General features: G+C 44.0%; 79 protein-coding genes and 2 pseudogenes. 32 read left to right on the forward strand and 49 right to left on the reverse strand.

Annotated features, from left to right (window positions below):
• Together IQO02_RS22070 and IQO02_RS06105 are read left to right on the forward strand one after the other, a co-directional pair.
• On the forward strand, nucleotides 1–530 hold a 530-nt coding region (locus IQO02_RS22070; RefSeq protein WP_228006012.1), incomplete at its 5' end, for a DUF3549 family protein.
• A gap of 84 nt (nucleotides 531–614) precedes the next feature.
• On the forward strand, nucleotides 615–923 hold the full coding sequence (locus IQO02_RS06105; protein ID WP_016786808.1) for a DUF3301 domain-containing protein: 309 nt from the start codon (nucleotides 615–617) through the stop codon (nucleotides 921–923).
• Here IQO02_RS06105 and IQO02_RS06110 read toward each other — a convergent pair.
• The gene (locus IQO02_RS06110) at nucleotides 889–1407 is read right to left on the reverse strand and encodes a GNAT family N-acetyltransferase (RefSeq protein WP_010436467.1); all 519 of its coding nucleotides are present in this window, start codon (nucleotides 1405–1407) and stop codon (nucleotides 889–891) included. The two genes, IQO02_RS06105 and IQO02_RS06110, sit on opposite strands and share 35 nt — an antisense overlap.
• Before the next feature lie 776 nt (nucleotides 1408–2183).
• Between IQO02_RS06110 and IQO02_RS06115 the strand changes: the two genes are divergently transcribed.
• The 3 genes from IQO02_RS06115 to IQO02_RS06125 all read left to right on the forward strand — a co-directional run bounded on the left by IQO02_RS06115 (nucleotide 2184) and on the right by IQO02_RS06125 (nucleotide 3843).
• The gene (locus IQO02_RS06115) at nucleotides 2184–2471 is read left to right on the forward strand and encodes a hypothetical protein (RefSeq protein WP_016790447.1); all 288 of its coding nucleotides are present in this window, start codon (nucleotides 2184–2186) and stop codon (nucleotides 2469–2471) included.
• A gap of 54 nt (nucleotides 2472–2525) precedes the next feature.
• Entirely contained in the window at nucleotides 2526–2969 is a 444-nt protein-coding gene (locus tag IQO02_RS06120) for a YaiI/YqxD family protein (RefSeq protein ID WP_010436462.1), read from the forward strand.
• 118 nt (nucleotides 2970–3087) lie between these two features.
• Nucleotides 3088–3843 (forward strand): MipA/OmpV family protein, encoded by a 756-nt coding sequence (locus IQO02_RS06125; protein WP_016794905.1) that lies wholly within the window; start codon nucleotides 3088–3090, stop codon nucleotides 3841–3843.
• A gap of 105 nt (nucleotides 3844–3948) precedes the next feature.
• On the opposite strand, the gene IQO02_RS06130 is transcribed toward IQO02_RS06125, so the two are convergent.
• The 3 genes from IQO02_RS06130 to IQO02_RS06140 all read right to left on the reverse strand — a co-directional run bounded on the left by IQO02_RS06130 (nucleotide 3949) and on the right by IQO02_RS06140 (nucleotide 6309).
• Nucleotides 3949–5535, reverse strand: coding sequence for an AbgT family transporter (locus IQO02_RS06130; RefSeq protein WP_010436458.1), 1587 nt, complete (start codon nucleotides 5533–5535; stop codon nucleotides 3949–3951).
• A gap of 388 nt (nucleotides 5536–5923) precedes the next feature.
• Nucleotides 5924–6049, reverse strand: coding sequence for a type B 50S ribosomal protein L36 (gene ykgO / locus IQO02_RS06135; RefSeq protein WP_010436457.1), 126 nt, complete (start codon nucleotides 6047–6049; stop codon nucleotides 5924–5926).
• On the reverse strand, nucleotides 6049–6309 hold the full coding sequence (locus IQO02_RS06140; protein WP_010436456.1) for a type B 50S ribosomal protein L31: 261 nt from the start codon (nucleotides 6307–6309) through the stop codon (nucleotides 6049–6051). Before IQO02_RS06140 ends, ykgO begins: the two co-directional genes overlap by 1 nt.
• A 123-nt stretch (nucleotides 6310–6432) precedes the next feature.
• Between IQO02_RS06140 and tsaA the strand changes: the two genes are divergently transcribed.
• The 6 genes from tsaA (at nucleotide 6433) to IQO02_RS06170 (ending at nucleotide 11004) form a co-directional block, all read left to right on the forward strand.
• On the forward strand, nucleotides 6433–7128 hold the full coding sequence (gene tsaA, locus IQO02_RS06145; RefSeq protein ID WP_016767588.1) for a tRNA (N6-threonylcarbamoyladenosine(37)-N6)-methyltransferase TrmO: 696 nt from the start codon (nucleotides 6433–6435) through the stop codon (nucleotides 7126–7128).
• Nucleotides 7129–7229: 101 nt separating this feature from the next.
• Nucleotides 7230–8948: a proline--tRNA ligase gene (locus IQO02_RS06150; RefSeq protein WP_016767589.1), complete on the forward strand. Its 1719-nt coding sequence runs from the start codon at nucleotides 7230–7232 to the stop codon at nucleotides 8946–8948.
• Nucleotides 8949–9133: 185 nt separating this feature from the next.
• A complete protein-coding gene (locus tag IQO02_RS06155; RefSeq protein ID WP_016799017.1) occupies nucleotides 9134–9829 on the forward strand; it encodes a tellurite resistance TerB family protein in 696 nt (231 codons plus the stop codon).
• 208 nt (nucleotides 9830–10037) lie between these two features.
• Entirely contained in the window at nucleotides 10038–10241 is a 204-nt protein-coding gene (locus tag IQO02_RS06160; RefSeq protein WP_016767591.1) for a YaeP family protein, read from the forward strand.
• Between the two features lies 1 nt (nucleotide 10242).
• Nucleotides 10243–10434 carry a DUF4250 domain-containing protein gene (locus IQO02_RS06165; protein WP_016767592.1) on the forward strand — a complete coding sequence of 64 codons (192 nt, stop codon included), beginning with the start codon at nucleotides 10243–10245 and terminating at the stop codon, nucleotides 10432–10434.
• Nucleotides 10435–10677: 243 nt separating this feature from the next.
• Nucleotides 10678–11004 carry a hypothetical protein gene (locus IQO02_RS06170; RefSeq protein ID WP_010436435.1) on the forward strand — a complete coding sequence of 109 codons (327 nt, stop codon included), beginning with the start codon at nucleotides 10678–10680 and terminating at the stop codon, nucleotides 11002–11004.
• A 505-nt stretch (nucleotides 11005–11509) separates the two neighbouring features.
• On the opposite strand, the gene glyA is transcribed toward IQO02_RS06170, so the two are convergent.
• Nucleotides 11510–12760 (reverse strand): serine hydroxymethyltransferase, encoded by a 1251-nt coding sequence (gene glyA, locus IQO02_RS06175; RefSeq protein WP_010436432.1) that lies wholly within the window; start codon nucleotides 12758–12760, stop codon nucleotides 11510–11512.
• A 347-nt stretch (nucleotides 12761–13107) separates the two neighbouring features.
• Between glyA and IQO02_RS06180 the strand changes: the two genes are divergently transcribed.
• On the forward strand, nucleotides 13108–13710 hold the full coding sequence (locus tag IQO02_RS06180; protein WP_010436430.1) for a YitT family protein: 603 nt from the start codon (nucleotides 13108–13110) through the stop codon (nucleotides 13708–13710).
• A 182-nt stretch (nucleotides 13711–13892) separates the two neighbouring features.
• On the opposite strand, the gene treC is transcribed toward IQO02_RS06180, so the two are convergent.
• The 5 genes from treC to gmhB form a co-directional block, all read right to left on the reverse strand.
• A complete protein-coding gene (gene treC, locus IQO02_RS06185; protein WP_102282765.1) occupies nucleotides 13893–15578 on the reverse strand; it encodes an alpha,alpha-phosphotrehalase in 1686 nt (561 codons plus the stop codon).
• A 141-nt stretch (nucleotides 15579–15719) separates the two neighbouring features.
• Nucleotides 15720–17144 carry a PTS trehalose transporter subunit IIBC gene (treB, locus tag IQO02_RS06190; RefSeq protein ID WP_032546093.1) on the reverse strand — a complete coding sequence of 475 codons (1425 nt, stop codon included), beginning with the start codon at nucleotides 17142–17144 and terminating at the stop codon, nucleotides 15720–15722.
• A gap of 203 nt (nucleotides 17145–17347) precedes the next feature.
• Nucleotides 17348–18292, reverse strand: a complete 945-nt coding sequence (gene treR, locus IQO02_RS06195; RefSeq protein WP_010436425.1) for a trehalose operon repressor TreR — start codon at nucleotides 18290–18292, stop codon at nucleotides 17348–17350.
• 91 nt (nucleotides 18293–18383) lie between these two features.
• Nucleotides 18384–18704 (reverse strand): MliC family protein, encoded by a 321-nt coding sequence (locus IQO02_RS06200; RefSeq protein ID WP_016784980.1) that lies wholly within the window; start codon nucleotides 18702–18704, stop codon nucleotides 18384–18386.
• Between the two features lie 80 nt (nucleotides 18705–18784).
• Nucleotides 18785–19336 (reverse strand): D-glycero-beta-D-manno-heptose 1,7-bisphosphate 7-phosphatase, encoded by a 552-nt coding sequence (gene gmhB, locus IQO02_RS06205; RefSeq protein ID WP_032544876.1) that lies wholly within the window; start codon nucleotides 19334–19336, stop codon nucleotides 18785–18787.
• A gap of 240 nt (nucleotides 19337–19576) precedes the next feature.
• Here gmhB and metN point away from each other — a divergent pair, with 240 nt between their 5' ends.
• The 3 genes from metN (at nucleotide 19577) to IQO02_RS06220 (ending at nucleotide 22160) form a co-directional block, all read left to right on the forward strand.
• Complete coding sequence (gene metN / locus IQO02_RS06210; protein ID WP_016787760.1) at nucleotides 19577–20611, forward strand: methionine ABC transporter ATP-binding protein MetN; 1035 nt, start codon at nucleotides 19577–19579, stop codon at nucleotides 20609–20611.
• Nucleotides 20601–21284: a methionine ABC transporter permease gene (locus IQO02_RS06215; RefSeq protein ID WP_004734372.1), complete on the forward strand. Its 684-nt coding sequence runs from the start codon at nucleotides 20601–20603 to the stop codon at nucleotides 21282–21284. Before metN ends, IQO02_RS06215 begins: the two co-directional genes overlap by 11 nt.
• A 66-nt stretch (nucleotides 21285–21350) precedes the next feature.
• Nucleotides 21351–22160 (forward strand): MetQ/NlpA family lipoprotein, encoded by an 810-nt coding sequence (locus IQO02_RS06220; RefSeq protein ID WP_016784976.1) that lies wholly within the window; start codon nucleotides 21351–21353, stop codon nucleotides 22158–22160.
• A 90-nt stretch (nucleotides 22161–22250) separates the two neighbouring features.
• Here IQO02_RS06220 and IQO02_RS06225 read toward each other — a convergent pair whose 3' ends face one another.
• From IQO02_RS06225 to syd, 3 genes are all read right to left on the reverse strand, one after another.
• Nucleotides 22251–23456 (reverse strand): carbohydrate porin, encoded by a 1206-nt coding sequence (locus IQO02_RS06225; protein WP_010436412.1) that lies wholly within the window; start codon nucleotides 23454–23456, stop codon nucleotides 22251–22253.
• 409 nt (nucleotides 23457–23865) lie between these two features.
• On the reverse strand, nucleotides 23866–24642 hold the full coding sequence (locus IQO02_RS06230) for a Zn-ribbon-containing protein (RefSeq protein ID WP_016799525.1): 777 nt from the start codon (nucleotides 24640–24642) through the stop codon (nucleotides 23866–23868).
• Between the two features lie 4 nt (nucleotides 24643–24646).
• The gene (gene syd, locus IQO02_RS06235) at nucleotides 24647–25192 is read right to left on the reverse strand and encodes a SecY-interacting protein (RefSeq protein WP_010436408.1); all 546 of its coding nucleotides are present in this window, start codon (nucleotides 25190–25192) and stop codon (nucleotides 24647–24649) included.
• Nucleotides 25193–25323: 131 nt separating this feature from the next.
• Between syd and queF the strand changes: the two genes are divergently transcribed.
• The 5 genes from queF (at nucleotide 25324) to xni (ending at nucleotide 32766) form a co-directional block, all read left to right on the forward strand.
• A complete protein-coding gene (gene queF, locus IQO02_RS06240) occupies nucleotides 25324–26169 on the forward strand; it encodes an NADPH-dependent 7-cyano-7-deazaguanine reductase QueF (protein WP_016767598.1) in 846 nt (281 codons plus the stop codon).
• A gap of 58 nt (nucleotides 26170–26227) precedes the next feature.
• A complete protein-coding gene (locus IQO02_RS06245) occupies nucleotides 26228–28486 on the forward strand; it encodes a tetratricopeptide repeat protein (RefSeq protein ID WP_016787763.1) in 2259 nt (752 codons plus the stop codon).
• A gap of 118 nt (nucleotides 28487–28604) precedes the next feature.
• Nucleotides 28605–30170, forward strand: coding sequence for a GGDEF domain-containing protein (locus tag IQO02_RS06250; protein WP_016767599.1), 1566 nt, complete (start codon nucleotides 28605–28607; stop codon nucleotides 30168–30170).
• A 312-nt stretch (nucleotides 30171–30482) separates the two neighbouring features.
• Complete coding sequence (gene ppnN, locus IQO02_RS06255; protein WP_010436397.1) at nucleotides 30483–31847, forward strand: nucleotide 5'-monophosphate nucleosidase PpnN; 1365 nt, start codon at nucleotides 30483–30485, stop codon at nucleotides 31845–31847.
• A gap of 145 nt (nucleotides 31848–31992) precedes the next feature.
• On the forward strand, nucleotides 31993–32766 hold the full coding sequence (xni, locus tag IQO02_RS06260) for a flap endonuclease Xni (protein WP_010436394.1): 774 nt from the start codon (nucleotides 31993–31995) through the stop codon (nucleotides 32764–32766).
• A gap of 81 nt (nucleotides 32767–32847) precedes the next feature.
• Here xni and rlmM read toward each other — a convergent pair whose 3' ends face one another.
• The 7 genes from rlmM to pomA form a co-directional block, all read right to left on the reverse strand.
• The gene (gene rlmM / locus IQO02_RS06265; protein ID WP_010436393.1) at nucleotides 32848–33939 is read right to left on the reverse strand and encodes a 23S rRNA (cytidine(2498)-2'-O)-methyltransferase RlmM; all 1092 of its coding nucleotides are present in this window, start codon (nucleotides 33937–33939) and stop codon (nucleotides 32848–32850) included.
• A complete protein-coding gene (locus IQO02_RS06270; protein ID WP_010436391.1) occupies nucleotides 33936–34334 on the reverse strand; it encodes a DUF423 domain-containing protein in 399 nt (132 codons plus the stop codon). The genes rlmM and IQO02_RS06270 overlap by 4 nt, the downstream gene beginning before the upstream one ends.
• Entirely contained in the window at nucleotides 34324–34947 is a 624-nt protein-coding gene (locus IQO02_RS06275) for an alpha/beta fold hydrolase (RefSeq protein ID WP_010436389.1), read from the reverse strand. The genes IQO02_RS06270 and IQO02_RS06275 overlap by 11 nt, the downstream gene beginning before the upstream one ends.
• A complete protein-coding gene (locus IQO02_RS06280; protein WP_010436387.1) occupies nucleotides 34940–35848 on the reverse strand; it encodes a transcriptional regulator GcvA in 909 nt (302 codons plus the stop codon). The genes IQO02_RS06275 and IQO02_RS06280 overlap by 8 nt, the downstream gene beginning before the upstream one ends.
• Before the next feature lie 661 nt (nucleotides 35849–36509).
• Complete coding sequence (gene thiI, locus IQO02_RS06285; RefSeq protein WP_016767601.1) at nucleotides 36510–37958, reverse strand: tRNA uracil 4-sulfurtransferase ThiI; 1449 nt, start codon at nucleotides 37956–37958, stop codon at nucleotides 36510–36512.
• A gap of 318 nt (nucleotides 37959–38276) precedes the next feature.
• Nucleotides 38277–39224, reverse strand: a complete 948-nt coding sequence (locus tag IQO02_RS06290) for a flagellar motor protein MotB (protein ID WP_016767602.1) — start codon at nucleotides 39222–39224, stop codon at nucleotides 38277–38279.
• A gap of 12 nt (nucleotides 39225–39236) precedes the next feature.
• Nucleotides 39237–40001 (reverse strand): flagellar motor protein PomA, encoded by a 765-nt coding sequence (gene pomA, locus IQO02_RS06295; RefSeq protein WP_004734406.1) that lies wholly within the window; start codon nucleotides 39999–40001, stop codon nucleotides 39237–39239.
• 298 nt (nucleotides 40002–40299) lie between these two features.
• Between pomA and xseB the strand changes: the two genes are divergently transcribed.
• Genes xseB through dxs form a run of 3 tightly spaced genes read left to right on the forward strand, consistent with a single transcriptional unit; the run spans nucleotide 40300 to nucleotide 43352 of the window.
• Nucleotides 40300–40542, forward strand: coding sequence for an exodeoxyribonuclease VII small subunit (xseB, locus tag IQO02_RS06300; protein ID WP_010436379.1), 243 nt, complete (start codon nucleotides 40300–40302; stop codon nucleotides 40540–40542).
• A gap of 20 nt (nucleotides 40543–40562) precedes the next feature.
• Entirely contained in the window at nucleotides 40563–41447 is an 885-nt protein-coding gene (gene ispA, locus IQO02_RS06305; RefSeq protein ID WP_010436376.1) for a (2E,6E)-farnesyl diphosphate synthase, read from the forward strand.
• 21 nt (nucleotides 41448–41468) lie between these two features.
• Nucleotides 41469–43352 (forward strand): 1-deoxy-D-xylulose-5-phosphate synthase, encoded by a 1884-nt coding sequence (dxs, locus tag IQO02_RS06310; protein WP_016767604.1) that lies wholly within the window; start codon nucleotides 41469–41471, stop codon nucleotides 43350–43352.
• Nucleotides 43353–43498: 146 nt separating this feature from the next.
• Here the strand turns inward: dxs and IQO02_RS06315 are convergent, their stop codons facing one another.
• The 15 genes from IQO02_RS06315 to IQO02_RS06385 all read right to left on the reverse strand — a co-directional run bounded on the left by IQO02_RS06315 (nucleotide 43499) and on the right by IQO02_RS06385 (nucleotide 56902).
• The gene (locus IQO02_RS06315) at nucleotides 43499–43858 is read right to left on the reverse strand and encodes a putative quinol monooxygenase (RefSeq protein ID WP_016767605.1); all 360 of its coding nucleotides are present in this window, start codon (nucleotides 43856–43858) and stop codon (nucleotides 43499–43501) included.
• A gap of 50 nt (nucleotides 43859–43908) precedes the next feature.
• A complete protein-coding gene (gene pgpA, locus IQO02_RS06320) occupies nucleotides 43909–44415 on the reverse strand; it encodes a phosphatidylglycerophosphatase A (protein WP_016789375.1) in 507 nt (168 codons plus the stop codon).
• Nucleotides 44415–45389: a thiamine-phosphate kinase gene (thiL, locus tag IQO02_RS06325; protein WP_010436366.1), complete on the reverse strand. Its 975-nt coding sequence runs from the start codon at nucleotides 45387–45389 to the stop codon at nucleotides 44415–44417. Before thiL ends, pgpA begins: the two co-directional genes overlap by 1 nt.
• Before the next feature lie 291 nt (nucleotides 45390–45680).
• Complete coding sequence (gene nusB / locus IQO02_RS06330; protein WP_004734399.1) at nucleotides 45681–46148, reverse strand: transcription antitermination factor NusB; 468 nt, start codon at nucleotides 46146–46148, stop codon at nucleotides 45681–45683.
• Complete coding sequence (ribE, locus tag IQO02_RS06335; protein WP_004734398.1) at nucleotides 46148–46618, reverse strand: 6,7-dimethyl-8-ribityllumazine synthase; 471 nt, start codon at nucleotides 46616–46618, stop codon at nucleotides 46148–46150. Before ribE ends, nusB begins: the two co-directional genes overlap by 1 nt.
• Before the next feature lie 294 nt (nucleotides 46619–46912).
• Entirely contained in the window at nucleotides 46913–48022 is a 1110-nt protein-coding gene (ribBA, locus tag IQO02_RS06340; RefSeq protein WP_193838515.1) for a bifunctional 3,4-dihydroxy-2-butanone-4-phosphate synthase/GTP cyclohydrolase II, read from the reverse strand.
• A gap of 108 nt (nucleotides 48023–48130) precedes the next feature.
• On the reverse strand, nucleotides 48131–48787 hold the full coding sequence (locus IQO02_RS06345) for a riboflavin synthase (protein ID WP_102282763.1): 657 nt from the start codon (nucleotides 48785–48787) through the stop codon (nucleotides 48131–48133).
• Between the two features lie 69 nt (nucleotides 48788–48856).
• Nucleotides 48857–49936 carry a bifunctional diaminohydroxyphosphoribosylaminopyrimidine deaminase/5-amino-6-(5-phosphoribosylamino)uracil reductase RibD gene (gene ribD, locus IQO02_RS06350; protein WP_016787767.1) on the reverse strand — a complete coding sequence of 360 codons (1080 nt, stop codon included), beginning with the start codon at nucleotides 49934–49936 and terminating at the stop codon, nucleotides 48857–48859.
• A gap of 40 nt (nucleotides 49937–49976) precedes the next feature.
• Nucleotides 49977–50426, reverse strand: a complete 450-nt coding sequence (gene nrdR, locus IQO02_RS06355) for a transcriptional regulator NrdR (RefSeq protein WP_004734394.1) — start codon at nucleotides 50424–50426, stop codon at nucleotides 49977–49979.
• Nucleotides 50427–50582: 156 nt separating this feature from the next.
• Nucleotides 50583–51833, reverse strand: coding sequence for a glutamate-5-semialdehyde dehydrogenase (locus IQO02_RS06360; RefSeq protein WP_016789374.1), 1251 nt, complete (start codon nucleotides 51831–51833; stop codon nucleotides 50583–50585).
• Between the two features lie 92 nt (nucleotides 51834–51925).
• Nucleotides 51926–53110: a glutamate 5-kinase gene (gene proB / locus IQO02_RS06365; protein WP_171343695.1), complete on the reverse strand. Its 1185-nt coding sequence runs from the start codon at nucleotides 53108–53110 to the stop codon at nucleotides 51926–51928.
• Between the two features lie 76 nt (nucleotides 53111–53186).
• Complete coding sequence (gene crl, locus IQO02_RS06370; RefSeq protein ID WP_010436351.1) at nucleotides 53187–53576, reverse strand: sigma factor-binding protein Crl; 390 nt, start codon at nucleotides 53574–53576, stop codon at nucleotides 53187–53189.
• A gap of 144 nt (nucleotides 53577–53720) precedes the next feature.
• The gene (gene frsA / locus IQO02_RS06375) at nucleotides 53721–54974 is read right to left on the reverse strand and encodes an esterase FrsA (protein WP_016790435.1); all 1254 of its coding nucleotides are present in this window, start codon (nucleotides 54972–54974) and stop codon (nucleotides 53721–53723) included.
• An 89-nt stretch (nucleotides 54975–55063) separates the two neighbouring features.
• Complete coding sequence (gene tet(34) / locus IQO02_RS06380; protein WP_010436346.1) at nucleotides 55064–55528, reverse strand: oxytetracycline resistance phosphoribosyltransferase domain-containing protein Tet(34); 465 nt, start codon at nucleotides 55526–55528, stop codon at nucleotides 55064–55066.
• An 84-nt stretch (nucleotides 55529–55612) separates the two neighbouring features.
• Nucleotides 55613–56902, reverse strand: coding sequence for an NCS2 family permease (locus IQO02_RS06385; RefSeq protein WP_010436344.1), 1290 nt, complete (start codon nucleotides 56900–56902; stop codon nucleotides 55613–55615).
• Between the two features lie 1077 nt (nucleotides 56903–57979).
• Between IQO02_RS06385 and IQO02_RS06390 the strand changes: the two genes are divergently transcribed.
• Nucleotides 57980–59452, forward strand: coding sequence for an aminoacyl-histidine dipeptidase (locus IQO02_RS06390; protein WP_010436343.1), 1473 nt, complete (start codon nucleotides 57980–57982; stop codon nucleotides 59450–59452).
• Between the two features lie 136 nt (nucleotides 59453–59588).
• Here the strand turns inward: IQO02_RS06390 and IQO02_RS06395 are convergent, their stop codons facing one another.
• Nucleotides 59589–60128, reverse strand: coding sequence for a DUF3332 domain-containing protein (locus IQO02_RS06395; protein ID WP_016790434.1), 540 nt, complete (start codon nucleotides 60126–60128; stop codon nucleotides 59589–59591).
• Nucleotides 60129–60398: 270 nt separating this feature from the next.
• Between IQO02_RS06395 and IQO02_RS06400 the strand changes: the two genes are divergently transcribed.
• Nucleotides 60399–61445: a succinylglutamate desuccinylase/aspartoacylase family protein gene (locus IQO02_RS06400; RefSeq protein WP_010436338.1), complete on the forward strand. Its 1047-nt coding sequence runs from the start codon at nucleotides 60399–60401 to the stop codon at nucleotides 61443–61445.
• Nucleotides 61446–61618: 173 nt separating this feature from the next.
• Here IQO02_RS06400 and IQO02_RS06405 read toward each other — a convergent pair whose 3' ends face one another.
• Nucleotides 61619–61933 carry a DUF3622 domain-containing protein gene (locus tag IQO02_RS06405; RefSeq protein ID WP_010436335.1) on the reverse strand — a complete coding sequence of 105 codons (315 nt, stop codon included), beginning with the start codon at nucleotides 61931–61933 and terminating at the stop codon, nucleotides 61619–61621.
• A 355-nt stretch (nucleotides 61934–62288) separates the two neighbouring features.
• Here IQO02_RS06405 and IQO02_RS06410 point away from each other — a divergent pair, with 355 nt between their 5' ends.
• On the forward strand, nucleotides 62289–63299 hold the full coding sequence (locus IQO02_RS06410) for an adenosine deaminase (protein WP_016799527.1): 1011 nt from the start codon (nucleotides 62289–62291) through the stop codon (nucleotides 63297–63299).
• Nucleotides 63300–63376: 77 nt separating this feature from the next.
• On the opposite strand, the gene IQO02_RS06415 is transcribed toward IQO02_RS06410, so the two are convergent.
• On the reverse strand, nucleotides 63377–64561 hold the full coding sequence (locus tag IQO02_RS06415; protein ID WP_016799528.1) for an NnrS family protein: 1185 nt from the start codon (nucleotides 64559–64561) through the stop codon (nucleotides 63377–63379).
• 305 nt (nucleotides 64562–64866) lie between these two features.
• Here IQO02_RS06415 and IQO02_RS06420 point away from each other — a divergent pair, with 305 nt between their 5' ends.
• Nucleotides 64867–65421 carry a gamma-glutamylcyclotransferase family protein gene (locus IQO02_RS06420; RefSeq protein WP_010436312.1) on the forward strand — a complete coding sequence of 185 codons (555 nt, stop codon included), beginning with the start codon at nucleotides 64867–64869 and terminating at the stop codon, nucleotides 65419–65421.
• A gap of 80 nt (nucleotides 65422–65501) precedes the next feature.
• On the opposite strand, the pseudogene IQO02_RS06425 reads toward IQO02_RS06420, so the two are convergent.
• Nucleotides 65502–65823, reverse strand: a pseudogene (locus IQO02_RS06425) (tRNA-binding protein).
• A gap of 198 nt (nucleotides 65824–66021) precedes the next feature.
• On the opposite strand from IQO02_RS06425, the gene IQO02_RS06430 reads away from it, so the two are divergent.
• Nucleotides 66022–67020 (forward strand): substrate-binding domain-containing protein, encoded by a 999-nt coding sequence (locus IQO02_RS06430; RefSeq protein WP_010436305.1) that lies wholly within the window; start codon nucleotides 66022–66024, stop codon nucleotides 67018–67020.
• A gap of 133 nt (nucleotides 67021–67153) precedes the next feature.
• Here the strand turns inward: IQO02_RS06430 and galM are convergent, their stop codons facing one another.
• The 4 genes from galM to galE form a co-directional block, all read right to left on the reverse strand.
• Nucleotides 67154–68233 carry a galactose-1-epimerase gene (gene galM / locus IQO02_RS06435; RefSeq protein ID WP_010436301.1) on the reverse strand — a complete coding sequence of 360 codons (1080 nt, stop codon included), beginning with the start codon at nucleotides 68231–68233 and terminating at the stop codon, nucleotides 67154–67156.
• Nucleotides 68234–68354: 121 nt separating this feature from the next.
• Entirely contained in the window at nucleotides 68355–69515 is a 1161-nt protein-coding gene (gene galK, locus IQO02_RS06440) for a galactokinase (protein ID WP_016799529.1), read from the reverse strand.
• A 189-nt stretch (nucleotides 69516–69704) separates the two neighbouring features.
• Nucleotides 69705–70760 (reverse strand): UDP-glucose--hexose-1-phosphate uridylyltransferase, encoded by a 1056-nt coding sequence (locus IQO02_RS06445; RefSeq protein WP_016787772.1) that lies wholly within the window; start codon nucleotides 70758–70760, stop codon nucleotides 69705–69707.
• A 248-nt stretch (nucleotides 70761–71008) separates the two neighbouring features.
• On the reverse strand, nucleotides 71009–72019 hold the full coding sequence (gene galE, locus IQO02_RS06450) for a UDP-glucose 4-epimerase GalE (protein WP_016787773.1): 1011 nt from the start codon (nucleotides 72017–72019) through the stop codon (nucleotides 71009–71011).
• Between the two features lie 393 nt (nucleotides 72020–72412).
• Between galE and ebgR the strand changes: the two genes are divergently transcribed.
• Nucleotides 72413–73396 carry a transcriptional regulator EbgR gene (gene ebgR, locus IQO02_RS06455; RefSeq protein WP_010436289.1) on the forward strand — a complete coding sequence of 328 codons (984 nt, stop codon included), beginning with the start codon at nucleotides 72413–72415 and terminating at the stop codon, nucleotides 73394–73396.
• A 414-nt stretch (nucleotides 73397–73810) separates the two neighbouring features.
• Nucleotides 73811–73966: pseudogene (locus IQO02_RS22435) on the forward strand (amino acid permease); the annotation flags it as partial.
• Nucleotides 73967–74091: 125 nt separating this feature from the next.
• Here IQO02_RS22435 and IQO02_RS06460 read toward each other — a convergent pair.
• The 4 genes from IQO02_RS06460 to IQO02_RS06475 form a co-directional block, all read right to left on the reverse strand.
• Nucleotides 74092–77208 carry a beta-galactosidase gene (locus IQO02_RS06460; protein WP_016799531.1) on the reverse strand — a complete coding sequence of 1039 codons (3117 nt, stop codon included), beginning with the start codon at nucleotides 77206–77208 and terminating at the stop codon, nucleotides 74092–74094.
• Nucleotides 77209–77379: 171 nt separating this feature from the next.
• A complete protein-coding gene (locus IQO02_RS06465; protein ID WP_016790426.1) occupies nucleotides 77380–78606 on the reverse strand; it encodes an ABC transporter substrate-binding protein in 1227 nt (408 codons plus the stop codon).
• Nucleotides 78607–78792: 186 nt separating this feature from the next.
• A complete protein-coding gene (locus IQO02_RS06470) occupies nucleotides 78793–79644 on the reverse strand; it encodes a carbohydrate ABC transporter permease (protein WP_010436280.1) in 852 nt (283 codons plus the stop codon).
• Nucleotides 79644–80564 carry a carbohydrate ABC transporter permease gene (locus IQO02_RS06475; protein ID WP_010436277.1) on the reverse strand — a complete coding sequence of 307 codons (921 nt, stop codon included), beginning with the start codon at nucleotides 80562–80564 and terminating at the stop codon, nucleotides 79644–79646. Before IQO02_RS06475 ends, IQO02_RS06470 begins: the two co-directional genes overlap by 1 nt.
• 296 nt (nucleotides 80565–80860) lie before the next feature.
• Between IQO02_RS06475 and IQO02_RS06480 the strand changes: the two genes are divergently transcribed.
• Together IQO02_RS06480 and IQO02_RS06485 are read left to right on the forward strand one after the other, a co-directional pair.
• Complete coding sequence (locus IQO02_RS06480) at nucleotides 80861–81943, forward strand: ABC transporter ATP-binding protein (protein WP_016799532.1); 1083 nt, start codon at nucleotides 80861–80863, stop codon at nucleotides 81941–81943.
• Between the two features lie 282 nt (nucleotides 81944–82225).
• Nucleotides 82226–83566 (forward strand): MATE family efflux transporter, encoded by a 1341-nt coding sequence (locus tag IQO02_RS06485; protein ID WP_016799533.1) that lies wholly within the window; start codon nucleotides 82226–82228, stop codon nucleotides 83564–83566.
• 97 nt (nucleotides 83567–83663) lie between these two features.
• On the opposite strand, the gene IQO02_RS06490 is transcribed toward IQO02_RS06485, so the two are convergent.
• Together IQO02_RS06490 and IQO02_RS22075 are read right to left on the reverse strand one after the other, a co-directional pair.
• A complete protein-coding gene (locus IQO02_RS06490) occupies nucleotides 83664–85358 on the reverse strand; it encodes a solute:sodium symporter family transporter (RefSeq protein WP_010436271.1) in 1695 nt (564 codons plus the stop codon).
• Nucleotides 85359–85458: 100 nt separating this feature from the next.
• On the reverse strand, nucleotides 85459–85966 hold a 508-nt coding region (locus IQO02_RS22075), incomplete at its 5' end, for an alpha-galactosidase (protein WP_228006015.1).

The following is an 85966-nucleotide window of genomic DNA, read 5'->3' on the forward strand; positions in this document are numbered from 1 at the left end:
ATATGTGTGCTCGCTTAGGCAGCCAGCAAAACGGTGTCACTATTCGTAAGGCTCTTCATAAACTGCCATCAGAGCCTCTTTATGCAACACTAGGAGCGCTTGAGCATACGCAAATCAATGACAAGCTAGCTCAACGCTTGCAAGAGATGGCAGAGAATGAAATCTCAAGTAAAGAACCGGATCTGTTTTTACTTTCAGCATTAGTTCGTGCCCTTTCAGGTGCAGAGCAAAATACAACGAATGCTGTGATTACCCAAGTTTTGGCTAGCCCACGTTTAAGTCATCAAGAAGTATTAATTGGTTTAGCTGGTCGAAGTTGGAGTGCCCTACAAGATCCAACTATTGCTGAGCAATTTTTGCTGCGTCTCGCACAAACAGGTAATCAAAACCTATTCAATCAGCTATTTGCAGATTTAGTGATGATTCCGACACTAAGAATGGTATTTTTACCATTGTTGAACTCGAATCCATCACCAGAGCTTGCTAATGCATTGGTTGAATTGCAACAAGCAACTAAAGCTCAACAGTAGACTAACTAAAGAGTAGATCTACTCAATAGCTCCTAACACTAAAGTCACAATTGGAAGAAAGAGATAAAAGGAAGTATGGATTAAATGATAGATAACTTATTGGCTATTTTGTTTCTGTGCTTCTTTTGCTTTCTGTTTTGGCAGCAACGCAGGCAATCTGAGTTAGCAAAAACAGCCATTGCGAGAAAGTGTAAAGAACTCGATTTGCAATTATTAAGTGTCGCCTTTAGTGGTCATAAACTGAAGATGCGCCATGAGCTCACCACCATTTGGCGCTGGCATACTGTGTACCATTTTGAGTTTTCGGCGTTAGGTGACGACCTGTACCAAGGAAAACTAACCATGGTAGGTTTCCGCTCTATGCGGTTTGAGCTACAGCCTCATAGAATGTAACGTCGCAATACGCGGTATAGCTATATTCATGATAAGGACCAAACATATCTTGTTTGGTCTCTTTGAATGCAAAGCCTAACTTTTCTAATAATTTAATGGATGGGTTATGACCAACATTTACAGTTGCAACCACATTCGTTAAGTGCTCTTCAAAACAAGCCAAACTAAAAAAGGGTTTTAGCGCTTCACTCGCCAGTCCTTGATGCCAGTACTCTTTGTCCAGAATAAAACCCAGTTCGTGTTTTCCATCCGCAGATGAAATAAACAAGTGCCCAAGGTATTCGCGAGTTTGATTGTGGATAATAGCCCGACAAAAGCCGACGTTATCGTTCAATATTTCTTGGAATAAGTGCTTCGCAGAAGCAATAGAGTGCGGCCCATTCATTTCAGCACGATTAATGGGGCAACAATTCAACTTAATAAAGTCATGTTCTAACTGCTCGGTATAAGGTACCAACAGCGTTCTTGAGGTTGCAATCGTCATAAAACACTCCTTGTGTTGACCATTAGCAGAAAAGCAGATGTGACGCTTTAAGATAAAACTATTAGATAAAAAGCGCTCAGATAACAAAGCACCGAAATAAATAAAGGCCCAGAAAAGAAAAGCCCCGACACCGAAGTGTCAGGGCTAGGGTCTTACTCGCAGCAGTCCGGCTACTAATTAATGCTCCATGCATCATCCATAATAGTGGCTGTAATCCTTCAGCTCTTTCCTTTACTTCGCCGTCCTAGCGGTGTCCAATCTTCCTGAAAGCTAACAATCCTAGTTAGCGCACATCACTTGTTCCGTGAGCGGTGTCCTTTACATCGTCCTGATGCTAATCCAACCCTTTATCCTAAAGGTGTCCATTGTCATTCCGTTGCAGCTAACTTCCTGTTAACTGTCTGTATCCCTACAATGTCCTTACGCTCCATGCTTGATCACTCAATCCTAAGTAACCAAATCTTCATCCTGAAGATAACCAAATCCTTGGTGCTTTCCTGTTCCGTGTCAGAATCCTTCCGACAAGGTTTAATTTACGCGATTTAAGATTTCGGACAATAGATTTTCATCACACTTTTAATCCAACCAAGTTGTTAATTAAATAAAACACTTAAAATTCAAAATCTTAATCATATGCATATCAATCTCTCTAGCGATATATTCGTGTTATCTCACAGCCTTTGTAAGAGATCTCTCACAAGCTATAGGCGCTTTTATGATTCGCTATCGCGCACTGGAGCGAGTAAAATGAAAAAATACTAAAAATGGAGGTCAACATGCTCACAAAAGATGTGTCTGAAGAGTTAAAATCGGTGCTTGAAGGACTGCAAGCCCAAGGGAAAGAGCCGACAGTTGCTTTAGTTAAAGCTCGTATGAGCACATCAGTTCCAATGCCCGCTTTGATCACGACGATCAAAAGCTGGAAAACGGCCAATCGCGTCCCTAAAGTGGAAGTCGCGACACAAGAAGTGCCAGCACTCGATCGTGTTAGCCAACTAGAAAAGCAAATTGTAGAACTTACCGCTCGCGTTGCCATGCTTGAAGCCAAGTTAACTGAGCAATAAGCTAACTGAGCAATAAGTTAACTGATAAATAAGCTAATAGAGAAATAGAACACTATGAAGATATGGGTTGATGCGGACGCTTGTCCTAAGGTTATCCGAGAAACAATCGTACGCGCAGCTGAGCGAACAGGTGTGGAATGTACCTTCGTGGCAAACCACTTGGTACCCGTTCCTAAACGCAACAACATTCACTCAATTCAAGTACCAAGCGGGTTTGATATTGCAGATGATGAAATCGTAAAACGCACTGCACCCGGTGATTTAGTGATTACCTCCGATATCCCTCTCGCCGATGAAGTGATCACCAAAGGTGCACTTGCTTTAAGTTCTCGCGGCGAGCTTTACACCAAAGAGACCATTAAAGCGCGTCTTAACATTCGTGACTTTATGGATACTATGCGTTCAAGTGGTATTCAAACTGGCGGACCAAGCACCCTTTCTCAAACCGACCGTCGTGAGTTCGCAAACCACCTCGATCGCCTATTAGCAAAACGCTAACCACAGCTTTCTAATGGCGGCAGCTTTAGAAGTCGCCTCTTACATCGCTGTAGCCCAGATGAAATTTTAATCGACATACTCCGTTCTTGATATTTATTACAATAACGGAGTATTGCTTATGATTCGTCGAATCGCCCTCTCGCTATCCATTGTTTTTGGCAGCACCCAACTTTCTTTTGCTGATGAAGACTTTGCCGATGAACACTTTGCTGATCAAGAGTACGGAATCATCGGAGGCAGCATCACCTATGGTGAAAGTGTTTTCTCGACTAAAAGTGCCCCTCAATTTGGCGCGACACCCAACCTATTCTATTCAGGTCCAAAAGGCTTTATCGATGGTAGCTTAGCCAATTGGCAACTGCTGCCTTACATAGGGCTATCTGGAAATTGGCGCTTTGCTGAAGTGTCAGACACTTTTGTGGACCTACCTAACGGCATTCAAGACAGAGATGGGAATGGAGAACTGGGGATAACCTTAGGAACAGTAGGCGCACGCCTCACCTACTTACACGATGTAACTTCAGAACATGATGGCTACGAAGTTCAGCTTCACTTAGGCAGAACGTTAGAAACCTGGACGCAGCCATTCACCATTACGCCCTACCTAGAAGTCGATTATCGAGACAAGAAACTGTCCAATCACCTGTATGGTATTTCTAACACCGAGTCATCAGCTTCGGGACTAAACCAATTTGATGCGGGCTCAACCTTTGTCTATCAAGCAGGGTTAATCGGGCTTTATGAGTTCACGCCAACTTGGATTGGTATCGCTCGAGCAGACCTAATTCATCATGACAGCGACAGCGCGTTGATACAACGAGACGTGGGCTGGTCATTCGAACTAGGCGTTACCTATCGGTTTGCGGGATTGTAAGTTTACTGACTCAAACAAAAAGAGCCTGCATTGATGCAGGCTCTTTGGTATCTCGTCTTTTATTCAGTTAATAAGCGAATTGAAATGTTCGCCTATCACTGTTCACTAAGGCGTGTAGTACGTTGCAGCGCCTGGACCTACTGGTAGACCGAATACGAATACCCATAGGTAGAACAAGATGCTCCAACCAAACATGAATACCATTGAGTAAGGCAACATTGTCGCGATCAGTGTACCGATACCTAGGTTCTTCATGTAGCGAGTTGCTACGGCAAGGATAAGACCGAAGTAGCTCATCATTGGTGTAATGATGTTGGTTGTTGAATCACCGATACGGTAAGCCGCTTGAATCGTTTCAGGTGCGTAGCCTACTAGCATTAGCATTGGAACGAAGATTGGCGCTGTTACTGCCCACTGTGCAGAAGCTGAACCGATCATCAGGTTAATGAAACCACACATTAGGATGAATGCGAAGAACAACATTGGACCCGTTAGGCCGATATCCTGAAGGAATGTTGCGCCGCCTACAGCAACCACTTGACCAAAGTTCGTCCACTTAAAGAAAGCAACAAACTGTGCAGCAAAGAATACAAGAACGATGTACATGCCCATTGAAGACATCGACGTTGCCATTGCATTAATCACATCACGGTCATTCTTCATTGAACCGGTAATTTTGCCGTAAACAAAACCAGGAATAGCAAAGAATACAAAGATAAACGCGACGATACTTTTCAGGAATGGAGAGCCTGAAATCGTGCCCGCCTCTGAACGTAGAACACCGTCAGCAGGAACAACAGTCCAAGCTAAAAGCGCACTCACGATTAATACAGCGACACCCGCCAATCTAAGGCCTTTCTTCTCAATAGCAGTAAGCTTACCCATTGAGTCATTTGAAAGATCTTCAGACGCGTCTTCGACATTGTATTTACCCAGTTTAGGTTCAACAATCTTCTCTGTTACCAATGCACCGGCAATCGAGATAAAGAAGGTCGAAATAAACATGAAGTACCAGTTTGATTCAGGGCCAACAGAGTAAGATGGATCAAGCATTTGTGCTGCTGTTTCTGTGATACCAGAAAGCAGTGGATCAACCGTACCGATAAGTAGATTTGCAGAATAACCACCAGATACACCAGCAAATGCTGCCGCTAGACCTGCTAATGGGTGACGACCCAATGAGTGGAAAAGCATTGCTGCAAGAGGGATAAGTACTACGTAACCCAGCTCTGAAGCCGTGTTAGAGATAATACCGGCAAATACCACGGTTACAGTAACCATGCGCTGAGATGCGCCCATTACCATGCCGCGCATTGCCGCAGATAATAGACCTGAGTGTTCAGCAATCGCAACACCTAGCATTGCAACAAGTACAGTACCAAGTGGCGCAAAGCCAACAAAGTTCGAAACTAGATTCGTTACGATGAGTTGTAAGCCTTCAGCATTAAGTAAGCTTACAACGTGGATCATACCATCAGCAGCACGACCACTAGCACCTTCAGGGCGAGGGTCCATGACAGACACTTCAAAGTAACCAGCAATACCTGAAGAAACTAGGATTGCGACACAGAAGATAGCAAAAAGAGTGATTGGGTGGGGTAAAAGGTTCCCCAAATATTCAACGCTGTCTAAAAAGCGTGTGAAAATAGGTTTTTTTGGTGCGTTGTTTTTTATTGAAGCAGATGAACTCATCTGTTCCCTCCTTGTGTAGTGATTCCTGTGCAATTGTGACAAAGATGTTCAAATTGCCAGCGAAGGGTACGCGACAAAAATATCAATTAGAAATTCAAAATGTTACAAAGTGTGTAACAAACGACGACTTTTAACTCTATTTGAACAATTAATTAGCAAATAAATCTATATTAAACACAAAAACTAGATTTATAATTTACAACAATGCATTCACTAGAAATATAACTCACAATATAACCCATTGATTCACTTGAAAATAAAATACATCGTACGTTAAATATACACTCGATATCCGGTTAAGTTCCTCTCGAAGGAAAAGAAAAACAGACAAATGAATGAAGTTTGACTTTTCCCTCGTTTTTACACACATGTCACATCATATTGACGGTTATTTTTGAACCGCTTTAAATCTTGGATTGGATTTACAGATCACATAGTGACGCCCTCTACGCTTAACTATCTGGCAATCAGGGTGACGGCTTTTCGCACTTTTAAGTGATTTAACAACTTTCATTATTTAGCTCCCTTACCTAATTGACCAAAGCGACGAGTAAAATTAGCAACACGTCCCTCTTTATGTAGCACTCTCTGTTTACCCGTATAGAAAGGATGTGATTTTGAGGACACTTCAATAGTGAAATAAGGGTAAGTATTACCATCTTCCCATTCGATAGTACGCTCTGTTTTCAAGGTGGAGCCAATCAAGAAGTACTCATCAACATTGGTGTCGTGGAACACCACTGTGCGGTAGCCCGGGTGGATATTCGGTTTCATTGTATTTCCCTAAATAATTAAATTGATACGTTATAACATAACAAATGATAATTATTATCAAAAGAAAAACAAGCGATTTTATGATATTTTCCCGCCATAGATCGTAATCAGAGACGTCCACTCATGTACTCCATTGAACCTATTGGCTTTATAGAGTCTCCCTATAAAGAGAAGTTCGCAGTGCCAAGGCAACCTAGATTGGTACCAACATCCACCTCAAGAGTCAGGCTGGTTGACGCAGCAAACTGTCTTGAGTCTGTTCGGGATATTGAGCAATTTAGCCATGTGTGGTTGTTGTTTCTGTTCGATAAGAACCTTGAAGCGGGCTGGAAACCAACTGTGAGGCCGCCTCGACTTGGCGGCAATGAACGTATCGGTGTTTTCGCATCACGTGCGACATTCAGACCGAATGGGATTGGTATGTCCGCGGTTGAGCTCAAAGGTGTCTATCAAGAAAAAGGACAAACTTGGTTGGACTTGGGCAGCGTCGATCTCGTTGACGGTACGCCTATCATCGACATCAAACCTTATATCTCCTACTCGGATTCAATTCCCGATGCACTAGGAGGGTTTGCCGCCGATGAACCTGAAGTGTTAGATGTGAACTTCTCTCAGCAAGCCCAAAGTAAGCTGTCTGGTCACCCGCAGGCACGCCATATCATTCAAGTGATCAAAGAAGTGCTTGGTCAAGATCCGCGACCTGCCTATAAAAAAGGCAAGCCAGACAGTAAGGAATATGCGGTAAATTTGTTCGATCTTAACGTGAAATTCGTTGTTGAGGCGCTTTTCATCAATGTAACTGACATTGAACGCTTTTGAGATCCCAAATAGGCTGATATTATATACGGCTATATCAGATTTGCTGTCGTCACTCACTGCAGCAAATTTTCTTTTATCAATGATGAAACGGATACCATAGAATGCGTACCAGTAACTACCTTCTTTCTACTCTGAAAGAGACTCCAAACGACGCAGAAGTTATCAGCCACCAGCTGATGCTACGTGCAGGTATGATCCGTAAGCTAGCTTCAGGTTTATATACTTGGCTACCTACTGGTCTACGTGTACTGCGTAAAGTCGAAAATATCGTTCGCCAAGAGATCGATAATGCAGGTGCCGTTGAAATCTTGATGCCCGTAGTTCAGCCGTTTGAGCTTTGGGAAGAGACTGGCCGTTCTGAAAAGATGGGTCCTGAGCTACTTCGTTTCACAGACCGTCACTCTCGTCCATTCGTTCTTAGCCCAACAGCTGAAGAAGTAGTGACAAGCCTAGTACGTAACGAGATCAGCTCTTACAAACAGCTTCCTCTAAACCTGTACCAAATCCAGACTAAATTCCGTGATGAACGCCGCCCTCGTTTTGGCGTAATGCGTGCACGTGAGTTCTCTATGATGGATGCATACAGCTTTGATATCGACAAAGAAGGCTTAGAAAAGTCTTACCAAGCGATGCACGATGCTTACTGTAAAGCATTCGACCGCATGGGCCTTGAATACCGCCCGGTATTAGCAGACTCTGGCGCAATCGGCGGCAGCGGCTCTCAAGAGTTCCACGTTCTTGCTGAAAGCGGCGAAGACCTAATCGCATTCTCTTCTGAATCTGATTACGCAGCGAACATCGAGAAAGCAGAAGCACTAGCTCCTACTGAAGAAGTTGCAGCGCCTACTCAAGAGATGGAATTGGTTGATACGCCAAACGCAAAAACAATCGCAGAACTTGTAGAGCAGCACGGTCTAGCAATCGAGAAGACAGTTAAGACTCTATTCGTTAAAGCATCTGATGAAGTAGAAGCAGATATTATTGCTCTAATCATCCGTGGTGACCACGAGCTTAACGAAGTGAAAGCAGAAAACCTTCCACAGGTTGCTTCTCCACTAGAGATGGCTTCTGAAGAAGAAATCCGCGCACTTGTTGGGGCTGGTCCTGGTTCACTTGGCCCTGTTGGCCTAGAGCTACCATTCATCGTTGACCGCTCTGTTGCCGTAATGAGCGACTTTGGCGCTGGCGCAAACGTAGACGGTAAGCACTACTTTGGTATCAACTGGGGTCGTGACGTAGAGCTTGCTCAAGTTGAAGACCTACGTAACGTTGTAGAAGGCGACCTAAGCCCATGTGGTCAAGGTACTATCCAACTTAAGCGCGGCATCGAGGTTGGTCATATCTTCCAACTAGGTAATACTTACTCTAAAGCAATGAACTGTAACGTGCTTGGTCCTGATGGTAAGAGCGTAATCCTAGAAATGGGTTGTTACGGTATCGGTGTTTCACGTGTTGTTGCATCTGCTATCGAGCAAAACCACGATAAATTCGGTATCACTTGGCCAGACGCACTAGCGCCGTTCCAAGTTGCTATCGTACCAATGAACATGCATAAATCTGAGCGCGTTAAAGAAGCAGCAGAAAAGCTATACGCTGAATTAACAGCTATGGGTATCGAAGTACTATTCGATGACCGTAAAGAGCGTCCTGGTGTTATGTTTAAAGATATCGAGCTAGTGGGTATTCCTCACACTATCGTTATCGGTGATCGCAGCATGGACGAAGGTAACTTCGAATACAAAAACCGTCGTACTGGTGATAAAGAAGCTATCGCTATGGACACGGTTATCGAGCACCTTAAGGCTCAACTAGCTAAGTAATCCGATTACTCACTAGATAAATATTGAAAGGCTGCTATTAGGTGGCCTTTTTTGTGCCTGTCGTTTCACTTCAAACTCCCTTCTATTGATCAATAGAGCAAATAACATAAGTTAATCACCAGTTCATCTTTAAGCCCGTATATTGGTTTTAACGACTCTTTAGTACATTTATATTGGAGGTATCGATGGATATCAAAAGCTTACTTAACCATGCACTTAAGTCAGATCTCGTAAAACAAGGTACTCAAAAGCTTTCCCAAGGATCTTCGAGTTTAAGTAGTCTTTCTAAAAGCTGTAATAGCAATGACAAGAGTATCAACAAAAACACACTTGGGGCTTTCGGGGCGGGCGCTGTTAGTGGTGGACTCTTAGGTGTGCTAATGGGTTCTAAGAAAACCAAGAAAATGGGCAAGAAAGCGACTGGGATTGGCGGCGCAGCAGCACTGGGCGCTTTGGCTTATAAAGTCTACAATGACTACCAATCCAAACAAGGTCAGACACCCAATGTCGAACAGGCTCAGTTTGATGAAAATGATGCAAATCACAGCGTGCTGATTCTAAGATCGATGATTGCTGCGTCCAAAGCCGATGGTCATATCGATGAAGAGGAGATGGCAAAGATCGAGCAAGCGGTCGAAAATATGGGCGCCGATTATCAACTGACTAAATTGGTGTCTGAAGAGCTGCACAAACCCCTCGATCCAAGTGAAATTGCTCAGCTCGCTATTTCACCTCAACAAGCGAGTGAGATCTACTTAGCCTCTTTGATTGTGGCTGATGAGCAGAACTTCATGGAGAAGTCTTACCTCAAAGAGCTAGCCAAGCAACTCAACCTGGCTGATGAAGTGATTTATCAGCTTGAACAACAAATCTCTGATTAAGCGGTAAATATCAGGCTAATCGATAAGTATCTGGTTAAACAACAAGCTAGCAAAGTGATATATTTAGCATCAACAAATGAGATATTGAGCAAGGACAAATGAGATATTGAGCAAGGACAAATTAACTCTGATCTTCATCAGTTCCACTTTGTTTTTGTCTACCTCTATGTGTATATTGAGATAAGTTATCATTTGGTTAGGTATAAAAATGAAAGTATACGATTGTTGTGATTTGGTGCGTGAACTGTATTCTCAAATTGGCAGTGGCGACCAAGGCTATATCCCTAAAGCGGTTACCTGCGCGGTAAAAACATTAAACGACCTTGCTGCGGATGAGTCTCTTCCTAAAGATGCTCGTGATCGTGCAGCATTTGCTGCGGCAAACCTGCTGATCTCAGATTTCGAGGACTAACATGAACCTCGCTAATTTTGCAAAGATGGATCCAGTGATGTTAATGAGCATCGTCAACATGAAGCTACGTGACGACTTCGGTGGTGATTTGGATCGAGTGGTTAACTTCTACGAAATCGATAAGGCAGCCTTGATCGCTAAACTTGCGTCTGCTGGTTTTGAGTATTTTCCAGAAGCAAAACAGTTTCGATAGTCATTTAAAACAAGCTTTATTTCGAAAGACCAACCTCTGTGTTGGTCTTTTTTGTTTGAGGTACGTAATAGACCAATATCAATACCAATACCAATAAACCTATTATAAATTATCTGTTTGCACCTATACTTTTATATCTTAGAGTCAGCCAACGCTCCTTGAATCAAAGTGTGTTGTTGTATAGGCTACCAAGAACAGCATATAAAAATCATCACTAAATTTGATGATATCGAAGGACTAACAATGAAAAGACTCGGACTATTAGCCGTTATTGCAGCCGCACTCACTGCCGGTTGCTCTTCAAACTCTCAACAAGACAACTTTCGTGAAGCGTCTTTTGAGCTGTGTAATACTGAAGTCGATATCTACTCTGTAAGCCATGATGAGAGAATTCGTATCGTCTGCTCAGATGGTTCTAAATTCGCTTTAAACAGCGAAGATACACTAGAAGTCATGCGTGATATCAACATCGACTACTGCGATGGCGAAGGCTTGGGTAAGTTTAATGAAAGCCGCAGCTACTACTCGTTTAGATGTAAATCAGGCACTTTACTGAGCATCAAAAAGTAAATCCGAGACCAACAAACAACAAACAACAAAGGGTTGATGTACGAACATCAGCCCTTTTTAGTACCTGCCATTGATTACCCAGATAACTAACCTTCAAATACAAAAAAGGCCCCACAAGGGACCTTTAATACCGTCAATCTATTTTCAAAGTAGTTGTTTGAAATTCTAGAAGAGCATGCGGAGCTTACGGATGTAAATGAGCATACTCGACAACGGCTTTATTACTTACGAATACAAAAAAGGCCCCTAACAAGGAGCCTCTAATATCAATATTTTTCAAAGTAGTTGTTTGAAATTCTAGGAGAGCACGCGGAGCTTACGGATGTAAGTGAGCATACTCGACAACGGCTTTATTACTTACGAATACAAAAAAGGCCCCTAACAAGGAGCCTCTAATATCAATATTTTTCAAAGTAGTTGTTTGAAATTCTAGGAGAGCACGCGGAGCTTACGGATGTAAGTGAGCATGCTCGACAACGAAGTTCAAATTACTACGAAGAAAAAATTAAGCGTAAACCGGTAGACGCTTACAGATCTCTAATACTTTCGCTTTAGTTGCTTCGATAACAGACTCATCGCCCATGTTATCAAGGATGTCACACATCCAGCCAGCAAGAGCTTTCGCGTCTGCTTCTGAGAAACCGCGACGAGTGATAGAAGGAGAACCGATACGGATACCAGACGTAACGAACGGGCTACGTGGATCGTTTGGTACTGAGTTCTTGTTAACTGTAATGTTAGCTGAACCTAGTGCTGCGTCTGCTTCTTTACCTGTGATGTCTTTGTCGATAAGGTCAACTAGGAACAGGTGGTTCTCTGTAGAACCTGAAACGATGTTGTAACCGCGTGCTAGGAATTCAGCAACCATTGCTTTTGCGTTAGCAACAACGCGAGCTTGGTATTCTTTGAACTCTGGCTCTAGTGCTTCTTTGAACGCTACTGCTTTACCAGCGATAACGTGCATTAAAGGACCACCTTGGCCGCCAGGGAATACTGCTGAGTTTAGCTTTTTGTAAAGATCTTCGCCTTCGTTAGAAAGGATAAGACCACCACGAGGACCAGCAAGCGTTTTGTGCGTTGTTGTTGTAACAACGTGAGCGTGTGGAACTGGGTTTGGATAAACACCGGCAGCGATTAGACCCGCAACGTGAGCCATATCTACGAAGAAGTAAGCACCTACTTTGTCAGCGATTTCACGCATGCGCGCCCAATCACAAACTTGAGAATAAGCTGAGAAACCACCGATGATCATCTTAGGTTTGTGCTCGATTGCGAGAGCTTCCATCTCTTCGTAATCGATTTGGCCAGCTTCATCAATACCGTAAGGGATGATGTTGTAAAGCTTACCAGAGAAGTTTACTGGAGAACCGTGCGTTAGGTGACCACCGTGCGCTAGGCTCATACCTAGAACGGTATCGCCAGCATTCAATAGCGCCATGTATACAGCGTTGTTAGCTTGAGAACCTGAGTGAGGTTGTACGTTCGCGTATTGAGCGCCAAAAAGTTCACATGCACGTTCGATTGCTAGAGTTTCAACTTTATCTACGAACTCACAACCGCCGTAGTAACGCTTACCAGGGTAGCCTTCAGCGTATTTGTTTGTAAGTTGAGAACCTTGAGCTTCCATTACACGTGGGCTTGTGTAGTTTTCTGAAGCGATAAGTTCGATGTGCTCTTCCTGACGAAGAGTTTCTTCTTGGATAGCTGCGAATAGGTCCGCATCGTAATCAGCAATGTTCATGTCACGCTTAAGCATCTGTATCTCCTGACTCAGATTGTACTGAAAGTTTCAAAAAAACCACACAACGACCGAAGGCAAACGTTTCCGTCACCGTTTTGATGTGACGCATTCTACATAATTTGATCTAGGTCATAAAGAGCTAATTGCAATTTTATCATGCAGTTTTTTCATAATCACAAATAAGATTCATCATGGTTATTAAGCTTATCCAACCAAAGATGACGCTTACTGTCAATTTTACGCTTTACACCCTGTAAAACGCAGATTACATAGGTTTACCTTAATTTTGCACCTCAAGCTACCGAAAGCTAAGGTTTTTATCTACTATGCACGCCTTTATTGGTTAGGTAATTATAAAAACGATGGAAAAACACTCACGTAAAGAAGATTGGGTAGCGATTCTTACTGGCACGTTTTTAGTGGCGTTAGGCGTATTCTTTTTACAATCAGCAAACCTGCTTACCGGTGGTACTACAGGCTTGGCTCTGCTTTTGAGTCAATTTACGCCGGTAACCTTTGGTATTTTGTACTTTATTGCTAATTGTCCATTCTACTTATTAGCATGGAAACGATTTGGCCGTCACTTTGCGATTAGCAGTGCCATCTCAGGCGCTTTAGTGTCTGTATTTGCCGATCATTTATATCTAGTGATTTCATTAGACGTACATAATGAAATTTACTGTGCCGTCGCTGGCGGCTTATTAATGGGCTTAGGCATGTTGATTTTGTTTCGTCATCGCTCAAGCTTGGGTGGCTTCAACGTATTATGTTTGTTCATCCAAGACCGCTACGGTATCTCAGTAGGCAAAACCCAAATGGCCATTGATGCCTGTATTCTGTTTGCATCCTTCCTCTTCGTATCGCCTTGGGTAATTGCAGTATCTGTATTAGGCACAGCGGTATTGAACATTGTATTAGCCATGAACCATAAGCCAACTCGCTACTCAGTGAACTACGCGTCTTAATTCTTATAACTTGCTCTACGTTGCTAATACCTGATGCTTTCGATTCTAAACTATTTAGGCAGAGACACTATAATCAATACATCACTAAAACAAAAAGGCTTTGGGGAGCACTCCAAAGCCTTTGTTGAAACCTAGATCTCTAGGGGAAACGGAGAATTAGGTTAATTGAAATCGTAACGAGACTAAGCTTCGATCAAGAGGATACGCGTCTCGTAAGGTCGCAGCACTTGATGATGAGACGCCGCTAAACTCTCGCTTACTTGATAATTAGACAACAAGCTTTCAGCCTTCAGCATCTCAAAACGTTCAGGTAAAACACATTCCGCCTCTTCACCATAGTAGTTATTAAGACAAACCAAAGTCTGACTATCGCTTTCACGTACATATGCAAAAATAGATGGATGCTCAGGCAATAAATCTTGATAGCTACCACCCGTAATCACTGGCACTTGTTTACGCAACTCAATCAAACTCTTGTAGAAGTAAAATACAGAGTCTTTATCTTCCAATGCTTGTTCGGCGTTGATCTCAATGTAGTTATTCGCAACATCAAGCCATGGCTGAGCTTGTGAAAATCCTGCGTAAGTTTTATCGTTCCATTGCATTGGCGTACGAGAGTTATCACGAGATTTCTGCGCTAAGATCGCCATCATATCTTCATGAGCCACACCATCACGATTAACCATGATATCGTACATATTAGTACTCTCGACATCACGATACTGGCTAATTTCAGTATAGCCAGGGTTGGTCATACCAATCTCTTCACCTTGATAGATATACGGTGTGCCTTGCATCATGTGGACTGACGCAGCAAGCATCTTGGCTGATTCAACTCGATATTGCTGGTCGTTACCCAAGCGGCTCACGACTCTTGGTTGATCGTGGTTACACCAGAATAGTGCGCCCCAACCTTTGCCGTTCAAACCGGTTTGCCAGTGATTGAAGATCGACTTGAGCTGTAAGAAATCAAACGGTGCATTAGTCCACTTCTCACCATTGGTGTAATCGACCTTAAGGTGGTGGAAGTTAAACACCATTGATAGCTCGCTTTTATCAACATTTGAATATTGCTGACAATGTTCCAACGTGGTTGAAGACATCTCGCCGACGGTCACGCTGCCGTATTTCTGGAATACCGCTTCGCTGATCTCTTTCAGGTATTCGTGCACACGTGGACCATCAGTGTAAAAACGACGACCATCACCGATATCATCGTTAGGGAAGTCTTGCTGTTTAGAAATCAGGTTGATCACATCCAAGCGGAAGCCATCAACGCCCTTCTCAGCCCAGAAGCTGATGACGTCTTTCACTTCTTCGCGTACAACCGGGTTCTCCCAGTTAAGGTCGGCCTGTTCTTTGGCGAATAAGTGTAGGAAGTATTGCCCTGTCGCCTCATCGAGTTCCCACGCATTACCACCGAACTTAGACTGCCAGTTAGTTGGTGCTTGGCCATCTACGGGATCTTTCCAGATATAGTAATCGCGATACGGGCTGTTTTTGTCACCCAATGCAGACTGAAACCATGCATGCTCTGTTGAAGTATGGTTGACCACAATATCCATCACGATACGGATGCCACGCTGGTGCGCTTCAGACAATAATAAGTCGAAGTCTTCCATGGTGCCGAATTGAGGGTTAATCGAGTAATAGTCTGAAATATCGTAACCATTGTCGATCATAGGTGATGCGTAAACTGGGGTTAACCAAATCGCATCGACACTCAAATGTTTAAGGTAATCCAGTTTCGAAATGATCCCTTTGATATCGCCAGTACCTTTACTGCCACTATCACAAAAGCTCTTTGGGTAGATTTGATAGATGGTTGCGGTTTTCCACCAACTTTCATCATGCTCAGTCATCGCCATCTCTAACACTCACTTACCAGAAAATATAAAATAAAAATCACCATGTGAATCATGGTTGAATAGCCGTTATAACTAAAAGAAAAAGCTATAACTAAGAGCAAAAGCGATGTCTCACTTTGGAGTCATCGCTTATTTAATGCATTACGCGTTGGCGGTTTCTAGCTCACCTTTCATCTGTGCTCGTTTATAGAAGAACAGTGTTAACGTAACGGGTAGTACAATCGCCACCAGCATCGCGACTAAGTAAATCGACCAATATTGAGGTTGAATCGATAGGATGCCCGGCAAGCCGCCGACACCGATACCATTCGCCATCACACCTGCGCTACCACAAATTGCGGCTGCAACAGCACTACCAATCATTGCGCTCAGCATTGGGAATTTGTATTTAAGGTTGATGCCGTACATTGCAGGCTCTGTCACACCTAAGTAGGCTGAGATTGCCGCAGGTACTGAAATGTCTCGCTCACCTTCACGCTTACTTAAGATAATGATGCCGACAACTGCTGAAGCTTGTGCGATATTTGATAGCGCAATCAAAGGCCAGATTGGCGTACCACCTAAGTCTTGCATCAGTTGTAGGTCAACGGCGTTGGTTGTGTGGTGAATACCCGTAATAACCAAAGGTGCGTAAAGGAAGCCAAATACCACAGAACCCAGAATCGCAAAATCACCCGTCATTGCCGCTTTAGCCGCGAATGCCACGCCATCGCCTAACATACGGCCAAATGGACCAATGAAAGCGTGTGCTAGAATTACAGACAAAATAATCGATACAAATGGCACCACAACTAGGTACAAGTAAGCAGGGACAATGCGCTTAAGATTGGTCTCAATGAACGCCAAAGCCGCACCCGCTAACATCGCAGGGATAACTTGAGCTTGATAGCCGACTTTCTCAATCACGAACAAGCCAAAGTCCCACACCTCAGGTACCGATTTACCTATCATGTAAGCGTTCATCAACTGTGGAGAAACCAAGGTCACACCGAGCGTGATACCCAGAATAGGCGTTCCGCCGAGTTTCTTAACTGTTGCCCAACACACGCCAACTGGTAAGAAGAAGAAAATAGCTTCACCGATCAGCCATAAGAATGAGTGAACGGTTGCCCAAAATTGGCTGATTTCAACCAAAGTTTTGCCGTCGAACATGCGAATGTCGCCAATCACATTACGGAAACCAAGAATCAAACCACCAGTAATGATGGCAGGCAGCAGTGGTACGAAAATTTCGGCTAAATGGGAGATACCACGCTCAAGGAAGTTCATATTTTGACGAGCAGCCAACTTCGCCTCATCTTTTGACGATGCATCTTTGCCCGTTTGCTCAATCAAAAGTGTGTACACCTCATCAACCTCGGTGCCAATCACGACTTGGAATTGACCGGCGTTAGTAAAGCAGCCTTTTACTAGCTTTAGTTTTTCTAGTTCCGCTTTGTTCGCTTGCTCTGTATCGTTCAATACAAAACGCAGTCGAGTCAGACAGTGACTGACACTCGCTATGTTTTCTTTACCACCGACTAACTCGATAAGACGCGCAACGTCTTGCTTCGCTATCTTACTCATACTACCCCACCCTGGTTTCATTCAATTACTCACCTAAACCATGCGGCTATAACCACTCAGATTTAGAGTTATGGGAACATTCCCAATCGTGATTATTATAATGCCCGCGCTAATTATAAATTAAAATGGGAACAGTCCCATAAATTGAAAGAGATCACACTCTAATTTTAAGCTAGCGGTTCTATTTCGCTTGATTGAGTGGATTATAGAATAGGAGATTGAGTGTGATGAGATATCTCTGCATTGCCTAAAAGCTGGGATATCAATAAATTAGCTGCCAACTTACCTGCTGATTGGTAACCAGGATCAATGCTAAATACTCGCGGGAATAAAAAAGAAAGAAGATCATTACCACCAACGCCAGTTACTATTACATCTTCACGTTGTAGCTCTTGCAGTCGTTTGATGACACCAAGGGCAAGAGTGTCACTGGCACACACAATCGCTTGAGTCGCAGGAGCGAGCACCTCATCCACCAACTGATAAGCACTTTCATGATGAAGTTGACCGGTACGATAGTTGGCAACTGAGCCTGTGTTTTCACACCACTCGAGATAAGCCTTAAGACGCAGTTCACCGGTTGATTTGTCGCTAGGATCAACACCAATGAAACCAACCTCTGAAATCCCTTGATCCACCAGATACGTTAGCGCACTCTTGATCACCTGTCGGTTATCATAGTTAATCGACGTCACATTCTCAGTATCCAAAGCAATCACCACCGCTTTGTTTCCCCAAGCTTCAATCGCAGGAATATCACAGTCAGTAAAACCAAACACGATAATACCATCTACATTGCGACGCTTGAGAACCTGAAGGTGTTCGTTAGCTTTATCTCTATCTAGCTGACTTTCCATGATCACGACATCGTAATCCGCTCGATACAATTCTGCCAACATGGTGCTAACTGCTTTGTTTTCAGAGGGAGAATCTAAACGAGAGATGATCACGCCGATGACTTTTTGACTGCCACCGCGCATGGATTGCGCAGACTTTGAAGGCGTGTACCCAGATTCTTGAATTACTCTTTCCACCCTTTCTCGGGTTTCAGGTTTCACTTTTGGATCATTGGTCAGAACACGAGATACGGTTGACTTACCAACACCTGACAGCTTAGCAATATCGAGAATAGTGAGTTTTTTGCTCATAAAAAGTCTAACGTTAAAGGAAAGAGAAGAAAAAGTGAGGGTAGGTTTCCTCACTTAACTGTTTGTAAAATATAGCAGTTCTTACTATGACTTACTTTTGGCAATTACGATAGACCACACGGCCTAGTTCTAGACGTGCGTCGTCACCTTTCGTGCGCAAAGTGATGCTGCTAATCATCTCAGAGGTGCCATCGTCTAGAATGTATTTTGTTCCTGAGCCTGCCGGTACTTGAGTCAATTGGTACTCGTTCTCAGGTAAACGCAGTACTGCTTTTTCATTACTAAGGTAAGCCACATCAAACGAGACGTCAGACTCACATTGATAAGTCACGAATTGATTATCAGGGGCTGCTGATTTAGAGCACCCGACCAATGCTACCGTACATAGAGATGCTACCAACATAGCTTTCATACTTCGTTCCTCATCTTTATATAGTCAATGACACTTAGTTTAGACTCAGGTTAGAAAAACCTTAGTGATAAATAGAACGTTTAACCTTTCAAGAAAGCGGGTACGTCTTTAATGCTATCAAGTACTACGCTGGCTAACGCTTCACCTTTTTCAGTGACTGGCTTACCGGTCCTTACCAACACTCTAGTGCCAACACCTGCCGCTTCTGCAGCCATCATATCTTCAGCTTTGTCGCCGATCATGACTGAGTTAGCCATATCAATCTTAAGAAAGTCACGAGCAGAAATGAACATACCTGGTTTTGGTTTACGGCACTCACAATCTTGCTTGTAGTCGCCTAAGCCTTGTTCAGCATGATGCGGGCAGTAATAGATGCCATCAAGCTCAACGCCGTTATCAACAAAGTTCCAATCCATCCACTGCGTTAAAGAAAGAAAACGGTCTTCGCTAAACATACCACGAGCAATGCCTGACTGGTTGGTCACTAGCACCAATAAATAGCCCATATCTTTAAACGCTTTCGCCGCTTCAAACACACCATCGATGTATTCAAAGTCATGCTCATCATGTACATAGCCATGATCAACGTTAATCACACCATCACGATCTAAAAAAACAGCAGGTTTAGACAAAATTTTGTTCTCTATCAACTCTCTATTAATCATTAATTATTACACGCTTTATTTGCTTCATCACTATCTATTTAGTTTTGCGTTCGTTAACGATTTGTTTCCAGCTTAGCCATACAATCGGCGTTTAGCCATCTAGACGTAAAAATATCTATTGACTTAGATCATAGAACACCATAGCATCGTCTGTAAATCGAGCGAGCTATCGACATATTATTCTGTTCTACCGGCACGGGTTTCTCTATGATTAAAGTGAATCAAGTCAATAAGGTTTTTTATCAAGGCACTAAAGAAATCAATGCCTTAATTGATATCAACCTCCATATTCCTCAAGGTCAAATCTTTGGAGTCATCGGCTCTTCAGGTGCAGGCAAAAGTACTCTTATCCGCTGTGTAAACATGTTGGAAGCCCCAACGTCGGGTGAAGTGATTGTTGACGGAATCGACCTGACAAAACTCAACAAATCAGAACTTAGCGTAGCACGTCGTAACATCGGCATGATATTCCAGCACTTCAACTTGCTGTCTTCTCGCACTGTATTTAACAATGTAGCACTGCCTTTAGAACTTGCAGGTAAAGATAAAGCAGCAATTGAAGCAAAAGTCAGTGAGCTACTTGAGTTGGTTGGTCTTGCTGATAAGCGCGATACCTACCCTGCAAACCTAAGTGGTGGTCAAAAGCAGCGTGTCGCGATTGCTCGCGCACTGGCATCTGACCCAAAAGTACTGCTTTGTGATGAGGCGACCAGTGCTTTGGATCCAGCCACGACTCAATCTATCCTTGAGCTACTGCGTGAAATCAACCGTAAATTAAGCATCACTATTTTACTGATTACTCACGAAATGGACGTGGTTAAAAGCATTTGTCACGAAGTCGCAATCATCGGCGGCGGCGAACTAGTAGAAAAAGGGACCGTAGGTGAAATATTTGCTCACCCTAAAACAGAGCTAGCACATCAGTTTATTCGCTCAACACTGGACCTGACGATTCCTGAAGATTACCAAGCGCGTTTACATGAAACTCGAGTAAACAGCAGTTACCCATTGGTACGTCTTGAGTTTACAGGAGCAACCGTTGATGCACCGTTAATGACGCAAATCGCTCGTAAATTCAATATCGATGTTAGCATCCTAAGCTCAGATCTTGATTACGCTGGCGGCGTAAAGTTCGGCATGATGGTAGCTGAACTGTTCGGTAATGAAGCAAATGATAATGCTGCTATACAATTCCTACGCGACAACAATGTAAAAGTAGAGGTGCTTGGTTATGTCCTTTAGTTTCAACGAGATTGCTGACTGGATCAGCCTTAACGGTAACCTTCTACTAGGCGCAACAGGCGAAACGCTTTACATGGTTGCAGTCGCAGGCATCGTTGGCTTTGCCGTCGGTATCCCATTAGGCGTGATTCTACACACGACTAAAAAAGGTGGTTTGCTAGAGAACACCAAACTAAACAAAATTTTGGGTGCGGTTGTGAACGTAGGTCGTTCAGTGCCTTTCTTAGTGTTGATGGTTGCTATTATCCCACTGACTAAGATGCTGATTGGTACCTTCATCGGAACAACAGCAGCGATTGTTCCACTGACGATCGGCGCTATACCTTTTGTTGCTAGACTTATCGAAAGTGCACTACTTGAAGTGCCCACAGGTCTAGTGGAAGCCGCTCAGTCCATGGGCGCAACACCGACTCAAATCATCAACAAGGTTCTGCTTCCAGAAGCACTACCGACTATCATCAACTCAGTAACGATTACACTCGTGACTCTGGTGAGCTATTCAGCAATGGCCGGTACTGTAGGTGGCGGCGGTCTAGGTGATGTCGCGATTCGTTACGGATTTCACCGTTACGATGTGACCATCATGGCAGTGACAGTAGTGATGTTGATTGTGCTTGTACAAATTATTCAATCAATCGGTGATTCATTAGTTCGCCGCGTTGACCACAGATAAAGGCTCACGATTAAAGATTAGAGTCATCGAAACCAAATTAGATAGATTTATTAAAAGGAGATTATTATGAAATTTAACCTTAAAGGTTTACTTACTATCGCAGCAGCGGCATCAGCGTTAGTACTAGCAGGTTGTGGCGATAAAGAAGTGGATACTTCTAAAGTAAAAGTTGGCGTAATGGCAGGTGCAGAAGCACAAGTTGCTGAAGTTGCAGCTAAAGTGGCGAAAGAAAAGTACGGACTAGATGTTGAACTAGTGACTTTCACAGATTACGTAACACCAAATGCAGCTCTAGATGACGGCTCTATCGACATCAATGCATTCCAACACGCACCGTATCTAGATCAGCAAGTTACTGACCGTGGCTACAAACTGACTATCGCTGGTAACACGTTTGTTTACCCAATCGCGGGTTACTCTAAAGAAGTGAAATCTGTTGACGAAATCCAAGACGGCGCGCGCATTGCTGTACCAAACGATCCAACTAACCTAGGTCGTTCTCTGCTGCTTCTTGAGCAACAAGGTCTACTTGAGCTTCGTGAAGGTGCAGGCCTTCTAGCGACAGTTCGTGACATCGTTAAGAACCCTAAGAATCTTACAATTGTTGAACTAGACGCAGCACAACTGCCGCGTTCTCTTGATGATGTAGCTTTGTCTATCATCAACACAACTTACGCAAGTTCTATCAACCTGACTCCACAAAAAGATGGTGTATTCGTTGAAGACAAAGACTCTCCTTACGTGAATCTAATCGTTTCTCGTGAAGACAATCTAAACGCAGAAAACGTACAAAACTTCGTTAAAGCTTACCAAACTGAAGAAGTGTACAACGCAGCTTCTGACATCTTCCAAGGTGGTGTGGTTAAAGGTTGGTAATCAACTAAACTACAGCGCGGTATAGATACCCGAAGGGCTGATATAACATCAGCCCCTTTTTATTGGTTACGATTTACAAGAAAATTCGACTTACCACCAAGCTTCCACTTGCATGCCAACACTCATTTCACTGTTCTTACCTTCACCGAAAGCATTATCATTTTCAGCATCATTTAGGTAAGTCGCAAAGATACGAAATTCAGGACGTGACCAGAAACCCACTTGCGGTACCCAAGCTTGAGCGACAGTGAACTTGCCGCCCGCGCCGTCTTGGTTATCAATAGTTTCAACAAAGCCACCAATTTCAAGAATGGTACGCATGCGCTTGTCCCACTTATAAAGCGGTCGTATTACTGCACTGAACGACTCATCATCACTGTTATTCGCACCAACCCCCGATGACGCGGCATAACGAACCGTGTGGCCAAATTCGATGTTCTCACCGATAGCAAGCACACCCCAGTTAATCAATCGAAAGCCGTCAGCATCATTGTTGTTTGCATCACGAACAATGCCCTTACCTGTACCAAAGGTTGTCATCTGCTCTGCATAACCAGAGTTAGCAACTTGAAGAATGGTTTTGTTGAAGCCACCCGCTAGGTTTTGATTTAGACTGGCCGTCAGCATCACACTATCATCCGCGTCCACCGTTTGACCCTGCTTTTCATTGGCGAAGTTCATATCAATACCGACCTCAAGATCCGCATTGTTCCACAATGGAATACCCGCATAACGTATATCAGCAATCATGGCTGTGGTCTCTTTGCCATCAAACACATCGCCCGTAACCGTGTCTTGAATCAAAGCCACCGATAATTTACCAGGGCCCATATTGATGTGTTCAACACCAGCACCAATACCACTTACATCCCAGTAGTAATTATCAACGATGTGTACATCATGGCGTTGGTAGTAGCGCTCACCGGCCCAAATACCAATACCTTTATCTTCAAAAAGCCCTACAGCTTGAACATTGAGTTGAACTACATCCACGCTTTTATCCGCAGCGTTCTCATCTTGGCCTTGCCAGTACGACAACATGGAATCAACTAAAAATGAAACGTCGTCCTCTGCATACACTTCTTTTCTAAAACCAAACTCGCCATATAGGTCATTTTCGTTGCCGAGTCGGCCTACTTTACTCACCTCCCATTTGCTATTTGAACCGCCTTCATTACTCAAGCCAACACCCCCGCGCATGTAGCCATTAAACTCCAATGGTGTGGTTTCGTCAGCGTATAAATTAGGTGCAAGTAAGACAGTAGAGAGTGCAGCAGCAATAGGTAACAGTTTCATCGTCCATTCCTTTCAGATCTTGAATCAGATTATTTTATTATAAATGGGAACATTCCCATGGGATCGATCCCATTTATATTGGGAAGAATATAAATTGAAAGAGAACTGATTGATTATTGTGATCAGGCTAACTATTGAGATGACTGAAAGTTGATGGGTGTAGGATTATTTAAATGAATACATTGGCACTACAGAAAGAGCTGAATATCACGCTCTGCTCGTATTAAAAGGAGAAAGAGATAAACAATGAGGAGTAAGAAAAATAGAGCTAAGGTAAGTCATGAGGCCACAGTACCGAACATGAAGCAAGGTACTGAATTTTTAATATAGAAATGATAAAAATGAATATCGGAGCACTTAATTAGCACTCCGACACCTAAAATATGACGCTTAAATATACACTAGAAGGTTACTTTAGGTGATCCCAAGAGATGTTTGACACCAGTCGGCAGTCATCACACTTGAAATAGAAAATATCGTGGGTCGGTGCATCTAGCAGCCATTCACCACCACACTGCGGGCATTTCCGCTCTTTCTCGGCCTTTAAACTAATGCCCCCCACACGGTACAAGTAGTAATAAGTTGGGATCTTCGTGAGATATTCAATGCGCCCTCTCAAGCCCCAACCGCGTTTGAACAATACGCTTTTGGTATCACTGATCTCCGCTAGCGTTGCGTGTTCTGCACGGCAACCACCGCCCATTTGTACTTCATCACAAGCTTGCCATTCTGTCTGCCATTTCAGTACGGCTTTATGGTCACCATTGAATGTTGGTGGGTTGCGATATAAAGGGATTGGCAGCAAGCTATCACCACTGCGCAGCGGCGAACAGGTATGAACGAATGTCGTGTATAACACCTGCCAACTTGGCGTTTCATCTTCTGCAACTTCTTCGGAATTAAGATCTCGACCCAACAAACGCATTTTAGGCGCAAGAAGGCTCGCGTTAGACAAGCGCTCAAAACACACTTTTACGAAGTCTGAGTGATTACGCGGATGTAAACTGTCTTGCTCAGGACACACAACGCGAACATAGAATTCACCGTCGCCCATCACGATTGGAAACTCACGACCTAACACTTGTCCGTTATAACGAAGTGCATCCATCAAGCCATTAACCGCCTTATCGACAGCGCTGACCGTTGTGTTATCAAAACACTCAAATTGAAGCTCTAGTACGTACATCTATTTATACCGCAGGTTGTAGCTTGTCTAAGAATTCTGCCAATGTCTCGGCCAATACATCACGATTTTTAGTGCCTAAGCGTTCTAGAATCACGTTACCCGTTAAGTTACAGATAGAGATAACATCCAGTTCAGCGTCTGTTGCAGCAATAAATACGGTCGGCTTAAGTTTTAAACGGCGTTGAGTCACAAGGTGACCCAGAATATTCTCTTGTAGGCATTCGAAGTCTTCATCACTCCAAATCTGCAATAGAGTCAATTCATTGCCATCAAACGTCGCGTTCATATCAGCACTGTATTGCGCACCATAGAAGGTTTTGATGTCTTCATGCAGGGTTAATTCAATGCCAGTTTCAACATTGGTAAAATCAGCAAATTGCTCACGTGGATAGCTTTTCCATAACACGACGTCGCCACTCTTTTCTTCTACGCATGGCGATACGATATCCACAAGCTCCTCGTTACGGGGTAAGCTCTGGTGTTGCTTTTGCCACGTATCAACGTATCGCTGACTAAAAGAAAACAGTGCGTCTTGAGCACGTTGAGTCATGAAAATCTCCTAAACACAAAATAATAAATAGAATCCGAGCCCTTTCCGCACCGATTAAGCGATGACTTAATGACAGGGTAATGGGGATTCAGTAAAATCGATCCCATTCTAATCGAATTTGAAACGAAAGTATGAGCAAATATTCTGACGCAAAAGAGCTAGCGGGTTTAACCCTAGGCCAAAAAACTGAGTACTCTAACCAATACGATGCAAGTTTATTGCAACCAGTACCTCGTAGCCTGAATCGTGATGATCTTGCGCTAAACGGCGAGCTGCCTTTTGTTGGTCATGATATTTGGACGATGTACGAGCTTTCATGGCTTAACACCAATGGCCTGCCACAAGTGGCTGTCGGTGAAGTTTTCATCCCAGCAACTAGCCCAAATTTAATTGAATCAAAATCTTTCAAGCTTTATTTGAACAGCTACAACCAGACTCAATTCGAAAACTGGGACCAAGTCACTGAACGTCTTACTCAAGATTTGTCTGCATGTGCAGGCGAAACGGTGATTGTAAATGTAAATTCAGTAACGGATTACACCAACCAGCCTATCGTGACGATGGAAGGCGATTGTATCGACAATCAAAACATCCAAATCAACAGCTACGATTTTGAAGCGTCACTGCTAGAAGGAGCTGCTAGCGAGCAAAATGTTGAGGAAACACTGCACAGCCACCTATTGAAGTCGAACTGTTTAATCACCAATCAACCCGATTGGGGCAGCGTTGAGATCGCATATTCAGGTAAGCAAATTGACCGTGAAGCACTGCTGCGCTATTTAGTTTCTTTCCGTGAACACAACGAGTTCCACGAACAATGTGTTGAACGTATCTTTACGGATATCATGAAATACTGCGCACCATCGAAACTCACCGTATTTGCACGTTACACGCGTCGTGGTGGCTTGGATATCAATCCATACCGTTCAACAGAGCAAGATAGACCAAGCCACAATAAGCGTATGGCCCGCCAGTAATTAGGCTGGAACCACCCACACTTATTTGAACCTACCCAATCTTTAAAGGGATATTGAAATGCGTTGGTTATACGTTTTTAGCCTATTTATTTTAAGCTTAAGCACGTCGGTTAATGCGTCGGTTTATTCTTCGGCGCTGCTTAATGAAGCCAATAACTTGGTTGAGATAGAGCCGAGCCAAGCAAAACAAATGGCGAACAGCTACCTAACGCTACGTATCCTTTCAGACCAAAGCGAGAAAAGCCCATCGGCTATTTCTCGCGAAGAGACAGACTCTTCGATCAGAACCCCAAACAGCAGTATTGATGCCTACAAGATATTAGCGAAAGCAGAATACAACCTTGGTAATATTCATATTGCGATTCAACATATCGACAAAGCATTTGAGCTTGCGAAAACCTATAAGCTTGAGTACCTAAAACTGGATCTTGAGATCCTAAAAGTACGCTTACTTTGGCTGAGTGACAGGAAATCAGCCAAAGCAAAAACAGAGCTGGCGAGTATCGAAGCAAACCTAGAATCGGTGAATAAAACCTTGCGTTTAACAGAAGGTATTACCTATCGTTTGATCATGCTGAAAGCTGATATTGCCTCTTATGACAATAAGGTCGATGAAGCCGAGAAGTTCTACCAAGAAGCGAAAACCTACCTCGATCAGCGTTACTCAGAAAAAGTGACTATCGACTACCACATCGCGGTCGGTGAATTTTATCTAACCCATAAAGAGTACAACCACGCACTATCTGAGTTGTTGTATGGCTACTGGAAATCCGTAGAAGGTAATCTGAGCTCACGCTTAGCAAAAGTAAACCGCCTGCTTGCTCAGCTTTTCTTTGAACGCCAAGTGTTAGATAAAGCTCTCGAGCACTTATCTCAAGCTGCTGATTTCTATGATAACTTTGAAAACTCACCTGTTTTGGCACAAGTGCTTAAAAAAATGGGTGATGTATACTTCTTTCAAGGAAAATATAACCTTGCGTTAGTGCATTTCTTCAACGTTTTGGACCATGAAAGCACCGACCGAGATATCCAACAAGTCATTGATATTCGTCTGAGTTTATCAGCTACCTACTTACGCCTTTATAACTACCCTCTTGCAGAACAATACCTAACACGCGCTCTTGAGCTGTTGGAGTACACAGATATTCCAAAACTGGAAGGCCGCGCTGCGCTGCTGTCGGCAGGGTTAGCTTATCATCTACAAGAGAGCGATGACGTAATCAAGCATGCGACACGTGCACTTGAAATTTCACGTCAGATAGAAAATATGCACCTGTCACAGCGTTCGTATTACTTACTGTCCTTAGGCTATGAACAAGCAGGTCGTCCTCAACAAGCATTAGCGAATCTCAAGCAGTACAATAGGTTAGTTTCTTTAGAGCAGCAAAAACTAAATCGTGTAGGTGAGGATGCATTCCGTCAGCAGAAAGAGTTTGCTGAACAAACTTTGCACTACGCTGGTCAAGCGCAAGAATTAGAAAGGTATAAGTTAGAGCATCGTAAATTCCAAAAGATATCCTTCGCCCTATTTCTGTTCAGCATCGTCCTATTCTTCTTTGTACTACGCAGAGGCTACCTCATCCAAACCTTAGCTAAAGAAGTGGATTCGCTGCGTACTGATCTTTTTACGCACTCACGTTCAAAGCTTCCGAACCTAAGAATGCTCAATGCTAAGCTCTCAAATTCGTTAGAGCAAACCAGCCAAACCTTCGAGCAATGGCAGCTTGGGGAGTTGATTTATGAACCATTAAACGACCGCTTACGCTTCGTTATGATTGACTTACCTTTCCTGCGCAACATGTATACGCAAAATGGTTATAAAGCGGGCTTAGAGCTCGAAGATGCTTTCGGTGATTTCTTAAAATCAAAACTGGAAGGCCCAGCTCGCGTCTATCATTTCTCAGATGCGAACTTGCTTTATATAGAGCCAAATTCAGATCGTGATTCATCACCAGAAGCGATGTTCCTAAAGATTCAATCGTGGGTAAATGACTTCGAGCCAGAACGTAATATCAACCGAACGATTCGAATGGGCATCGCTGACTACCCGTTTTTACCACGAGCTTACACCGCTATTAATGACCAAGAGCTATTAGATGTATTGTTGATGTCGACCAACCTAGCGCGTGAAATCAGCTTGAAAGAACGCACTAGCCAATGGGTATACCTCAAAGCTATCGATAACGCACCAGCGGCAAGCCTTGCAACTGGTAACATACGAGAAGCTTGTAAACATGCCATTAATCAAGGGTTAATAAAAATACAATCGTCGTACCAGAATGAGGACAACATCAAAAAAATGCTAAAAGATGACTGAATTGCGAGCGGTTAAGACTTGCAAGTCGTGACCTTATTTTTAGTTTTGTTATTATCGATGCAACGGAATTTCATCTAAATGATCGTGATCGATCTACGCGGCGCTAATTAATACATCTATGGGCATTCTTGAAAAAGACATTCAGGCGCAACTCCACCAACTGAAATTTCAGTTGGAGCAAGTTCGCTTGACGCAAAGAGACACCTCGTTCAAATTTATTAGAGAGCAAAAAGTTCTTAAGCGCATCGTCACATCTTTAAGTGATGCGTGCGTTGGTAGTAACAGTTATTTAGATGAAAACCTCATTGCCCTTAGGGAAGAGCTAGAAAAGCAAAAAGACATCAGCTCGATGATCCCTAAATTGGCAGTCATAGAAAGAATGCTCAAGCAGAAGACGTTGGCTATGGATAAACAGAACGGATATCTGGATGATAGCATTAAGCACAGTGGAGAAACGCTACAACGCATAACTGGCCTACCAGCACCGTTGAAACGTGATCTACGAAACTTACTTAGCTTCTCCGAATGCAATGGCAGTCAGAAAGTCGACCACGCCATGAAACTCCTCGGTATTTACGAGCGTGCCATAAAGATCATGGCGAACAACTCTCGTACTCATTTTGCCGACGCTGCGCAATCGCCTGAACAAGAACTCCTTGCCGACTTATCAAACGAATTACAACATCTGATCACCGAACTCGATTTTGAGGGTGAATCGGGTGAGCTACTTACCGATATTCGAGCCAAACTGCTGCTTGGTGTTTCTACACAAAACCTCCTTGAGCTGACGCTTCAAATTCTCAAACTAGTCATAGAGGGCACCAATCTAGAGCGTAAAAAGTCTGAACAGTTTATTGACCAGCTTAATTCTTCACTCGCGTCTAGCATCAAAACCGCAGATCAAAATGCAGACCAAAGCCAAAGCTACTTTAAGCATCGCCAAGGCCTGAACTCTGAGCTAAATGAGCTTGTCATCAAGAGCCAGAGTTCTGTAGATAAAGCAACGGACATTGATAACTTAAAGCAGACGATTAATCCTCTGCTTAGTGAAATCGCCTCTCTTTCTGAAAGATTGAATCATGCAGAGCAAAAAGAACAAGCTCTGATAGAGAGAATGAATTACGGGAAAACTCAGTTAGACTCGCTCTATGAAGTGACTCAAGACTATCGAAAGCGTTTAGAAGATCAGGCTCAGCGTATGTTGCTTGACCCGCTCACCAAGGTCTACAATCGTACCGCCTTTACCGATCGCTTAGAACTTGAATACCGCCGTTGGATTCGCGCGCAACACTCACTGCGTGTTGTACTGCTCGACATCGACAATTTCAAAGCCATCAATGATAGTTTTGGTTATACAGCGGGTGACAAAGCACTCAAAATTATCGCAAGAACCATCACCAAAGAGACCGGTGCTACCGATAGTGTGGCTCGTTTTTCTGGTGAGGAATTTATCTTGTTATTACCAGAGCAAACGGATGAATATTGCCACCAGGTAATTCAAAACATCCAGACTCAAGTCAGCCGTTTACCTTTTAAGTTCCGTGACCAACAAATCACGATTACTTTGTGTGCAGCAAGTACTCAATTCAAAGAGTCAGATACACCTGAAGAAGTACTAGAGCGACTCAATAAAACGCTAAACAAAGCCAAACAACGTGGTACTAACCAATTGGTTTGGAATTAAACTAGGCCTGATTTAATTTATTTCTTTTTTTCAAATACTTATCACATACCAATTCCCTCAATGTTTGCTAAGCTTATGATTAACATTCGCTTAACAAGCATTCTTGACAAGTCATGCTGTTTATAAGATCTTAAGCAACTCGATATTAGCCCTTAAGCAATTCCATACAATCCATAAAGCAACGCTGTCGTAACCGTTTCGTCTGGTTAACTCTTCTCACCTTTAACCAAACACTTTCAACGTTTGCTTCTCACTCTCGAGCCAGAGGGTCACTTCAAAAGTCGCCTCTGCTCTTCTCAACAAGGAGGCACTATGATCACTCATATCAGCCCTGCCGGTAGCATGGATTTACTCTCTCAACTTGAAGTTGAGCGTCTTAAAAAAACCGCATCTAGTGATCTGTACCAACTGTATCGTAACTGTACGTTAGCGGTACTGAACTCGGGTAGCCACACCGACAACTCCAAAGAATTGCTCGACAAGTATCAGTCATTTGATGTTGAAGTGGTGCGTCGTGAGCGTGGTATCAAGCTCGAACTAAGCAACCCACCAGAGCATGCCTTTGTCGACGGTGAAATCATCAAGGGTATTCAAGAACATCTATTCTCAGTGCTGCGTGACATTGTCTACGTCAACATGCACTTGGCCGATAACCAAAGGCTTAACCTCACCAACGCAACTCACATCACCAATCTTGTGTTTGGTATTTTGAGAAACGCAGGAGCACTCACACCCGGCATTGAGCCGAACCTGATCGTGTGCTGGGGTGGTCACTCAATTAATGCCACTGAATACCAATATACTCGCGAAGTCGGTAATGAACTTGGCCTACGTGAACTCAACATCTGTACGGGTTGTGGACCAGGTGCGATGGAAGGGCCAATGAAAGGTGCGGCTATTGGTCACGCTAAGCAGCGCTATACTGAACATCGTTATTTAGGGTTAACTGAACCATCAATCATTGCGGCTGAGCCACCAAACCCGATAGTGAACGAACTGGTGATCATGCCCGATATCGAGAAACGTCTTGAAGCGTTTGTTCGTATGGCACATGGCATCATAATCTTCCCTGGAGGCCCAGGAACCGCCGAAGAACTGCTGTACATCCTAGGTATCATGATGCACCCAAACAACGCAGACCAACCGATGCCTATCGTTCTAACTGGCTCTAAAGAGAGCGAGGCTTACTTCCGTTCAATTGATAAGTTCATTGGTGAAACATTGGGTGAAGAAGCGCAAAAGCACTATGAAATTGTCATTGATGATCCAGCACGTGCTGCGAAAATTATGAAGCAAGCAATGCCAGATGTACGCTCTCACCGTAAAGAAACAGGCGATGCTTACAGCTACAACTGGTCACTGCATATTGAGCCTGAGTTCCAACTCCCCTTCGACCCTACTCACGAATCTATGGCGGCACTCGATCTGCACATGGATCAGAAAACAGAGAGCCTTGCTGCGAATTTACGTAAAGCGTTCTCAGGTATTGTGGCAGGTAACGTCAAAGCCGAAGGTATTCTGGAGATTGAGAAGCATGGGCCATTCCTCATTGATGGCGACAAAGAGTTGATGACTAAGATGGATCAACTGCTAAATGATTTTGTTGAACAAGATCGAATGAAACTGCCGGGTGGTACCGACTACGTTCCTTGTTATAAAATTGCGCCAAGCAGCTGATGATAATATCTGACTGATAACAAAGCCGTAAGCATAAAGCTAAACAAGTCATGACGTTTACGTCACCAGCGTTTCAACTCACCAAGTGATACGTTACTATAAGGGGCTAGCAGCCCCTTATTTATTGCCTATTTAGTGGAAACTTATGTCTATCCATCTTGTTATTATCGATGCCTTGAACCTAATCCGACGCGTTCACTCAGTTCAGCCGGATCCAACCGATATAGCAAGAACCATCACTACCACGACTCGTACTCTTAATAAGATTCTTGCGGAATCTAAACCAACTCACATCATCGCGGTATTCGATCACCACTTACAAGATCGGGGCTGGCGTGCAGAAGTCCTTCCTGCCTATAAACAAAACCGAAAGCCAATGCCTGAGCCATTACTGAAAGGCCTCGATGCTATCCAACAAGCTTGGTGGGAATTAGGTATTGATTCGCTGTTATCTGATGGCGATGAAGCTGATGACTTAGTAGCAACACTCGCAAAAAAAGTGGCTGACCATGGTGAAAAAGTTACGATAATCTCTACCGATAAAGGTTACTGCCAACTGTTATCACCTACACTACAGATCCGCGATTACTTCCAACATCGCTGGTTAGATAAGCCCTTTATCGAAGCTGAGTTCGGCGTAAAACCAGAGCAACTTGCAGATTACTGGGGATTAACGGGCGTTAGTTCAAGCCAAGTACCTGGGATCCCAGGCGTGGGACCAAAAGCAGCCAAAGAGATCTTAACGACTTATCCCGATATTGAAGCCGCATTCCTAGCTGAAGATTTACCTAAAAAATATCGTAAGAAGTTCGATGAACACATCGAATCCGCACGAGTGTGCAAGTTGGTTTCAGCTCTAAAAACTGATATAGATTTGGGCTTCAATCTTCAAGACATTCGCTACGAAGCTCATTCTTAACTCCCGATAATGCGATGAGCAGATACAAAAAATGCCCCTTAAAGGAGCATTTTCTTTATCACTGACATACTAATGAAAATATTAGTACGGTGAGATATTCGAAAGTGACTGAATGTGAACCGTGATCTCTTCGCGATCATGGTAAAGGTGCTTCGCCTGCATCTTGAATTTAACTTTGTTATCAATCAGAAACTGTTTTAGGTTCTCGATATCTTGCAGTACTTCATCGTAACGGCCTTTCATTGGCAGTTTAAGGTTGAACAGTGCTTCTTTCGCCCAGCCTTTGATAATCCACTCACCCATCAAGTGAGCAACACGAGCTGGCTTCTCAACCATATCACAGATAATCCAAGTCACGTTCTTACGGTCAGGTTCGAATTTAAAGCCATCTACCATGTGGTGCTTAATTTGACCCGTTTCCATAAGGCTATCTGCCATCATACCGTTATCAACACAGTGAACAAACATAGAACGCTTAACCAATTGGTAAGTCCAACCACCTGGACACGCACCTAGATCTACGCCCCACATGCCCGGAGCCAGACGCTCGTCCCACTCATCACGAGGGATGAATACGTGGAATGCTTCTTCTAGCTTCAATGTAGAACGGCTTGGTGCATCTGATGGGAATTTCAAACGAGGAATGCCCATGAAGAACTGTGAGTTGTTGGTTGGGTAAGAGTAACCAATAAAACAGTGACCCGGAGCGATAAAACATAAGTGCAGCACAGGCTTTTTAACATTGTCTTTCGCTGTCATCAGGCCTTTACCACGCATAGCTTGACGCATTGGCACAGTAAACTTACGGCAGAATTTCAAAAGCTCTTTCGCTTCATTGGTGTCTGGCGTTTCAATTCGGATATCGCCACAACGTGGGAAACCTTCTTTCTCAGAAAGCGCCTCAAGAATTGGAGAGATACGGTCATCGGTTGGCAGGTCTTTGATTTCAACCGCTACCGCGATCATTTGACGAGCAAAGATCAGAGATTGGAAGTCGACCTCTTTGATCAACTTATCTGCTTCACCTGCTTGATAGCATTCGAACAATACAAAGCCTGTATTGTTCTTTAGGCGAGGAAAACCAAACACTTCCAGTTGTGTTGCCTTGTCTTGAATTTCGCCAGCACATTCTTTTTCAAAACCAGAGCGACAATAAAGTAGTACGTGTTTCACTGAGTTACCTCTTTTATATTCAAAGCAGCGAAGGAGAAGACTCCCCAACCAATGATAAATAGTAGACCACCGAACGGTGTTATAGGGCCAAACCATTTTATTCCTGTCAGTGCTAACCCATAAAGGCTGCCACTAAAACAAAGGATGCCGATGATAAAGCAAATTGCCGCAATGAAAAAATATTTTTGTGATTTAGCGCCAAGTTTCATCTGTAACAGAGCGCCACACGCCAATATCGCCAGAGTATGGATAAACTGGTACTGAACGCCAGTCTCAAACACGCCTAGCTGATACTCAGATAAAATAGCTTTCAGGCCGTGAGCGGCGAAGGCACCTAGCATTACGGCTATTGCACCAGAGATACCGGTAAAGGTGAGTAAATACTTACTTCTCATTAAGCACCTCTTTGATAAACGCCGATAGTTTCTCAACGGTTAAAGCTATGTTTTGCTGTTCGGTGTAGCCAGAACTCTTACGAGGCTTAAAACTGTGGTCGCCATCGGGAATAAATTCAACACGAATAGAACCAGACAGTTCAAAATCAGCAAACTCTTCACGCTTACCGAAGGTGTCACGTTCACCTTGTAAAATTAAACAAGGTTTCTCTAACTCAGCAAGATGCTCACCTTTGTACTTCTCAGGCTTACCTGGAGGGTGGAAAGGAAAGCCTAAACACGCCATTGCTGCCACCTTATCAACTTCAGACAAATGGCTCGCCATGCGTCCTCCCATCGATTTTCCGCCAATAACAAGCTTATCAGCATCAACCTGCTCAATAATCTCTTGGTAAGCTTCAAGCAGCTTAGGCGCTCTGTCAGGTGGACGACGCTTGCCATCTTCAGCACGTTTAATCATGTAAGGGAAATTAAAACGGATAACTCGTATCCCTTTAAAGGCCAACCCTTTTGCCACCGACTGCATGAATTCATGCTCCATACCTGCGCCTGCGCCATGTGCAAAGATAAAGGTGATTGGATTGTCTTCACCATCAATGATGACGTTATTCATCGAGTAAATCCTCTTGTTCGCTCTGCGCTTTCGCTAGCATCCAGTCACGGAAGGTCGCAATGCGTCCCATGTCGGCTTGTTTCTCGTGACAAACCACATAGAAAGCGTTCTTACTCACCAACACTTCGTCAAAAGGCGCAATCAAACGACCCGCCTCTATTTCAGGCTGGGCTAATACATTATTACCCAATGCAATGCCTTGGCCGTGAGCCGCAGCCTGCAACACCATGGTTGAGTGACTAAAGATAGGACCGTGATTGACGTTCACGCCATCGATGCCATTTTGCTTAGCAAACTGCTTCCAATCCTTTCGAGAAGTATCATGCAGTAACGTATGACATGCCAAATCACTGAGCGTTTCTAACGGCTTGCTCCCAAGCAACACCGAAGGTGAGCATAAAGGAATTAAATATTCTTGATAAAGCTTATCGGCCCTAAGTCCCGACCAATTACCTCGACCATAATAAATAGCTACGTCTACGTCATCGGTCAGCGAGCCTTCGTCCATATCAACGGCTTTGATTCGCACATCAATATCAGGCTCTTGTTGATTAAAGTCAGCAAGTCTTGGCACTAACCATTGAATCGCAAAGCTTGGAGGTAAGCTGATGGTCAATGCGCCCTTCTCACTTCGCTCAAGCACTTTATCCGTCGCTTCAGCCAGTGATGTGAAAATATCTTTGATATCCAAGAAGTAGCTTTGCCCTTCTTCAGTAAGCAACAAAGAACGATTTCTTCGACGAAAAAGCTTCAAAGACAAGAATTCTTCAAGCGCTTTGATCTGATGACTGACGGCAGCTTGAGTAACAAACAACTCTTCTGCAGCACGCGTAAAACTCAAGTGTCGAGCCGCGGCTTCAAACACTCTTAACGAGTTTAATGGGGGTAATCGACGAGACATAGTTACTCTCTAAATAAGCATTAGTTTTTTTTATCTGAAACATTATAATTTGTCCATTGCCTAGCGGCCAGAGAAATTCTATATTTCATCCCGCAGCAGCTAGCCTGAACGGCTTGATTCTCTCTAGAATCAATTGGTTTAGCTCCTGCGATGTTGTGTTTGCAAACTCGTTCTTTTCGAGTTGGGTAGAGTTCTACCAAATGTTTTGTTGCAGTTCTATACTGGAACGAGGCATGTACTTCCTGTATTTATTTTGACCTGTCTGTCAAATTTGTTTGCACCGCCTTATGGGCGGTGTTTTTTTATGTGCAAAGAAAAGTAGCAACAAGTTTATCAATAGCTGTGCTAATTAATCTTTATTATTTTTCATCATTAATCACAGAATTAAACAAGCACTCAAATAATCAACTGAACACATACAAATCGAATCATTGAATCGCACTAAAAACTAACAGAATCCTTCAAGATACTCATATTTTCAGCGTCACAAAAACCCGCTTCAAGCCCAACAATTTAACATATGAAATCAGAGCATATAGATCGCGCACCAAACTCTCGACTATGCCTCAGTACTGTAGAGCATTCTCAATAGAAATAAAAAAGCCGCTTACTTTTCAGTAAGCGGCTTTGCAAAGTATTCAGCAATTCGGTTAGCACACCACTATGGGCGGTAAACCTTAACGTTATGGAAACCTTGCTCTTGTAGGTAAAGTGCCTGTAGACGGCTCATGACACCACGGTCACAGTACAGCAAATATTCTTTCGCTTGGTCTAGGTCGCCAAACTGAGTTGAAAGCTTGAAGAACGGGATGTGCTTAATTTCAACACCATCGATCTCTAGTGGGCTTTCGTCTTCCTCGTCTGGGCTGCGGATATCTAGAACGACAGCGTGCTCAGCAACGGCTTGAACTTGTTCAACTTCAGGAGCTTGCTCTTGACTCTCTTTCTCGATGTCACGGATATCCATAATACGAGCGTTCTCGATCACTTGATCCAGGACTTCAAAGTTAAACTTAGCTTCTTCCGCTTCTAGTTTACCTTTCTTCGCTTTCACTGTTGGCTTCTTAGAAATAACACCACAGTACTCTGGCATTACTTTCGCGAAGTCTTCAGTACCAATCTTACGAGACAGGTCGATAATGTCTTCTTTGTCCCAGTTGATAAGTGGACGAAGAATCAACGTATCGGTCACGTTGTCGATGTGGCGAAGGTTAGTTAGCGTTTGGCTAGAAACCTGGCCAAGCGCCTCACCGGTTACTAGCGCTTCAATACCCAAGCGTTCTGCAACCATACCACCAGCGCGCATGAACATACGCTTAAGAACCACGCCCATTTGGCCGTCTTCAACGTTCTCAAGAATCTCTGCGACTACAGGTTCAAAATCGATAGAGATGAACTTCACCTTGGCCGATGAGCCGTATTTGTCCCATAGATAGTGAGAAACTTGCTTAACGCCAATTTCGTGTGCTGGACCACCTAGGTTAAAGAAGCAGTAATGCACTTTCGAACCACGTTTGATGTGCAAGTAGCTTGAAACGCCAGAATCGAAACCGCCAGAGATCAAGCTTAGTAGGTCTTCTTGAGTACCTAGAGGGAAACCGCCTAGGCCTTTATGACGTTCAATCACTTGGTTTAGCTTGCCGTTCTCGACTTCAACCTTAACGGTAATATCTGGGTTTTTCAGTTTTACTTTTGCTGAGTCTACCGCTTGGTTTAGACCACCACCTACGTAACGCTCTAGCTCGATAGAGGTAAAATCATGTTTACCGCGACGCTTAGCTCGCACAGAGAAAGTCTTACCTTCAATAAGACCACGGCTGCGCTCAAGAACTTGCTCGTAAATATCGTGCAGGTCTTTAAATTCTGATTGCTGAACTTCAAGGGAGTGATGAATACCCGGAGTTTGCGTCAATACTTCGAGTGTTTCTTTAAAGTATTTGTCGCTCTCAGACGTCACTTCGATGTAGTCACGACGGTTGAAAACAGCCACAGACTCAGTACGACGCTGAAGAATAGTGCGAATATTACGTTCTAGAATCTTTGTGAAGCGCTTACGCACCGATTCACTTTTTACAAAAATTTCCGGGTGGGGCTTAACAATAAATTTCATAGTACTTTCACGCCAATAAGGTTCACAATTTTAATAGGTTCATCACCACGTAAAAGGTCATTTCACATAGTTATTGAAGCAATAGTAGATCAATATTAAATCTAAGGGCGCGGATTATACATGAGAAAAGGAAACAAGGAAAAGAGTGCGTGCTTTAGCGCCAGTAATAAATACGCACCTTATTAAAAATAGCATCTCTGTTCACCATCGTAGTGTCATAGGTACACAAATTTGAACTCAGTTAATCATGACGAATTAAAATAAAAAGCCCAACCTCATCATAAGGTTGGGCTTTCTAAATCATATGAGCACGCGATATTATTGAGTAACCACTGGAACTTCTTCGCTGTATAGTGGCTCGCCCTGCATGATGCTGATCTCTACGCGGCGGTTTAGGCTGCGTTGCCATTCCGTATCATTCGGCTCTACAGGCTCAGTATCAGCCATACCACGAACTCTCAAGCGTTGATGAGAGAACCCACGAACCTTCTCCATCTCTTGAGCAACAGATACGGCTCGCTGAGATGACAGATCCCAATTCGAGCGATACAGCTCAGAATCAAGCCTTTGGTTATCAGTGTGCCCTGAGATTCGAACAATACCCGGAACATCTTTCACCAGTTCAGCCACCTGTCTCACCAAAGGTCGGAACTTCGGCTGTAGGAAAGCAGAACCCGATGGGAATGCACCCTTCTCACGAATTCGAATCACAATCTGTTGGCCAAGGTTTTCCACCTCAATCGCGCCTTGGTCGATTTCTCGCTCCAACGCCTTCTTGATGCTTTCCATCAACGTTTCCATCTCTTGCGATTGAGCTTCAGCTTGTTGTTGCTGTTGGTCTGACTCAGAGTTTTGATTGTCATGAGTCGAAACCTCTGGCGACTTGCCTCCGGTCATCTTGCCTTGGTCACGCATGGTGCCGCCAGCACGCTCAGATTCACCTTCATGAAACTCCAGCGTCTGCTGAGTAATATCGATGGTTTGCTGCATGATCACATCAATCGGTGTTGGCTCTGGACGACCAGGGCGAAACTCTTGTGCAATGATGCTGGTCCCTTTCGGGATGTCTTTCACTTCTAAACGGTTTTGTACACCAAACGCAAACTTCATCGAGCCCGCGATCTGTTTGAACTTCAGTACGTCCATCTCAGAGAATGAGAGCAGCAGTACGAAGAAACACATCAGCAGTGACATCAAGTCAGCAAATGTCCCCATCCATTGAGGTAACCCCGGAGGAGGACATTTACATGGATTTTCTTCATCCATCTTCAATTCCTCTTACGCGGGTTCACCATCAATCGTGCGCTTACCTTCGTTTAGGTAGCTCTTCAGGTAACCATCGATAACACGTGGGTTCTGGCCATCTTGAATCGCTAAAACACCATCCATCACCAGACGACGGTTTAGTGTTTCTTGGTCACGACGCAGCGCAAGCTTGTCGGCAATAGGGAAGAACACCATGTTCGAAAGGATTGCACCATAAAGCGTAGTTAAGAGTGCAACCGCCATCGCAGGACCGATCGCTTTAGGATCATCCATGTTCGAAAGCATGGCTACCAGACCAACTAAGGTACCAATCATACCCATCGCAGGGGCAACATCACCGAATGCAGAGAACACTTTCGCGCCCTGCTCGTGACGTTCTGTCGTTAATGCGATGTCTTTTTGCAGTGCTGCACGCACCACATCACCATCATGGCCATCCACCAATAAGTCGATACCCTTTTGCATGAAACTGTTGCTGATTTCCATCTCTTCAAGTGCCAAGAAGCCACCTTTACGTGCAGCATCTGCCATCTCTACAACTTTAGCGATAAGATCTTCAGGCTCATCGGCTTTAAACATAAATGCTTTGCCGGCAATTTTAGTCGCACCAAAGAACTGTCCCATGGTGAACTTCATCAGAACAACAAACGTTGAACCACCCACCACGATCAAAATGGATGTCGTGTCATAGAACATCCCGAGGCTTCCACCTAGGATCATTGCCATGATTACAAAGGCAAATCCACCAATCAAACCTATTAGGGTTGCTAAATCCACTGAGCACTCCTCATGCTTTTTTGTAGCTCTACGTCGACGATAATCTTTTTATCGGCCAGACTATAAGATCTTTTAGTAAATTCTTGGCTTAAGTATCACACTTTTCGTTTTTGAGTCACTACTATTCGCAGACTTTACCCCTATACGTAGCGCATAAACTCGATAAAGCTAAGGTTATTCAATCAAAGTGAGTTCAAGCCCCTTAAAAACGAACTTTCTAGCAAAATTCCTTTGTTACATTTGACCATATCAGCGGCCTAGGGTAACGTTCGTTCATCTTTCCAAACGCAGATTTATTATGGCTACTAAGAAACCTGAAAATATGAGCTTTGAAGCGGCAATCGAAGAGCTTGATGGCTTGGTTGATCAACTAGAAAATGGTGATCTAGCTTTAGATGATGCGCTGAAAAAATTCGAACGAGGTATCTCCCTCGCTCGAGCCGGTCAAAGTAAACTAAACGATGCAGAACAACGCGTTAGCATCTTACTGCAAAACGATCAAAATGCAGAACTTAGCGACTTTAACCCACAACCTGAATAACAAATTGTATGAGATCCCCTATGATCGAGACGTTATTGTCTTATCAAGCACGTAATAACGAGCAACTGAACCTTTGGCTTGATCGCCTGCCACACCAAAATCAAAATCTTATCAACGCAATGCGTTATGGATTGCTTTTAGGCGGCAAACGTGCGCGTCCATTTCTTGTCTACATTACAGGGGAAATGCTCGGGTGCACGGCTGAAGAGCTCGATACTCCAGCTTCTGCAATCGAATGTATTCATGCCTACTCTCTGATTCACGACGACCTTCCGGCGATGGATGACGATGAACTGCGCCGTGGTCATCAGACTTGTCACATCAAATTTGATGAAGCGACCGCTATTTTAACTGGCGATGCACTACAAACTCTCGCGTTTACTATACTTGCGGAAGGCACGTTAAGTGCTGATGGGGAAAGCAATCGCGTTCGAATGATTCAACGCTTAGCTGAAGCCTCTGGTGCTCAAGGTATGTGTATTGGTCAGGCGCTTGATATTGAAGCCGAAAACCGCGCTGTTACGCTAGAAGAATTAGAAGAAGTTCACCGAAATAAAACGGGCGCTTTAATGAAGAGTGCCATTCGATTAGGTGCACTCGCTGCTGGTGAAAAAGCGTTAGAAGTAATGCCTCAATTAGATAGGTACGCAGATGCCATCGGGTTAGCCTTCCAAGTTCAAGATGATATTTTGGATATCACCAGCGACACGGAAACTTTGGGTAAGCCACAGGGTTCTGACCAAGAATTGAACAAAAGCACCTACCCTTCTTTGTTAGGTTTAGAGGGCGCTCAAGAAAAAGCGCAAACTCTGCTACAGGAAGCGCTTCAAGCTTTGGCTGCAATCCCATACAATACCCAGTCACTCGAAGAGTTCGCCCGATACGTCATCGAGCGCAAGAACTAAGACAATAAGCGCGCATTACCTATGACTCTTGATATATCAAAGTACCCAACTCTTGCTTTGGCTGATAAGCCAGAGGATTTGCGTCTACTTCCGAAAGAGACGCTAACACAGCTTTGTGATGAATTACGCACCTATCTTCTTAACTCAGTGAGCCAGTCAAGTGGCCACTTAGCGTCAGGCTTAGGTACAGTAGAGCTAACAGTGGCTCTGCACTATGTGTATAACACTCCTTTTGACCAATTGGTTTGGGATGTTGGCCACCAAGCATACCCGCACAAAATTCTTACTGGTCGTCGCGACCGCTTGTCGACTATTCGTCAAAAAGATGGATTGCACCCATTCCCATGGCGACAAGAGAGCGAATACGACACCCTTTCTGTTGGTCACTCTTCAACATCGATCAGTGCCGCACTTGGTATGGCGATCAGTGCTAAGAAGGAAGGTAAGGATCGTAAAGTTGTCAGTGTCATTGGTGATGGCGCGATTACCGCAGGTATGGCTTTCGAAGCCATGAACCATGCGGGTGATATTCACAATGACATGTTGGTTATCCTTAATGATAACGAGATGTCGATCTCTGAAAATGTAGGAGCTCTAAACAACCACCTAGCTCAAGTTCTTTCTGGCAGTCTTTACACGTCAATTCGTGAGGGTGGCAAGAAAGTGCTATCAGGCGTTCCGCCGATAAAAGAGTTGGTCCGTCGTACAGAAGAACATCTAAAAGGTATGGTTGTCCCTGGCACTATGTTTGAAGAGTTAGGTTTCAACTACATTGGTCCAATCGATGGTCACGATGTGAATGAGTTGATTAAAACGCTCAAGAACATGCGAGATCTTAAAGGTCCTCAGTTCTTACATATCATGACGAAGAAAGGCAAAGGCTACGAGCCAGCTGAGAAAGATCCAATTGGTTATCACGGCGTACCTAAATTCGACCCTGCACATTCAAGTCTGCCGAAGAGCACCAGCTCTAAACCAACTTTCTCTAAGATTTTTGGCGATTTCTTGTGTGATATGGCTGCTCAAGACCCTAAGCTAATGGCGATCACACCAGCAATGCGTGAAGGTTCTGGTATGGTTCGTTTCTCTAAAGAATACCCAGAGCAGTACTTTGATGTAGCGATTGCTGAGCAGCATGCTGTGACGCTAGCAACCGGTATGGCGATTGCAGGTGATAAGCCGATTGTCGCTATCTACTCGACTTTCCTACAACGTGGCTACGATCAACTGATCCACGATGTGGCTATCATGGATCTACCGGTTATGTTTGCTATTGACCGTGCGGGTCTTGTCGGTGCCGATGGTCAAACACACCAAGGTGCGTTCGATCTAAGCTTTATGCGCTGCATTCCAAACATGGTGATCATGGCACCAAGCGACGAAAACGAATGTCGCCAAATGCTTTACACTGGTCATCAGCACACAGGGCCAAGTGCCGTTCGTTACCCTCGCGGTAATGGTATGGGTACTGAGATTCAAAGTGAGTTTACCGCTCTTGAGATTGGTAAAGGTCGTATCGTTCGCGAAAGCGAAAAAGCAAAAGATGGCTCGAAAGTCGCAATCCTAAGCTTCGGTACTTTCCTGGAGAGTGCGCTTCAAACGGCTGACGCTATCGATGCGACGGTTACAGACATGCGCTTTGTGAAGCCACTCGATGAAACACTAATCAAACAACTTGCTGCTGACCACGATGTACTTGTGACAATCGAAGAAAACGCGATTGCAGGTGGTGCAGGCGCGGGGGTGATTGAATTCTTGATGCAAGAGAAGCTACTGATGCCAGTATTAAACCTTGGCTTACCAGACAAGTTTATTGCTCAAGGCACTCAAGGTGAACTGCACGAAGAGCTTGGCTTAGATGCCAAAGGTATAGAGAAGTCTATCTCTGACTACCTTGCTAAATAGCTTTCATTAGCAAGCAGCATAAGTAACAAAACAAAAAAGGTTGGCCCTAAGGCCAACCTTTTTTGTATCTGCTAACTCATTAACTATTCACTGTTTAGTTGTTAGTTATTAGCTATTGGCTATTGGCTATTGGCTATTAAACCAGCTTAGCAACATGGCTTAAGCACCGGTGCGTCATAGTTCTCTGGTTCATCAGAGTAGATAGCAACGTTGAAGTTCTCAACCAAGCCGGTTTCTTCAACACACTGCTCTTGGAAGAACTGTTGAATTTCACGACGTTGACAGTGTGCTTCGAATGCTTCGTTATCAGCCCAGATCTCATTGAATGCAATAGGGAAACTTTCACCTTCTGCAAATGGGCTGTTGATGTGACGAGTCACTGTATATTGAATACAACCGTCTTCACGCATTGTGTTTGGCTCTAGTGATTTCAGAACTTCAAACAACTCGTTCAATTTGCCTTTTTTAGGCTGGAATTGAGCAACACAGTAAACCTTCTTAGACATTGTTATTCCTTGTTTTTATCTATTATTGTTAGTGCTTTGAATATTAATTCTTAAACGAGCCAGCCAGCAAAATGAGCCACAGCATACAAGGCAACAGCCGCCATAATGCCCGCAACAATATCATCAATCATGATACCTAAGCCGCCATGTACTCGCTGATCTAACCAACCAATTGGCCAAGGTTTCACCATATCGAAAAAACGAAACAAGACAAAACCAGTGAACAGCCATTTCCAATCATCTGTAGGGATATTCAATAAAGGCACTAAGCCCATGGTGATCCAAAAACCTGCGAATTCATCCCACACGATAGAGCCGTGATCGTGCACTCTCATATCATCAGATGTCACTTGGCAAATTTTGATACCAATAATGCAGCTTACAACCACTACCGCAACATAAGCAGGAAAAGGGAGCTGAACCAATAATAGGTACAACGGAATCGACGCAAGCGTACCCATAGTTCCAGGAATAATCGGCGATAAGCCACTACCAAAACCGGTTGCCAATAAATGCCAAGGGTTTTTAAGAGAAATAAGAGAAAGTGGGTTTGTCATCAATTAGCCTTAAAGTGATCGTAACCAGTTAAGTTCCAACTTAGTGGTTCACCATTATTGTGTAGTTCAAAATATTCTACAGGTCTTATCTGGCCAATGCAGGTGACTTTTGTTCCTGTGTGCGACAAAGCACTTTCCAATGAACCTTTATTTTCTTCAGGCACAGTAAAGCAAAGTTCGTACTCTTCACCACTGGTCAGCGCATACTGCTGAGCTGAAGTAATATCACAAGCGAACTGACGTAACTCTGGAGAGAGGGGCAGCGTGCTTACATCAATACTCGCACCAACCTGAGAACGTTTGAGGATATGTTTTAAATCAGCAATAACACCATCAGAGATATCGATAGCCGATGAAGCAAGGTTAACTAGAGCTTGACCCGCCAATATTCGCGGAGTGCTCAGGTAGTGCCTCTCTTCAAGCTCTAGCGCATAAGGCTTCACTTTGTTCTTTTCGGGGTTCAGTAACACGTCTAACCCAGCTTTGCTGTCCCCTAGATTACCCGTCACGTAAATCCAGTCGCCCACTTTAGCGTTATCTCTGCGCAACGCTCGACCTTCTGGCACAAAGCCTTGTACAGTCAACGTCAAACTTAGCGGCCCTTTGGTTGTATCACCGCCGATTAGCTGAATACCAAAGTAGTCTGCAAGTTTGAAAAAGGAATCACAAAATGGGGCAAGCCATTCTTCATCGACTTCTGGCATAGTTAAAGCAAATGAAACCCAAGCAGGCGTCGCACCCATAGCGGCAAGGTCGCTAATGTTCGAAGCTAACGCTTTATGCGCCACCCATGCAGGATTCGCTTCGGCTAAAAAGTGCGTACCTGCAACTAAAGTGTCGGTGCTGATTGCGATCTCTACATTGCTTGGCGCTTTGACCAAAGCACAGTCATCGCCCGCTGCCAGATGTACGTCTTTACGTTGTGGTTGTCGATTTACAAAATATTTTTCAATCAGGTTAAACTCGCCAGACATCACATGCCCTATCTTTGGTCTTAATACAAATCACCGTAATTATACCAATCACCGTAAGTAAGTGTTCAAAATTAGCGTAGGGAAAAGGCTTGAGAACAAGGCAGCTCTTTTCGACAAGAAGTTTCGATAAGTAGTTATTCTACAATTAAAAATTGTAACGCAGTTATCGAGCGTTTTAGCAAGCTAGGGTGACCAGTTATTTACTACGATTGGTATTATTGATATTACAGAAGTTTAGTTACAAAAAAGGCCAGCATGAGAGCTGACCTTTATATTCAATATACGCACGTGTTATTTCTTACGAACGTGCGGCGCTGCTTTATCAAGCACACCGTTAACAAACTTATGGCTGTCTTCTGCTGCGAATACTTTCGCAAGCTCGATAGCTTCGTTGATAACCACTTTGTATGGTACATCTTCGCGACGAGTCATCTCGTACATAGCTAAACGTAGAAGCGCTAGTTCCATCAAATCCAGATCTTGCATAGGACGAGATACGAATGGACGCAGCTTGCTATCAAGTTCCATGTGGCTAAGAGCAACACCAGTTAGTAGGTCGCGGAAGTATGCAACGTCTGTTTCTGGCATAGCTAGAGCAGGTTCTGCGGCATGATGCTCTTCTTCATCATACTTACCACCAGATAAGAACTGTTCTTCAACGGTAGCAATATTTTCTTTAGTAATTTGCCAAGAATAAATTGCTTGTAGAGCAAATTGACGTGCGTTACGACGTGCGGCTGGTTTCACACTGGCCCCCATTAGGAATCGATTTCAGAAAGAACGTTGATCATCTCAAGTGCGCTAAGTGCTGCTTCTGCACCCTTATTACCAGCCTTGGTTCCTGCGCGTTCAATAGCTTGATCGATCGTATCAACAGTAAGAACACCAAACGCTACTGGAAGAGAAAATTCCAGAGACACTTGTGCCAAACCTTTATTACATTCACTACAAACATAGTCAAAGTGAGGTGTACCGCCACGGATTACTGTACCAAGAGATACAATCGCATCGAACTTACCCGTTTTTGCAACGCGCTGCGCTACAAGTGGAAGTTCTACTGCACCTGGGCAGCGAACAACAGTAATGTTGTCTTCGCTTACTTGTCCATGACGCTTTAAAGTATCGATTGCACCAGAAAGTAAACTTTCGTTAATAAAACTGTTGAAACGAGCAATAACGATAGCAATTTTTGCATTTGGCGCTGGGAAGCCACCCTCGATCACTTTCATAAGCCTTCCTTTAACTATTTTCATCAAGTGAGAATCGCCGGATTCTAGCACAAAACTGTGAGCAATATCTAATGCTAATTTAGCAGAGCAGACACCGGAGATGTAAAGATGATAGTGCAGCGTCGCTCCCAACCATATGGGAACAGCAAGAAGAAAAGCTCACTCGCAGATCACAGAGTAAATCAAGCTTCTCTACTTTGCTCTTTTGGCATGTTCAACAGCCAAAAGAGCAACTGAAATCATCGGTAAATTATGCCGCTAAAACGGAGAAACATGTGTTCACCGGCACATGATTTATTCGCAAACGTACTCAACAACGTTAAGACCAAAACCACCCAATGCGTGGTAACGCTTAGTGCTTGAAGAAAGCAGACGCATATCGTGAACGCCTAGGTCTTGAAGGATCTGAGAACCCACACCAACACGACGAGAAGTACCTTGCTTCTTGGCCATGGTTGGTTGTTCGTTCTTATCTTGCGCTTCAAATGTCTTCACTTTGTGAATCAAAGAGTCAGACGACTCTTCGTTGCCCAGAATAACTAACACACCGCCTTCGTCGCCAATGCGCTTCATTGCTTTATCTAGCGACCAGCTACGTTCCGTTCCACGGTCTGAATGAAGTAGATCGGTAAACGTGTCATGCAGGTGAACTCGTACTAGTGGAGCGCCTACAGACAAGTCGCCCTTTTGCATTGCGTAGTGGATCTGGTTATCAATCGTGTCACGGTAAGTCACAAGCTCAAAGTCACCAAACTCTGTTGGCAAATTGCATTGTGCTACACGTTCAATCGTCGTTTCCGTGTTGTTACGGTATTCAATCAAGTCAGCAATCGTACCCAACTTGATACCATGCTTTTCAGCAAACACTTCAAGGTCAGGACGACGTGCCATGGTGCCATCGTCATTTAGGATCTCAACAATAACCGAAGCTGGCTCACAACCCGCTAGGCGAGCTAGATCACAACCCGCTTCAGTATGGCCAGCGCGAGTTAATACACCACCTTCTTGAGCTGTCAGTGGGAAGATATGCCCGGGTTGAACAAGGTCAGCGGCTTTCGCATCTTTTGCCACAGCCGCTTGAACGGTAACGGCGCGATCTGATGCAGAAATCCCCGTAGTTACACCCTCAGCAGCTTCAATCGAAACCGTAAAGTTGGTTGTGTATTGAGCATTATTATCTTGAACCATAGGCGCTAGACCCATACGGTTTGAACGATCTTTGGTCAACGTTAGACAAATTAAGCCACGGCCGTACATCGCCATGAAGTTAATCGCTTCAGGCGTCACATGTTCTGCTGCCATGATTAGATCGCCTTCATTTTCGCGATCTTCATCATCCATCAGGATAACCATTTTTCCTAGGCGAATGTCTTCAATAATTTCTTGAGGAGTACTAATTGGCATTGTTCTATATCCTTTGAAATGGTTCTGCTTCCTAGAACCGACACTATTTAAACCTGATGATATTGCTCTGCTCTACAAAGCGGGGGTTAGCGCGCTTTGTACAAACTTTTAGGCAAAACCATTCTGCTGTAAGAATTCCATCGTCAATCGAAATTCAGGCTCAGACTCTTGCTGTTGGCCTTGCAGTAGGCGCTCCATGTAGCGCGCTAATACATCAACTTCTAGATTGACTTTACGGCCGACATTGAATTGATCGATGGTCGTTTCTGAAGAGGTGTGAGGAACGATAGTCAGCTTAAAGGCATTTTTGCGTAAATCGTTCACCGTTAGGCTAATACCATCAACAGTGACTGAACCTTTTTGAGCTACGTACTTTGAGATCTCTGCAGGCATTTCTACCCAGAACTCAATCGCACGACCGACTTGGTTACGCTCAACAATCTCACCCACGCCATCAACGTGACCCGATACAATATGACCACCGAAACGCGTGGTCGGTAGCATAGCTTTCTCTAGGTTGACCTTATCGCCAGCTTGGTAATCCACAAAACCCGTTTTTTTCAGGGTCTCAAGCGAAAGATCTGCACTGTAGCTGTGGTCGTTATACTCAACAACCGTCAAACAAACACCATTGGTCGCGATACTGTCGCCTAACTTAACGTCAGCCATATCAAGCTTACCAACATTAACCGTTACGGTGATGTCTTCTCCGCGGGGAGTGATTGCACTCAATGTACCTACGGCTTCTACAATTCCTGTAAACATTTTAAAACTCTTTTTGTTGTCAACGACATGTATTTGGTTAGTAGAACTATTTCCACTATGGTTTCGTTACTATCGGTTTCGAAATACGGGTTTCGCTACGATGCGAATATCCACACCAACCTGTCGAACATCTTTAATTTCTAGGTCAATCACATCAGACATTGAAGTGAGCCCTAATGCGCCCATCAAACCTCGTCCGTCACTGCCCATAAGTTTAGGCGCTAAATAGAGGATTAGCTCATCCACTAACTGTGCTTCAATCAAGCTTTTTGCCAATGTCGCGCCCGCTTCGACCCAAATATGATCAATATGGTTCGCTGGCAATTGACGCATCAAATCGTGTAAATCAAGCTGACCAGCATCCGTTGTTCCGACCTCAATATCAGCAGAGGTTTCAGCAACTCTCAATACCGAAGTTGGAGTCTGGAATAACTTGAGCTCAGGATGCAGTTGATTTTGGCGATCAAGGATCACGCGAATCGGCTGACGCAGCTCGTCTTCAACGTAATTTATTTTGGTACTGCTTGGCAATTCTGCCCAACGAACATTCAGCGACGCGTTGTCTTCAATCACCGTTTGGCTGGTTGATAACACCGCGCCTGATTTGGCTCGGTAGTTCTGAACGTCACGACGCGCTTCTGACGACGTGATCCACTGGCTTTGACCATTTTCCAATGCCGTTTGGCCATCTAGGCTAGCCGCCATCTTTAACTGTACGAATGGCATGCCCGTTTGCATACGCTTGATAAATGCAGGATTTAAATCGAGAGCATCTTGCTCTAACAAGCCTATCTCAACCTCAATACCCGCATCACGTAGCATCTTAATACCACGGCCCGCAACTTTAGGGTTTGGGTCCTGCATGGCGCAAATCACTTTTGAAACTTGAGCCTTAATCAAACCTTCCGCACAAGGCGGCGTTCGACCATAATGCGAACAAGGTTCTAGCGTAACGTAAGCCGTTGCACCTTTTGCCTTATCACCCGCCATTCGCATAGCGTGCACTTCAGCATGAGGTTCGCCCGCTTTGGCATGAAAACCTTCACCAACGATCTGACCATCGGCTTGTACGATGACACAGCCTACATTTGGGTTTGGCGCAGTGGTGTAAATGCCGCGTTTCGCTAATTGAATAGCGCGCGACATCATTTGAAAATCTAGGGGAGTAAAATTAGACATAACTGAGGGGTTAGTCCTCTAATTTAGCGATTTCTTCGCCAAACTCTCGGATGTCTTCAAAGCTGCGGTAAACAGAGGCAAAACGGATGTACGCCACTTTATCCAATTCTTTCAATTGGCCCATCACAAGATTACCAATCATCTCGCTTGGTACTTCACGCTCACCAGTTGCACGGAGTTGTGACTTAATCGTACTGATCGCAAGTTCGATCGCATCAGCACTCACTGGGCGTTTTTCTAGGGCACGCTGAACACCACCTACCATTTTATCTTCATTAAATGGTTCGCGGTTTCCATTCGACTTAATGACTTTAGGCATCACAAGCTCTGCCGATTCGAAAGTAGTAAAACGTTCACTACATGCAAGGCATTGACGGCGACGACGAACCTGATGGCCATCGGCTACCAGTCTTGAATCGATTACTTTAGTGTCGTTCTCTGAACAAAAAGGACAATGCATATCACCTCCAAATAATTGAATATCAGTGTAACGGAATTGCCAAACGTTAGGAAAGAAAAAGGGCCAATTAAGGCCCTTTTGTGTGGTGATTCATTGATTATTGCTACTCGATCGTCATTTCAAAAATGAGCTGATGAGTAAAATTAACGACCAGCGTTAACCGCGAACTAAATAGTTCGCTTTGCCTACCCATTTGTAGCTTGTCAGCTCTTCTAAACCCATTGGGCCACGAGCATGCAATTTCTGAGTAGACACTGCTACTTCAGCACCCAGACCAAACTGTGCGCCATCAGTAAAACGTGTTGATGCATTCACATAAACCGCCGCAGAACCGACTGAGTTAATAAAGCGCTCTGAGCTTTCTAGACTATTCGTCATGATCGCGTCTGAGTGGCTCGCATTGTGGACGCGCATGTGGTCAATCGCTTCTGCCACATCCGCGACGACTTTCACGCCTAACGTATAGCTTAACCATTCAGTGTCAAAGTCGCCTTCAACCGCATCACGTTGGTCTTCAAAACCCGCTAGCAGCGATTTTGCACTAGTGTCAGCAACCAAAGTAACCTTGCCGGCTAAACGCTGTGTTAGCTGCGCTAAGAAAGCTTCAGCAACCGCTTCGTGCACTAATAATGTATCTAGCGAGTTACAGGCAGATGGGCGTTGAACTTTAGAGTTTTCAACAACATCAACGGATTTCTCAAGGTCAGCGCTTTCATCAACAAAAATATGGCTGATACCGAAACCACCGATGATCACTGGAATCGTGCTGTTCTCTTTACACATCTTGTGCAAGCCAGCGCCGCCGCGAGGAATGATCATATCCACGTAATCATCCAGTTTAAGCAGTTGAGAAACGAGCTCACGATCAGGTTTTTCGATGTACTGAACTGAAGCGGCTGGAAGCTCCGCTTTCTCTAATGCAGACTGGATAACGTTAACCAGCTCCATGTTTGAGAAGAATGTCTCTTTACCACCACGTAAGATACTTGCGTTACCTGTTTTTAGACACAGTGCCGCAATATCGATAGTTACGTTTGGACGCGCTTCGTAAATAACACCAACCACGCCAAGTGGTACACGACGACGAGACAGTGACATACCGTTTTCCAGTACCTTACTGTCCATTTCGCTGCCAACTGGATCATTCAGGCTAATTACGTTACGTACATCGTTAGCGATACCTGTTAGACGCTCTTCATTCAGCAATAGACGATCAAGCAATGCGTCAGTTAAACCCGCTTCACGACCAAGTTCGATGTCTTTTGCGTTCGCTTCTAAAATCGTTGCTGCGTTTGCTTCTAACTCATCAGCGATGATCGCCAATGCCTTGTTCTTTTGCGCCGTTGAAGCGGTCGCTAGGTGGAAAGCAGCGTCTTTTGCTGCGATACCCATGTTAGTTAAATCCACGTTTAACTCTCCCTAAGTTCTGTCTGTCTTTGGATGTAAAAAGGCGCTTTACGATTATGTATATTCGCAGTGCATCGCCTTATCATCACGAGCTACTCTTGAATCACTACCATGTCATCACGGTGAATAACTTCTGATCCGTAGTCATAACCCAGTATCTCACCAATATCTTTACTGTGTTTACCTGCGATTTTCGCTAAGTCTTGGCTCGAGTAGCTAGCGATACCACGCGCCACTACCTTGCCTTTGATGTCTGTAACTTGGGTAACTTCACCACGAGAAAACTCGCCTTGAACTCGAATGACCCCTTTCGCCAACAGGCTGCTACCTTTAGTGTTCACAGCATTAACGGCGCCATCATCAACCACAATATCACCGGCAGATGCAGGGCCAGCTAAAATCCAGCGTTTGCGGTTTTCAAGCGCTTCTTCTAGAGGCAAAAAACGAGTACCTTGTGGATTGTCACTCAACGAGTCAAACACCACATTTTCAGCACTACCCGCCGCAATAATCACTTCAATACCGGCACGACGAGCAATATCAGCCGCCTGCAGTTTAGTCGCCATACCGCCGGTACCTAACGTAGTACCACTTCCGCCTGCGATCTTGCGTAATGTGTCATCAATAGTTTTCACTTCTTTGATGAGCTCTGCATTCGGATCTTTGCGAGGGTCTGCCGTAAATAGGCCTTTTTGATCGGTTAATAGCAGAAGCTTATCGGCTCCACATAAAATACCAACCAGTGCCGACAAGTTATCGTTGTCGCCCACTTTAATTTCGTTAGTTGCTACTGCATCGTTTTCATTAACCACCGGAATAATATCGTGTTCAACGAGTGCGTTGATCGTGTCGCGAGCATTAAGAAAACGCTCGCGATCATCGAGATCAGCACGAGTCAGTAGCATCTGGCCAATTTTAAGGCCATAGATAGCAAACAAAGACTCCCAAACTTGAATCAACTGGCTTTGCCCAACTGCCGCAAGCAATTGTTTGCTCGCCATCGAGTTGGGAAGTGCGGGGTAACTAAGGTGCTCACGCCCAGCAGCAATTGCGCCAGACGAAACCATAACCACAGAATGGCCTTGTTTTTTTAATTCAGCACATTGACGAACCAGCTCAACCATGTGAGCACGATCTAATGCCAATGTTCCACCAGTTAAGACACTGGTACCCAGTTTAACAACGACAGTTTTACTCTGTGTTGTTGTCCCGCTTTGATGATTTGTTGTCATGAAGTCTTTTATAGATAAAACAAATAAGAGGTGATGTTTTAGCAATCAACAGGGGAATTCACAAGCAGAAAAGGTGCGAAATCGCACCTTTTTACTTTATAGAGAAGAGTAACCTTTAAAATCAGACGAATTCGACAGACTCTTCGTCGAATTGAACGCTGATTTCAAACTTATTTTGAAGTTCGTCAACCAGCTTTTGGTGGAAAGCTTCTTGAGTGCGAGACACTTCAGCTACCGCCTTCTTCGGCAATGGTAAGCAATCCCAATTGCCATCGATGTTGTACTTGCCGATGTTGTATTTCGCCGAATATCCCTCTTCCGACTTATCCAACTCTAACCACCAACCCCAAAACTCACGTTCTTCTGGTGATTTTTTATCGTTCACACACACAGATAAACAATCAAAAATATAATGACCTTCTTCTGATTGTGGTTCTCTTAAGTAAGGCCCAATCGCCTTTAAAACATTCAACAAACGATAATGCGTAGGTTGTTGTGTCACTTCTGACATATTGAATCTCCATTTTCAATGTTAAGAATGACGTTACTCAGACTGCAATACGTAGAAAGTACGCAATTGGATTTTATAAATTACCTCTGAGTATCAGGTACTTAGTTTGTACACTTTTCATGCTTAACTAATTTAGGAGAAATGTCATCTAAATAATTCATCCTCAAGCCATTTTATCGCCAATTCGAGGGATTGCTCATAACCCTGTGTAATTGATTTAGCTTTGATTTTCTTCGCTTTGCCGTAATCACTGTAAATAGCAACCAGTTGATTATCCATTGGTGGTGAAACAGGGTCTCCTTCTAAGGCTAGTGCCAAGATAGGAACGCTGGTTTTACTGTTCGACAGCAAGCCTTGTACCTTGAGTGACCAAGCCATCAGTTGCCCAGAAAGACTATTGATATCTACCGCACCTTTACCGAGACGCGAAGCTAACACATCTAAATGCATTTTAGGCATCTGTTTCAATTTGTCTGCATGAACAAAGATATCGTGAATTGGCGCGCCTAAAGAGATACACGCTTTGAGCTTATGTTGCTCTAGGAAAGATAATCTCACCATCGCATTGCCACCAAAACGGAAGCCAAACAAGCCGACCTTGTAGTGATCGACCCATGGGATGTTAGGCAGTTCATTGAGCACAGCTTGGTGAAGGCAAGACGAGTCTTCAGTTAAAGGCCAATGCGCACTGTGCCCTATCGACGGCATATCGACCGTCAACATAGCAATGTTTTTAGGGGCTAGGTAATCTCTAAACAAGCGCCACATATCGGTTTGCAAACTGTCTAGTCCAGCGCTCACAATCACAACAGGCTGAGGTTTATCTGTTTTGGTGAGATGTAAGTTCGCCTTAATTTTCTTATTCTGATACGGCACTTCAAGTTGCTTAACGATCAGCTTGGTATGCTTGATGGCTTCAGAATAAGCCGCGTTCGCCAGCACTTGAGCCTGAGCTGCCAAATTGTCGTTCTTGAGATGTGGGTAACCCGCTATGCTAAAACATAACGATGCTGAAAACAGCTCTTCAGCCATCTCTTCACCGTTCTTTTCATTAGAGCGATTTTGATGCTGCATACCAAGCTTAGTCCACTCGTATGCCCAGTTACCGCTGCGATAACCCATGACGGTATCTAACCACTCGTCCGTCGTGCGAGAATTATCTGACGACGCAATTCGAGCTAACACCGCTTCTTGCTCTATTGGGTTAACGCCTTGCCATACCCACTGAAGACGCCTTAAATTTCGATACCATGATGAATTTTGCTGTTTACGCTTCTCATCCAATAGCTCTTCTGAGCTTGGCATGTAGCGCGTCAGCATTGAGGTTTCTTTAGCCTGCTTATGCTTTACAAACAAGGTTTCCGAAAGGTTCGAGCTCGTTTCTTCTGATTCAGACATAGGGACACTTAATAAGAAATGGTTGTCACTAATAATATAAAAAAAAATGACCCTATAAAGGGTCATTTCTCAAAAAACTAAGTTTACGCTTATTTTGACTTGCGATTTACTGGCTCAACGAAGCTTAAGCTAGTATCCCAAGGCTGCTCAATCCAAGTGTCTTGAGCGATATCAACGATGTACTCATCTAGTAAATGTGCGCCAGATGGTTTTGCACAAACTGCGATTAGTTTCGCTTTCGGGTACATTTCGCGAAGTTTACGTGCAGTGTCACCACTATCAACAAGGTCTTCAACGATAAGGAAGCCTTCGCCGTCACCCTCAGGTGCTTTAACTACCGTCATATCACGTTGGTGATCGTGGTCGTAGCTAGAAATACAAATCGTATCTACGTGACGAATACCTAGCTCACGGGCCAAGATTGCACCAGGAACTAAGCCACCACGGCTTACTGCCCAGATGCCTTTCCACTGTTCTGCTGGCATTTGCTTTTCTGCTAGTTGGCGGCAGTAAGTCTGCATGTTGTCCCAAGTGATAACGAATTTGTTGCTCATAGTATAAAACCTAATAATTTTGTCATGTTATTAGAGGCTATGCGAAACATAGCCTCTTCAACGATTAAGCAGAAATCTAGACGATTAAGCGAAAATATATTTAAGAATAAAGATAGCCGACATTACCCACACTGCAGGTGAAACATCACGACCTTTACCACTTAGCAGCTTAATTGCAGCGTAAGCGATGAAACCTAGTGAGATACCCTCAGCAATAGAGTACGTCAGCGGCATTAGCAAACATGTTACCACGACTGGTGCAGCTTCCGTAAGATCACGCCAATCAATGCCAACTAGACCAGACATCATTAGAATTGCTACATAAAACAGTGCACCAGATGTTGCGTAAGCCGGGATCATGCCTGCAAGCGGCGAGAAGAAAAGAGCCAGTAAGAATAAGATACCAACAACAACTGCTGTTAGGCCGGTACGACCACCCTCAGCAACACCAGCAACACTTTCTACGTAAGAGGTTGTGTTTGATGTACCTAATAATGCACCGATAGACGTTGCTGTAGAGTCAGCGAGTAGTGCTTTATTCAAGCGTGGTAGTTTGCCGTCTTCTTTAATTAGGTTTGCTTTTGTTGCAACACCAACCAAAGTACCGGCAGTATCGAATAAATCGACAAACAAGAATGCAAATACCACTGAAATCATACCGATTTCGAATACAGCAGAGAAATCAAGCTGCATGAATGTAGGTGCTAGGCTTGGCGGTGTAGACATGATACCGCCATATTGAACGTCGCCAATTGCGATACCAATCGCTGTGATTGCTAAAATAGCAATCATTACTGCGCCTTTAACACCACGATGAACGAGAGCAATAGTAAGGAAAAAACCCAGTGCGCCTAGAATAGGAGCAACCGCGGTAATATCGCCCAGTGAAACCTTAGTTGCTGGGTTAGAAACCACGATGCCAGCATTGCTAAGTGCAATGAACGCTAAGAAAAGGCCGATACCTGCAGAGATACCAACACGCAGAGACATAGGGATCGAGTTAATAATCCATTCACGAATCTTAAAGATACTTAAGAAAATGAAGATTACGCCTGATACGAAAACTGCTGCCAGAGCAACTTGCCACGTATAACCCATACCCATTACAACAGCGTAGGTAAAGAATGCGTTCAACCCCATGCCTGGAGCTTGAGCAATTGGGTAGTTAGCAACAAAGCCCATAATGAAACAGCCAATAGCAGCCGCTAAACAGGTTGCTACAAATACAGCGCCATGGTCCATCCCAGCGTCAGCTAGAATCATTGGGTTTACAAAAATGATGTAAGCCATTGTTAGGAAGGTTGTTAGACCTGCGATGATTTCAGTGCGCACATTGGTGCCATTTTCACTGAGTTTGAATAGCTTTTCGAACATTATCGAATCCTATAAGGGTAAAAAGTAAACGGTTGCGTAATCGATTGGCTGTGGATTATAAAGTTATCAAATAACAAATTCCAGATAGAATTAAGGCTCTAATTAATATTTATCAGAATGACGTATGAAACAAAGTGATTAAAAAAATAAACTGAATAATTAAATAATCATTAAAAACAAAGATTTAAAACAAAAAAAACAACAATTATACTTGATTACTTTTTCGACCATCGATTATTTTCATTGAGAATCTAGCCATCAAATTCTCAAATGAAACCCACAAGAGTTGTGTATTTTTCAACAGGATTCGTAATAAGGCGTGAATTGATCGTTTGGCGTTTAAAAAATAACCGCAACGAATGACAGAGAAATAATGAATGAATGAAAGTGGTTGGGAACAAGATAGGCGATAAAGTAGCAGGCAAAAAAAACGCCACTCAAAAATGAGTGGCGGTAGAATCAGTCAACCAAAGGGTTGTAAAAGAATTCCAATATATAGGGGTGAACAAACTGTTCAAGTTACAAGCAGCTGGTATTAGTAACCAAAGCTTGTTGGGTATGCAAAGTTGCTAGTGTAAACAGAGCTGTTAAGCCAGAACATTGCAGATGGTAAACCTTTCATAACTATCACCTTAATAAATCAATAAAAACGAATTTGATTTCTCGGTTCCCTGGAGGCGATAAAACGGACTCATCCTTTGAGCATTTACTCTTCACTTAAGAAGTTGGTTATTAATATACCTCAAAGAAAAAAGATTACAAGCTTTTCCTGCTCCACATCACACTTTTAGCTGTTTATGGTTATTTTACAAACTAAATCTCGTAACTAAATTACATAACAGAACTAAATAAACGTTTGCCTGAATTAATTATAAGCATCAAGACACTTACTAATGATCAAATGAACAATCTAGCTTTCAAAATTTGAGGAGTCTGGGGCTTAGAAGCGCTACTCGTCAAAACGCGCAAGTGGTATGCTGTTGCCATCAAAACAGACCCATATTTTAGATTTTTGTTCTAACTTTCCATCCATCCAAATCCTAAATATATGGTTATCAAATAAAAAAGGAGTCATCCGTGTCTGAATTCCATTCTGAGATCAGTAAATTGTCCCCTGCCCCTATTTGGCAGTTTTTCGATAAGATTTGTTCAATCCCACACCCTTCAAAGCACGAAGAAGAGCTTGCTCAATACATTATTGCTTGGGCAACAGAGCAAGGCCTAGATGTGCGTCGCGATCCAACGGGCAACGTATTCATCAAGAAGCCAGCGACACAGGGCATGGAAAACAAGAAAGGTGTCGTGCTACAAGCTCACATCGATATGGTTCCACAAAAGAACGAAGACACAGTTCATGACTTCGCTAAAGATCCAATCCAACCGTACATTGATGGTGAATGGGTTACTGCAAAAGGCACAACACTTGGTGCCGACAATGGTATGGGCATGGCTTCTTGTTTGGCCGTTCTTGCTTCAAACGAAATCCAACACGGCCCTATCGAAGTTCTACTAACCGTAGATGAAGAAGCGGGTATGACTGGTGCTTTCGGTCTTGAAGCGGGTTGGTTAGAAGGCGATATCCTTCTTAATACCGATTCAGAGCAAGAAGGCGAAGTGTACATGGGTTGTGCTGGCGGTATCGACGGTGCAATGACTTTCGACATCACTCGTGATGCAGTCCCTGATAATTTCGTTACACGTAAGCTAACGCTAAAAGGCCTTAAAGGCGGTCACTCTGGTTGTGATATTCACACGGGTCGTGCAAACGCAAACAAATTACTTGCTCGTTTCCTAGCGGGTCACGCAAAAGAGCTAGACCTTCGTATCATAGAGTTCAAAGGTGGTAGCCTTCGTAACGCTATCCCTCGTGAAGGCTTCGTAACGGTTGCAGTACCGGCTGAAAACCAAGAGAAACTGGCTTCGCTATACAACTACTACACTGAGCTTCTATCTACTGAGCTGGGTAAAATCGAAGACAGCATCGTAACATTCAACGAAGAAGTAACCGTTGAAATGGGTACTCTTACTCAAGCAGAACAAGCTCGCTTTATCGCGGCACTTAACGCATGTCCAAACGGCGTGATTCGTATGAGTGACGAGATTGAAGGTGTTGTTGAAACGTCTCTAAACGTAGGTGTTATCACAACAGAAGAGAACTCAATCACAGTGCTTTGCCTGATCCGTTCTTTGATCGATTCAGGTCGTAGCCAAGTAGAAAGCATGCTGCACTCTGTTGCTGAGCTAGCAGGCGCTAACATCTCGTTCTCTGGTGCTTACCCAGGTTGGAAACCAGACGCAGATTCAGAAATTATGCATATCTTCCGCGACATGTACGAAGGTATCTACGGTCACAAGCCAAACATCATGGTTATCCATGCAGGTCTTGAGTGTGGTCTATTCAAAGAACCTTACCCGAATATGGATATGGTTTCTTTCGGCCCAACAATCAAGTTCCCACACTCTCCTGATGAGAAAGTGAAGATCGACACAGTTGAGCTATTCTGGAACCAAATGGTTGCACTGCTTGAAGCAATCCCAGAAAAAGCATAATTCGATAATATATATACTCAATAGATGCTGCTTACAGTAAGCACCGTTTATTCAAAACAAAATAAAACAGGTACTCAATGAGTACCTGTTTCTGTATCTAATCTTTGTAATCGACTATTTGTGACTAAACAAGCAATTAAACGCGTGTAGCCGCGTAGCTCTCTAGCTCATCAATTGAAGTTTGTGCCACAACTTCACCATCGATGAAGTACGTCACCATCTCGCCATCGCGAACACCGATTAATGTAGCACGCTCACCAGATTGGTATGTAATATCCATTTGGATAGTGTTTTCATCGATCTGCTGCATTTGACCTTTTTCGATCATATCAGCACTTGTGATAGGACCTACCGGCGCTTCCGTTAGAGACGGATCCAGTTGATGGTTAATATCAAGGTAAGTATCCATCTTAGTATCAAAGATATGCGGGGTACCAGTTAGAGGGTTACTACCCGTCCAGAACTCTAGCGAGTTGAACACTAAGTAATCGGCAGCAATAGTTAGACCGTAAGCTGGTGCTAACAATAAGTTTAAACCACCACGAGCATAACGGTTATCAACAGCTTTAAGGTTGAATTTCATTAAGTACCCCGTCACTGCGTTGCTACCAACGCAGCCAGATAAAGCAACTGATACCACCGCCAGAGCTACGACTTTTGAAATTGTTTTCTTCATTTTTATCTCGATATTTGAATTTGGCCACCAAAAATGGCGATGGATAATAGCAGCCATCACATTCTGAATTATCAGATTAAAATCAATAAATTGTCAGAAAAATCACAAATTGAAACACCCAAAATTATCGCAAATTAAAAATTGAAACCAATAACCAACCCCCTCCATAAAAAAGTTTTGTCGTCACAGTAAAGCGATTGATTCGTACTAAAAATCAACGATTGCTACATTCCGTGTTAACGAATTATCACTATGTTGAGAACAACCTAAATGGCAAGACTAAAACCTAATCAACCATTCGAATTACTTGGTTATACTGTTCAGCCAGGACAACGAAAAGAGATTGAACTACAGGCAGCTCAGCTTTACACGCACTCTCCACTTTCGATCCCGATTGAGATCATCCACGGTCGCCAAGCTGGCCCAACACTAATGGTAAACGCTGCTATTCACGGTGATGAGCTAAACGGTGTTGAGATTGCACGACAGTTAACTAACGCAATAGAACCTAATAAACTGAAAGGTACATTAATTGTTGTGCCGATCGTAAACGTATTTGGCTTCATTCATAAATCTCGTTACTTACCAGACCGTCGCGACCTAAACCGTTGCTTCCCAGGTAGTGAGAAAGGCTCATTGACATCACGCATCGCTTACACCTTCTTCGAAAACGTAGCGAAGCACTGTGATTACATTTTGGATCTACATACAGGTGCTATTCACCGTACTAACCTGCCACAGATTCGTGCAAACCTATCAAATCCAGAAACATTACGAATTGCGAAAGCGTTCGCAACGCCAGTAATCATTGATTCACCTTTGCGTGATGGTTCACTGCGTAGCGAAGCTGAAAAACTGGGCATCCCGGTACTGACTTATGAAGGTGGTGAAGCGCTGCGTTTTGATCCTTTAGCGATTCGTGCAGGCTATCTAGGCGTTCATCAAGTGATGAAAGAAATAGGCATGTTGCGCCCTAACCGTAAGAAGTTGCCAGAGCCAGTATTGAGCAAATCCACCAGCTGGATCCGCGCTGAATCAGACGGCATCTTGCGTAATATGGTAAGACTTGGTGAACAAGTTGAGGCTGGGCAAACTCTAGCTTACATCAGCTCTCCTTTGGGCCACGAAGAAGGCCAAGTGATCACAACCAAAGGTGGTATTGTGATTGGCCAGCAAACGCTGCCTCTTGTCAACGAAGGTGATGCAGTATTCCACATTGCTTACTTCAAACAAGACGATGAAGAAGTAGGCCAATCAGTAGAAAGCTACATTGAAGAAGTAGCAGAAGACGATTGGCTAACCACACTGAACAACTGATTAAAGCTTGATAGAGCGACGTTAAAAACGATAAATAAAAACCGTCGCTCTTAGGCAAAATAGAAACGAACTCCACAAACGAAAAAGCCCCAATATAGTCACCTATATTGGGGCTTTTTTTATAAGTCCCTTATCTTAAAATTAAGGGACCTATAAGTTAATCGTGCACCGAATTACTCAGCGTCTTCCTCTTCTGCACGAGCTTTAGCGCGTGCTTCACGAGCTTGCTCAGCTTTAAGCTCTTTAGTGTGACGTAGTTCGTCACGCTCTTTACGCTGCTCTGATTTACGCTCGTTACGTTCTGCTTGGTTTGCGATGAAAGATGCTAGTTCTTTCTCTGCCCACTCTTGTGCTAGAGCTTCAGTTTCGAAACCAGACTCACGCTTAGATACTGTAGTACTGCGAGATGTTACTTGACGAGTAATCTCTGCACACCAACCGTTGCGTTTTTCTGTAAGGCGGATATCAAATTTTTTGTTCTTAGACATGTTCTATTTTTTCCTAAGGGAGATCATTACGGGATCGGTCAACTTTGATAACTCCATCTAAGTGGGTATCTTTTAACACCATCCCTTGGTAAGCGCGGTATTAGAGCACAAATCAACACATATTGCTGCAAATATTTGCAGCGGATCACACTCTAGTGCGGTAAATCGTTTGCGAGTCATTTCAATTCGTTCATAACTCCAAAATAGCTTCCAATTTACGGGGCACTTTCTCGATAACGAGCAAATGAACTATGCTCAAATAGAGATAAATGAAAGAGATAGCCTATAGACTCGGATCTCACCATCGAAACATCTCACCTACTCCGCCCATAATTACAATAGCGAAGGGGTTGCTATGGATAGCTTTATCAAAAATTTACCGAAGGTTGAGCTGCACTTACACATAGAAGGCACATTGGAACCAGAGTTGATGTTCGAGCTCGCTAAGCGTAATAACGTGTCGATTCCTTTTGAAAACCCAGGCCAAGTGCGAGACGCGTACCAATTTCACAATCTTCAGTCCTTTCTCGATATCTATTACCAAGGCGCTAACGTACTCATTCATGAACAAGACTTCTACGACCTGACATGGGCTTATCTACTGAAGTGCCAGCAAGATAATGTGGTTCATACCGAAATATTCTTCGACCCTCAGACTCACACTGAACGCGGTATTGCCTTTGAAGTCATAGTCGGTGGGATCACTCGAGCTTTGAATCAAGCAGAGCAAGAACTTGGCATCAGCAGCCAACTGATCATGTGCTTTCTGCGTCACCTTGATGAAGACAGCGCTTTTGAAACGCTCAAACAAGCACTTCCCTATAAAGATAAGATCATTGCCGTTGGGCTAGATTCATCAGAACAGGGCAACCCGCCAGAGAAATTTAAACATGTATTCCAAGAAGCTATCAACCAAGGCTTCCTGACCGTCGCACACGCCGGAGAAGAAGGCCCAGCACAAAATATTATCGACGCACTGAGCTTGTTAAGCATTATCCGAATTGATCATGGCGTTCGCTGTGTTGAAGATGAAAACTTGATGGAACAGCTAATCGCTAAACGCACACCGCTGACGGTCTGCCCACTATCGAATACCAAGCTCAAAGTCTTCGACACCATGCAAGAGCACAACATCGTCGAGTTGCTGAGAAGAGAGCTATGCGTCACCATCAATTCCGATGATCCCGCTTACTTCGGCGGGTATATGAATGATAACTTCCTCGCCGTCGCCAATGCTCACATGGTGACGAAAAACGAATTAGCACAGTTCAGTATTAACGCCATCGAAGCCAGTTTCATCTCACCTCACGCCAAAGAAGCTCTCATTGCACAAGTGCGCCAATATCTTGCTGAAAATATTCACTAAAAAATGGACCTATGCTGCGATCAAAAAAAGGGAAGCTCAATGTTTCCCTTTCAAAATGAGTTCGAAAATCAATACGCTTAGCCTGGGTGACCATCCACTCTTGGGGTTAACAGCATCATGCCAAACTTCCAGATAAATAGACCAAACGCTAACGTCCACAAACCTGCGCTGATGTTCACAATTTCAAACAAGTAGGCAGGGAAGAAAGTCACGCCTAAACTGCGAACGAGTGCTGCGATAAAAATAGCAGAGAACGCCAAAGCCATACTCTTCCCTTTATAGATAGCACGACCAGTATGCCCCATCGTCACACGCGTAATCATCGCTAGAATTAATCCACTCAGACCGCCAATAGCAAACAGGTGCAGCATGTTATGGCTTGCGAACGGGTTGTCCAACAAACCTCTCAGCAACAAACTCAAGGGAATACATAAGTAAGCCGCATGCAGTGACCACACCAAAGGTTCAGATAATGTCGTCCACGGTTTCCAGCGAATGAAGCGTACCAATTGAGCTGCTCCCGCAAATACCATCAATTGATTGCCAATTTGAGCAAAAGTTAATGGGAAGAAGCTCAACACAAATAAACCAACCAAAGGTAGATTCGCTAGCCATTCCAACCAAACCAGTGGTTGTGCTTTTTCAAAATCAAAACGACGCGCCGTAAAGAATGGAATCACTCGTCCACCCATTACAGACAATAACAACGTAAACCACCACAACATCGCGTGCCATACTGCAGACGATGGAAATGGAGGCATGCCCTTAATGGTTGCATAGCTAGCAAAATTCGCCACGATAGCCAGTATAAACAACGGAACAAAGAACAAGTTCTTCCAGCCTTTTGACTTCACAACTCGGAAACCAATTTCGTAAGCGGCAAAGATCATAAACAGCGCCTCAACCGATGAGATCAGCCACAAAGGTGCAGGAGTCCAAAATAGAAGGCGAGGTGCAAGCCATAATCCCACTAAGGCAGCCAATCGATAATGCTTAGTGCCATTGACTCCCGTCCACGTTTGCACCGCCGTTAAAACAAAGCCGACAACAATCGCCATAGCAAAGCCAAACAACATTTCATGTACGTGCCACCAAAGCGCAGGGACTTTTAAAATCTCCGGCTGACCATTTTGGAACATGACAACCCAAGCCACGATAGCGATAACGGCATAGAGACTGCCCAAAAAGAAGAAAGGTCGGAAGCCTAAACGCAGATAGGCTGGAATTGCGTCTTCTACACTTTTATCTGTGATATTTAACAAACTCGTTCCTCATTTCAGATAACGGCCAAGAATGGCTTATATGGAATTGGCATAAATAGCCAAATTCATGATGCAGTCATCATTACTGTTATTTTTATTTAAGTAATGCACGAAACGCGCCAAAGGTATAAACCCAATAAAAACAATCATAAACGCGTAAAAAACACAAAGAAAAGAGTCAATTAAACACACCAATACATGTCAATTAGACACGGAAGTGTTAAAAATAATAACTACTGACATTTAGTTACTTGGAACATATAGTAAGACTAGTCTCAAATTCAAAAGAACAGACAGGGAACGCGATGTATATTTTCGGTTACGGTAGCTTAATCAACTCCTCTTCACGTCAACTAACAGGTCAAACTGGACAGGCCATTCCTGCAATTGTGCATGGCTTAGTGCGCCATTGGAGTAAAATTGATGACAGTTACGTGTTGTCCCCCCTCATAGTCAATCCAGGAGATGGTCAAGTGAATGGAGTATTGCTTGAGGTTGATGATATTACACTGGCTGATTTTGATCGCCGTGAACGCGGTTATCACCGAATCGAACTCAAAGCCGATCAGATAGAGAGCAACACTGAGTTCAAGCAGGATCAATCGATTTGGGTATACATCAAAAACGAAATTGAAGCGCCTTGCGAGAACAGTCCTATCGTTCAAACCTATGTCGATACGGTATTAGCAGGATGTTTAGAGGTGTCTGAAAGCTTTGCGGCGCACTTTGTTAAACACACACAAGGTTGGCATCACCCATTAGAAAATGATCGCCACCAGCCTAAATACGGCAACCTTGCAGGAGTTTCCGATCATCACCATAGTGTAATTGATGGCTTGATACTGACCGTACGCGGCTAGTTAATATACATAGCTAATTGCTCGACAAAGCTAGCTAATTTAGGTTGGTGAACACATTGACTCACCAACCTAAAGCGAGCTTAAACGACACGAATACCCGTTGGCATCACACGTTCTGGTGTCAGCAGTACACTTTCAGATTCACCTTCCGTTTCTGCACATAACAACATGCACTCAGAGGTGTGGCCTCTCATCTTCGCTTTCGCTAAGTTACACAATACAACCACTAGTTTGCACATTAACTCTTCTTCGGTGTAGTAAGGGACAAGGCTGGTTACCGTTTGTAGCGTCTTCTACTTGCACAATGTAAAGCTTGTCTGCGTTTTCATGACGCACAACCTCAATGATCTTACCCACACGCATTTCTAACTTAGCAAAGTCACCATAAGAGACAGTATCCATTTCTCACTTCCTATATTGATTGGTTTCCACTCATTAAAAATATTTACTAAAATTAAGTAAAATGTAAATGTTTACACTAGCATTAAGCCTAATAGTTACAAGCGGTAAAGATCGCATTAATGGAAGTAAAATGAGAGTTTCATTGCCTTACCTTCATTGTCGGTGTTAAATAGATACAGCAATGAATAGAGGTAAAAGATGGCAACAATTAAAGATGTAGCAAAGGAAGCTGGTGTTTCAGTTGCAACCGTATCTCGAGTCGTAAACAAGTCTCCGAAGGCAAGTGCAAATTCAATTGAGTCTGTAACTAAAGCCATGACAAAACTCGGCTATCGTCCGAATGCCAATGCTCGTGCGCTTGTAAGCCAAAGCACGAACACGGTTGGTGTGTTAGTGGGTGATATCTCCGATCCCTTTTTTGGCACCTTAGTTAAGGCTGTTGATAATGTCGCACGCGAAAACGGTAAACATATCCTTGTCGGCAATGGTTCTCACGATCGTGAAGAAGAGAGACAAGCCATTGAGTTGCTGATCAATAGTCGCTGTGATGCCTTGGTGATCCATTCCAAGGGATTAACGGATGAAGAACTCATCGCCTACGCAAAAGAAGTAAAAGGCTTAGTGTTGATCAACCGTTATATTGCCGAAATCGCCGAGCGTTGTATTTTCTTAGACAATAAGAAAGGCGCTTACCTTGCTACAGAATATTTGATTCGTCATGGTCACAAGAACATCGCATGTATCGCTTCATCACACAGCATTGAAGATGCCGATGAACGAGTGCAAGGCTATCTAGCTGCACTCTCTGATTACAAAATCGCGCTGTCTGAAAGCTACATTGAATACGCCGCTCCAACCAGTGACGGTGGCGAGTACGCAATGACCAACCTATTGACCAAATCTCTCCCGATTACAGGCCTTGTGGCTTACAACGATTACATGGCGGCTGGTGCGTTATCTGTACTTGATGAAAACGGTATTCAAGCACCAGATAAAGTATCGATTGTTGGTTTTGATGACGGCTTAATTGCGCGTTATGTACACCCTAAGCTAACTACGATTCGCTACCCTATTCAGATGATGGCAGAGAAAGCCACTCGCCTAGCGCTTGTGCTAGCTAAAGGTCGAGGTACCTCTTCCGAGCCTATGATGTTCTCTCCTACTTTAGTGCGCCGAAATTCGGTAGAGAAAATCTAAATTTTAGTCAACTCATCAAACAAAAAAAAGCCCTAACAGAAGCAGTTCTGTTAGGGCTTTCTCACCATACTCTTCCCAACAATAATCCCTTTGTTGGAGCCAATTAGCATAAACCGTTTTGAGCTAGAATGGACTAGTTTGAATAATCCCCCGAAAATTCAAACTGGTAACAAGTTCGATAGTGGTATTCCTGTTCAGGCCTAAGAATACAACTTTCTTGCTTCCACTCTGGGTGGTTAGGTGAGTCTGGTAAGAACTGGGTTTCCAATGCAATACCTGCATAGTCTTCATAAGTGCCACCGTTTCGATTGGGTGTTCCACCCAACCAATTTCCGGTATACAGCTGTATAGCTGGCTTAGTAGAAAAGACTTTCAAGGTGACAAGTGCATCAGGCGACGTCACTGTAGCTGCGCATTTATCGCGCTTACAGCCATCCGCTAAAAGAAAAGAGTGATCATAACCTTTGGCCGCTTTTTGTTGTTCATCCCCAAGCAAACGTTCAGAGATCATCATAGGCTGACTGAAGTCAAAGCTAGTCGATTTCACCGCCTTTAAATTGCCTAATGGGATACCAACAGCGTTAGTTGGTAAATATTGTGAAGCATTGATACTAACAATATGAGACAGACAATCGTGACCGTTATTCGCCCCTAGTAGATTAAAGTATGCGTGATTCGTTAGGTTAACCACGGTTGGCTTATCAGCGGTTGCAGAGTAGTTAATGGAAACTCGATTATCTTCGGTTATGTCATAACGCACCGATACATTCAAATTCCCCGGAAACCCTTGGTCTCCATCAGTAGACTCTAGAGTAAACACCACTGACGTTTCTGTTTGCTCGGTAATATTCCAACGACGTTTATCAAAACCATCAGGACCACCATGCAAGGTATTGCCCGCTTGGTTGGTTTCCAACTTGTAGTTCTGGCCGTCAATTTTGAAACGACCATTGGCAATGCGGTTAGCATAACGACCAACCGTTGTGCCCATATAACTGGCTTGTTTCTCGAAGTTCTCCATTGAGTTTACACCTAACAAAACTTCACGTTTGTTTCCTTTGACTGGCAGGATACAACTCAACCACGTTGCACCAATATCCATGAAGGTGACTTGCATGCCATGCTTGTTGGACAAAGTAACTAACTGAGCAGGTTGACCATCATAGGCTGCCGTTTGTGTCATGGATTGATGCAAATTCTGCTCTGAGGTCATTCTAAATTCCTTTCTAGTGCCAGCAAAAAACCTCTACATTAGGTAAAGGATTTACTATTTAGCCTACCATGATCTTTTTACTCGGTAGACCTTCGCTTTTGAGCATTAAGTATCTAAACAGCTAGATTACTTCAACAAGACCCGCTCCGTCTTTAGCTTGGCACACATAAATAGATTCTTTTAGCCCCGTCGCCACTTGATATTTCTGTTCAACGGCTGTTTTAATTTCATCAACCAATGCAGGTGGAACCAATGCCACGATACAACCGCCAAAACCGCCGCCAGTCATACGTACACCACCTTGCTCACCGATCACTTCTTTAACCATATCAACCAACGTGTCGATCTCTTTCACTGTGATTTCAAAATCGTCTCGCATTGAAGCATGAGATTCTGCCATCAACTCGCCCATACGCTTCATATCATGAGTACGTAAAGCTTGAGCCGCTTCAACGGTACGGTCATTTTCAGTAATCACGTGACGAGCACGTTTCGCGACCATTTCATCTAACTCAGACTCTTTCGCTTTGAATTGTTCAATGGTCACATCACGCAGTGCCGGAACACCAAAGATGCGCGCCGCTTCTTCACATTGCTCACGACGCGTGTTGTATTCGCTGTCGACTAAGCCGCGTTTTTTGTTTGAGTTAATGATAACCACAGACATATCTTCTGGCATAGAGACAGCCGTTGTTTCTAGGCTACGACAGTCCAACAGCATCGCGTGGTTTGCACGACCTTCTGCAGAGATCATTTGGTCCATGATGCCGCAGTTACAACCAACGAATTCGTTTTCGGCTTGCTGACCATTCAGAGCGACTTCCGCTTGACTAATCTCTAGGTTGTAAAGCACCTTGAATGTCTGACCGATGACCACTTCCAGAGCCGCAGAAGAACTTAAACCCGCACCTTGGGGCACGTTGCCGGTTACAGAGATGTCGGCACCTGTAAATTCAAAGCCACGCCCCATTAGGCACTTCACCACACCACGAATGTAGTTAGCCCACATTTTGTCTTGTTGGAATGTAATCTCTTGAGTTAAATCGAACTCATCTACTGCATTACCGTAGTCTACTGATACTACACGCACGATGTTGTCGTCACGCTTAGCCGCTGCGACTACCGTTTGGTAGTTAATGGCACACGGTAGAACAAAACCATCGTTGTAGTCGGTATGCTCACCAATCAGGTTCACACGACCTGGAGCTTGAATTATGTGAGTCGCTTGGTAACCAAGGACTTGCTCAAAAGATGCTTTCACGTTTTGGATCAGATCAGACATAAGTAAACTCTCTGCTTAACTCTTTAATCAATTGGTTATGGCCCCTTTACGACACCACTTTAATTCTTTTAGATTCCCGACTTCTTCGTTCCTCACTCTCGGGATTGACGCTAAACGTTTCAATGAAACTGTCATTCCAGGATCGACGGACGAGATATCAGGAATCTCGCTCGTTATCTACGAAGTAGGCTATTCCTGCTCTTTGTAGTGAACGTCACTCAAATCACGAAGACGTTGCGCGGCTTGTTCTGCGGTTAAATCACGCTGAGATTCCGCCAACATTTCGTAGCCCACCATGAACTTACGAACCGAAGCACTGCGTAACAGTGGCGGGTAGAACAACGCATGCAGTTGCCAGTGATCGATGTCCGTACCTTCTTCGAAGAACGGTGCATAGTGCCAGCCCATTGAGTAAGGGAATGAACATTGGAACAAGTTATCGTAACGACTGGTCAGCTTCTTAATCGCAAGCGCTAAATCATTACGTTGTTCGTCAGTCAGTTCACTCATACGGCGAATGTGTGTTTTTGGTAGCAACATAGTTTCAAATGGCCACGCTGCCCAGTAAGGCACTACGGCAATCCAATGTTCAGTTTCAACCACAGTACGTGAGCCGTCTTTCATTTCAGCTTCAACGTAATCGACTAACAGGTTCGAACCTTGTTGCTCGAAGTACTCTTTCAGTAGCTTTTCTTTACGTTCAATCTCGTTTGGCAGAAAGCTGTTCGCCCAAATTTGACCGTGTGGGTGAGGCTGAGAACAACCCATGGTCTCGCCTTTGTTTTCGAAAGCTTGAACCCATAGGTAATCTTTACCTAGCTCTTCAATCTGCTCGTTCCAGGTATCAATCACACCACGGATTTTATTAACTGGTAACTCTGGCAGCGTTTTGCTGTGGTCCGGAGAGAAACAGATAACGCGGCTCAACCCGCGAACACCTTGAGTCTTGAATAGAGGGTTTTCAGACTCTGGAGCGTCAGGTGAATCAGGCATCAACGCCGCGAAATCGTTACTGAATACGTAAGTACCATCATAATCTGGGTTTTCGTCACCCGAGATACGCGTATTGGTCGGGCACAAGAAACACTCTTTCTCATACGCTGGAAGTTGCGCAGTCGATGGCTTTTCATCTTGGCCGCTCCACGGACGCTTTGCTCGGTGCGGTGATACTAAGATCCACTGACCCGTTAATGGGTTATAACGACGATGTGGGTGGTCTACTGGGTTAAATTCAACTTTTGACATGTTTAGGTTGCTCTCAAATTTTGTGTCTTGGTCAATTCACCAAGATGAATAATTCTTCTACAAGGAGATTCCCTATCACGCTCGTTCCTCGCTGTAGGGAATGACGTTCAGAAATCGTAGTTTTAAAATTCGTCATTCCAGAATAGAGGGACGAGTTATCTGGAATCTCTCTTTTCTCATCTATTACCTTTGCATTCCCCAATGAAATTGGAGTTGCAGCTAGGCAGCTTCAATCACACAGGCTAAGGCTAGTAGCCATTCGGGTTATTCGACTGCCAATTCCACGTATCCGCCGTCATTTCCATCACGCTGCGCGTCGCCTTCCAGCCAAGCTCTCGCTCTGCTTTTTCAGTACTTGCCCAACATTCGGCAATATCACCTGCGCGGCGTGGGCATAGTTCATAAGGAACTAGCTTGCCCGATGCTTGTGCGAAGGCTTCAACCATCTCGAGTACACTTGAGCCTTTGCCCGTACCTAGGTTGTAAATGTGTAAGCCCGCTTTCTCGCCCACCACTTTTAGCGCTGCGACATGGCCATCCGCTAAATCCATTACATGAATATAGTCACGAACGCCTGTGCCATCGACTGTTGGGTAATCGTTTCCAAAAACAGCCAATTTTTCACGGCGACCAACGGCTACTTGAGCAATAAACGGCATCAGATTATTTGGGATACCTTGTGGGTCTTCACCCATGGTGCCTGATGTATGTGCACCAACAGGGTTAAAGTAGCGCAGTAACGTCACGCTCCAGTCGTTTTCAGCGTTGAACAGATCACTCAAGCACTCTTCCACCATATATTTGCTGCGACCATAAGGGTTAGTTGTCGCGCCAGTCGGTGAAGTTTCAGTAATCGGCACTACTTCCGGGTCGCCGTAAACGGTAGCCGAAGAACTAAATACGATGCTTTTCACGCCCGCTTTCTTCATGCTTCGAGCTAACACCAGTGAACCATTGACGTTGTTATCGTAGTACTCCAAAGGCTTAGCCACCGACTCCCCTACCGCTTTCAGGCCAGCAAAGTGAATCACGGCTTGGATATCGTTTTCTGAAAACACGCTATCTAGAAAAGGTTGGTCACGAATGTCGCCAAGATAAAACGTTGGTCGCTTGCCAGTTAACGACTCGATTCGTTCCAGCACTAGCTCTTTGCTGTTGCAAAGGTTATCAACAATGATCGGATCCATACCTGCCTGTATCATTTGAATGCATGTATGACTTCCGATGTAACCCATGCCGCCCGTAACCAGTACTTTCACAATCAACCTCTCTTTGTCGTCATTCGTGGGCTAACTCGAACTGACATTCAGCTCAGTAGCACCGTATGTCAGAAATAGTAGCAGCCATTTTGACTATAATTCTGTGATCAAAACCACGAAGTGTAAACGTTTACACTAACTTTCATCATTGGTACTGTTCATGACATAGAGGAAATGTATAGCTATTAACCTCTAATTCATTGAATTTTAATAAGATAATTATAGATAGTTAGATTTGAGACATCACAGATGAGTTGAGCATTTATTTTACTAAAAGTTAATGCAATGACGTCCAGTTTGATTACAATAGGTCTGTAGAATAAAGAGGTGCATTGCTTTTTTACTAAATACCAATTTCAAAGCAGCGCAATGTTCCAATAACAGGAAGTGAGTATGGCAACGTTAAAAGATATCGCGACTGAAGCGAATGTATCATTGGCTACAGTTTCAAGGGTTCTCAATGAAGATCCAACATTAAGCGTCAAGGAAGAGACCAAAAGGCGTATCTTTGAAATTGCAGAGAAGTTGGAATACAAAACCAGCAGTTCACGAAAAACCGTTAGCAGTAAAAAACAAAACCATCACTTTCTAGCACTGTATAACTACAAGCAAGAAGTTGAAGTTAACGACCCTTACTACCTATCGATCCGCCATGGGATTGAAACCCAATGTAAAAAGATGGAAGTTAAGCTAACCAACTGTTATGAGAGCAAAATACAGATTAACTCAACGCCAATCACAGGTGTTTTGTTAGTAGGAAGAATGACACCGGAGGTTATCGAACAAGCCAAAAAGCTAAGCGATAATATCTGTTATGTCGATTTCACTGATCACTCTGAACCTTATGACTCTGTCGATATCGACCTGGCTTTGATCAGCAAAGAGATCACCAACTTCTTTATCAACCAAGGCTATCAACGCATTGGTTTTATTGGCGGACAAGATAACGTCAACACTCCTGATATTCGCGAAGTAGCCTTTGCTGAATACGGTAGCCTTAAGAACGTTGTCAGTGAGCAAGACATCTACCGTGGTGACTTCTCTAGCTCATCAGGTTACAAGCTTGCAAAACAGATGCTCGCGACTGACGACTACCCTAAAGCCATGTTTATTGCATCAGATTCCATCGCTATTGGCGTTTTACGAGCGATACATGAACACGGATTGCGCATTCCTGAAGATATTGCGCTGATCAGTGTAAATGACATCCCAACCGCTAAGTTTACTTTCCCATCTTTATCAACGGTTCGTATCCATTCTGAACTGATGGGAATTCAAGCTGTTAACCTTCTGATAGAGAAAGCGCGCGACGGCCGAACCATCCCATTACGCGTCTATGTACCAAGCAAAATTAAGCTGCGTGACACAACAAAATAGTTATAAATATCAAATAAATAAACCAAAGCCACCTTTATTTAAGGTGGCCTTTTTTTGCTCATCACATATATCAATCGACACATATCCTCCTCTTTAACCTGCTGCATAAATCAACCAATAGCATTCTTTTAAGTGGATCACACAGCACCGCAAAAAGACCATAAAAACGTGATTAAGTTAAAATAAAACCTTCCAATAATTCAGTAAATAATTTACTAATAATTATATCAAACCAAAAGTACTCGTATTCACTAAGAACCTATTATGCATAAGAAAAAAATGCAAAAACGTTTCAGAGAGAACGGTTCAGCTACTTTCAACTATTGCATGGCCAATGGAAGGCCACAGCGATCTTAAATACGCAGATGAAGGTTTCCTATTACCAATTGATGTGCCTTTCGTACCATAAGACAACCCACTGGCACAGCCATCATGAACGTAACCTTCTACAACGCGGGCGGTATCTTGATCTTCCTTGGCTACGCATGGTAGAGGTACGGTCAATACGAGAAAAGCTTATCTCCAGAAGAGAACAAACTAGAAGCAAAACCTGAACCGGTGAACGCTTAGTTTTACCCTACATTCTGATTGAATACTTAAGGTACTCCCATTTGGTGAGTACCTTTTTTATGACTAAATAACAAGATCTTAGACTATTTAGCCTACCATGATCCTTTTACTCTATTCACTGTACGTTAGCCTATGTCACCACAATGGAAGCGCACCTGATAATGGTAATGCTCTTTCAATAATTTGAACTCATCATGGACACTGGGCGTCCATGAGTCATCGCCACCGACGCCCATATGGAAGCCATCCACATAAACAAACAGCTGTTCTTGTTCTGTTAAGTCACAAGTATGCTTTGCCTTCTGTAACTGCTGTAACCCAAAACGACTGACTGAGAAATGGAAGTCTCCTTGCAATTCAAATGCTCCCATTTTTGCGTCACGAACATCACAACGCAAGCCACAATCAGAAGGAAAAATATACGGGGTATGCATTCGTTCAATGCTCTGCTGATATCGCCCCATATGGGCTGACATTTTTCGGTCTGGGTAGTTTTCGTGTGGCCCACGACCAAACCATTCCACACCATCAGGCACATGGTTCAAAGCAAACTCAAAACCGACTCGTGGCAGAGAAGGCAAACCTTTCGCCGCTTGAACATGCACTTCAATGTTCACTTCACCATCAGCAAACAGTTGATATTGCCACGTAGAGAGCAAACGTACTTGCCCCTCAACTAAGTGGGCAATTCTTGCAGTCACTGACACCGAGTTTTGCTGAGTAGAACATGAAAATTCGATGCATTCTGGAGTGAGCTTGTCTAACTTCATCGCCTGCCAGCGGGCTATCCATGAATTAGGATCGACTCGGTTTGCTTCACTGACACCGATATCGTTGTCTAATGGTGCACGATAAAAGTTATCTCGAAGGCCACTAGCAAGTTGTTCCACCCCTTTGACTTTCCAGCTCTCTAATGTCCCAGATAATCTGTCGAACTCTACTTGATAAGCATCTCCAATCACCGTCAGCAGCGCGTCGGTTTCAGTCACTTTTGGTGGAAATTGAGAGAGGTTGGCATCCAACATCAATTGCGGCTGAGTGGGTAAGGTAAGCTGTTCAATCGCCGTCACATGACCTTTATTCGCCCATGCAGTATTGGTGTTTAATACCACTTCTAGATTGAGGTAATTTAGCGCGTTGGCCGTATGAGGAATAGTCACACCATTAAGTTCTATCTGGACACTCTCGCCCGCATCAACCATCAATTCGATACAACCATCGCACGTGACCACACCATTCTGGGTAACCGTCCAATTCAACGTTTCAACCCTGCTGGTCACAAATAGGTGTTCGCTGTGTACTTCAATCACCAGTGGTGATGCAGACACCAGCTTGAACTGATAAAACTGTTGCGCCTTTTTCACTTCATGCAGCGTTGGATGTACCGTTCTGTCTGGGAATACCAAACCATTAATGCAGAACTGGCGATCATTAATCTCGTCGCCGAAATCACCACCATAGCCCCAATATTGTGTGCCGCTCGAATCGGTTTTGGTGATCCCTTGATCGACCCAATCCCAGATAAATCCGCCCTGTAATCTTGGGTTGTCTCTAAACGCCTGCCAGTATTTATCAAAGCTACCCAGACTGTTCCCCATTGCATGGGCGTACTCACAGAGAATAAGAGGACGGTGCTCGTTTGGTAGAGCGATCGCTTTGCGAATACCCACGCGAGGTGTCACTTCAGGTTGACTCTCAACCACAGGTAAATCCCAATCAACCCGCGCATACATAGGACATAAAATATCGGTCGCTGCTGTATCAGCACCGCCACCTTCATACTGAACGGGACGTGTTGGATCAGCTTGCTTCACCCATTGATACATCGCATGGTGATTACGACCAATCCCCGACTCATTACCCAACGACCAAATGATCACGCTGGCGTGGTTTTTATCGCGCTCCACTAGCCTTGTCATTCGTCTCATGTACGCATTCAACCACGACGAATCATTAGACAGTCGACACATCGGAAACTGACCATGGGTTTCCACATTCGCTTCATCTACCAGATACAGGCCATACTCATCACACAGTTCATACCATAATGGGTGATTAGGATAATGAGCGGTTCTAACGGCATTGAAGTTATTTTGTTTGAGCAGTTTGATGTCTTGAATCATCCCTTCACGCGTCATGGTGTGACCCAATTCAGGGTGGTGTTCATGGCGATTCACACCACGAATCAGCAACGACTTACCGTTAACTTTGAGCAAACTATCGGTAATTTCAACACATCGAAATCCGACATCGTAAGCCTCACAATCGACAAGCTCATCATGTTTATTGAGCAATGACACCACACAACGATATAAGTAGGGTGACTCGGCACTCCACTTGTTCGGATTCACGACCGAAAGGCAGTGCTCTGCGACTTCAGACCAAGGCCCTTTCTCATCCACAACTCGCTCACCAAAGCCCACGATTTGAGGTTCACAAACCAACTGTCCTTGAGCATCATAAAGTTCAGCTTTCAGCTTATCGAAGCCTTCTACATCATTGCTGTGCTTGGTTATTTGCGTAGAAATATTTAAAACCGCATCGCGATAGCAAGCATCTAGCTGAGTCTCAATACCAACATCCTCGATTGCGACCTTGGGCTTTCTCAATAAAGTCACATCACGGAAGATGCCGCTGAGCCACCACATATCTTGGTCTTCAAGATAGGAACCATCAGACCAACGCAGCACCATGACAGCTAGCGTGTTCTCGCCTGCTTGTAAGTATTCAGACACGTCAAATTCAGCCGGTAATCGACTGTCTTGCGAATAGCCAACCCACTTGCCGTTGCACCACAAATGAAATGCAGAATTCACGCCATCAAAGGTCAGCCTATGGGTATCTAATAGCTCCGGTTCCGTGCAGTTAAAATGCGTGCGGTAGAGTCCTGTCGGATTATCGCTAGGGACGAAGGGAGGGTTATCAGCGAAAGGATATTTCACATTGGTATAGATCGGTTTATCAAAGCCTTGCATCTGCCAGTTGCTTGGCACCGCGATCGACTTCCATGAGGAATCATCAAAATGTTCAGAGACAAACTCTTCGCAGACCAACTCCGGCGAATCGAACAGCTGAAACTTCCAAACCCCATTGAGAGACAAGGTGCGTGACGAGTTCTTCCCCACAGCCTCTGCCAACGAGGTGTAACCATTCAAAGGAGCATGAGCCTCAACAACGTTATGATGAGTGATGTGTTGGTTTTCCCATTCGCGGGCAGAGATGATCTGAGAGAAAGTTCTCATTAAGTGTTCCTTACGATAAACCGAATATAGTGAATCATTGCAAGTAGTACTAGGCAGGTTGTAATGGGTGCCTCTAGTGCTCAAAACGAGGAACACTAATCAAATAACACTGACAATGACAAACTGAAAAGGAAAAGAGCCGCAGCAAGAGTCGCTGCGGCAGATAACGTATTACTTAAAGGTACGCTTGCTCACCTTATCGAGTTTCTTCAAGATTTTTTCGATTCGGTCTGGGTGAACCATAAACTCTTGGAAGCCTTTCATGCCCTCTTTGGCCATCGCAGGATCGGTATCACGGTCATAAAACTGAGCCGTACCTTCGGTAGAAGAGAGCATCGCAACGCCTTTGTCCAGGAAGGGATCAGATTTCGCTTTGGCTTTGTTGTTGGTTGGGATTTGCAGCAACATCTCATTGATTAGCTGCTGATTTTCCGCACGAGCTACAAACTCTAGGAACTTACGCGCGTCTTCTTTGTTCTTCGCTTTTGAAGGGATATGTAACGTATCCATTGGCGCATCTTCAGACATAGGAACACTTGGGTCGATCACCGGGAATTGGAAGAAGTCCATCTTGCCATCTAATTCAGCAGGGAAGTTTGGCGTAATGAAGTTACCCATTAGGTACATCGCCGCTTTGCCGTTATACAAGAATGGCTGAGCTTCTTGCCAAGAATAAGAGGCGTGATTTTCTAAGTAGTAACCAGGTTCAACAAGCTCTGCCCAGTTAGCGAATGTTTTCTTCACTCGCTCGTCAGAATAAGGCACCTTGCCTTCCATTAACTGAATGTGGAAATCCAAGCCGTTGGTACGCATGTTGATGTAATCAAACCAACCTGCCGCAGTCCAAAGATACTTAGTACCAATCGCAAACGGTGCTACCCCATTTTCTTTGAGCGTTGCTGATGCGGATTTCAAGTCATCCCAAGTTTTAGGCTCACCGATACCATATTGTTCAAAGATGTCTTTACGATAATAAATACCCCATTGGTAATACGTATATGGCACACCATATTGCTTGCCTTGTACTGTCATCGCAGGAGCGGCAGCCGCAAAGTCTTGCTTCATGTTGTTGTCTGTCCAAATATCGCTCACATCTTCGAACAGACCACGGTCAACAAAGGCTTTCATTCGGTTACCCGCATACCAGAAAACCACATCAGGCGGCGAAGTGACCAACCAATTACGAATCGTTGTTTTGTACGACTCGTGATCGTACAAATTGTACTTCACCGTAATGTCGGGGTTTTCTTTTTCAAAGCGATTGATGATCTCACCCCACGCTTCTTTCGGCGCTGGATCGGAAGCATCAGAGTTGATGACTAAGGTTCCTGCAAACGCGGTTGTAGAAACGGAGGCGGCAAGCACTGCTGTGGCAGCGATATGTTTCACGTATTTCATATTGAGGTCCTTGTTATGGAGCTAAGCTCTCTAAGTCCAATTCTTATAGTTTTGTCTTGTAGGGTTTTCGTGCCTTTTTTACTCTTATAGTGAATCCAAGTTGGATCTATTCAGTTAAGGCGGCTAACGTCGAGCCACCTTACTTGATTCTGTTTAAGTCTCCTTTCACCATTCTAGAAGAACGTTTTATCCTTTCGTTGCTCCCAATGTTAGGCCTGCAATAAAGTGTTTCTGCATAGTAAAAAACAGAACCACTGGTGGAATGGCTGCCACTACCGCACCAGCAGACATAAATTGCCAAGATGCTAACCATTGGCCTTGCAGTGAACTAAGACCAGCAGTCACAGGGCGGACTTCGTCGCTCTGAACCAATACCAACGCCCAGAAAAAGTCATTCCAAATAAAGGTAAACACCAAGACTGCTAACGCCGCTAATGCAGGGCGAACCAGAGGCAGTACCACGTGCCAAAATATTTTCCACTCACTGACTCCTTCAACTCGTGCTGCTTCAATCAAAGCATCGGGAATACCAACAATAAAGTTACGCATGAACAAAGTGCAAAAACCGGCTTGGAAAGCGATATGGAAGAAAATCAGCGCCCAATGAGTATCGTATAAACCCAATCCAATGGTTAAATCACGCACTGGAATCATCAAAATTTGGAACGGAACAAAGTTGCCCGCGATAAACATCGCAAAGATCCAAACATTGGCTTTGAAGTTGTATTTCGCCAAGGCGTACCCAGCCAAAGTCGAAAGAGCGACAGCCCCTGCGACCGCTGGCAATGTAATAATCAAACTATTGATTAAGTACTGCCCCATCGAGGTCGAGGTAAAAACTTGGGTGTAGTTCTCAATGAACTGAATCTCGTTCGGCCACCCCCAGTAGTTACCCTTATTGATATCATCCATCGAGCGAATCGATGTCATCATCACAGCAATAAGTGGCAGTAACCACATCACTATCGAGATAGGTAGCGCGACTCGGTAACTGATATTAGTAAAGCGACCGGCTTTTTGAATTGGTTGCGGGAACATTATTTTTCACTCCTTAACATGCGCCACAAGAAGTAAGCGATATAGACATCCATGATCAGAAACAGCACCACGGAAACCGCGGCTCCGTAACCCATTCGATAGTTAAAGATCGACTCTTCATACATTTGATACGCCAGTACCGTCGAGCTTCCCCAAGGTCCACCCGCCGTCATGGTTGCCACTAAATCGAAAGAACGCAGGGCACCAATCACCGTCACCACAACAGCAATAAATGTCGCCGGTCTTAATTGCGGCAATACCACATACCACAACATCCGCCACTTCTTCGCCCCATCAAGGCGAGCGGCTTCTAGCTGTTCTGGATCTAGGTTATTCAAACCCGTTAAATACAAGATCATGCAGTAGGAGATTTGTGGCCATAAACCAGCGGCAATAATTCCATAAGTCACATAATCTTCATCGGCGAGAATCGAAATAGGTTCAATACCAAACGCACCTAATGCAATGTTAAAAAGACCAAATGACGGGTCATAGAACCAAGCAAATACAAGGCCGACCACCACTTGAGAAATAACAAACGGGAAGAAAAATAGGGATTTGACGACACGAATACCTCTCACTTGTTGGTTTAGAAAAAGGGCAATCGCCAAGCCACAAGGTGGCGCAAGCATAAAGAAGATCAACCAAAGGAAGTTATTCGTTAGAGAAGTGTAGAAAGCCTCGGAATCAAACAGTTCACGATAGTTTTCCAGCCCTACCCACTCTTTTTCACCTAGCCCATCCCATTCAAAGAAGCTAAGCCAAATACTGTCCAAGATTGGATAGATAACGTAGAGAGAGAAGATAGCGATAGCCGGGGCTAAGAACAGCCAAGGCGACACCTTAGAGCTTATGCGTCTTTTCTTCTTCGCTGACGGGGTGCGATTTTGTGGGTATATCGTTTTCACAGATTGCTCCATTTCCCGAAATTCCTTGTCTTCAAAGCTTCATTTACTATTTGGTCAATTTCCACCTAGATTTCTAAATTTCATCTAGCAACTCAGCATTTATAATGATTACGTTCAAATATTAGGCTTATTGATAACATTACGCACAGTTATGTTTTATTTTTGTAAACGTTTCCACAAAAAACACTACAGATCGTTAAATTTATATGACTCGGATCAATAAATCATGCGAGGCATCTAACAAATTTCTGATGAAAGCGTATGTTTTAAAGGCAAAGTGATGTAGTCCAACGAAGCAAGGAGAGAGCATGGCTGATATCAGCTTAAAACAGGTCATCAAACGATATGGTGATGTTCAAACGATCCATGGTGTTGATCTAGAAATAAATAATGGCGAGTTCGTCGTATTCGTTGGTCCGTCTGGTTGTGGTAAATCAACCCTCTTACGCTTAGTTGCTGGCTTGGAAGAGATTACTGAAGGTGAGATCCATATCGGTGATGATCTTGTAAACGATGTCGATCCTGCCGAACGTGGTGTCGCAATGGTATTTCAGTCTTATGCCCTTTATCCGCACATGACTGTTGAAGAAAACATGGGCTTTGGCCTGAAAATGAACGGGGTCGCCAAGGAAGTCGTCGAGAAACAGGTCACGGGCGCAGCCAAAACGCTTCAGTTGGAACCTTTATTGAAACGTAAACCTAAAGAATTGTCAGGTGGACAACGTCAACGTGTTGCTATTGGTCGAGCAATTGTTCGTAACCCGAGAGTGTTCTTATTCGACGAACCTTTGTCTAACCTAGATGCAGAACTCCGTGTCGATATGCGCTTACAAATCGCCAAATTACATCAAGATCTGCAAAATACCATGATCTATGTAACGCACGATCAAGTGGAAGCCATGACGCTTGCCGACAAAATAGTCGTACTTAGAGATGGCCGAGTTGAACAAGTTGGTTCGCCACTCGAACTGTATCACTCTCCTCAAAATGAGTTTGTGGCCGGCTTTATTGGCTCCCCGAAAATGAACTTCTTACCTTGTTTGGTCAATAACATCTCTGAGACTCATGCCCAACTGACCGTAAATGGCTCGAGTAAAATTACTCTACCACTACCAAGTGATGGCCTTTCTGAAGGACAAAAGCTCACTCTCGGCATTCGACCTGAACATTTGGAGATTAATGGCGAGTCGGATATCACCATTGAGTTCCAGAGTGAGGTCGTAGAAAGGCTAGGCAACAGCACTTATATGTTTGGTCAATCTTGTGGTGTAGACAGCTTTAAAGTTCATCTGCCTGGGGATCAAGAGGTCACTCGCTATCAGTCTCTCAATTTAAATTTCTCATCAAAAGATTGTCATCTGTTTGATGCTGAAGGTCAGAGAATTAATTAAGTGTTTAAAAACGGTAAAGCTAGCTAGATGTTGCTCGCTTTACCGCTTCGTTTCAAACTCATTTCTTGTGCCACTTTTTAGTCGTTAAACGCTTCTACTTTATTCCTCTTTACCTTATGAAACATCTCTCAAAAGTTTCATAACTCACACTTAAATGTTGTCCTCTTAAAGCTTATTCGAACTTTATCTACCCTTAATAGCTATCCGGACATTAATTTGATAGTCGTTTACTAAATAATCGCTAAACTATAGTGTCGCCTACCCCCTTTTGAGAAAACCTAAATGCCTACTGCTGATTCCACCCTAAATAAACGCATGGGAATCGTTGCGCTCACCTGGCCAATTTTTATCGAAGTTCTTTTAAGAACAGCCCTCAACACCAGTGATGTCTTCATGCTATCTGGATACTCAGACAAAGCCGTGTCTGCCGTTGGTGTTATCTCTCAGATATCTTTTTTCCTGATCATCGTCTCGACCATGGTCAGTAGTGGAACTGGCATATTAATCGCGCAATACAACGGTGCTTCTCGCGACGAAGAGAGCGCTCATGTGGGTGTGGCGAGTATTGTATTAGCCATCATTACAGGCCTGTTACTGAGCATTATCGCCATTCTTGGCGCTGAGTATTTTATCCCTCTTTATCAACTTGAAGCTCAAGTGGAACAATACGCTCAAGAGTACCTATTTATCAGCGGTGCTCTCACCTTTAACGTGACGATTGGCGTTGTGCTAACGACGATTCTGCGCAGTCATGGCTACTCTAAGTCACCGATGATCATCAACTTAATAGCAGGTGTTATTAACGTACTGGGTAACTATTGCGTGTTGTACCAACCTTTTGGCCTACCAGTGTACGGTGTACAAGGCGTTGCTGCATCAACGGTCATTAGCCAAATGATTGGCCTATTGATCTTAATCGGTGCTGTAAGAAATAAAGGAATAGACTTACCTCTTAAGCAGTTCAAATCCGTACCTAAAGCTATCTATCAAAAAATCATTAAGATCGGCTCAATGAATGCGGGTGAGGTACTGTCTTACAACATGGCGCAAATCACAATTACCTTCTTCATAGTGCAGATGGGAACCTCGTCATTGGCGGCGTTCACCTATGCACAAAACATCGCACGTCTCTCTTTTGCGTTTGCTTTAGCTATCGGCCAAGGGAGCCAAATTCAAACAGGCTACTACATTGGAAAGGGCTGGATAGATGAAATTACGAGCCGGGTACAACGCTACTTTGTGGTTGGCTTCATCGCCTCAACTAGCATAACTTGTATGGTCTATATTTTCCGTTTTGAGATCCTAGATCTATTCACTCAAGATCCTGAAATCATCGCCCTTGCTGCATTACTTATTGCCGGGTCAATCTTGTTAGAAGCTGGCCGTGTTTTTAACCTGATCTTCATCTCATGTCTAAAAGCGACAGGCGACATTAAGTTCCCTGTAAAGATGGGAGTATTGAGCATGTGGGGCATTGGGGTTGCAATGAGCTATTTGCTTGGTGTGCACTGGGGCTACGGTGTATTTGGTGCCTGGATGGCTATCGCGATGGACGAATGGTTCCGAGGAATCATCATGGCGTATCGTTGGCGAGCAAAGAAATGGATTCGATTCTCATTCTAGAACATGAGTTTAGCGTTACATTTATCTTCATCAGATAGACAAACGCCGCTCCTATTTTCAAGGAGCGGCGTTTTCGTTTTTAATGAATCGAACTCACCTACGCGGTCGCAAGTGCTTTCTTACGCTTTGCTAAGCGTGCTGCAATACCAAACAGCATCACAATGCCGCACACACCGTAGACTTGCATGATGGTTGGATCATCCGAGACAAAACCAACATCAGAGAACATCACGTACGCACCTAATACCATGTAGAGAATGATAGCCGAAGCTTCGAAACGGAACGCCCAAGGCGTAACATCAATGTTTTCATTTACAGGCATCACATAATCATCTTCACGTGGCATAAAGTAACCAATAATGAACATCAGCGCCGTACATACAACAAACAGAATCGCCAATTGGTGTAAGAAGTGAATAGGTGTTTTGAACACTAACTGCATCGCAGCGTATGAACTTACAAATACCACCAATGCCACTTTAGCCGCTAGAGCTGGCACACGTTTAGAGATGTAACCCACAAACACGATAGTGAAAATTGGCACACTGAAGAAGCCCGCTACCATTTGTAGGTATTGGAACAAACCTTCTGGTGCGTACATGATGAATGGTGCGATACATACCGAGATAATCGCGATCACAACGCCGAAGATACGGCCTTTACCCACCAACTCTTCATCCGTTTTGCCTTGGCCAAACAAAGGCTTGTAGACATTCAATGCAAAGAGAGTGGTCGAACTGTTAAGCACACCATTAAACGTACTTAGGATGGCGCCAAACATCACCGCAACGAAGAAACCGACTAATGGTTTAGGCAATACTTCGTTTACCAAGCGCGTGTACATGGTGTCTGGATTACCAGCATCTGCGCCAAACATGTGGAATGCAATAATGCCTGGAATGATTAGGAACAGCGGAGAGATAACCTTAATTGCACCAGCAAGGATTACCCCTTTCTGACCTTCTTTTAAGTTCTTAGCACCCAATGCACGCTGGATGATTGATTGATCCGTCCCCCAGTAGTAAAGGTTCACAAGTAGAAGACCGGTAAACAAGGTTGAGAACGGCAGTGGATCGGTCTCAGTACCGACCGATTGCAGTTTCTCTGGCGCAGCGTACAACAGCGTATCTAAGCCAGCCCCAAAACTGCCATCACCTAGAGCCATCAAGCCAAAAACAGGGATCATCAAGCCGCCAATAATAAGACCAACACCATTAATAGTATCGGCAATCACAACCGCTTTGAGTCCACCATAAATCGCGTAAAAGAAACCAAGTAGACCGATCGTCGCTGAAATTAAGGCTATCGAGCTGAATTCTGAAATATTAAGCAGAGCTTGAACATCAAAGATCTCACCGAGAACAACGGCACCGGCATAAAGTGTGGTTGGCAAGATATTGATGACGTACTGGCACAAGAAAAGTAACGTCACAAACTTCTTCACCGACATGTCGTAACGACTCTCTAAGAAGTCTGGAATCGTCGTGATCCCTTGCTTGAGGTAACGCGGTACTAACATCAGAGCGATGATCACTAAGGTGACACCAGACGCTACTTCCCAACCCATGACACTCATGTTGTGGGTATAGGCTTGTGCGCTCATGCCAACAAAGCTAGTCGCGCTCAAATTGGTTAAAATTAGGGAGCTGGCAATCAAACCACCGGTTAAGCTTCTTCCACCGAGAAAGAAACCGTCTTGTGAGGTGTTCTTGTCATTTTTAACTTTGTTGTAGGTAAACGCGACAACAAAACCAGTAAATAACAAGAATGACAGCAGAACTGTAATAGACATTTTGTTTTCCTTAAGTTTAGTTATTGCGGCAGCAATTCCTCGCTGCCGATTATATTTTTATATTTAGAATTTTATTTGTAGGGGACTCAGAGTTAGCGCTTCATATCTTTTTCAGATGAACAATCAAGGCTGACTCTGGGTCTAGAATCGGTAAGGTCAATCCAATCTCCTTGAGGTTATCGCCACTCAGGGTTAACGTTTTGTCGAGCCATTGAGGGCGTTGTTTCATCAACTGGAAACTGGTTTTTGGCATGTCCACTAACTTCACTTGATACATCGCGTTGTCTTCCACACAGCTAATACGAAGTGGAGAAGGCAGAGCATATTCAGGCATCGCTAATTGGCACACGGTAATCAGCATTTCATCGTCATTTTCAACGCCATAAATGTTCTGATTTTTGTCCGAAGGATCCATTCGGAAACTGCGGCCTGAATGCAAAACATGACGAAATTGCTTATGCAGTGAAATGTAATGTGAGAATGCTTGTTTCTCTTCCGGTGATTCTTTAACAGGGTCAAGCTCAACCCCCATATGCCCCATGAGTGCCGTTACACCACGCATATTGATGCTGTGACGACGGTTGGTTGAGTGGCATTCTGCTGGGCCG

This window comes from Vibrio sp. OPT24, from assembly GCF_015163545.1.
GTDB classification, from domain to species: domain Bacteria; phylum Pseudomonadota; class Gammaproteobacteria; order Enterobacterales; family Vibrionaceae; genus Vibrio; species Vibrio cyclitrophicus.

Bases quoted from the DNA above. Each gene is read 5' to 3' on its own strand.
- ppnN (WP_010436397.1), top strand. From the start codon at position 30,483: ATGATCACTCATATCAGCCCTGCCGGTAGCATGGATTTACTCTCTCAA.
- IQO02_RS06420 (WP_010436312.1), top strand. From the start codon at position 64,867: ATGTATATTTTCGGTTACGGTAGCTTAATCAACTCCTCTTCACGTCAA.
- IQO02_RS06280 (WP_010436387.1), bottom strand. From the start codon at position 35,848: ATGTCTCGTCGATTACCCCCATTAAACTCGTTAAGAGTGTTTGAAGCC.
- dxs (WP_016767604.1), top strand. From the start codon at position 41,469: ATGACTCTTGATATATCAAAGTACCCAACTCTTGCTTTGGCTGATAAG.
- pgpA (WP_016789375.1), bottom strand. From the start codon at position 44,415: ATGACAAACCCACTTTCTCTTATTTCTCTTAAAAACCCTTGGCATTTA.
- IQO02_RS06215 (WP_004734372.1), top strand. From the start codon at position 20,601: ATGTCCTTTAGTTTCAACGAGATTGCTGACTGGATCAGCCTTAACGGT.
- ribBA (WP_193838515.1), bottom strand. From the start codon at position 48,022: ATGCCAATTAGTACTCCTCAAGAAATTATTGAAGACATTCGCCTAGGA.
- treC (WP_102282765.1), bottom strand. From the start codon at position 15,578: ATGGCGATGACTGAGCATGATGAAAGTTGGTGGAAAACCGCAACCATC.
- thiL (WP_010436366.1), bottom strand. From the start codon at position 45,389: ATGTCTGGCGAGTTTAACCTGATTGAAAAATATTTTGTAAATCGACAA.
- IQO02_RS06290 (WP_016767602.1), bottom strand. From the start codon at position 39,224: ATGGATGAAGAAAATCCATGTAAATGTCCTCCTCCGGGGTTACCTCAA.
- IQO02_RS06250 (WP_016767599.1), top strand. From the start codon at position 28,605: ATGGGCATTCTTGAAAAAGACATTCAGGCGCAACTCCACCAACTGAAA.
- IQO02_RS06490 (WP_010436271.1), bottom strand. From the start codon at position 85,358: ATGTCTATTACAGTTCTGCTGTCATTCTTGTTATTTACTGGTTTTGTT.
- xseB (WP_010436379.1), top strand. From the start codon at position 40,300: ATGGCTACTAAGAAACCTGAAAATATGAGCTTTGAAGCGGCAATCGAA.
- IQO02_RS06120 (WP_010436462.1), top strand. From the start codon at position 2,526: ATGAAGATATGGGTTGATGCGGACGCTTGTCCTAAGGTTATCCGAGAA.
- thiI (WP_016767601.1), bottom strand. From the start codon at position 37,958: ATGAAATTTATTGTTAAGCCCCACCCGGAAATTTTTGTAAAAAGTGAA.
- IQO02_RS06105 (WP_016786808.1), top strand. From the start codon at position 615: ATGATAGATAACTTATTGGCTATTTTGTTTCTGTGCTTCTTTTGCTTT.
- IQO02_RS06170 (WP_010436435.1), top strand. From the start codon at position 10,678: ATGAAAAGACTCGGACTATTAGCCGTTATTGCAGCCGCACTCACTGCC.
- IQO02_RS06485 (WP_016799533.1), top strand. From the start codon at position 82,226: ATGCCTACTGCTGATTCCACCCTAAATAAACGCATGGGAATCGTTGCG.
- galK (WP_016799529.1), bottom strand. From the start codon at position 69,515: ATGTCTGATCTGATCCAAAACGTGAAAGCATCTTTTGAGCAAGTCCTT.
- IQO02_RS06155 (WP_016799017.1), top strand. From the start codon at position 9,134: ATGGATATCAAAAGCTTACTTAACCATGCACTTAAGTCAGATCTCGTA.
- IQO02_RS06130 (WP_010436458.1), bottom strand. From the start codon at position 5,535: ATGAGTTCATCTGCTTCAATAAAAAACAACGCACCAAAAAAACCTATT.
- IQO02_RS06460 (WP_016799531.1), bottom strand. From the start codon at position 77,208: ATGAGAACTTTCTCTCAGATCATCTCTGCCCGCGAATGGGAAAACCAA.
- IQO02_RS06385 (WP_010436344.1), bottom strand. From the start codon at position 56,902: ATGTTCGAAAAGCTATTCAAACTCAGTGAAAATGGCACCAATGTGCGC.
- IQO02_RS06110 (WP_010436467.1), bottom strand. From the start codon at position 1,407: ATGACGATTGCAACCTCAAGAACGCTGTTGGTACCTTATACCGAGCAG.
- IQO02_RS06315 (WP_016767605.1), bottom strand. From the start codon at position 43,858: ATGTCTAAGAAGGTTTACTGTGTTGCTCAATTCCAGCCTAAAAAAGGC.
- ispA (WP_010436376.1), top strand. From the start codon at position 40,563: ATGATCGAGACGTTATTGTCTTATCAAGCACGTAATAACGAGCAACTG.
- IQO02_RS06150 (WP_016767589.1), top strand. From the start codon at position 7,230: ATGCGTACCAGTAACTACCTTCTTTCTACTCTGAAAGAGACTCCAAAC.
- frsA (WP_016790435.1), bottom strand. From the start codon at position 54,974: ATGTCTGAATCAGAAGAAACGAGCTCGAACCTTTCGGAAACCTTGTTT.
- IQO02_RS06465 (WP_016790426.1), bottom strand. From the start codon at position 78,606: ATGAAATACGTGAAACATATCGCTGCCACAGCAGTGCTTGCCGCCTCC.
- IQO02_RS06405 (WP_010436335.1), bottom strand. From the start codon at position 61,933: ATGTCTAAGAACAAAAAATTTGATATCCGCCTTACAGAAAAACGCAAC.
- treB (WP_032546093.1), bottom strand. From the start codon at position 17,144: ATGAGTAAGATAGCGAAGCAAGACGTTGCGCGTCTTATCGAGTTAGTC.
- IQO02_RS06115 (WP_016790447.1), top strand. From the start codon at position 2,184: ATGCTCACAAAAGATGTGTCTGAAGAGTTAAAATCGGTGCTTGAAGGA.
- crl (WP_010436351.1), bottom strand. From the start codon at position 53,576: ATGTCAGAAGTGACACAACAACCTACGCATTATCGTTTGTTGAATGTT.
- IQO02_RS06270 (WP_010436391.1), bottom strand. From the start codon at position 34,334: ATGAGAAGTAAGTATTTACTCACCTTTACCGGTATCTCTGGTGCAATA.
- metN (WP_016787760.1), top strand. From the start codon at position 19,577: ATGATTAAAGTGAATCAAGTCAATAAGGTTTTTTATCAAGGCACTAAA.
- IQO02_RS06125 (WP_016794905.1), top strand. From the start codon at position 3,088: ATGATTCGTCGAATCGCCCTCTCGCTATCCATTGTTTTTGGCAGCACC.
- queF (WP_016767598.1), top strand. From the start codon at position 25,324: ATGAGCAAATATTCTGACGCAAAAGAGCTAGCGGGTTTAACCCTAGGC.
- ribD (WP_016787767.1), bottom strand. From the start codon at position 49,936: ATGATGTCGCGCGCTATTCAATTAGCGAAACGCGGCATTTACACCACT.
- nrdR (WP_004734394.1), bottom strand. From the start codon at position 50,426: ATGCATTGTCCTTTTTGTTCAGAGAACGACACTAAAGTAATCGATTCA.
- IQO02_RS06395 (WP_016790434.1), bottom strand. From the start codon at position 60,128: ATGAAGAAAACAATTTCAAAAGTCGTAGCTCTGGCGGTGGTATCAGTT.
- galM (WP_010436301.1), bottom strand. From the start codon at position 68,233: ATGACCTCAGAGCAGAATTTGCATCAATCCATGACACAAACGGCAGCC.
- glyA (WP_010436432.1), bottom strand. From the start codon at position 12,760: ATGCTTAAGCGTGACATGAACATTGCTGATTACGATGCGGACCTATTC.
- IQO02_RS06220 (WP_016784976.1), top strand. From the start codon at position 21,351: ATGAAATTTAACCTTAAAGGTTTACTTACTATCGCAGCAGCGGCATCA.
- IQO02_RS06345 (WP_102282763.1), bottom strand. From the start codon at position 48,787: ATGTTTACAGGAATTGTAGAAGCCGTAGGTACATTGAGTGCAATCACT.
- IQO02_RS06480 (WP_016799532.1), top strand. From the start codon at position 80,861: ATGGCTGATATCAGCTTAAAACAGGTCATCAAACGATATGGTGATGTT.
- ykgO (WP_010436457.1), bottom strand. From the start codon at position 6,049: ATGAAAGTTGTTAAATCACTTAAAAGTGCGAAAAGCCGTCACCCTGAT.
- IQO02_RS06225 (WP_010436412.1), bottom strand. From the start codon at position 23,456: ATGAAACTGTTACCTATTGCTGCTGCACTCTCTACTGTCTTACTTGCA.
- IQO02_RS06410 (WP_016799527.1), top strand. From the start codon at position 62,289: ATGGATAGCTTTATCAAAAATTTACCGAAGGTTGAGCTGCACTTACAC.
- ribE (WP_004734398.1), bottom strand. From the start codon at position 46,618: ATGAAAGTGATCGAGGGTGGCTTCCCAGCGCCAAATGCAAAAATTGCT.
- IQO02_RS06230 (WP_016799525.1), bottom strand. From the start codon at position 24,642: ATGTACGTACTAGAGCTTCAATTTGAGTGTTTTGATAACACAACGGTC.
- xni (WP_010436394.1), top strand. From the start codon at position 31,993: ATGTCTATCCATCTTGTTATTATCGATGCCTTGAACCTAATCCGACGC.
- IQO02_RS06470 (WP_010436280.1), bottom strand. From the start codon at position 79,644: ATGTTCCCGCAACCAATTCAAAAAGCCGGTCGCTTTACTAATATCAGT.
- IQO02_RS06160 (WP_016767591.1), top strand. From the start codon at position 10,038: ATGAAAGTATACGATTGTTGTGATTTGGTGCGTGAACTGTATTCTCAA.
- IQO02_RS06140 (WP_010436456.1), bottom strand. From the start codon at position 6,309: ATGAAACCGAATATCCACCCGGGCTACCGCACAGTGGTGTTCCACGAC.
- IQO02_RS06200 (WP_016784980.1), bottom strand. From the start codon at position 18,704: ATGAAAGCTATGTTGGTAGCATCTCTATGTACGGTAGCATTGGTCGGG.
- tsaA (WP_016767588.1), top strand. From the start codon at position 6,433: ATGTACTCCATTGAACCTATTGGCTTTATAGAGTCTCCCTATAAAGAG.
- IQO02_RS06275 (WP_010436389.1), bottom strand. From the start codon at position 34,947: ATGAATAACGTCATCATTGATGGTGAAGACAATCCAATCACCTTTATC.
- IQO02_RS06445 (WP_016787772.1), bottom strand. From the start codon at position 70,760: ATGTCAAAAGTTGAATTTAACCCAGTAGACCACCCACATCGTCGTTAT.
- syd (WP_010436408.1), bottom strand. From the start codon at position 25,192: ATGACTCAACGTGCTCAAGACGCACTGTTTTCTTTTAGTCAGCGATAC.
- IQO02_RS06165 (WP_016767592.1), top strand. From the start codon at position 10,243: ATGAACCTCGCTAATTTTGCAAAGATGGATCCAGTGATGTTAATGAGC.
- treR (WP_010436425.1), bottom strand. From the start codon at position 18,292: ATGAGCAAAAAACTCACTATTCTCGATATTGCTAAGCTGTCAGGTGTT.
- IQO02_RS06245 (WP_016787763.1), top strand. From the start codon at position 26,228: ATGCGTTGGTTATACGTTTTTAGCCTATTTATTTTAAGCTTAAGCACG.
- IQO02_RS06430 (WP_010436305.1), top strand. From the start codon at position 66,022: ATGGCAACAATTAAAGATGTAGCAAAGGAAGCTGGTGTTTCAGTTGCA.
- ebgR (WP_010436289.1), top strand. From the start codon at position 72,413: ATGGCAACGTTAAAAGATATCGCGACTGAAGCGAATGTATCATTGGCT.
- IQO02_RS06180 (WP_010436430.1), top strand. From the start codon at position 13,108: ATGGAAAAACACTCACGTAAAGAAGATTGGGTAGCGATTCTTACTGGC.
- IQO02_RS06475 (WP_010436277.1), bottom strand. From the start codon at position 80,564: ATGGAGCAATCTGTGAAAACGATATACCCACAAAATCGCACCCCGTCA.
- nusB (WP_004734399.1), bottom strand. From the start codon at position 46,148: ATGGGGGCCAGTGTGAAACCAGCCGCACGTCGTAACGCACGTCAATTT.
- IQO02_RS06400 (WP_010436338.1), top strand. From the start codon at position 60,399: ATGGCAAGACTAAAACCTAATCAACCATTCGAATTACTTGGTTATACT.